Origin of the sequence: Laceyella sediminis (genome assembly GCF_003003125.1) — a bacterium.
In the GTDB taxonomy this organism is placed as follows: domain Bacteria; phylum Bacillota; class Bacilli; order Thermoactinomycetales; family Thermoactinomycetaceae; genus Laceyella; species Laceyella tengchongensis.
The window spans coordinates 1-115343 of sequence record NZ_PVTZ01000009.1; the positions used below are offsets into that span (position 1 = coordinate 1).

At 48.9% G+C, this 115343-nt stretch carries 118 protein-coding genes, 3 tRNA genes, 2 rRNA genes and 3 other annotated features (1 of these 126 running past the window's edge); of the genes, 117 read left to right on the forward strand and 6 right to left on the reverse strand.

Features of this window, described 5'->3' with window-relative positions:
- From CLV36_RS11165 to nagE, 10 genes are all read left to right on the forward strand, one after another.
- Positions 1 to 155, forward strand: a 23S ribosomal RNA gene (locus CLV36_RS11165); the annotation flags it as partial.
- 82 nt (positions 156 to 237) lie between these two features.
- A 5S ribosomal RNA gene (gene rrf / locus CLV36_RS11170) occupies positions 238 to 352 on the forward strand.
- A gap of 1885 nt (positions 353 to 2237) precedes the next feature.
- Positions 2238 to 2420, forward strand: a complete 183-nt coding sequence (locus CLV36_RS18035; protein ID WP_223248086.1) for a sigma factor G inhibitor Gin — start codon at positions 2238 to 2240, stop codon at positions 2418 to 2420.
- A gap of 178 nt (positions 2421 to 2598) precedes the next feature.
- Positions 2599 to 4035 (forward strand): aminotransferase class I/II-fold pyridoxal phosphate-dependent enzyme, encoded by a 1437-nt coding sequence (locus CLV36_RS11185; protein WP_106342726.1) that lies wholly within the window; start codon positions 2599 to 2601, stop codon positions 4033 to 4035.
- A 22-nt stretch (positions 4036 to 4057) separates the two neighbouring features.
- Complete coding sequence (gene tmk, locus CLV36_RS11190) at positions 4058 to 4693, forward strand: dTMP kinase (protein ID WP_102991233.1); 636 nt, start codon at positions 4058 to 4060, stop codon at positions 4691 to 4693.
- 315 nt (positions 4694 to 5008) lie between these two features.
- Positions 5009 to 5833 carry a PSP1 domain-containing protein gene (locus CLV36_RS11195; protein ID WP_106342727.1) on the forward strand — a complete coding sequence of 275 codons (825 nt, stop codon included), beginning with the start codon at positions 5009 to 5011 and terminating at the stop codon, positions 5831 to 5833.
- Positions 5834 to 5886: 53 nt separating this feature from the next.
- Complete coding sequence (locus CLV36_RS11200; protein WP_102991235.1) at positions 5887 to 6261, forward strand: initiation-control protein YabA; 375 nt, start codon at positions 5887 to 5889, stop codon at positions 6259 to 6261.
- Positions 6262 to 6397: 136 nt separating this feature from the next.
- The gene (locus CLV36_RS11205) at positions 6398 to 6679 is read left to right on the forward strand and encodes a GIY-YIG nuclease family protein (protein WP_106342728.1); all 282 of its coding nucleotides are present in this window, start codon (positions 6398 to 6400) and stop codon (positions 6677 to 6679) included.
- Positions 6680 to 6741: 62 nt separating this feature from the next.
- A complete protein-coding gene (gene rsmI / locus CLV36_RS11210; protein WP_106342810.1) occupies positions 6742 to 7617 on the forward strand; it encodes a 16S rRNA (cytidine(1402)-2'-O)-methyltransferase in 876 nt (291 codons plus the stop codon).
- A gap of 398 nt (positions 7618 to 8015) precedes the next feature.
- Complete coding sequence (gene nagE, locus CLV36_RS11215; RefSeq protein ID WP_259436104.1) at positions 8016 to 9470, forward strand: N-acetylglucosamine-specific PTS transporter subunit IIBC; 1455 nt, start codon at positions 8016 to 8018, stop codon at positions 9468 to 9470.
- 339 nt (positions 9471 to 9809) lie between these two features.
- Here the strand turns inward: nagE and CLV36_RS11220 are convergent, their stop codons facing one another.
- A complete protein-coding gene (locus CLV36_RS11220) occupies positions 9810 to 10082 on the reverse strand; it encodes an AbrB/MazE/SpoVT family DNA-binding domain-containing protein (RefSeq protein ID WP_022738711.1) in 273 nt (90 codons plus the stop codon).
- A gap of 318 nt (positions 10083 to 10400) precedes the next feature.
- On the opposite strand from CLV36_RS11220, the gene CLV36_RS11225 reads away from it, so the two are divergent.
- From CLV36_RS11225 to CLV36_RS11570, 72 genes are all read left to right on the forward strand, one after another.
- Entirely contained in the window at positions 10401 to 11354 is a 954-nt protein-coding gene (locus CLV36_RS11225; RefSeq protein ID WP_106342730.1) for a DNA double-strand break repair nuclease NurA, read from the forward strand.
- 18 nt (positions 11355 to 11372) lie between these two features.
- A complete protein-coding gene (locus CLV36_RS11230; RefSeq protein ID WP_106342731.1) occupies positions 11373 to 13211 on the forward strand; it encodes an ATP-binding protein in 1839 nt (612 codons plus the stop codon).
- Positions 13212 to 13358: 147 nt separating this feature from the next.
- Positions 13359 to 13594, forward strand: a binding site (T-box leader).
- 46 nt (positions 13595 to 13640) lie between these two features.
- A complete protein-coding gene (metG, locus tag CLV36_RS11235) occupies positions 13641 to 15620 on the forward strand; it encodes a methionine--tRNA ligase (RefSeq protein WP_106342732.1) in 1980 nt (659 codons plus the stop codon).
- Positions 15621 to 15799: 179 nt separating this feature from the next.
- Positions 15800 to 16351 carry a signal peptidase I gene (gene lepB / locus CLV36_RS11240; RefSeq protein ID WP_106342733.1) on the forward strand — a complete coding sequence of 184 codons (552 nt, stop codon included), beginning with the start codon at positions 15800 to 15802 and terminating at the stop codon, positions 16349 to 16351.
- A gap of 50 nt (positions 16352 to 16401) precedes the next feature.
- The gene (gene lepB / locus CLV36_RS11245; RefSeq protein ID WP_102991243.1) at positions 16402 to 16992 is read left to right on the forward strand and encodes a signal peptidase I; all 591 of its coding nucleotides are present in this window, start codon (positions 16402 to 16404) and stop codon (positions 16990 to 16992) included.
- Positions 16993 to 17158: 166 nt separating this feature from the next.
- Entirely contained in the window at positions 17159 to 17932 is a 774-nt protein-coding gene (locus CLV36_RS11250) for a TatD family hydrolase (protein ID WP_106342734.1), read from the forward strand.
- Between the two features lie 17 nt (positions 17933 to 17949).
- Positions 17950 to 18522 carry a ribonuclease M5 gene (rnmV, locus tag CLV36_RS11255; protein ID WP_181353001.1) on the forward strand — a complete coding sequence of 191 codons (573 nt, stop codon included), beginning with the start codon at positions 17950 to 17952 and terminating at the stop codon, positions 18520 to 18522.
- On the forward strand, positions 18503 to 19393 hold the full coding sequence (gene rsmA, locus CLV36_RS11260; RefSeq protein ID WP_106342735.1) for a 16S rRNA (adenine(1518)-N(6)/adenine(1519)-N(6))-dimethyltransferase RsmA: 891 nt from the start codon (positions 18503 to 18505) through the stop codon (positions 19391 to 19393). The genes rnmV and rsmA overlap by 20 nt, the downstream gene beginning before the upstream one ends.
- A 43-nt stretch (positions 19394 to 19436) precedes the next feature.
- On the forward strand, positions 19437 to 19910 hold the full coding sequence (locus CLV36_RS11265) for a ribonuclease H-like YkuK family protein (protein WP_245888349.1): 474 nt from the start codon (positions 19437 to 19439) through the stop codon (positions 19908 to 19910).
- 120 nt (positions 19911 to 20030) lie between these two features.
- On the forward strand, positions 20031 to 20312 hold the full coding sequence (locus tag CLV36_RS11270; RefSeq protein ID WP_022738724.1) for a Veg family protein: 282 nt from the start codon (positions 20031 to 20033) through the stop codon (positions 20310 to 20312).
- A 124-nt stretch (positions 20313 to 20436) separates the two neighbouring features.
- Entirely contained in the window at positions 20437 to 20616 is a 180-nt protein-coding gene (locus CLV36_RS11275; protein ID WP_022738725.1) for a small, acid-soluble spore protein, alpha/beta type, read from the forward strand.
- Positions 20617 to 20792: 176 nt separating this feature from the next.
- Positions 20793 to 21683 carry a 4-(cytidine 5'-diphospho)-2-C-methyl-D-erythritol kinase gene (gene ispE / locus CLV36_RS11280; RefSeq protein ID WP_102991247.1) on the forward strand — a complete coding sequence of 297 codons (891 nt, stop codon included), beginning with the start codon at positions 20793 to 20795 and terminating at the stop codon, positions 21681 to 21683.
- A gap of 40 nt (positions 21684 to 21723) precedes the next feature.
- On the forward strand, positions 21724 to 22539 hold the full coding sequence (purR, locus tag CLV36_RS11285) for a pur operon repressor (RefSeq protein WP_106342736.1): 816 nt from the start codon (positions 21724 to 21726) through the stop codon (positions 22537 to 22539).
- Between the two features lie 16 nt (positions 22540 to 22555).
- Positions 22556 to 22933 carry a RidA family protein gene (locus tag CLV36_RS11290; RefSeq protein ID WP_106342737.1) on the forward strand — a complete coding sequence of 126 codons (378 nt, stop codon included), beginning with the start codon at positions 22556 to 22558 and terminating at the stop codon, positions 22931 to 22933.
- Between the two features lie 99 nt (positions 22934 to 23032).
- Positions 23033 to 23338 carry a septation regulator SpoVG gene (gene spoVG, locus CLV36_RS11295; RefSeq protein WP_022738731.1) on the forward strand — a complete coding sequence of 102 codons (306 nt, stop codon included), beginning with the start codon at positions 23033 to 23035 and terminating at the stop codon, positions 23336 to 23338.
- Between the two features lie 196 nt (positions 23339 to 23534).
- Positions 23535 to 24920 (forward strand): bifunctional UDP-N-acetylglucosamine diphosphorylase/glucosamine-1-phosphate N-acetyltransferase GlmU, encoded by a 1386-nt coding sequence (gene glmU, locus CLV36_RS11300; RefSeq protein ID WP_022738732.1) that lies wholly within the window; start codon positions 23535 to 23537, stop codon positions 24918 to 24920.
- Between the two features lie 18 nt (positions 24921 to 24938).
- The gene (locus tag CLV36_RS11305; protein ID WP_022738733.1) at positions 24939 to 25886 is read left to right on the forward strand and encodes a ribose-phosphate diphosphokinase; all 948 of its coding nucleotides are present in this window, start codon (positions 24939 to 24941) and stop codon (positions 25884 to 25886) included.
- Between the two features lie 136 nt (positions 25887 to 26022).
- Entirely contained in the window at positions 26023 to 26610 is a 588-nt protein-coding gene (locus CLV36_RS11310; RefSeq protein ID WP_181353003.1) for a 50S ribosomal protein L25, read from the forward strand.
- A 77-nt stretch (positions 26611 to 26687) separates the two neighbouring features.
- A complete protein-coding gene (gene pth, locus CLV36_RS11315) occupies positions 26688 to 27260 on the forward strand; it encodes an aminoacyl-tRNA hydrolase (protein WP_106342739.1) in 573 nt (190 codons plus the stop codon).
- Between the two features lie 106 nt (positions 27261 to 27366).
- Positions 27367 to 27597, forward strand: coding sequence for an anti-sigma-F factor Fin (locus CLV36_RS11320; RefSeq protein WP_106342740.1), 231 nt, complete (start codon positions 27367 to 27369; stop codon positions 27595 to 27597).
- Positions 27598 to 27720: 123 nt separating this feature from the next.
- Entirely contained in the window at positions 27721 to 31260 is a 3540-nt protein-coding gene (gene mfd / locus CLV36_RS11325) for a transcription-repair coupling factor (protein WP_181353004.1), read from the forward strand.
- Complete coding sequence (locus CLV36_RS11330; RefSeq protein WP_106342742.1) at positions 31250 to 32248, forward strand: peptidylprolyl isomerase; 999 nt, start codon at positions 31250 to 31252, stop codon at positions 32246 to 32248. The genes mfd and CLV36_RS11330 overlap by 11 nt, the downstream gene beginning before the upstream one ends.
- 410 nt (positions 32249 to 32658) lie before the next feature.
- A complete protein-coding gene (spoVT, locus tag CLV36_RS11335; RefSeq protein WP_022738741.1) occupies positions 32659 to 33201 on the forward strand; it encodes a stage V sporulation protein T in 543 nt (180 codons plus the stop codon).
- A gap of 101 nt (positions 33202 to 33302) precedes the next feature.
- Positions 33303 to 34925: a putative polysaccharide biosynthesis protein gene (locus CLV36_RS11340; protein ID WP_106342743.1), complete on the forward strand. Its 1623-nt coding sequence runs from the start codon at positions 33303 to 33305 to the stop codon at positions 34923 to 34925.
- A 48-nt stretch (positions 34926 to 34973) separates the two neighbouring features.
- On the forward strand, positions 34974 to 36446 hold the full coding sequence (yabN, locus tag CLV36_RS11345) for a bifunctional methyltransferase/pyrophosphohydrolase YabN (RefSeq protein WP_106342744.1): 1473 nt from the start codon (positions 34974 to 34976) through the stop codon (positions 36444 to 36446).
- Positions 36447 to 36528: 82 nt separating this feature from the next.
- Positions 36529 to 36810, forward strand: a complete 282-nt coding sequence (locus CLV36_RS11350; RefSeq protein WP_102991258.1) for an RNA-binding S4 domain-containing protein — start codon at positions 36529 to 36531, stop codon at positions 36808 to 36810.
- A gap of 48 nt (positions 36811 to 36858) precedes the next feature.
- Positions 36859 to 37149 carry a sporulation protein YabP gene (gene yabP, locus CLV36_RS11355; RefSeq protein ID WP_022738746.1) on the forward strand — a complete coding sequence of 97 codons (291 nt, stop codon included), beginning with the start codon at positions 36859 to 36861 and terminating at the stop codon, positions 37147 to 37149.
- Positions 37146 to 37721: a spore cortex biosynthesis protein YabQ gene (yabQ, locus tag CLV36_RS11360; RefSeq protein WP_106342745.1), complete on the forward strand. Its 576-nt coding sequence runs from the start codon at positions 37146 to 37148 to the stop codon at positions 37719 to 37721. The genes yabP and yabQ overlap by 4 nt, the downstream gene beginning before the upstream one ends.
- 1 nt (position 37722) lies before the next feature.
- On the forward strand, positions 37723 to 38094 hold the full coding sequence (locus CLV36_RS11365) for an FtsB family cell division protein (RefSeq protein ID WP_102991260.1): 372 nt from the start codon (positions 37723 to 37725) through the stop codon (positions 38092 to 38094).
- A 229-nt stretch (positions 38095 to 38323) separates the two neighbouring features.
- Complete coding sequence (locus tag CLV36_RS11370) at positions 38324 to 39622, forward strand: exo-beta-N-acetylmuramidase NamZ family protein (protein WP_106342746.1); 1299 nt, start codon at positions 38324 to 38326, stop codon at positions 39620 to 39622.
- 88 nt (positions 39623 to 39710) lie between these two features.
- Positions 39711 to 39787 (forward strand) — tRNA-Met (locus tag CLV36_RS11375).
- A 7-nt stretch (positions 39788 to 39794) separates the two neighbouring features.
- Positions 39795 to 39871: transfer RNA gene (locus tag CLV36_RS11380), tRNA-Met, on the forward strand.
- Between the two features lie 102 nt (positions 39872 to 39973).
- Positions 39974 to 40459, forward strand: coding sequence for a ribonuclease FAU-1 family protein (locus tag CLV36_RS11385; protein WP_181353006.1), 486 nt, complete (start codon positions 39974 to 39976; stop codon positions 40457 to 40459).
- A gap of 300 nt (positions 40460 to 40759) precedes the next feature.
- Positions 40760 to 43216: a stage II sporulation protein E gene (spoIIE, locus tag CLV36_RS11390; RefSeq protein WP_245888354.1), complete on the forward strand. Its 2457-nt coding sequence runs from the start codon at positions 40760 to 40762 to the stop codon at positions 43214 to 43216.
- A 103-nt stretch (positions 43217 to 43319) separates the two neighbouring features.
- Positions 43320 to 44723, forward strand: a complete 1404-nt coding sequence (tilS, locus tag CLV36_RS11395) for a tRNA lysidine(34) synthetase TilS (protein WP_106342749.1) — start codon at positions 43320 to 43322, stop codon at positions 44721 to 44723.
- Between the two features lie 28 nt (positions 44724 to 44751).
- The gene (hpt, locus tag CLV36_RS11400) at positions 44752 to 45288 is read left to right on the forward strand and encodes a hypoxanthine phosphoribosyltransferase (protein ID WP_102991266.1); all 537 of its coding nucleotides are present in this window, start codon (positions 44752 to 44754) and stop codon (positions 45286 to 45288) included.
- Positions 45289 to 45364: 76 nt separating this feature from the next.
- Positions 45365 to 47383 (forward strand): ATP-dependent zinc metalloprotease FtsH, encoded by a 2019-nt coding sequence (gene ftsH, locus CLV36_RS11405; protein ID WP_106342750.1) that lies wholly within the window; start codon positions 45365 to 45367, stop codon positions 47381 to 47383.
- 92 nt (positions 47384 to 47475) lie between these two features.
- Positions 47476 to 48264 carry a type III pantothenate kinase gene (locus CLV36_RS11410; protein WP_106342751.1) on the forward strand — a complete coding sequence of 263 codons (789 nt, stop codon included), beginning with the start codon at positions 47476 to 47478 and terminating at the stop codon, positions 48262 to 48264.
- A gap of 185 nt (positions 48265 to 48449) precedes the next feature.
- Entirely contained in the window at positions 48450 to 49331 is an 882-nt protein-coding gene (gene hslO, locus CLV36_RS11415) for an Hsp33 family molecular chaperone HslO (RefSeq protein WP_342748018.1), read from the forward strand.
- Between the two features lie 72 nt (positions 49332 to 49403).
- Positions 49404 to 50327, forward strand: a complete 924-nt coding sequence (cysK, locus tag CLV36_RS11420; protein ID WP_102991269.1) for a cysteine synthase A — start codon at positions 49404 to 49406, stop codon at positions 50325 to 50327.
- Between the two features lie 163 nt (positions 50328 to 50490).
- Positions 50491 to 51075 (forward strand): anthranilate synthase component II, encoded by a 585-nt coding sequence (locus CLV36_RS11425; RefSeq protein WP_106342753.1) that lies wholly within the window; start codon positions 50491 to 50493, stop codon positions 51073 to 51075.
- A 24-nt stretch (positions 51076 to 51099) separates the two neighbouring features.
- Positions 51100 to 51966: an aminotransferase class IV gene (locus CLV36_RS11430; protein ID WP_245888355.1), complete on the forward strand. Its 867-nt coding sequence runs from the start codon at positions 51100 to 51102 to the stop codon at positions 51964 to 51966.
- Positions 51967 to 51971: 5 nt separating this feature from the next.
- A complete protein-coding gene (gene folP, locus CLV36_RS11435) occupies positions 51972 to 52814 on the forward strand; it encodes a dihydropteroate synthase (RefSeq protein WP_106342755.1) in 843 nt (280 codons plus the stop codon).
- Entirely contained in the window at positions 52814 to 53173 is a 360-nt protein-coding gene (gene folB, locus CLV36_RS11440) for a dihydroneopterin aldolase (protein WP_102991273.1), read from the forward strand. The genes folP and folB overlap by 1 nt, the downstream gene beginning before the upstream one ends.
- Positions 53174 to 53181: 8 nt before the next feature.
- Complete coding sequence (gene folK, locus CLV36_RS11445; RefSeq protein ID WP_223248005.1) at positions 53182 to 53700, forward strand: 2-amino-4-hydroxy-6-hydroxymethyldihydropteridine diphosphokinase; 519 nt, start codon at positions 53182 to 53184, stop codon at positions 53698 to 53700.
- Between the two features lie 108 nt (positions 53701 to 53808).
- The gene (gene dusB / locus CLV36_RS11450) at positions 53809 to 54825 is read left to right on the forward strand and encodes a tRNA dihydrouridine synthase DusB (RefSeq protein ID WP_106342756.1); all 1017 of its coding nucleotides are present in this window, start codon (positions 53809 to 53811) and stop codon (positions 54823 to 54825) included.
- Positions 54826 to 54875: 50 nt separating this feature from the next.
- The gene (gene lysS / locus CLV36_RS11455) at positions 54876 to 56363 is read left to right on the forward strand and encodes a lysine--tRNA ligase (RefSeq protein WP_106342757.1); all 1488 of its coding nucleotides are present in this window, start codon (positions 54876 to 54878) and stop codon (positions 56361 to 56363) included.
- Positions 56364 to 56569: 206 nt separating this feature from the next.
- Positions 56570 to 56704 carry a hypothetical protein gene (locus CLV36_RS17900; protein WP_262983046.1) on the forward strand — a complete coding sequence of 45 codons (135 nt, stop codon included), beginning with the start codon at positions 56570 to 56572 and terminating at the stop codon, positions 56702 to 56704.
- Between the two features lie 561 nt (positions 56705 to 57265).
- Positions 57266 to 57904, forward strand: coding sequence for a nucleotide exchange factor GrpE (locus CLV36_RS11460; RefSeq protein WP_054095531.1), 639 nt, complete (start codon positions 57266 to 57268; stop codon positions 57902 to 57904).
- A gap of 207 nt (positions 57905 to 58111) precedes the next feature.
- A complete protein-coding gene (locus CLV36_RS11465) occupies positions 58112 to 59434 on the forward strand; it encodes an Hsp70 family protein (RefSeq protein WP_245888350.1) in 1323 nt (440 codons plus the stop codon).
- Entirely contained in the window at positions 59431 to 59634 is a 204-nt protein-coding gene (locus CLV36_RS17690; RefSeq protein ID WP_245888351.1) for a hypothetical protein, read from the forward strand. The genes CLV36_RS11465 and CLV36_RS17690 overlap by 4 nt, the downstream gene beginning before the upstream one ends.
- Before the next feature lie 398 nt (positions 59635 to 60032).
- Positions 60033 to 61211 carry a CpaE/TadZ family protein gene (locus CLV36_RS11470; RefSeq protein ID WP_054095532.1) on the forward strand — a complete coding sequence of 393 codons (1179 nt, stop codon included), beginning with the start codon at positions 60033 to 60035 and terminating at the stop codon, positions 61209 to 61211.
- Between the two features lie 14 nt (positions 61212 to 61225).
- On the forward strand, positions 61226 to 61672 hold the full coding sequence (locus tag CLV36_RS11475) for a prepilin peptidase (RefSeq protein WP_054095533.1): 447 nt from the start codon (positions 61226 to 61228) through the stop codon (positions 61670 to 61672).
- Positions 61673 to 61691: 19 nt separating this feature from the next.
- Positions 61692 to 62438 carry a CpaB family protein gene (locus CLV36_RS11480; protein WP_106342759.1) on the forward strand — a complete coding sequence of 249 codons (747 nt, stop codon included), beginning with the start codon at positions 61692 to 61694 and terminating at the stop codon, positions 62436 to 62438.
- Between the two features lie 20 nt (positions 62439 to 62458).
- On the forward strand, positions 62459 to 63823 hold the full coding sequence (locus CLV36_RS11485; RefSeq protein ID WP_106342760.1) for a TadA family conjugal transfer-associated ATPase: 1365 nt from the start codon (positions 62459 to 62461) through the stop codon (positions 63821 to 63823).
- The gene (locus CLV36_RS11490) at positions 63820 to 64743 is read left to right on the forward strand and encodes a type II secretion system F family protein (RefSeq protein ID WP_106342761.1); all 924 of its coding nucleotides are present in this window, start codon (positions 63820 to 63822) and stop codon (positions 64741 to 64743) included. Before CLV36_RS11485 ends, CLV36_RS11490 begins: the two co-directional genes overlap by 4 nt.
- 15 nt (positions 64744 to 64758) lie before the next feature.
- On the forward strand, positions 64759 to 65676 hold the full coding sequence (locus tag CLV36_RS11495) for a type II secretion system F family protein (RefSeq protein ID WP_106342762.1): 918 nt from the start codon (positions 64759 to 64761) through the stop codon (positions 65674 to 65676).
- A gap of 100 nt (positions 65677 to 65776) precedes the next feature.
- Positions 65777 to 66025, forward strand: a complete 249-nt coding sequence (locus CLV36_RS11500; RefSeq protein ID WP_106342763.1) for a DUF4244 domain-containing protein — start codon at positions 65777 to 65779, stop codon at positions 66023 to 66025.
- Between the two features lie 76 nt (positions 66026 to 66101).
- Positions 66102 to 67424: a VWA domain-containing protein gene (locus tag CLV36_RS11505; protein WP_106342764.1), complete on the forward strand. Its 1323-nt coding sequence runs from the start codon at positions 66102 to 66104 to the stop codon at positions 67422 to 67424.
- Positions 67425 to 67462: 38 nt separating this feature from the next.
- Positions 67463 to 68134, forward strand: coding sequence for a hypothetical protein (locus tag CLV36_RS11510; RefSeq protein WP_106342765.1), 672 nt, complete (start codon positions 67463 to 67465; stop codon positions 68132 to 68134).
- 21 nt (positions 68135 to 68155) lie between these two features.
- Entirely contained in the window at positions 68156 to 69106 is a 951-nt protein-coding gene (locus CLV36_RS11515; protein WP_106342766.1) for a hypothetical protein, read from the forward strand.
- A 46-nt stretch (positions 69107 to 69152) separates the two neighbouring features.
- The gene (locus CLV36_RS11520) at positions 69153 to 69935 is read left to right on the forward strand and encodes a hypothetical protein (RefSeq protein WP_106342767.1); all 783 of its coding nucleotides are present in this window, start codon (positions 69153 to 69155) and stop codon (positions 69933 to 69935) included.
- 191 nt (positions 69936 to 70126) lie between these two features.
- A complete protein-coding gene (locus tag CLV36_RS11525; RefSeq protein WP_106342768.1) occupies positions 70127 to 71077 on the forward strand; it encodes a hypothetical protein in 951 nt (316 codons plus the stop codon).
- A 45-nt stretch (positions 71078 to 71122) separates the two neighbouring features.
- Positions 71123 to 71908, forward strand: coding sequence for a hypothetical protein (locus CLV36_RS11530; RefSeq protein WP_106342769.1), 786 nt, complete (start codon positions 71123 to 71125; stop codon positions 71906 to 71908).
- Positions 71909 to 72111: 203 nt separating this feature from the next.
- Positions 72112 to 73053 carry a hypothetical protein gene (locus tag CLV36_RS11535; protein ID WP_106342770.1) on the forward strand — a complete coding sequence of 314 codons (942 nt, stop codon included), beginning with the start codon at positions 72112 to 72114 and terminating at the stop codon, positions 73051 to 73053.
- A gap of 47 nt (positions 73054 to 73100) precedes the next feature.
- Positions 73101 to 73880: a hypothetical protein gene (locus CLV36_RS11540; RefSeq protein ID WP_054095544.1), complete on the forward strand. Its 780-nt coding sequence runs from the start codon at positions 73101 to 73103 to the stop codon at positions 73878 to 73880.
- A 217-nt stretch (positions 73881 to 74097) separates the two neighbouring features.
- Positions 74098 to 74466 (forward strand): hypothetical protein, encoded by a 369-nt coding sequence (locus CLV36_RS11545; protein ID WP_219904911.1) that lies wholly within the window; start codon positions 74098 to 74100, stop codon positions 74464 to 74466.
- A 20-nt stretch (positions 74467 to 74486) separates the two neighbouring features.
- Entirely contained in the window at positions 74487 to 74867 is a 381-nt protein-coding gene (locus tag CLV36_RS11550) for a TadE/TadG family type IV pilus assembly protein (protein ID WP_146130634.1), read from the forward strand.
- Between the two features lie 40 nt (positions 74868 to 74907).
- A complete protein-coding gene (locus tag CLV36_RS11555) occupies positions 74908 to 75750 on the forward strand; it encodes a M23 family metallopeptidase (protein ID WP_106342772.1) in 843 nt (280 codons plus the stop codon).
- Between the two features lie 237 nt (positions 75751 to 75987).
- Positions 75988 to 76305, forward strand: a complete 318-nt coding sequence (locus CLV36_RS11560; RefSeq protein ID WP_054095548.1) for a hypothetical protein — start codon at positions 75988 to 75990, stop codon at positions 76303 to 76305.
- Between the two features lie 329 nt (positions 76306 to 76634).
- Positions 76635 to 77117 (forward strand): hypothetical protein, encoded by a 483-nt coding sequence (locus tag CLV36_RS11565; RefSeq protein ID WP_106342773.1) that lies wholly within the window; start codon positions 76635 to 76637, stop codon positions 77115 to 77117.
- 322 nt (positions 77118 to 77439) lie between these two features.
- On the forward strand, positions 77440 to 78942 hold the full coding sequence (locus tag CLV36_RS11570) for an aldehyde dehydrogenase family protein (RefSeq protein ID WP_054095550.1): 1503 nt from the start codon (positions 77440 to 77442) through the stop codon (positions 78940 to 78942).
- A gap of 45 nt (positions 78943 to 78987) precedes the next feature.
- On the opposite strand, the gene CLV36_RS11575 is transcribed toward CLV36_RS11570, so the two are convergent.
- Entirely contained in the window at positions 78988 to 79320 is a 333-nt protein-coding gene (locus CLV36_RS11575; protein ID WP_054095551.1) for a winged helix-turn-helix transcriptional regulator, read from the reverse strand.
- Positions 79321 to 79748: 428 nt separating this feature from the next.
- On the opposite strand from CLV36_RS11575, the gene CLV36_RS11580 reads away from it, so the two are divergent.
- The 5 genes from CLV36_RS11580 to CLV36_RS11600 all read left to right on the forward strand — a co-directional run bounded on the left by CLV36_RS11580 (position 79749) and on the right by CLV36_RS11600 (position 84079).
- Entirely contained in the window at positions 79749 to 80507 is a 759-nt protein-coding gene (locus CLV36_RS11580) for a serine/threonine-protein kinase (protein WP_106342774.1), read from the forward strand.
- Entirely contained in the window at positions 80500 to 82470 is a 1971-nt protein-coding gene (locus CLV36_RS11585; RefSeq protein ID WP_106342775.1) for a tetratricopeptide repeat protein, read from the forward strand. Before CLV36_RS11580 ends, CLV36_RS11585 begins: the two co-directional genes overlap by 8 nt.
- The gene (locus CLV36_RS11590) at positions 82454 to 82654 is read left to right on the forward strand and encodes a hypothetical protein (protein ID WP_106342776.1); all 201 of its coding nucleotides are present in this window, start codon (positions 82454 to 82456) and stop codon (positions 82652 to 82654) included. Before CLV36_RS11585 ends, CLV36_RS11590 begins: the two co-directional genes overlap by 17 nt.
- 103 nt (positions 82655 to 82757) lie before the next feature.
- Positions 82758 to 82833, forward strand: a tRNA-Ala gene (locus tag CLV36_RS11595).
- Positions 82834 to 82984: 151 nt separating this feature from the next.
- On the forward strand, positions 82985 to 84079 hold the full coding sequence (locus CLV36_RS11600; protein WP_106342777.1) for a site-2 protease family protein: 1095 nt from the start codon (positions 82985 to 82987) through the stop codon (positions 84077 to 84079).
- 174 nt (positions 84080 to 84253) lie between these two features.
- Here CLV36_RS11600 and CLV36_RS11605 read toward each other — a convergent pair whose 3' ends face one another.
- The 3 genes from CLV36_RS11605 to CLV36_RS11615 form a co-directional block, all read right to left on the reverse strand.
- Positions 84254 to 85000: a FixH family protein gene (locus CLV36_RS11605; RefSeq protein WP_106342778.1), complete on the reverse strand. Its 747-nt coding sequence runs from the start codon at positions 84998 to 85000 to the stop codon at positions 84254 to 84256.
- An 86-nt stretch (positions 85001 to 85086) separates the two neighbouring features.
- On the reverse strand, positions 85087 to 85761 hold the full coding sequence (locus CLV36_RS11610) for a response regulator (RefSeq protein ID WP_245888352.1): 675 nt from the start codon (positions 85759 to 85761) through the stop codon (positions 85087 to 85089).
- On the reverse strand, positions 85754 to 86584 hold the full coding sequence (locus tag CLV36_RS11615) for a sensor histidine kinase (RefSeq protein WP_106342780.1): 831 nt from the start codon (positions 86582 to 86584) through the stop codon (positions 85754 to 85756). The genes CLV36_RS11610 and CLV36_RS11615 overlap by 8 nt, the downstream gene beginning before the upstream one ends.
- A gap of 59 nt (positions 86585 to 86643) precedes the next feature.
- Here CLV36_RS11615 and CLV36_RS11620 point away from each other — a divergent pair, with 59 nt between their 5' ends.
- The 10 genes from CLV36_RS11620 (at position 86644) to pssA (ending at position 97288) form a co-directional block, all read left to right on the forward strand.
- A complete protein-coding gene (locus CLV36_RS11620) occupies positions 86644 to 86859 on the forward strand; it encodes a hypothetical protein (RefSeq protein WP_181353008.1) in 216 nt (71 codons plus the stop codon).
- 514 nt (positions 86860 to 87373) lie between these two features.
- The gene (locus tag CLV36_RS11630; RefSeq protein WP_106342783.1) at positions 87374 to 88039 is read left to right on the forward strand and encodes an HAD family hydrolase; all 666 of its coding nucleotides are present in this window, start codon (positions 87374 to 87376) and stop codon (positions 88037 to 88039) included.
- A 152-nt stretch (positions 88040 to 88191) separates the two neighbouring features.
- Complete coding sequence (locus CLV36_RS11635; protein WP_106342784.1) at positions 88192 to 88881, forward strand: MgtC/SapB family protein; 690 nt, start codon at positions 88192 to 88194, stop codon at positions 88879 to 88881.
- 201 nt (positions 88882 to 89082) lie between these two features.
- The gene (locus CLV36_RS11640; protein WP_022738820.1) at positions 89083 to 89553 is read left to right on the forward strand and encodes a CtsR family transcriptional regulator; all 471 of its coding nucleotides are present in this window, start codon (positions 89083 to 89085) and stop codon (positions 89551 to 89553) included.
- A gap of 6 nt (positions 89554 to 89559) precedes the next feature.
- Positions 89560 to 90069, forward strand: coding sequence for a protein-arginine kinase activator protein McsA (mcsA, locus tag CLV36_RS11645; protein ID WP_022738821.1), 510 nt, complete (start codon positions 89560 to 89562; stop codon positions 90067 to 90069).
- A gap of 11 nt (positions 90070 to 90080) precedes the next feature.
- Positions 90081 to 91163, forward strand: coding sequence for a protein-arginine kinase McsB (gene mcsB / locus CLV36_RS11650; protein ID WP_102991308.1), 1083 nt, complete (start codon positions 90081 to 90083; stop codon positions 91161 to 91163).
- A 190-nt stretch (positions 91164 to 91353) separates the two neighbouring features.
- A complete protein-coding gene (locus CLV36_RS11655) occupies positions 91354 to 93801 on the forward strand; it encodes an ATP-dependent Clp protease ATP-binding subunit (protein WP_022738824.1) in 2448 nt (815 codons plus the stop codon).
- Positions 93802 to 94033: 232 nt separating this feature from the next.
- Positions 94034 to 95407: a DNA repair protein RadA gene (gene radA / locus CLV36_RS11660; RefSeq protein WP_102991309.1), complete on the forward strand. Its 1374-nt coding sequence runs from the start codon at positions 94034 to 94036 to the stop codon at positions 95405 to 95407.
- A gap of 3 nt (positions 95408 to 95410) precedes the next feature.
- Positions 95411 to 96484, forward strand: a complete 1074-nt coding sequence (gene disA, locus CLV36_RS11665; protein WP_054095555.1) for a DNA integrity scanning diadenylate cyclase DisA — start codon at positions 95411 to 95413, stop codon at positions 96482 to 96484.
- 96 nt (positions 96485 to 96580) lie between these two features.
- A complete protein-coding gene (gene pssA / locus CLV36_RS11670) occupies positions 96581 to 97288 on the forward strand; it encodes a CDP-diacylglycerol--serine O-phosphatidyltransferase (protein WP_106342785.1) in 708 nt (235 codons plus the stop codon).
- A 108-nt stretch (positions 97289 to 97396) separates the two neighbouring features.
- Here the strand turns inward: pssA and CLV36_RS11675 are convergent, their stop codons facing one another.
- The gene (locus CLV36_RS11675) at positions 97397 to 97792 is read right to left on the reverse strand and encodes a hypothetical protein (RefSeq protein WP_054095557.1); all 396 of its coding nucleotides are present in this window, start codon (positions 97790 to 97792) and stop codon (positions 97397 to 97399) included.
- A 226-nt stretch (positions 97793 to 98018) separates the two neighbouring features.
- Here CLV36_RS11675 and CLV36_RS11680 point away from each other — a divergent pair, with 226 nt between their 5' ends.
- The 20 genes from CLV36_RS11680 to rpoB all read left to right on the forward strand — a co-directional run.
- Complete coding sequence (locus tag CLV36_RS11680) at positions 98019 to 98513, forward strand: CarD family transcriptional regulator (RefSeq protein ID WP_262983055.1); 495 nt, start codon at positions 98019 to 98021, stop codon at positions 98511 to 98513.
- A 124-nt stretch (positions 98514 to 98637) separates the two neighbouring features.
- Positions 98638 to 99732: a PIN/TRAM domain-containing protein gene (locus CLV36_RS11685; protein WP_102991313.1), complete on the forward strand. Its 1095-nt coding sequence runs from the start codon at positions 98638 to 98640 to the stop codon at positions 99730 to 99732.
- 177 nt (positions 99733 to 99909) lie between these two features.
- On the forward strand, positions 99910 to 100599 hold the full coding sequence (ispD, locus tag CLV36_RS11690; protein ID WP_228503310.1) for a 2-C-methyl-D-erythritol 4-phosphate cytidylyltransferase: 690 nt from the start codon (positions 99910 to 99912) through the stop codon (positions 100597 to 100599).
- On the forward strand, positions 100596 to 101075 hold the full coding sequence (gene ispF / locus CLV36_RS11695) for a 2-C-methyl-D-erythritol 2,4-cyclodiphosphate synthase (protein WP_102991314.1): 480 nt from the start codon (positions 100596 to 100598) through the stop codon (positions 101073 to 101075). The genes ispD and ispF overlap by 4 nt, the downstream gene beginning before the upstream one ends.
- 39 nt (positions 101076 to 101114) lie before the next feature.
- Entirely contained in the window at positions 101115 to 102572 is a 1458-nt protein-coding gene (gltX, locus tag CLV36_RS11700) for a glutamate--tRNA ligase (RefSeq protein WP_281257255.1), read from the forward strand.
- A 26-nt stretch (positions 102573 to 102598) separates the two neighbouring features.
- Positions 102599 to 102828: a binding site (T-box leader), on the forward strand.
- A 56-nt stretch (positions 102829 to 102884) separates the two neighbouring features.
- On the forward strand, positions 102885 to 103634 hold the full coding sequence (gene cysE, locus CLV36_RS11705) for a serine O-acetyltransferase (RefSeq protein ID WP_106342787.1): 750 nt from the start codon (positions 102885 to 102887) through the stop codon (positions 103632 to 103634).
- Complete coding sequence (gene cysS / locus CLV36_RS11710; protein ID WP_102993731.1) at positions 103594 to 105000, forward strand: cysteine--tRNA ligase; 1407 nt, start codon at positions 103594 to 103596, stop codon at positions 104998 to 105000. The genes cysE and cysS overlap by 41 nt, the downstream gene beginning before the upstream one ends.
- A complete protein-coding gene (locus CLV36_RS11715) occupies positions 104997 to 105431 on the forward strand; it encodes a Mini-ribonuclease 3 (protein ID WP_281257256.1) in 435 nt (144 codons plus the stop codon). Before cysS ends, CLV36_RS11715 begins: the two co-directional genes overlap by 4 nt.
- A complete protein-coding gene (gene rlmB, locus CLV36_RS11720; RefSeq protein ID WP_102991317.1) occupies positions 105424 to 106164 on the forward strand; it encodes a 23S rRNA (guanosine(2251)-2'-O)-methyltransferase RlmB in 741 nt (246 codons plus the stop codon). Before CLV36_RS11715 ends, rlmB begins: the two co-directional genes overlap by 8 nt.
- Positions 106157 to 106678 carry an NYN domain-containing protein gene (locus CLV36_RS11725; protein ID WP_102991318.1) on the forward strand — a complete coding sequence of 174 codons (522 nt, stop codon included), beginning with the start codon at positions 106157 to 106159 and terminating at the stop codon, positions 106676 to 106678. Before rlmB ends, CLV36_RS11725 begins: the two co-directional genes overlap by 8 nt.
- Positions 106679 to 106761: 83 nt before the next feature.
- Positions 106762 to 107427, forward strand: a complete 666-nt coding sequence (gene sigH, locus CLV36_RS11730) for an RNA polymerase sporulation sigma factor SigH (protein WP_022738842.1) — start codon at positions 106762 to 106764, stop codon at positions 107425 to 107427.
- 326 nt (positions 107428 to 107753) lie between these two features.
- Positions 107754 to 107903, forward strand: coding sequence for a 50S ribosomal protein L33 (gene rpmG, locus CLV36_RS11735; protein WP_022738844.1), 150 nt, complete (start codon positions 107754 to 107756; stop codon positions 107901 to 107903).
- A 44-nt stretch (positions 107904 to 107947) separates the two neighbouring features.
- A complete protein-coding gene (gene secE, locus CLV36_RS11740) occupies positions 107948 to 108175 on the forward strand; it encodes a preprotein translocase subunit SecE (protein WP_106342788.1) in 228 nt (75 codons plus the stop codon).
- A gap of 47 nt (positions 108176 to 108222) precedes the next feature.
- Positions 108223 to 108756, forward strand: coding sequence for a transcription termination/antitermination protein NusG (gene nusG / locus CLV36_RS11745; protein ID WP_022738846.1), 534 nt, complete (start codon positions 108223 to 108225; stop codon positions 108754 to 108756).
- 163 nt (positions 108757 to 108919) lie between these two features.
- Positions 108920 to 109345 (forward strand): 50S ribosomal protein L11, encoded by a 426-nt coding sequence (gene rplK / locus CLV36_RS11750; protein ID WP_022738848.1) that lies wholly within the window; start codon positions 108920 to 108922, stop codon positions 109343 to 109345.
- An 83-nt stretch (positions 109346 to 109428) separates the two neighbouring features.
- The gene (rplA, locus tag CLV36_RS11755; protein WP_102991320.1) at positions 109429 to 110127 is read left to right on the forward strand and encodes a 50S ribosomal protein L1; all 699 of its coding nucleotides are present in this window, start codon (positions 109429 to 109431) and stop codon (positions 110125 to 110127) included.
- A 49-nt stretch (positions 110128 to 110176) separates the two neighbouring features.
- Positions 110177 to 110308 (forward strand) — a sequence feature (ribosomal protein L10 leader region).
- Between the two features lie 28 nt (positions 110309 to 110336).
- Positions 110337 to 110849: a 50S ribosomal protein L10 gene (gene rplJ, locus CLV36_RS11760; RefSeq protein WP_022738850.1), complete on the forward strand. Its 513-nt coding sequence runs from the start codon at positions 110337 to 110339 to the stop codon at positions 110847 to 110849.
- Positions 110850 to 110913: 64 nt separating this feature from the next.
- Complete coding sequence (gene rplL, locus CLV36_RS11765) at positions 110914 to 111279, forward strand: 50S ribosomal protein L7/L12 (protein WP_022738851.1); 366 nt, start codon at positions 110914 to 110916, stop codon at positions 111277 to 111279.
- 167 nt (positions 111280 to 111446) lie between these two features.
- Positions 111447 to 112049: a class I SAM-dependent methyltransferase gene (locus CLV36_RS11770; RefSeq protein WP_106342789.1), complete on the forward strand. Its 603-nt coding sequence runs from the start codon at positions 111447 to 111449 to the stop codon at positions 112047 to 112049.
- A gap of 249 nt (positions 112050 to 112298) precedes the next feature.
- Positions 112299 to 115343 carry the 5' portion of a DNA-directed RNA polymerase subunit beta gene (gene rpoB / locus CLV36_RS11775; protein WP_425436578.1) on the forward strand. The gene runs 492 nt beyond the window's last position, so 3045 of the gene's 3537 nt are visible here — the first part of the coding sequence; it begins with the start codon at positions 112299 to 112301; the stop codon falls past the right edge of the window.

A 115343-nucleotide genomic window follows, 5' to 3' on the forward strand; every position in this document is an offset into this window, starting at 1 on the left:
TGAAAGCATCTAAGCGCGAAGCCCCCCTCAAGATGAGATTTCCCATTCCCCTGTGGAAGTAAGACCCCTTGTAGATGACGAGGTTGATCGGTCCGAGGTGTAAGCGTAGCAATGCGTTTAGCTGACGGATACGAATCGGTCGAGGGCTTATCCTACTTCTATCTCTTCATCTTGCAACACGCTTTATTCCATTCTAATTTTCAGGGTGTGGTTCACACCTTGAACAACAACATAACGTCTGGTGATGATGGCGGAGGGGACCCACCCGTTCCCATACCGAACACGGAAGTTAAGCCCTCCAGCGCCGATGGTACTTGGGCTTAAGCCCTGGGAGAGTAGGTCGTTGCCAGGCTACTAACCCCCACTTCAGAATGAAGTGGGGGTTTTTGCTTTGTTTATATTAGCAAGTTGATTCATCATATGGCACTGCCAGTGGCCAAGGGGCAGTGCTGTTTGGAACCGATTCACCCTTGCTTGGAACAAAAGGAGCGAGCGGGCTTCATGCCACATGGGTGAGGTGAGCCCGGAGATGTTCTGCTGCCCACTTCTTGTACGATGATTAGTGGGGTTGCTTATTTAAAAGATCCATTACGTATTTTCAATGAAAAACGCTCAAGGGTGCTGTCTATGAATCCGTTCAGCGGAATGAGCGGCAACAGACAGTCAAATGCGGCTGTCGAGTAATACGAGAGTCTCTAGGGTGTGTGGCAAATCAAGTTGGTAGGGAAGAAGCAGCGGAAAAATCTTTTCTCGAGGAGCGCCGATGCACAAGTAAATGGTTTTGGAGCCGCTAGTCTATTCATCAGACACGCCTAGAATGTGTTTGGTAAACCAAGTTGGTGGGATCGAAGTAGCGAAAAAATCTTTTCCAGGTAAGTCTCACCACGCGTGAAGCGAATGAGTAAATGGTTTTGGAGCCGCTAGTCTATTCATCAGACACGCCTAGAATGTGTTTGGTAAACCAAGTTGGTGGAATCGAAGCAGCGAAAAAAACTTTTCCAGGTAAGTCTCACCACGCGTGAAGTGAATGAGAAAATGGTTTTGGAGTCACTGTCCTATTCATCAGACACGCCCTAGAACTGTCGGCAAATCAAGTTTAGGGATGTAGCGGATAACCTTTTCCAAGCGAGTCTTGTCACACTTGGAGAGCATGAGACAATGGTGCTAATCAATATCAGACACTCTCTAGAACATGCCTGGAAAAAAAGTTGATAGCTGAAAGCGCCGGAAAACGAGTTTCCCAATGAGTGGCACGTCACAGGTGAAGAAAATAAGAACAGCTTAGATCCGCTGGCCCATTCATCAGTCATGCTCTAAAACGTGTCTGGCAAACCAAAATACGCTCTAACCATATAGCAGAGATGAATAGGAGCAGATGTGGGAATTATCGGGTGGTCTTCTGATGGTGTTACCTGTTTTTTTAAGCAATCAGCCCGAACGACGCCATGCAGATATCTTCCACAGTTTGAAACTAACATCAGCCACAGCGGCTTGGTGTGATTTGCTTAAGTCATACTCTCTTCCGAGCAACTTTCGATTTACATGGAGAGTGTTAGTCAAGGCAGCTCGGGAGTTTAAGTCTTTCATGACTGCAACTGCACAAAAGGCAAGCCAAAGGGATGATAGGTTAGTCTATGTAGACGATGCGGGGTGATCACATGTTGTTCACAAAGGCATATTCGACCAGCGTTATGTGACCTTTCATCCCAGGAGGTTATGAACAGCCGACGTCCATCTTTGCTCACATGTGCATTGTAAACGGGATTCCGCACGGCTTCTCGCCGCCAGTGTAGCTTCAAGGAGGCATACCGGCCGATAGACGGGATTCAGCGTGAGTGCTTCGTTTGCCGGTGGTGCAAATGCCATAAAAAAGTCCGGAGCATCAGATTGACCGGGATAAACAACCCAAAGATATAGAACAATATCTGTTTGCTCTGCAACATAAGAAAACCCCTTTTTGTCTTATATCTTAACCAACGTCTTATAAAAAATATTTATCATGGCTGTTGAATAAAATGTTAACTAACCGCAACATGTGCCACCCATAGATGGAGCATGTTGGAGAGAGGCCGCCTGTTCGATAACCCCTTCTTGATTAGCGCTGTTTGGACTGATCAAGAACGATTGAAATAGATGAGATGAGCTAAGTGAAGCTTGGCTTGCTGTTTATGCGCACGAATCTGTTTAAAGATTGCGGAAGTTGAAAATAATGGAGATAAAAGTTGAAGGTGGTGGCGATGGTGGAAGGGAATCAGCGGCCCCAAATTTGTTTGATTTGCGGTCAAGAGCAACATGAGAGTCTGGAGATTTTGGGCAAACAAATTTGTTGTACATGTGAAACGGAAATGGTAAAAAGTAAAGTAGAGGATCCTGTTTATCTTTATTATGTTTGGCGTTTAAGGAGATTGCTGGCCCATTGAATTCAGATTGACAGTGCGATATGATCGGTGCGGCTGGCTTTGGGTCACCGTACTGCCTATGGAAGAAAGTTACGAAGTGGCCTAGGCTGGTCATGATAGAGTAAAACTGTTTGGAGTGAAAAGCATCAGACTGGAATCCGTAATCCAGTCTTTTTTCTTTTAAAGGGGGAGAGAATAATTGAAGCACAAGCCGGAGCAGGAGAAAGCACCATTGTTTGATGCGTTGTTAGCGCACCGTCAACGTTCATGCGCCAATTTTCATGTGCCAGGACATAAGCAAGGGAGCGCTTTTGATGAAAAAAGCAAGTCTTGGTTTTCCCCGTTGTTGGAGTTGGATCTAACAGAGGTGGGAGAACTGGATGATTTGCACGATGCAACGGGAGTGATTCAGGATGCTGAGCTGTTGGCCGCTGACCTTTTTCGCGCGGATCGGACCTTCTTTTTGGTGGGAGGGACGACGGCGGGAAATCTGGCAAGTGTGCTGGCTCTTTGCCGTCCTGGGGAAACATTGATCGTCGGGCGAAACTGCCATCAATCCGTGTTTCATGCCTGCATGTTAGCTGGCGCACTTCCGGTATATCTCAGTGCGGGCGTAGATGATGATGGACAAGAGCGTCCCCTTGACCCGGAGGTGTTGGAACAGGTTCTTCGTCTTCACCCCGATGCAAAAGGGGTGGTGTTGACGAGCCCTACTTACTGGGGATTGGTGCAGCCCGTCGCGGAATTGGCGAAAGTGTGTCATCGGTATGGTGTGCCATTGGTTGTGGATGAAGCCCATGGGGCGCACTTGGGATTTGCTCCCGGATTGCCGCCGTCAGCCATGGACGGTGGGGTGGATGTATCCATTCAGTCCACCCATAAGATGCTCTCCTCTATGACGATGTCTTCCATGATGCATCTAAAAGGAAGCCGAATCAATGCGGATGAGGTGGCGCATTGGCTGAAGGTGATTCAATCTAGCAGTCCTTCCTATCCATTGATGGCTTCCCTTGATGTGACTAGGCGCATGATGGCGACAAAGGGGGAAGCAGCATTAGTCGAATTGTTGAGTCGATTGCAAGATTTCCGGGGAAATATTAAAGCTTTGCGTCATTTGTCGGAACGGCGTCCCCCAGGACTCCGTGATCCGCTAAAATTGAGTTTAACCGCTGGTCAAGGTGTGACAGGTTATCAGCTGTCCGAATGGCTGGCATCTCAAGGTGTTTACACTGAGATGGCGGATCATGAAGCGGTACTGTTTGTATTCACCATGGGAACCACGCCGACGGATTTGGTTCGCCTGACCGAGGCATTGCGGCGCTTGGATAAAGTGGTACCGCTGTTGCCAAAAACCAAACCAGGGCACCCGCCCAGCCTGCCGCAATGGCGAAAAGCGGATCTGTCTTGGGCGCAATTGAGAAGGCGGCCCAAACGGAGGGTGCCATTGCAGCAAGCAGTGGGCATGATCGCGGCGGAAATGATCGTTCCTTACCCGCCAGGAGTTCCCCTTGTTTTGCCTGGGGAGCGTTTGACGGAGGCCGGGATTGATTATATAACAGACGTAATCCATGCGGGGGGGCGGGTTAGAGGGATTAGGCATGAAGGAGAAGTCCCGACCCTGACAGCAATTGAATGATAGGAATGGTGGAGGATTTGTTGTGAGAGGATTATTCATTACATTTGAAGGGCCTGAAGGTGCTGGAAAATCAACGCAAATCAACCGGCTGGCCCAAAACCTGAAAGAACGGGGAATCCCTTGCGTTCAAGTGCGGGAACCAGGCGGCACGTATATAGGCGATTTGATTCGAAGCATGGTGCTTCACAACCCCGAATGCAGTGACATGAAACAACGCACGGAAACACTGCTGTATGCAGCGTCCCGGGCGCAATTGGTGGAAGAAGTGATACGACCGGCCTTGGCGCGCGGAGAAGTGGTGCTAAGTGACCGGTATGTGGATTCCAGTTTGGCTTATCAAGGGCATGGCGCGCGCTGGAGCTTGGATGAAATCCGCTGGATTAATCACTGGGCCACAAATGGTCTGGTGCCAGATCGAACGTACTTGTTAGATGTTCCGGTCGAGCTTGGCGAAGAACGGATGCAAAAGCGCGGACTTAAGAAGGATCGAATGGAATCGAAAGAGAAGATGTTCCATGAGCGTGTGCGTTCAGGCTATTTAAGCCTTGCCCAAGAGAAACCAGAACGGTATGTGGTGTTGGATGGACGAATGTCTGTGGAGAAGATCAGTGAGAGAATCATGCAGGATTTTTGTTCATTGGCCCAAATCAAAAGCTAACCTCATGAGACCATATGACTATCCCTGTTTCACCCCCTGTCAAAAAACGTTTCTTATTGCTGGGCACAAATGGTTGGCAATTGGAAAGAATGGCAGAAAACCACCATGGCAAATTGAAAGAAGCGTTTGCCCATTTTTGTTATCAGGTGATAGAATGATAGAAGGGGAATTTTCTGCCCCTTCTAGAAAGAATAATCCATTCGTTGATGAATAGATGACGGTTTTGCAGGAGGAAACGGTTGACAGGGTAGAGGAATCGGACGCAACCTCTGGCCGTACTGGGACTGGTAGGGCAACGCAGGAGGGATTGCTTACGTGTTAAGAGTGATTGGGGTTCGCTTTAGACAAGCGGGTAAGATATACTATTTTGATCCTGTTGATCACAAAGTCGAACAAGGCGACCGCGTGATAGTGGAAACGGTGCGAGGCATAGAATATGGCAGTGTCGTGATGGGAATCCGCCATGTCAGGGAAGACGAAGTGGTGTTGCCGCTCAAAAAAGTGTTACGGATTGCGACAGTTGGAGATACTGAGCAAATGGAAGAGAACCGCCGGGCAGCGAAAGCGGCGTTGAAAGTGTGCCAAGAGAAAATCAACCAACATGAGTTGGAAATGAAATTGGTTGATGCCGAGTATACGTTTGATCGCAATAAGATCATATTTTATTTCACGGCGGATGGCCGAGTTGACTTTCGAGAGCTTGTGCGTGATTTGGCCGCAGTGTTCCGAACACGGATTGAACTGCGCCAAATCGGTGTGCGAGATGAAGCAAAAATGCTTGGGGGTATCGGGCCGTGTGGCCGGGTGTTATGCTGTTCTTCGTTTTTGGGTGATTTTGAGCCTGTTTCAATCAAAATGGCGAAAGACCAAAATCTTTCGCTAAATCCAACCAAAATCTCAGGCTTGTGCGGCCGGTTGATGTGCTGTTTGAAGTATGAGAATGATATTTATGAAGAAGCCAAGCAACTGTTGCCGGACATCGGAGAGCGGATTTCAACACCTGATGGCGAAGGCCGGGTGGTGGCTCTCAATCTGCTTGAGCGTAGGGTGCAGGTCGAAATAAGGGAGACAGGGGCTGTGGTGGAACATCTGATTCACAATGTCAAAGGCAAACGTTCGCCGCAAGCCAGCAGAGTCTAATCAGTCGCAAGTGAAGAAACTAACCACTTGGGTGTTAAACGAGGTGGGGGGGCTTGGACAAAGAAGAAATCTTTAAACGGGTTGCCCAAATGGAGCAACAGATTGGTGAGATGTACAAAGGGTTGGGTGGCTTAAAAGAACAGATTGTCGAATTGATTGAAGAGAACACCAGATTGGTGATGGAAAACCAGCGTTTGAAAGAATTGTTTGTGGCCAAAGAACCACCTTTGCCACAACAAACCGAAAAGTTGCCCCCTTCCCAAAAAGCCGAAGTGGAGGACGAGTCCACACACAAAGGCGTCAACCATCTGTCGAATCTGTATGACGAAGGATTCCACATATGCAATGTCCATTACGGACGGCTTAGAGGTGATGGAGATTGCCTATTCTGTATCGCTTTTCTCAATAAATCATCAAAGGAAAAATAACGCTGGGAGGTCTGGGCGCGTAATCTTGCCCAGACGCCGGCGTTTTTTCTTTACTGGCGGGGCTTTTTCGGCGAATCCATCGTCGGCTGCCGTAAGCAGACTCCGGCTCCGCAATTGCTTCCAAGGTGGGAAAATGATGGGGAAACCATATGTGGTGTATATGTTGGAATGCAGTGACGGCACCCTGTATACAGGAATCACTTGTGATTTAAAGCGCCGCCTTCGCCAGCATGCACAGGGTAGGGCGTCTAAGTATACACGCACCCGGCGTCCCGTGACGGTGAGATATGTGGAAACGGGAGGAGATCGCGGCTGGGCGCTACGGCGGGAATGGGAAATCAAGCAATTGACAAGGGAGCAAAAATGGCAATTGATCCGTACCCATGGGCCGTTGCCAGACAGTTTGGAGGAGTTGTGAGGGGCAGATGCGCCAAGGGCAAACAAAATGCGGGCAGCGTGACCGAAGAAAGGGGAGTTGGTATGGAACGGCAAAAGAGTTTTGCGGATGAGAACCAAGGCATCTTGTACATAGTGGGGACACCGATCGGCAATTTGCAAGACATGAGTGATCGCGCGAAAGCCATATTGGCTGAGGTGGATTTAATTGCTGCAGAAGACACTCGGCACACGCGCAAATTGCTAAACCATTTGGGGCTGTCGACACCGTTGGTGAGTTATCACGAGCATAATGAGCAGAAACGCGGAGCGGAATTGGTTGCAAAATTAAAAGATGGGATGCGAATCGCGCTGGTCAGCGATGCGGGGTTACCCGGCATATCTGATCCGGGTGAAGAGGTTGTGCGCCAGGCGGTGACGGAAGGGATCACTGTTGTGCCGATTCCGGGGCCCAATGCAGCATTGACGGCGTTGGTGGCATCCGGTTTGCCGACGCAACCTTTCTTGTTTATCGGGTTTTTGCCGCGATCGAGTAAAGGGCGGAAAGAGGAACTGGCCAAATGGAAAAATGCGCCCGCCACCTTGCTTTTGTATGAGGCGCCCCATCGCTTGCCCGAGATGTTGACCGATCTGTTGGAGGTGTTAGGAAACAGACACGTGGCCATACCTCGCGAATTAACGAAAAAACATGAGGAGTGGTTGCGTGGCAATTTGGCGGACTGTTTGGCTTATATCAAAGAACAAGGTCCGCGTGGGGAGTATGTCATTGTCGTTGAAGGGGCAGGGGAGGTGCGAGAGGAAGAGCACCCCTCTTGGTGGGAAGGGCTGTCCGTGATCGATCATGTTGAGGCGATCATCGAGAAAGGAAGTAGCAAGAAAGAAGCCATTTTGCAAGCGGCCCAAGAACGGGGTCTGCCCAAAAGAGAAATTTACAACATGTATCATAAGGGATCTGAGTAATTCATCCAATGATTATGCCGGTAAAACAGAATTTCATGTTCAGACTTGAGGCGGGTTGCGGTATAATAATCGTTCCCGCCTGTTTTACGTCAGGTTGCGTCTTAAGGACGGGCTCAGGACTGATGCATGCGTGACAATTGCAAACGGACATACTTTGGAGAAAGGAGTTTTAAGGGGGATTATAACAGGTTTAATTAATATCAAGCAAAATATAAAGAGGAAACCGATAAACAGAAAAGGAATAGATCATATACCTCTTTGACCTTTATCCATATCACATGCAAAGAAATGGTTAGGGTGAAAAGGTTTACATTTTCGCAAAATGCGATATGATTAATTCAAAGGTATATTGTCTATACCAATTTTGTTGTAATCATTCCTTATTGGAGGTGTTTGGATTGAGCAAGAACAGTGGAAGTGTATTGGGATTCTTGCAACGCATTGGCCGGTCACTGATGTTGCCTATCGCTGTATTGCCGGCAGCCGGTCTGTTGCTCCGCTTCGGCGCGTTGCTGAGTGACCCAGCTTATTTCGCCAAAGGGACCATGATTTTCCGTATTGGTGAAATTATGGCCAAAGGTGGCGGAGCGATTTTTGACAACCTGCCGATCTTGTTTGCGGTAGGGGTTGCTTTGGGATTGACGGAAAGTGCGGGTGCCGCGGCATTGGCGGCAGTAGTGGGATATTTCGTGATGAAGCAGATCGTCGATCTCGGCAACACGGAAGAGTTGAAACTGGACACGGGTGTGTTGGGCGGCATTATCACAGGGTTAGTTTCTGCAGGCCTTTATAACCGTTATCATGATATCAAACTACCCGATTGGCTCCAATTTTTTGGCGGCAAACGCTTTGTGCCGATTGTCACCTCATTTGCCATGGTGGCCATTGGGATTTTGTTCTTATTCATTTGGCCCGCTGTGCAAGGGGTAATCAGCGCGGTCGGCAATTGGATGATCGCACAGGGTTCCATTGGGTCGTTTGTGTACGGTTTGCTAAACCGGCTCTTGATCCTGTTTGGTTTGCACCATATCTTAAACTCTTTGGTGTGGTTCAACATCGGTGAGTTTGTAACCGAAGCTGGCAAAACGGTGACGGGGGACTTGACCCGGTTCTTCGCAGGGGACAAAACAGCAGGTCTCTTTATGACAGGCTTCTATCCCGTGCTGATGTTTGGTCTGCCTGCGGCATGTTTGGCGATGATTCACGAAGCGAAAAAATCGCAACGTAAACTGGCGTCTGGTGTTTTGATCAGTGCGGCGTTGACGGCATTTCTGACAGGGATCACCGAACCGATTGAATTCTCATTCATGTTTGTGGCGCCGCTGTTGTATGTGGTGCACGCCATTTTGACCGGGGTGTCGATGGCTGTTGTAACCACCTTGGGTATTAAGCACGGGTTCACCTTCTCGGCAGGGGCTATCGACTTCTTCCTGAATATGAATCTGGCCACCAAGCCATGGTTGCTGTTTGGCGTAGGCTTGGTGTATGCGGTGATCTATTATGTACTGTTCCGGGTGCTGATTCGTGTGTTCAATTTGAGAACCCCAGGGCGTGAAGAACAAGAGGCACAAGAGGATGAAGCGCGTCCAGCTTCCGCCCCGGCTGGTGATGATGAGTTGGCGCAAAACGTGTTGCAAGCGATCGGTGGTAAGGAAAACATTGAGAAGTTGGATGCCTGCACAACTCGTTTGCGCATGACAGTGAAAGATGAAAGCAAATTGGATCAGGATCAGCTGAAAAAGCTAGGGGCAGCAGGTGTCGTGCAAGTCGGCAAAGGCAACTTCCAAGCAGTGTTTGGCACGAAATCGGAGCTGTTGAAGGACCAAATCAAAAAAATCATCGAACAAGGGTAATAAATCACCGAGCAGGGACTCTTTCCTAGTGGGAGGGGTCCCTGTCGTTTGTCGAAGGCCTGCGATGAAGCCTGTTTTCCGCTCCTTTCACACCCGACGAGGCGTTTACTAGGAAAAGAAAACAAAAGCGAGACCGCCCTTTCCCAAGCGATCTCGCCTTGTATGCCGATTGAACCCGCTATGTCAATGCGACATAAATTGGTTTAATATTTAGAATTTCGTCTTAGTATGAACTAAGCCATTTCCCATGCGGGATGTCTGTTATGTATAAGGTTGTGTAGCTTGTATCAACATGAAATGCATGAGAGAATGGAGAAATATTTTGTTTAAGGGATAAGATTATTCAACCGTCACTTTTTCACCTTTAATCATCATATACATCTCTTCTACACATTTCTTGCTGACGACTTTGTTTTTGTAGCGGATGGTTTCATCAACTTCACCGGAGAAAATGCAAGCCGGTTCATATTTTTTAAGGACGATTCTTTCACCGTCAACATAGATTTCTAAGGCGTCTTTTTCGCCGATTCCTAAGGTTCGACGCAATTCGATCGGAATCACCACACGACCCAATTCGTCAACCTTGCGTACGATGCCTGTGGATTTCAACATGTTTGAATCCCCTCTCAGCTTTGGTGTTTGGTTTTGGTTTTTTTATCTGTAAATTGACGTCAAATTTCGACATTGACGCTAAGTTCATCATACCAACCATTCCCATAACAGTCAATATAATAAGAGGATTTTTATAGAAAATTCCTTAATCATGTTAATTGATATGTTACATTTGACAGCGAAAAAGTTTTACATTGGTATGAAATGTATTGACAATATAAATAGTTGCATTTGTGTGGTGGAGCAGATAGTTGATGGGAAAAATCGGTTGCCTTCGCTGGAATCATGCTCAACAATAGAGGATAGGAGGGATGCGGAATGTTGCCGGTCTCAGAAGAACTGAAAGAAAAATTGAAGAAATTGAACCAATCGCTACGGGCCCTTTATCCCGAAGAGGCATTTGATGAGCACAAAATTAGGGAGCGATTGCACAAAGTGGGCACATTCCACCAGATTGATAAATGGCCTGACGGGGAATTGCGCGATTTTTTGCAAGGGGGAGCCTTGATCGGGGTAGATGGTTCAGTCAACTCCACCAAAGGTTCACAAATGCGAACCCTGTCTGTGTTTCAGGCCTTGGCCAAGGGTACGCGAGGGGAAGAAAAGTGGGCCGCTGACGTATACACGCCGCTGTTGGAAGAAGAAGAGGCCGGGGATGGACAAGCAGCCAGAGAAGCCAAAAAGCGGGGGACGCTCTTGTCGCAATTGGAATTAAAAGTGGCGCGGGAGGCTGTGTTAGAATGGGAACCGCGTGTGGTGTTAATGGATGGGTCGCTTCTCCATTTCTGGATCGATGACGCTGAAAGTTGGGAACTCTTGGCCCAGTTGGCTGAGGAAAAGGGCACGCTCATGATCGGGGTATCGGAAGAGATTGGCACAAGGGGATTGGTGCGCGAGTTGTTTCCGGAGTATTCTGCTTGGTCGGACCGCGATTTGCTGTACGGTGTACTGAAACCGGGTGAAGCGTTTGAGTGGGAAGGGTGGAGCCCGGCGGGGAGCCAGATGTGGAAAATGGCGTTTCGCTCATCTCGGAGTCCGCAACCGATCGGACTGGACGGCTTAATGTCGCAAGGAAAGGAGCGGCTGGCTCTGGTCAGGCTGATTTATAGCTTGACGCCGGAACAAGGACGTGGCATCCCGTTTTGGTTGGATATTGTGGACAATCAGGTGCGGGTGACCAATCCATTGGTGGAGACGATGGTGGAACAATATATTGACGCCGATTTGCGGCACCGTTTGTTGTCGATGAAGCGAAGTGACCGCATGATTTAGAAGGAGAGGGAGAAGTCGATGCAAGTTGTAGGCGTAACCACACAACAAGAAGTTTATATCGTATCGCGGGATCGCAAGTTTCGCATCAATGAGATTTTGGTCGTTGAAGATGCGCAGTTGGATTATCCGCGGGGTGAAGTGGTCGAATCGATGTCTTACAACCGCTTGATACCCATGGGTTTGGATAAGTCTTTGGTCGATGCTCAAGTGATCCAAACGTTGGAACAAATCGGATATGACATCGAGTCGGATGAAATCAATCTGGCGAAATTGCGGCTATACGAGGAAGCCCCCCATCCGGTGCGGACGGGTTGTGCGGTTCGATTGCCGAAGTTTGAAGAGGTGCGGAGCCTGTTGGTGAAATCCTCCCCGGAAGAAGGGATGCTGTTAGGAGAGATTCGGGGAACGGAGTCGATGGGGGCCACCATCTCTCCAGATTTGAAAGACCAGGTTATGATTATGGAACAAGGGCAACTCCGTCCACAATGGGGGGTTCCTTTCATTTTCGACATTAAGACGATGCAGCAATATCCGCATATTGGGGTGTTTGGCGGATCGGGTTCGGGTAAGTCGTTTGGGTTGCGGGTGATGTTGGAGGAACTGATGAAGCTACGGATTCCCACGATGGTATTCGATCCCCATTTTGAAATGGATTTCAGTGAGCGCACCCCGGGAATGGAAGACAAAGGGATCCAATTTACCGATTGCTATACTGCGGTGCAAATTGGGCGCGATGTTGGGATCTCTTTCTCGGATCTGTCGACCCGTGATGTGACAGAATTGTTGGGGGCCGCTGGAAGCCAATTGTCAGACGCCATGGTCAATGTCATTCAGATGTTACACCGCAAACGCGATTCCTTTATCTCGTTTAGCGACCGCGTTAGCAACTTGGTACAGGCGTTGGAAGAGGGCAAACAGGGGCTTGACCGCCAGTTGCAGAATCCCGAACTCACTCCTACCGATGTCCAGCGGATTCATGACCTCAAAAAGTTGTTAAATCAGTTTGGCACTTTGCCGCCGTCCTCTGTCAAAGGGGTTCATTGGCGGTTGCAACGCTTGGAAAAAGCGGGATTGTTCCAACAAGATATCCGAGCGATCGAACGGGGCTTGGAGCAAGGGAAGCTGGTGGTGGTGCAAGGAAGCACATGGGTGTTGCAAGTGTTTGCCACGTATGTGATCGGCTCCCTCTACCGCAAACGGCGTGAATACAAAGATGCTAGAATGAACGGGGAAGAGGGGCGTTTCTTTCCCCCATTTGTGGTGGTGACTGACGAAGCGCATAACTTCGCCCCCAAAGCGCTGGATTCTCCGGCCAAATCCATTTTAAAGGAAATTGCACAGGAAGGAAGAAAATACGGGGTGTTTCTTGTGTTGGCCACGCAACGGCCCACGCTGTTGGATGAGACGATCACTGCCCAGCTCAACACCAAGTTTGTCTTCCGGACGGTCAGGGGTACCGATATCGCCACGTTGCGGGAAGAGACCGATTTGACCCCGGAGGAGGGCAAACGGCTACCGTACCTCCGTTCTGGAGACACTTTTGTCTCTTCGGCGGTGTTTGGGCGTACCATCTTCATCCGTGTGCGTTGTGCTTACACCCGTAGCCCACACTTGTCCAATCCGTTTGATGAACTGAAGCAATTCGCTGAAGCCCAAGATGACAAAGTGGTTTCCTGTCTGCTTGAAGCCTTGCCTGTGTTTGAAACGGATTTGGTGCCCACCGTGACCCTGGTGAACCGGGAGTGTGGTCTTTCTTGGGATGTGACTCGATTGAAACAAGAATTGGAGCGGCTAGCACGGGACGGCAAACTGAAAAAGCATGAAACTCCGTTTGCGGTGCGTTACGACCGCCGTTAGGGAAGTAGCGGGGGACGTAGTCAGGCATCAGGTTACAGAAAAAATGTCATAAAAAACCAACAGAACGGTTAAACTAATTGTGTCGATGCTTGAGCGGCCGAAATAGAATGATGTATAATAGTGAAGTGCGAAAAGTTCGTATACCTATGAGCTTCTGTGAAGGGGAAGAGTAGTTAGTGGGCGCTATCGCCAGAGAGCTGGATCAGGTGAAAGCCAGCATAGCCGAAGCTAATGAAGATGGCCCTGGAGAATTCTTTCTGAAACGCTGATCTGAGTAGGAAAGAACGTGAACCCGCGTTAGGGGTTTTGAATGAGGGCATCGCCATGCTTGTTAGGCGACGCTGAAATTGGGTGGTACCGCGTGAAACAATCTCGCCCCAACTGTGTGGGCGGGATTTTTTATATTGTATTTGAAAGGAGCGGGGAAAAGTGAGTGAACAGAAACAAACCTTTTACCTTACGACACCCATCTATTACCCAAGTGCCAAACTACATATCGGTCATGCTTACACTACTGTAGCTGGAGATGTGATCGCTAGGTACAAACGACTTCGGGGTTTCGACGTCATGTACTTGACCGGCACGGATGAACATGGTCAGAAAATCCAGAAAAAGGCGCAAGCAGAAGGCAAAACACCGAAAGCGTTTGTTGATGAGATCGTTGCGGGTATTAAAGAGTTGTGGAAAAAGCTCGACATCTCTTATGACGATTTCATCCGCACCACCGATGAGCGCCATAAGCGAGTCGTACAAAAAATCTTCAAGCAACTGTTGGAGCAGGGGGATATCTACCTCGGTGAGTATGAAGGCTGGTATTGCGTGGACGATGAAGCGTTTTTCACCGACCGCCAAGTCCAGGATGGGCTTTGTCCTGACTGCGGCCGCCCCATTAGCAAAATCAAAGAGAAGAGTTATTTCTTCCGCATGAGCAAATACGCCGACCGCCTGTTGCGTTTCTATGAGGAGAATCCCGGTTTCATTGAGCCGGAATCCCGTAAAAACGAGATGATCCAAAACTTCATCAAACCCGGCTTGGAAGACTTGAGCATCTCTCGCACCACGTTTGATTGGGGCATCAAAGTGCCGGACGATCCTGAGCATGTCGTTTACGTGTGGTTGGATGCGTTGACAAACTACATTTCTGCGCTGGGGTACGGCGTTGGCGATGACGCTAAGTATAAGAAATATTGGCCAGCGGATGTGCACTTGGTTGGGAAAGAGATTGTTCGCTTTCACACCATTTATTGGCCCATCTTTTTGATGGCGCTCGGTCTGCCGTTGCCAAAGAAAGTGTTCGCCCATGGGTGGATCTTGGTGCAAGGGGAGAAAATGTCCAAATCCAAAGGAAACGTGATTGATCCAGTTCCGTTGATTGAGCGGTTTGGTTTGGATGCAATGCGTTATTTCCTGATGAGAGAAGTGCCGTTTGGATCGGATGGCGTTTTCACCCCAGAAGCGTTTGTGGAACGGCTGAATGCCGATTTGGCCAATGATTTGGGAAATCTATTGCACCGCACCTTGACCATGGTTGAAAAGTACCATCAAGGGGTTGTGCCGGAGATGGTCGAAGGTGCTACGGAATACGACGAGGCGTTCCGGGAGTTGACGCTGAATACGGTCAAGCGTGTGGAAGCGGAGATGGATAAATTCCAATTCTCTGTTGCCGCTACCGCCATCTGGGAGTTGGTACGGGCAGGGAACCGGTACATCGAACAAACCCAGCCGTGGAACTTGGCTAAAGATCCAGGCAAGCACCATCTCCTCGGTTCAGTGCTATATCATCTGCTTGAAGTGCTGAGAATGGTCAGCATCATGATCCAGCCGTTCATGACGCAAACCCCGTCCAAGATGTGGGCGCAATTGGGCTTGGAAGAAGGCCCGCAGACTTCATGGGAAAGCTTGGCCGCGTTTGGCGGATTGCGTCCGGGAACCCAAACGAAAAAAGGGAATCCGATCTTCCCGCGCTTGGATGCGAAAGAGGAGATTGAAGCCATTTATCGGATGACCACTTCAGCAGCTCCGGCCGCAGAGGAGCGGAACACAAAACAAAAAGAGGCAAAACGGGAGGAACAAAAAGAGATGGAAGGAATCATTGGCATCGAAGATTTTGGCAAAGTAGATTTACGGGTGGCGGAAGTTGTCGCAGCGGATCGCGTGCCTAAAGCGGATCGCCTGTTGAAGTTGCAACTCGATTTGGGAGAAGAGAAACGGCAAGTGGTTTCGGGCATTGCCGAGCATTACCGTCCGGAAGAGTTGGTGGGGCAAAAGGTGATTTGCGTAACGAATTTGAAGCCGGTCAAATTGCGTGGTGAACTATCCCAAGGTATGATTTTGGCGGCTTCCCAAGGAGATCGCTTGGTGCTAGCGACTGTGTCGGGCGATATTCCTAACGGCTCCAAAGTGAAGTAGACCGAATCTAGCGGGGGGAACCGCCGCTTCGGTGCCGCAATCGGACACCGTCTGGTTCCCGTGCCGAATACAGGTGACCCCCTTCTTTTGCTCGTTCATCGTCCCATTAGGGAAAGGGGGCGGCTTCCACCGATCAGCCTACGCCCTTGCAAGATTTTCGCTTGGATAAGGAGGTCACAATGATTAAGAAAAGCTCATCTGCGGTTCGATCCACCTTTGAGTGGGTGGGCACCATTGCCGTATCGCTGGTGATCGCCGGGATTATTCGGGTTTTCCTGTTTAGTCCTTATGATGTGCACGGCGCATCGATGGAACCCACATTGATAAATGACGAGAAAATCATCGTGAACAAATGGTCGTATCGCATGCATGAACCAGCTTATGGAGATATTGTCGTGTTTCATGCCGAAGAAGGGCGCGACTTCATCAAGCGAGTGATCGGTTTGCCGGGAGACCGGATTGAGATCAAGAATGGCAAGGTGTATCGAAACGGAAAGATGCTGAACGAGCCTTATATCCAAGGGACGACATACACCCGGGACGATACCCGGACGACCGTGGTTCCGAAGGGTTCGCTGTACGTGTTGGGTGACAATCGTGAAAACAGCAGGGACAGCCGCGATCTTGGAGCTATTCCGCTGTCGCGGGTGGTGGGCCGCGCCGATGTGGTTGTGTTGCCGATCAAACATACCAAGTTACTCACGGGACAAGAGGCCGTCGGCTCCCGCTGACCGCAAACCAGAACGAACATGCGCCAGAACTGGTTACAGGAGGGCTATGAATGTCAGAGACCAAAAGCTCGTCCAATTCTTGGATGACCGTATTGGAATGGATTGCTGCCATCTTGGTGGCCGTCGTCATCGCCGTGGTTATCCGCACGTTTTTATTTGCCCCGTATGAAGTGCATGGGGCTTCGATGGAACCGACCCTAGATGGGGAAGAGTTGCTGATTGTAAACAAATGGATCTATCGGGTCAGCACGCCGGAGTATGGTGATATCGTTGTCTTCCACACTGCGGAGGAACGGGATTTCATCAAGCGGGTGATCGGATTGCCGGGGGACCGGATCGAAATTAAAGACGGCAAGGTTTACCGTAATGGTATCGCGTTGAACGAGCCTTACATTAACGGGCCGATGAACGAAGGAACGAACTATAAACCCACCACCGTTCCCGCCAATTCTTTGTATGTGATGGGAGACAATCGCAACAACAGCAAAGACAGCCGCATGATCGGGCCGGTATCACTGAATGAGATCGTGGGCCGCGCCGATGTCGTGGTTTTGCCGGTGAAGCGGATGCGCCTCTTGCCGGGAGATCCGGTGGCAACCGCGGACCCTAAGGCGCCAGCGACGACAAGTTTGGCGCATTGACGCCGGCTCGTGGCCATCGCGGTGAAAAATCAGAAGGCGGGTCTTGCCAGGCATGACATCGATTGTGCCTGGCAAGACCCGTTCCCGCTGTTTGGCCCCGTTAGCTAAGGCCTGCTGACTGGTTTTCTATAAAGAGATTGATTCAATGAGGAGGTTTAATGCAGTTATGTTGTTTGACACCCATGCTCATCTTAACGATCCGAAGTTTGCGGACGATCGCGACCAAGTGATCCGACGGGCGCGTGAAGAATTCGGTGTACAGACGATTATCAATGTCGGTTACAACCGTGAAACGATCCGCACGACCTTGGAATTGGCGGAAGCGTATGATTTCATTTATGCGGCAGTGGGTTGGCATCCACATGACGCCAAAGATTGTACAGAGGAAGATTTAGCTTGGATTCGAGAATTGACCGAGCATCCCAAAGTGGTGGCGTTGGGGGAAATGGGATTGGATTATTATTGGGACAACTCGCCGCGCGATGTGCAGGCGGAAGTGTTCCGCAGACAGATTGCCATCGCCCGCGAAACGGGCTATCCCATCATCATTCATGACCGTGATGCCCATGAAGATGTAGTGAGAATCCTCAAGGAAGAGGGGGCAGACGAGGTAGGTGGAGTCATGCACTGTTTTGGTGGAGATTTAGCGATCATGGAGGAATGCTTGCGGCTTAACTTCATGATCGGATTGGGAGGTCCCGTCACATTCAAAAACCGCGCCACATTGCCTAAAGAAATTGCCCGGAACGTCCCCTTGGATCGGCTGTTGTTGGAAACGGATTGCCCATATCTTGCGCCACACCCTTACCGGGGCAAACGGAACGAAACCGGGTATGTACGATTGGTGGCTGAGGCGATTGCGGAGCTTCGGGGCATAACGTTTGAGGAGTTGGCTCAAGCCACACAGGAGAATGCAAAACGGTTGTTTAGGTTGCCGTAAAGAAAGAGGTACAGTCATTGGCTAGTGCGAAATTGAAAGAAGTTATTGTTGTTGAAGGGCGAAACGACACCTTGGCGATCAAGCGAGCGCTGGATGCAGACACCATTGAGACGCGGGGATCAGCGATTGGAGAGGAAGTCTTGGCGCAGATCAAGCGAGCCCAAGCGAGCCGGGGCGTGATTGTGTTTACTGATCCCGATCATGCGGGCGAGCGGATTCGCCGCATTATTTCTCGGGAAATAGAAGGGGTCAAGCACGCTTTCTTGGCCCAGCACGAGGCTCGCGGCAAACGAAAGGTCGGGGTGGAGCATGCTAGCCCAGACGCCATCAGGGCAGCGCTAGGGTCTGTTCGCACCGAATGGACGGACCCGCGTGATGAACCTCCCCTTACTTGGAAAGAATACATTGAGCTGGGGTTTGTGGGACAGCCTGCTTCCAGCGAGCTAAGACGGAAGGTCGCAGAGTTGCTCGGCATCGGGTACGGCAATGCCAAGCAATTTTATCGCCGTTTACAAGTGCTGTGCATTACTAGAGAAGAGCTATTCCAAGCATTGGAACGTGTGGGAAAGGATGCAGTCGATGAATCATAAACCGATATCTGCCAGAACAAGGGAGCTGTTGAATGCCTATGGCTTGAAATTGAAAAAGAGCTTGGGCCAAAACTTCCTCACGGATTCCCATGTATTGAACAAAATTATACGCGCGGCCGAGCTTAATAAAGATTCTGGAGTGATCGAGATCGGTCCGGGGATCGGTGCTCTGACCGAGCGGTTGGCCGAGCAGGCAGGCAAAGTTGTGGCGGTGGAATTGGACCAGCGTTTGGTTCCGGTGTTGAAAGAGTTGTTTCAACATCAACCTCACGTGGAAATAATTCATGGGGATGCGTTGGAAGTCGATTTGGGAGCGGTGATTCAAGAACATATGAGGGACATGAAAACGCTCCATGTGGTTGCCAACCTCCCTTATTATGTCACTTCTCCCATTTTGATCCGGTTACTGACGGAGCGGTACCCGCTGACCAACATCGTCATTATGATCCAGAAAGAAGTGGCCGACCGGCTGGCGGCCAAGCCGGGAACCAAGGATTACAGTTCGCTGTCGGTGCTGGTTCAATATTTTGCTGAAGCGGAGGAAGTGGCCAAAGTGCCCAGCCATGTGTTTGTCCCCCGACCCCAGGTAGATTCCGCTGTGGCGCGTTTGACATTGCGTGAGCGTCCAGCGGTCGAGGTGAAGAATGAGGGATTGTTCTTCAAAATCGTAAGGGCTTCATTTGCGCAACGGCGCAAAACGTTATTGAACACGCTACATGCCACCCTGTTTGCGCGAGTGGACAAACACCAGGTGGAAGCGTGGTTGAACGAAGCCGGCATTGATCCGAAGCGGCGCGGAGAAACACTAAATCTAGAAGAATTCGCTACACTCGTTGAAGTAATCGACCAAAAACTGACAGCTCTATCGTGACACGCCTCTCGGAATCAAAATCTGATCCGATGGAGGGTATTCCGTGAACTTTTTCCATCCCCGTCATGGACGGCGTAGCTTGGCGCAGATGATATCTGATATTCAAGCGTATATCCATGAAGAGCCAACGGCAAATTACAAAATCGTTATCGGCACCGATTCGCAAACGCGGGAAAAAGAAACGATCTTTGTGACGGCCATCATCGTACAGCGGATTGGAAAGGGTGCGATCTTTTATTATACGAAGAAGCGTCACAAAGCGATGCGGGAATTGCGCTATCGGATCTACCGTGAGACCGAGTACAGTCTGGAGTTTGTCGAGTTGTTGAAGGAAAAGGGCTTTTTCGGCTTCGGCGTGAACATTCCGATGGAAATTCACCTTGATGTGGGGCAGCAAGGTGAGACGAGAAAGCTGATTCAAGAAGTGGTGGGCTGGGTGACCGCTGTTGGGTATACGGCAAAAATCAAGCCGGAATCTTTTGCCGCCAGTGCGGTGGCCGACCGCTTCACGAAGTAAAAAGGGTCAAAAAATGTACAAGGTACCCGTTGACAGATTGTTTGTCTCCCTGCTATAATACCTAATTTGACTTTGCGACCTGCTTGTAGTATAATCTTCTATAAGTGAGGTGGTCGACCAATGGGCAAAAACGCGCTTACAGAGATTAAATGCACTCTGGATGGCTACATTGGGGAGAAAATTCGTCTGCGCGCCAATAGTGGGCGTCGCAAGACTGTAGAACGGACAGGGATTTTGGAAGAGACTTATCCATCCGTGTTCGTTGTCAAATTAGACGAAGACCATGCTTTTAGCCGTGTTTCTTATAGTTACGCTGATATATTGACTGAGTCTGTGGAACTGACCGTCTATCCGGCGGAGAGTGAGCAGATTCAAGTAAAATATGTGAAAGCAACGCAATAAATGGAACACAGTTGATGTGTTCTTTTTTTACCGTGGGCTGAAAGCGTTTACATAAAGAGCCATTTGTTGGATATACTACCTCTACCCTAGCCGGATTCTTGAATCCACAAGGAGGGATCGTCACATGGCTCGTCGAGGTGTCATGTCGGAAGAGTTGAAAGTGGAGTTGGCGAAAGAACTTGGTTTTTATGATGTCGTTCAACGTGAAGGTTGGGGAGGAATCAAGGCGCGTGACGCCGGCAACATGGTTAAACGGGCGATCCAACTGGCTGAAGCACAGCTGGTGAATAAAGATTCAAGATAGGAAGGGTTTGAAGCTCAAGAGGGTTGCCTCTTGGGCTTTTTATTTTAGTCCGAGTTTGCTTAGGGGAAAATCGGTTCATGATAAAATAAGGAAAATCTTTAAGTTCATATTGCAAATTTGCCGCGGTTCACGTCACAATGAAGAATACATAGCAGGAGAGAATAGGGGGAACGAGTTTGTTTGTATCCGAGAAGGCACCAGCAAAAATCAATTTAACACTGGATGCGCTCTTCAAAAGGCCGGATGGTTACCATGAATTGGAGATGGTTATGACCACGGTCGACTTATTTGATCGTATCGACTTATATCAAACAAACAAGTCGATCACATTGGAATCGAGTTCTGGTTTGGTCCCCCAAGATGAACGCAATCTGGCTTTCCGAGCGGCGGCGTTATTAAAAGAAAAGACCGGATGCGATAAAGGGGTACATATTTATATAGATAAAAGGATTCCGGTGGCGGCTGGTTTGGCAGGTGGAAGCAGTGACGCGGCGGCTACTTTGCGCGGATGCAACCGGCTGTGGGGATTGGGCCTGAGCGATGCGGAGTTGGCTGAGATCGGTGCGGAGATCGGTTCGGACGTGCCTTTCTGCGTTTATTCCAACACGGCGTTGGCCCAAGGGCGAGGAGAGGTGTTGACCGCCTTGCCTGCTCCGCCGACATGTTGGGTCGTCCTCGCTAAACCCAATCATGGGGTGTCCACGGCGGATGTGTTTGGGAAGTTACGGGTTCATGCCATCACTGACCATCCGCAGACGAGTCGCATGATCGAAGCGGTGAAGAAGCGGGATTATGAAGGGATTATTCGTCACTTGGGAAATGTGTTGGAGCCGGTGACAATGGACATGCATGAGGACGTGCGACAATTAAAGGAAAGAATGTTGCGGTTCGGGGCGGATGGGGTGTTGATGTCAGGTAGTGGCCCCACGGTGTTTGCGCTGGTGAAGCAAGAATCGCGCGCCGTCAGAATGGTAAACAGTTTGCGGGGGTTTTGCCAGCAAGTGTTTGCCGTCAGGATGTTGGGCGTCCGCCGCGAAAGTGTGCTTGATGATGTCCGAACAAAATGATATATTTCGATCAAGAATATTAGGACTTCGGAGGTTAGGCATGGAAAAGTGGAAACGAAGTGCCAGATTGGTTGACATCACCCGGCACTTGCTTACGCAACCGTACCGCTTGATTCCGCTTACCACCTTCGCTGAGCAATACCAGGCGGCCAAATCTTCCATCAGTGAGGATTTGGATATCATTCACGAGGTGTTGGAAGCGGAAGGGAACGGAAAATTGGAGACGGTTGCGGGTGCGGCGGGTGGTGTGCGCTACATACCGAGCATAAGCAACGATAACGCGCTTCAGGTGATTGGCCGGTTATGCGAGAAATTGTCTAATCCAGAGCGTATTTTGCCGGGGGGGTTCCTCTATATGTCGGATCTCTTGGGCGACCCTACGCTACTTGATGACATTGGCCGCATTTTTGCCAAAGTGTTTGCAGAAAAGCCGGTTGATGTGGTGATGACCGTGGAAACGAAAGGGATTCCCATCGCTTACGCCACGGCTTCGTATTTGCGTGCTCCTGTAGTGATCGCTCGGTATGATTACCGGGTTACGGAAGGATCGGTGGTAACGGTGAACACCGTTTCCGGGTCCAGTAGGCGCATGCAGCAGTTGTCATTGTCCAAACGCAGCTTGCCTGAAGGTTCCCGCGTGTTGATCATCGATGACTTTATGAAAGCGGGCGGCACGGTACGGGGCATGATGGATTTGCTGACGGAATTTAAGGCGGAAGTGGTTGGCGTCGGGGTGATGTTGGAGGCGCCAGCGGAGGAGCGGTTGGTTGAAGATTATGTCTCACTGGCCCAAGTGGCAGCCATCGACGTGAAAGAGAAAATGGTTCGCGTGGAAACGGGCAACGCATTTCATTGATAAGGAGTGTGTGAATATGTTGGTAAAAGTGGAAACGAGCAATGCGCCTCAAGCGATCGGTCCGTATGTGCAAGCGATGGAGATGGGGGATCTGATCTTCACATCGGGTCAAATCCCGCTGACACCAGCTGGTGAATTGGTGGGCAAAGGAATTGAAGAACAGACGCACCAAGTCCTGAAAAACATCCAAGCTGTCTTGTTGGCTGCCGGCAGTGATTTAAACCATGTGATCAAGACGACCCTGTTTATCAAGGACATGAACCAATTTCAAATCATCAATCGCATTTACGCCGAATATTTCAACGAGCACAAACCGGCCCGTTCCTGTGTGGAAGTGGCGCGGTTGCCCAAAGATGTGCTAATTGAAATGGAAGTGATCGCCCGCAAACGATAAGTAAAAAAATTCCATAAAAATACTGTCGATAGAAGGAAATGGTTCTTCCATCTAGAATAGGTATTTTGAGTCATCATTGGAAATAGGTGGTGGAACCTGGTGGAAATTACTGATGTTCGTTTGCGTAGAGTAAATCGTGAAGGTCGTATGCGTGCAATAGCCTCCATTACGATTGATAGTGAATTTGTGGTGCATGATATCCGCGTGATTGATGGCAATAACGGCATGTTTGTCGCTATGCCGTCCAAGCGCACGCCAGACGGGGAGTTTCGTGATATCGCACATCCAATCTCCCCACTCAGCCGGGAAAAAATCGAGGCGGCTGTGTTGGCTGAATATCATCGCGCTGGAGAATTGGAAGCAGAGAACGGATCATTGGATCATCATGTACACATGGATGCCTGAGAATAAACAAGATTGCAGGAAAGCACTCATCCTCTTGCAGGTTGAGTGCTTTTTGATTGCATCGCGGTCGTTTCTCATCCTTATATAATGGTTCTTTTTTTATTTTAAATATGTTCGGGGTTGGGTTGGTTGCAAAGGCCAAGTATTTGGGATATATTCAGGGAGGAAGTTTTGAGAAACGGGGGCGCTTTTTGTCATGCAACATATTTATGCTGTGATTTTGGCTGCGGGCAAGGGAACTCGTATGAAGTCCAAAAAACATAAAGTTCTTCACTCCATCTGCGGCAAACCGATGATTGACCACATTTTGGCAGAATTGTCTCAGTTGGACGCGAAGAAGACCATTATGGTTGTGGGGCATTTAAAAGAAAGCTTAGAGGCGCATCTGGGTGAACAAGTGCAGTTTGTGGAGCAGAAAGAGCAGTTGGGCACCGCACATGCCGTCATGCAGACCGAATCGCTGTTGAAGGGGAAAGAAGGCATCACACTCGTCCTCAACGGGGATCATCCACTTTTCACCGCCAAGACTTTGAATCAACTCATTGAAACGCACCGCGCGTCTGGAGCGGCGGCGAGCATCCTCACGGCGAAGTTAGACGATCCGACTGGATACGGCCGCATTGTGCGTCGGGAAGACGGACAGGTTGACCGGATTGTGGAGCACAAAGACGCAACAGAAGAAGAGCGGTTGATTAACGAGATCAACACAGGGACTTATTGTTTCGATAATCAACAACTGTTTTCCACTCTTTCATTAGTCAATAATAATAATGCACAAGGTGAATACTACCTTCCTGATGTGATTTCCATTTTACGCGAACAAGGTCATACGATTGGTGCTCAAGTGATTGGCGACGCTGATGAAGCCATGGGTGTCAATGATCGTATTCAGTTGGCACAGGCGGCGAAGTTCATGCAGGCACGCATACTCCGCGAACATATGAAAAACGGCGTTACCATTATTGATCCGGACAACACCTACATTGAGTCTGATGTTGTCATTGGCGCCGACACCGTGATTGAGCCGGGGACCTTTTTGCGGGGGCGGACGGTCATCGGGGAAGGATGCCACATTGGGCCTAACGCTGATTTGACCGACGTCGTTGTCGAAGATGGCGTACGCATTCGCTACACGGTGATGGATGCAAGCCACGTTGCCGAAGATGCGACGGTGGGACCATACGTTTATGCCCGTCCGGGTACCGAGCTGGGCGAACAAACCAAAGTGGGTTGTTTTGTCGACTTGAAAAAAGTGAAGTTGGGCCGTGGCTCGAAAGTTTCTCATCTGGCTTATGTGGGGGACGCCGAAGTTGGAGAAGGCGTGAATGTCGGATGCGGCGTAGTGACGGTCAACTACGACGGGGTTCGCAAACACAAAACAGTGATCGAAGATGGGGCGTTTATCGGATGCAACGTCAACTTGGTTGCTCCCGTTCGGGTAGAAAAAGGCGCTTATGTGGCGGCAGGCTCCACGATTACCCAAGATGTGCCGGAAGAAGCGCTGGCGATTGCACGAGAACGTCAGACTAACAAAGAAAACTATGCTACTAGACTGAAAAACAAGCTTTCTAAGAACGAATAGATGGAGGAACGGTTCGTTATGTCAGAGAGAACATCTCGCTTACAAGTGTTTAGTTGCAATTCGAATCCGGTTTTGGCGCAGGCGATCTGCAATCATATCGGGATTCCGTTGGGAAATGCCCATGTCGGCAAATTTAGCGACGGGGAGATTCATGTTAAGTTGGATGACAGCGTGCGCGGTTCCGACGTCTATGTAATCCAATCGACATGCGACCCGGTCAACCAACACCTGATGGAACTCTTGGTTATGGTTGATGCCTTGCGTCGTGCTTCCGCCGGCACGATCAATGTCGTGATTCCTTATTACGGCTATGCGCGCCAAGATCGCAAAGCGCGAGCCCGTGATCCGATTACCGCCAAACTAGTGGCCAACCTGATCGAAACAGCCGGTGCCGACCGGGTCATTACGATGGATTTGCACGCAACCCAAATCCAAGGATTCTTCAACATCCCAGTCGATCATCTGGTGGGTGTTCCGATTTTGGCCGATTATTTCAAAGGCAAAGGGTTGACGGATGTCGTTGTCGTGTCCCCTGACCACGGTGGCGTAATCCGTGCGCGGCGGTTGGCTGAGCGTCTGGAAGCGCCTATCGCCATCATCGACAAGCGCCGTCCCGAGCCAAACGTGGCGGAAGTGATGAATATCGTGGGGGATGTCAAAGGAAAAACCGCGATCATCATCGACGACATCATCGACACGGCAGGAACGATTACCTTGGCGGCCAATGCCCTATTGGAATACGGCGCGAAAGCAGTTTACACCTGTTGCACGCATCCCGTATTCTCCGGTCCAGCCATCGATCGGATCCGTGAATCCAATATCACCGAAATGGTGGTCACCGATACCATTCCGCTGTCGGAAAGCAAGCAATTGGATAAAATCAAAGTGTTGTCCGTGGCCAACCTGATGGGCGAAGCGATCATGCGCGTCCACAAAGAGCAATCGGTGAGCACCCTGTTTGATTAAGCAGCAAGGGTGACCGCGCGTCGCGATGGTTTGAGTCGCACAAAGAAATCGCTTTCTCGCGAAGGATTTGCACCATCCATGTTTAAAACCTCTAGTGAAGGGAAATCATCCTTTCAAAGAAAGGGGTTGGATGGATATGTCATTGTCCATACCATTGAACAAACGGGAAACCAACACACGAGGCGCTTTAAACGCATTGCGTAAAAATGGCCGAGTGCCGGGCGTGTTGTACGGACGCGGCATGGAACCCGTGCTGATCAGCGCGGATGAAGGTGAGCTTCGGACAGCGGCGGAAACCAAAGGGTTGTTCCAAGCCAGCCTGGATGGCGAACAGTATCAGGTGATGGTGCGCGATGTCCAAGTGGATCCGATTAAGCTTCGATTGCTTCATGTCGATTTGCAACGTGTGACGATGAACGAACCGATTACGACGGAGATCCCGCTCGTGTTGAGCGGGGATGCGACTGGCGTTAAAAACGGGGGCGTGTTGGACCAATCCCTGCGCACTGTTGAAGTGCGAGCCCTTCCTGACCGGTTGCCATCGGAAGTGACACTGGATGTCAGCCAATTGGACATCGGCGATTCCATCACGTTGACGGATGTGGATTTGCCGGCTGGAGTGGAGTTGTTGACGGATAGGGAGACCCCTGTGGCCTCCATTCTTGCCCCGGTTAGAGGGGAAGAGACAGAAGAAACACCGGAACCGGAGCAGGAAAGCGAATAGCGGTTCCACTTGCATACAAAGACGCAACGGATGTTGTTGCGTCTTTTTTAACGGATTGCCAACGGAGGGAAAAGAAAATGAAACTGATCGTCGGGCTGGGTAACCCCGGTATCAAGTATGCCCAGACTCGCCATAACATCGGGTTTTGGGTGATTGACCGACTGAGTGACGAGTGGGGGATTCCGGTTAATAAAGAAAAGTGGAAAGCCGAAGTGGGCGAAGGGGTTGTCCGGGGGGAGAAAGTGATTTTGATGAAGCCCCTCACTTATATGAATTTATCGGGTGAAGCGGTCAGACCGGCCATGGATTGGCTGAAAGCCGACTTGGACGAGTTGGTTGTGGTGTACGATGACCTTGATTTGCCTCCTGGACAAATTCGGTTGCGTTTAAAAGGCAGTTCGGGCGGGCACAACGGGATGAAATCATTGATTCAACATTTGGGGACTGATCAATTTAAACGCATCAAAATCGGCATTGGCCGACCGCAAGGAAGAATGCCGGTCCCTGATTATGTGTTATCCCCTTTCCACAAGTCAGAGTTGGAGTTGATGGCCGATGCGGTGGAGCGCTCAGCATCAGCGATCAACTGTTGGTTGGATAAGACGTTTTTGGAAGCGATGAACCGATACAACATCAAGCCCGGCGAATAATGCCGATAATGGGCGGAAATTTGCCAAAACCATGGCGTGCTTCACAAGTATAACTCCTCAACGGAGGGCAATACTAAGGGCAAAGGATTGTCTAGGAGGCATTGCCATGGCCATTTATTATGTATGTCGTCATTGCCGCCTGCCGCTGGGTCATATCGCGGACGGGCAAGCCACTGAATCACAATTGGGCTTTGATCAGTTGACCCCGGAAGAGCGGAAAGATATAATAACCAATGATGCGGCCGGAAATCAGGTGGTGAATATCACCTGTGAGTCGTGCCAACAAGTGTTGGAATCACATCCGGAGCGTGTATTGTATCCTTCTCTCTATCATTAACAATCGTTCACACGCGCATGATTAGATACCTGATTTTTTTCTGATAAATTAGAAAAAGAACGGCCTTGGCTGTTGCTAGCTGAGGCTTCTTTTGTATTGAATATGTCAGAGGAGGAACGTTTGTTGATACCGTTGATTCATATATTCAGACAAGATCATGATTTTCAGTCGACGGTGACTGGGATTCAAGGCGGGTTAAGGGAACAGTTGGTGGCGGGGTTGACAGGGACGGTAAGGATGATTTATGTGGCCGCCCTTTATCAAGAGTTGAAGCGGCCGGTGCTCTTGGTTACGCACAATTTGAACCAAGCACAAAAAGCCGCGGAGGATTTGCAGGAACTGATTCCCAAGGAAGAAGTGCTTTTATATCCGGCGAATGAATTGATTACCACGGAAATTGCGATGGCAGGTCATGAAACTTTGGGTGAAAGAGTAGATGTCTTATCCCGTTTGGCCCAAGGTTTTACTGGCGTGCTCATTGTGCCGTTTGCAGGACTTAGGAAATGTTTTCCACCGCACGGCATATTTGCACAAAATCATATATCTCTAAAAGTAGGAACTGTGCAAGAAATCGATCCCTTCGTGGAGCATTTGGTGAAAATCGGTTACCAGCGCGTGGACATGGTTGAAAAACCGGGAGAATGTAGTGTGCGGGGTGGTATCGTTGACGTCTATCCGGTTAATGCTGCCCAGCCGCTCCGTGTGGAATGGTTTGATGATGAGGTGGATTCGATCCGGCCGTTTTCGGTGGCTGACCAACGCTCCATCGATAAATGGACGGAGGCAGTGATTCCTCCGGCCAGGGAATTGTTTGCCGATCCCGAGCGGCTCCGACAAGCCGGCATGCGTGTGGAAACGCTTTTATCGGCAAGGCTTTCTGAGGTGAAAGACGAAAGCTTGAAGCAAAAGCTTTCCGAATCGATCGGCTATGATATTGAACAGCTGAAAACAGGAACGTATTTCACCGGGATTTACAAATATGTGGAGCAGATTTATCCCGAGTGTGAGAATTTGTTGCAGTACATGCCGAAAGATGCGGTTGTCGTGATGGATGAACCGTCTCGGATCATGGAAAACGGTCGCCAAATGGAACGGGAGGAAGGAGAATGGCAAACAGCCCTTCTGTCGCAAGGGGAGTTTTTGCCCCAGTTGAAAATATCGTTCAAATTGGATGATTTGCTCGCTAAAGTGACGCACCAACGGGTTTACCTGTCCTTGTTCATGCGGCAAATTCCAGGCATCCAACCGCAAAACATCATTCAGATGATGTGCCGTAGCATGCAACAATTCCACGGTCAGATGCATGTGCTCAAGGCGGAGTGGGACCGGTGGGTCAAAGCCAACTACCGCGTCTTATTCTTGGCAAGTAGCGAAGAACGGTTGGAGCGGTTGGAACGAGTGTTGGCCGACTATGGAATGGAAGTGAACCGCGATGTGGCTTTGCATCAGTTGTTGCCGGGCAAACCAACTGTAACGATCGGTGCGTTGCAAGCGGGGTTTGAAATGGGGGGAATCCGCCTCATCGTGGTGACGGAGGGGGAAGTGTTCACCCAGAAGCAACGTCGCACCCGTCGTAGCACCAAATTGGATCATGCCGAAAAAATCAAAGATTATCAGGAATTGAAACCAGGGGATTATGTTGTTCATGTCAGCCATGGGATTGGGCGTTACATCGGCATAGAAACGCTGGAAGTGGCCGGCATGCACAAGGATTATATGCACATCCAATACGCAGGCAACGACAAACTTTATGTTCCGGTAGAGCAGATTGACCAAGTTCAAAAATACATCGGTAGCGAAGAGAAAACACCCAAGGTGTACAGTTTGGGCGGCAGTGAATGGAGCAAGGTGAAAAACAAAGTGCGCTCTTCGGTGCAGGATATCGCCCAAGATCTGATCGAGTTGTACGCCAAACGCCAACAGGCCAAAGGGTACGCATTTAGCAAGGATACGCCGTACCAAAAAGAGTTTGAAGCGATGTTTCCTTATGAAGAGACCCCGGATCAGCTACGTTCTATTGAAGAGATCAAAAAGGACATGGAAAGCGAGCAACCGATGGATCGCCTGTTATGCGGGGATGTGGGGTACGGAAAAACGGAGGTGGCCATTCGGGCGGCGTTCAAGGCGACCATGGAAGGTAAACAAGTGGCGGTGTTGGTGCCGACGACGATTTTGGCGCAACAGCACTATGAAACTTTTCGTGAGCGCTTTGCTGACTTCCCAGTGCAAATTCGCGTGCTGAGCCGCTTCCGCACTCGTAAAGAACAAAAAGAAACATTGGAAGGGCTGAAGAATGGCACGGTGGACATTGTCATCGGAACGCACCGGTTGTTGTCCAAAGAAGTGGCTTATAAAGACCTCGGCTTGCTGATCATCGACGAAGAGCAGCGTTTCGGCGTGAAGCACAAGGAAAAAATCAAAACGCTGAAACACAACATCGACGTACTTACGTTGTCAGCTACGCCGATTCCGCGGACCCTGCATATGGCTATGATGGGGGTGCGCGACCTTTCGGTCATCGAGACGCCACCAGAAAATCGTTTTCCGGTGCAAACCTATGTGCTGGAGTATTCGGGCGCCTTGGTGCGAGAAGCGATCGAACGGGAGTTAGCTCGCGGAGGGCAAGTGTACTTTCTTTATAACCAAGTCCAGAATATCGACCAGATGGCCGAACAGATTCGGATGCTGGTTCCCGAAGCGCGTGTGGCGGTGGCACATGGGCAGATGCAGGAAAATGAATTGGAGAAAGTGATGTTGGACTTTCTCGACGGCGAATATGACGTGTTGGTCAGCACCACCATTATCGAAACGGGTGTGGACATTCCCAACGTAAACACCTTGATCATCTATGACGCCGACAAAATGGGTTTGTCCCAATTGTATCAATTGCGCGGACGGGTGGGCCGTTCCAACCGGATCGCTTATGCCTACTTCACGTACCAGCGCGACAAAGTGTTGTCCGAAACTGCAGAGAAACGCCTGCAAGCGATCAAAGAGTTTACTGAATTGGGTTCTGGCTTCAAGATCGCTATGCGGGACTTGTCGATTCGCGGGGCAGGGAACTTGTTGGGGGCCGAACAGCATGGACACATTGCGACAGTCGGATTTGAATTGTATAGCCAGATGTTGAAAGAGGCAGTCGCTGAGTTGCAAGGTAAGCAGACGGAGGCCGAACCGAAGGAACCGACGATCGATCTCAATGTTGACGCTTATCTGCCTTCCGAGTATATTCGCGATGAGAAACAGAAAATCGAATTGTACAAAAAGATTCGTGGCGTGACCAGCTTAAATGAAGTGAATGACTTGGAAGAAGAGATTGAAGACCGGTTTGGCGACTTGCCGGAGCCGGTGCAGATGTTGCTCAAAGTAGCCAAAATCAAGGCTTATGCCATTCTCTACGGGATTGATGCTGTCGAACAAAAAGACGGGGAGATTGCGCTCAAATTGGAGCCTGAACAAACGAATCAGATCGATGGGCAAAAACTGTTCATGATTTCGCAGGACTTCCCAGGTAAAATTCGCTTCTCCACAGGGCAACGAATGGGGATTATATTTAAAATCAAAGGGATGTCTGCCAAAATGGCATTAGAAATGATTGAACAATTTTTGATAAAATATAAAGACGTCCCCAAATCGAAAGGAGCCAAGGCAAATGTTGAATAAATGGGTCAAACGAACGGCAACCATCTTATTGGCGAGTGCGCTGGTATTAACCGGATGCAGCGGGGCCAAAGAAGAAAAGCAAGACGACAAGAACAACACAAGCCAAGCCCCAGCTGAATTTAAACCCTTGCCAACGAACAGCGATAAAGTGGTTGCAGAGTATAAGGGAGGGAAGGTCACAGAAGCCGAACTCCACCGTTACATCAATATTGTGGCCTTTTTGGACCCTCAACTTGCGATGATGATGGGATCGATGAAAGATCAAGAGAAGAAGATCAAAACCGAATTGTCCAAAGAAGTGGCGGCGCGGAAATACATGGCTGGATTGGTCAAAGATGATGCTTCCTATCAGAAAAAGACCGAAGAGACCATGAAAGAAATCGAAGGCTCCTTCAAAAACCAACCCCAATCGCAACAAGGCGGGCAAAAACAACCGAAAAGCCTGGATGAAGCGATCAAGGGCAAAGGATTTACCAAAGATGAACTGAAAGACTTCTTCTACAACTTTCACAGAGTGGATGCATACTACAACGAACAGTTGAAAGATGAGAAATACGATTGGGTGAAAGTGCAACACATCCTGGTTTCTGTCAATGACGGACAAGCAGGGCAGCAAGGGCAGGCGAAACGGACCGACGCCGAAGCGAAGAAACGCGCTGAAGAAGTGAAACAGAAGCTGGAAAAAGGCGGCGACTTCGCCAAATTGGCCAAGGAATACTCTGACGACCCCGGTTCTAAAAACAGCGCGGGGATGATTGAAGGTTCGGCTGACCAATTCGTACCGGAATTCGCAAAGGCTTCTAAAGAAATGCCGTTAAATGAAATCAGTGATCCGATCAAAACCAGCTACGGCTATCATGTGTTGAAGGTGTTGGAGCGCAAAAAAGAACCGCTGGCGACAGCCGACGACCAAGTAAAACAACCAAAGAAACAAGAAGTGTACGAATCGGTGGTCAAAGAGATCGGATTTAAGTCCCTGTTGAAATAAAGGAAGGTTGCCAGGACGACTGGTGGCGACATGCAGGGTGACGTTTGCTGTGCAAGCGGTGGATGACCCTGCGGGGAAGAGAGGGGCGGCTGAAGCGTGTTGAGTCAGCCGTCTCTCTTTTTTGCGCAAAGGGCATGGAAAACACAAACATTGGCGCCAGGCTCCTTTTGCCAGCTAGTTCAAAGGGAGGCAACTTCCTGTTTTTTTCTTTATGAACGGACCTCATCACAGATGGGGAGCCGTTTTTTTTATGTATGTTATTGTCGTATAAACTTTTGGAAGCAGAACAATACTATGGGCGGTAGGACAAATTCAACCAAATTAGGTGATACTTCCTATCTCCAACAAAGGAATCATAAGTGAAGTGCTGGAGTTTTGCATAACATCAGATGAAAGAGAGGAAGTTTCCTATGAAAGCAACCGGCATCGTGCGTCGGATCGATGATCTCGGCCGTGTGGTGATACCCAAGGAAATTCGTCGGACGCTTCGGATTCGGGAGGGGGATCCGCTTGAGATTTTTGTTGACCGCGACGGTGAAGTGATTCTGAAAAAGTATTCACCTATCGGTGAATTGGGGGATTTTGCCCAAGAATACGCTGAATCCCTTTATGAAAATATTCAATACGCCACAGTGATCTGTGACCGGGACAGCGTGATCGCTGTAGCGGGCGCTTCCAAAAGGGAATATTTAGAAAAACCGATTGGAGACACCGTGGAAGCGTGCATGGAGCAACGGCGCACCCATCTTGAAAGCAATCCGTTGACTGTGGAATTGTTCAAAGGCTTGACTGAAGAATACCAATCCTATGTGGTGGTTCCAATCAATGCAGGCGGGGACCCCATCGGCGCGGTGATCATTTTCACCAAGAAAGAAGGGGAACGCTTGGGAGAGTTGGAAGTGAAGTTGGCCAGCACCGCAGCTTCCTTCCTTGGAAAGCAGATGGAACAATAGCTTCGACTTTTGACTGGCAGGTGAATAAACCTGCTTTTTCTTTGCCAACCTTTTGCGCTCTTGTATAATGAATAGCAATGTGACGTGAAGGGGGAGGCAAGATGTCCAAGGCGGAGCGATCTTTTGTCCGCGGCGCGGCCATTTTGGGGTTGGCTGCGTTGATCAGCAAAATCTTGGGGGCCGTCTACCGCGTTCCCTATCAAAATATAACCGGCGATGAAGGCATGTATGTGTATCAGCAAGTGTATCCGTTGTACAGCGTTTTGTTGATCCTTGCGACGGCGGGGTTTCCCGCAGCGATTTCTAAACTGGTGTCAGAGCGCTTGGCTGAGGGAAATCCGTACATGGCTCGCCGAATTTTTCGCGTGGCTTCCGTCACCTTGCTTTTGATCGGTTGTCTCTTTTTTGTCATTCTATTCGTGGGGGCGGAAACCATCGCTGGCTGGATGGGAAGCCGCCAGTTGTTGACCATGCCGATTCAGTCTGTATCATTTGCGCTGATTATCGTGCCCTTTTTGTCGGCGATCCGGGGGTATTTTCAAGGTCAGCAAAACATGTTGCCGACCGCTGTTTCGCAAGTTATGGAGCAGTTGGTACGGGTGGTGACGATCTTGGTCGCCGCTTGGTATTTCACGGAGGCGGGATTCGGTTACGTTTATGCCGGGGCTGGCGCGGTGTTTGGTGCGACAACCGGAGCGGTCGCCGCTTTGCTCATCCTGATGGTGTATTGGAAGCGACATGCCACACCCGTACGACCGGAACCGGTGGCCATGACAGCCGCGGACCCATCCACCAAACAGCTGGTGGTGCGCATCTTGGTTTTGTCGATTCCCATCGGCATCGGGGCGTTGGTCTTGCCGTTGTATTCTTTGGTGGATTCTTTCACGGTTGGGAACCTGCTGGCTGAATCCGGTTGGGCAATGGATGAGGTGATCACAGAAAAAGGGGTATTTGACCGGGGGCAACCCCTGATTCAGTTCGGCTCCTTTTTCGCTACTGCCATTGCTTTATCGATTGTTCCGGCGATTGCTGAAGCCAAGACCGCGGGATACATGGAGGAAGCCAGCATGCGCGCGTCTTTGGCTTTGCGCCTGACTTGGCTGTTTGGTTTGCCAGCGTCGGTCGGTCTAGCTGTGATCGCTCTACCCACCAATGTGATGCTGTACAAAGACGGTGCTGGCTCGGATGCGTTAGCTATTTTGGCTTTTACCATCCTGTTTTCAACGCTCAGCCTCACGTCGGCTGGTGTTTTGCAAGGATTTGACCGGGTTGTCTTGCCTGCACTCCATTTGTTGTTGGGAGTGGGGGTCAAATTGGCAGGCAATCTGTGGTTGGTGCCGCTGTGGGACATTCGCGGTGCTGCTTTGGCCACTACGGTCGCTTATGCGCTTGTTGCCGGACTCAACCTTTGGGCGTTGAGACGGCACTTGCGAGGGGCGCTCTGGGAGCATTTTCGCTTCGGCCGTAGCTTGTGGGCGGCATTGTGGATGGCTGTCGCTGTGGGTGGCGTTAAGATCGGATTGGAGACGGTGTTGGTGCCTGTGTTGGAGTATCGGTTGGCTATGGCTGTTACCGCACTGGTTTCTGTCATGGTAGGTATGCTGGCCTATCTCTGGGCTGCGTTTCGCTTTGGGGTGTTGACGCGGGAGGATCTGGAGAAGGTGCCGAAGTTGAAAGCCAAAGTGCTTCCGCTGTTAGATCGGTTGCATTGGTTGCGCATTTGAGGAATTCTGAAGTGATGTTGATTGAATGAAACGGGCAGGAGGGGAATCATGAACGGGAAAATCGTGGTTGTCGGTCTGGGCTTTGGCGATGAGAATGGATTGACGCTGGGGACGCTGGCCGTGCTGGAACGCGCTGACCGAGTATTTTTGCGTACAGAGCGGCATCCGGTTGTTTCATGGTTGCGCGAACGGGGAATCCAATATGTCAGTTTCGATGACGTGTATGAGAAGCATGCCCGGTTTGAAACGGTGTATGAAGAAATAGCGGAACGCTTGCTGGCCTATGCAGAGGAGGGCGGCACAGTCGTTTATGCGGTGCCGGGGCATCCCATGGTGGCTGAACGGACGGTGCAATTGCTTCTGGATGCAGAAGGGATTGCGGTGGAAGTTCACGGGGGAACCAGTTTTTTGGATGCGATGTTTGCCAGCTTGAAGCTGGACCCCATTGAAGGGTTTCAATTATTGGATGGCAACGATCTCAGCGCTTCCCGGTTGGACCCGCGCACTCACGTGTTGATTGGGCAAGTGTATGACCGCTTGGTCGCTTCGGATGTCAAGTTGACGTTAATGGATGTGTATCCAGATGAACATCCGGTGACCATCGCCACTGCATGCGGTGTTCCTGGCTTGGAGAAGCTGACTACCCTTCCATTGTATGAGCTGGATCATGGTGAGTGGTTTACTGATCTGACTTCCGTTTATGTACCGCCCGTCACTGATGAACGGGCGCTCTATCGCCAATTTTCCACCTTGGTGGATGTGATTGCGACGCTCAGAAGCCCGGAGGGATGCCCATGGGATCGCAAACAAACCCATGAGAGCTTGCGCCGGTATCTCATCGAGGAAGCGTATGAATTTTTGGAAGCAGTCCATGACGGGGATGAAGAGGCGATGGCGGATGAACTGGGGGACATTTTGCTTCAAGTGATGTTGCACGCGCAAATCGCCAGTGAAGAGGGAACGTTTGACATTTTTGAAGTGATCAGTCGCCTCAATGACAAAATGGTTCGCCGCCATCCCCATGTTTTTGGCGAAGCGCAAGCGGATACCGCGGAAGAAGTGAAGGCGAATTGGGAACAGATCAAAGCGAAAGAGCGGGAAGGGGAAGCCGAGCCTCCTTCGGTTCTCGGTCAGGTGAATGAGGCGCTACCTGCGTTGCTGTTGGCTTACCAACAACAGAAAAAAGCCGCTAAAGTAGGGTTTGACTGGGAGCAGATGGACGAGGTATTCGACAAGGTGCGAGAAGAACTGGATGAGTTGGGGCGCGCCGAAACGGCAACGGAGCGCGAAGAAGAGTTGGGAGATTTGCTGTTCGCTCTCGTCAATTTGTCCCGCTTCCTTAAAGTAGATCCGGAGTTGGCTCTGATCAAATCATGCCAGAAGTTTGCTCGCCGGTTTCGGTACATTGAAGAGCGGGTGCGTAGCCAAAATCGTGCGTGGCCGGACGTGTCACTCGCGGAAATGGACGCGTGGTGGAATGAGGCCAAACGGGAAGAAAAGGGGAATCCCAGGAAAGAATGAAGGGTTTTCCTTCCGTTCGAAGAATTGTTCATAATATGGACAAATAAATGAGACAAGTTTGTGACAGCTGAGGTGACGACAGATGCGATTAGATAAGTTTCTTAAAGTGTCCCGATTGGTGAAAAGACGGACGCTGGCCAAAGAGGTGTGCGACCAGGGCCGGGCCGAGGTGAACGGCAAACCGGCCAAAGCGGGTACTACGGTCGCGATCGGCGATGAGATCAGCATCCGTTTCGGCAACAAGCGGGTGACGGCGAGAGTGGAGAAGTTGCAGGAGAACGCCAAAAAAGAGGATGCGGGCAATATGTTCACTATTGTGCGCGAAGAACCGTTGAAAGCGGAAGAAGCGCCGCTTGAGTTCTAATTTCTGACCTTTGTCCATATCATGTACCATGGGAAGGGGGTACCTGATATGACGGAGGATTTGCATGGCCAGCCTAGGCATGAAATCGTGCTGACCAATCGCAATGTGATGGAAGTTAGCGGTGTTGTTCGCGTTGAGAGCTTTGACAGCGAGGAGTTCTTATTGCAAACCGACTGCGGCTATCTCGGCATCCGTGGACAAGACCTCCACATAAAGAATTTGGATCTCGATCAGGGACGGGTCGCGATAGAGGGGCAGATCATGGACATGAGCTATTTAGATGTCCATCTGCCTGCTAGCGAGAAGGCGAAAGGGCTGCTGGGGCGGATTTTCAAGTGACTCTGGCTACGCAATGGACCACGATGGGCCTGATGCTGGGGTCCGGCATCCTCATTGGCGTCATTCTCGATTTTTACCGTGTAGTTACCCAACGCTTTCGGCTTAAACGGTGGATCGTCTCCCTGATCGATCTCCTGTATTGGATGGTTTCCAGTCTGCTTGTGTTTGGCTTGTTGTTGTGGAGCAATTGGGGTGAACTGCGCTTTTATTTGTTCATCGCAATCTGCCTCGGGTTTTTGCTCTACTTCAGGTGGTTTTCGCACATGGTCATCCGTTTCATCCGTGTGCTGTTCCAATTGGTGGAATGGGTGATTCATTTTCTTGGGCAAGCCGTTTACACGGTGGTGTACATTCCATTATCATTTATGGCGCGATGCCTCTGGACCTGTGCGCGGACGTTGGCACGGGGGGCTTGGACCTTGGCTAGATGGATATGCCTGCCGCTAGCTTGGCTCTTAGGCCCGCTCGTCCGTCCGTTGTGGAGGCGGATGCGGCCGCACGTGGATCAAGCGCGCTCCTTCCTTCGCCGGTTTGGGGCGTGGTGGAAAAAGAAAAGAGAAAAAGGTGGATAATATGCCTTTTCAGCGTTCGCGCGATAATATCTTGACATTTAAACGGAAAGTGGTAAAAGAGAAAGGACATGAGGAGCGGAAACAACCGCTTCATCCAGCCGTTCGGCGCCGGCGGATGATCTGGCTCGGAGTCATGGTCACGATCTTCTGTTGGTGCGTGGTGGAGCTGATTATCCAGCAAAACCGCATTTGGGACAAAGAAGAGGCATTGGCGGCCAAACGGCAGGAGTTGGCGGAAGCGAAAAGGAAAACGGCCCACATCAACGCGGAGATCAAAAAGTTACACCGCAAGGATTATCTGTTAGAATTGGCTCACAAAATGGGATATAGCAAACCGGGTGAACAAATATATTCATTGCCGGACAAGCGGTGATAGGGCCGCCTCATCTGCTTTCATTCGCCCGATGTGCTTCTGCCGCGCTCTTTATGCGTGGCGGGGGTGGACCTCTTGTGCGAGAAGACAAGGGGTTATTTTATTTTGGCAGGAATCAAAAGTACGTAAGTAGAAAATCTAGGCTATAAGCGATTTGGATGAATATTCTGTATGGGATCGGTTTGTTGGCATCAGCAGTGAGAATCTCCCGATGAAGGGGGTAATGAGGATGCTCCATATCAATCGCGCCCGCTGGTGGGGACTCACCCTTGTCTTTGTCCTCTTTTTCGCTACGCTTGGTCTGGTTTGGATGGATGAAGGGGAAGAAACGGCACAAGGGCGCAGGGGAAAGGTACTGACAGGCTTAGATATTGTATTGGCCAATCCGGGGATGTTCACTGGGAAGCGAGTGGGACTGATCACCAATCCGACGGGTATCACCGCCGATTACGAACATAGTTTGGATGCCATGTTGCGCAAGGGCATCCGCGTGACCGAAGTGTACGGTCCGGAACATGGGGTACGCGGAACAGAACAGGCAGGCGAGACGCCGGGAGAGCTGATCGATCCGAAGACGGGGCTTCCGCTTTCCAACCTGTATGGAAAAAAGCCGGTGGACATGGTTCCCATGTTCGCGGATGTGGATGTCCTTGTGTTTGACATCCAAGATGTCGGAACTCGTTTTTATACTTACATCTCCACCATGGCATACGTGATGGAGGCGGCAGCCATTGCCGATAAGCCGCTGTATGTGCTGGATCGCCCCAATCCGCTGGGGGGAGTCCGGGTGGAAGGTCCCGTGTTGGAAGAGAAGCACAGCTCCTTCATCGGCCTGTTCCCTATCGCCCTGCGGCACGGCATGACGGTTGGCGAGCTGGCAACCTTATTCAATGAGTGGTTTTTCCCAAAAAGCGGCAAAAAGAAGGTTGATCTCCACGTCGTGAAAATGAAGGGTTGGAGTCGGCAGGAAGCTTACGGGCAGACGGGGCTCCCTTGGGTGATGCCGTCACCGAATATGCCGACGATAACGACAGCACAAGTGTATCCGGGAACTGGACTGATCGAAGCGACTAATCTGTCCGAAGGAAGGGGAACGACGCGGCCGTTTGAATTGATCGGCGCCCCTTATGTGGAAGGCTGGAAGTTAGCAGAGGAACTAAATCGGGAACGATTGCCGGGAGTCAAGTTTCGCGAGGCGTACTTCACCCCTACTTTTTCCAAACATCAAGGGAAAGCCGTGGGTGGTGTACAAGTGCATGTGGAAGATCCGGCAACGTTTGATCCCATCCTGACGGGACTGGCTATCATTGAAAAGGTAAAAAAATTGTATCCGAGCCAGTTTGCGTGGCGCGAATCGGGGGAACCCTATTGGATGGATAAAATGACCGGCACGGAAAAAGTTCGCCAGCAAATCGACCAAGGGAAATCCGCTAGGGAAATCGTGCATTCCTGGGCGGCAGAACTGAATAAATTCAAAGAACTACGAGAAAAGTACCTTCTCTATCCGGCACGGGGAATCCCGCACTAAAAATATGCCATTTTTTTGTTGACATCACTGCGGACGCGTTATATAATAATCATTGTTCGCAGTGATGATTTCAACCATTTTAGAATGTCGCGGGGTGGAGCAGTCTGGTAGCTCGTCGGGCTCATAACCCGAAGGTCGCAGGTTCAAATCCTGTCCCCGCAACCAAATATATGGCGGCGTAGCTCAGCTGGCTAGAGCGTACGGTTCATACCCGTGAGGTCGGGGGTTCGAGGCCCTCCGCCGCTACCAAGTGCAAGAGAGGAGAAGGCGAGGAAACCCTATCGTGGGTGGTGCATCGCCTTTTTTTTGTGTCATTTTATTGGGATGCATGATAAGCATGGGAGTGGTTGTGTGAATGTCGTTATCAAGAAAGTCAAATTTACCACGATAAATAAAACATATACGGAAAAGGTGCGGGATTGGCGGGGGCGCCATTGCTTCTCTACGCAGTATGCCAATCCGGACGGCAAGCGGATTTTCCTCACCTATTATTTTGTGCGCAAGGGGTATACCATTTCAAAGGTATTCAACCGATCAGGGGAATTCCTCTACTACTATTGCGACGTGATGCAAATGCACCAAGTGGGCCGGATGCGATATGTTATGGTGGACTTGTTGTTTGACCTGATCGTCTATCCGGATGGCACCTATCACCTGATTGACGTGGATGAGTTTGCCGACTCGGTGGAACGGGGACAGTTGAAACGACGGCAACAAGTCCATGCGCTCCGGACGCTGGATCAAATGATTCGTTTGCAGACGGAGCGGAAGTTGATACCGTCGTTTGTGCATGAAGCCCAGATGTATCCCTTGAACACGTTTGCGCGCCGGTTTTGATGGGTTATTTCGACATGGCGAAACGATGGACACAGTAGAATATTAGAAGTTTTGTCGCTCCTGTGCTGAAAGTGATGCAAAACGACACCAAGGGATGGTGTTTAGACAAGCCCCCCGCTACACCGCGGAGGGGTTTTTGTTTGCCGGCGAAGGGGAGAAAGCCAATCAAGGCGCTGGATAACCCAGAGAACAAAATTTGTCGTAAAAATTTTCTTTTCATTCAGATTGTTTGACAAACTTTTCTTCCATCCCATCGCTATAATGGGTGGCACAAAGTGATTGGGGTGATGGGTCGTGCAAATGGGTACTCATATCAAAAATTTTTTCATTCGTCCAGTTAGTTGGTTTGGAGTGGATCAAAGCAGGCAGAGAAGAGCTATGTACCGGTTATCCACCATGTGGAATGTGCCAGTGTTGGTGATGGGTTTTCTCCTAGGTAGGGCCACCATTCTTGACACGTTCTCTCCGTTTGCGGTGGCGTATGTGGCGGTGATCTACCATCTTGCCCGTAAGCAGTGGCCGGTGGTGCTGTTGTCACTGATACTGGGGGCGGCCACTTTGGGGCCACTCAAGGCAGTGGAGACGGCTGGCGTGTTGGCGATTTGGTTGTTGATGCAAAAAGGGTGGGACTGGTTAGGGAAAGGGCAGATCAATTATGTCCCTTTTGTTGTGGGGGCATGCGGCGTCGCGGCCCACCTGGCGGAGGGGATGATCGGAGGTTGGAGCTCGTACAAAGGTTTGATGGCAGCCGCTGAAGTTTTGCTGAGTTTCATTCTGACATTCATCTTTGTGCACTCCCTGCCGCTGTTTACAGTGAAGAAAAAACGGATTGCTTTGCGGCATGAAGAGATCGTATGCCTGGTAATTTTACTCGGTTCGGTCATGACGGGCATGATGGATTGGTTTGTGGCAGATCTGTCGGTGGTCAACATGGTGTCCCGCTATGCGATATTATTGTTTGCTCTAATCGGCGGCGGGTTGCTCGGTTCATCGATCGGAGTAGTGACAGGAGTAATATTGAGTCTGTCCGACACCAAAGCGGTGATGCAGATCAGTTTGCTGGCCTTCGCTGGTTTGTTGGCCGGCCTGTTTAAAGAAGGTAAGCGGTGGGGGGTGGCCGTCGGTTTCATGCTCGGTTCGGCCATCCTGACCTTGTACGATGGTGGCGCCGAAGTGATGTGGATGTCACTTAAGGAGTCGGCTTGCTCCGTCGTCCTGTTTATGCTGACGCCCAACCGCTTGATCCAATCGTTGTCCCGTTTTGTGCCGGGGACAATGGAAAATCAGTCGGCACATTTAGAATATATCAAACGGTTGCGTGATGTGACCGCGGCCAAGGTGGAGCAGTTTACGGAATTGTTCCAGGAGCTTAGTTTCAGCTTTAGAGAGGACGCTACCAAGCATCGCAAAGAACATGAGGATCAGGTTAATTTTTTTCTGTCGGAAGTAATGCATGACGCGTGCGGGGGATGCCCCCGCTATGCGGATTGTTGGGACAAGCAAGTCATGAAAACGTATCAAGGCATGACTGACTTGATGGCCATGGTGGAAACGAGCGGTGTCACAGAAGAGATCGCGGTGCCCACGTTTTGGGAGCAACATTGTATGCGGGGAGAACGGGTGATGGGTTCAATTCAAAAACAGTACGCCCGCTATGAGCAAAACATTTACTGGAAGGAAAAGATGCAGGAATCGCGCCGGTTGGTATCGGACCAATTGGCAGGCATGGCCGAAGTGATGGAGAAGCTGGCTAAGGAGATCCGCCATGAGACACAAGTGATGGCGGCGCACGAAGAGCAAATTCATGAGGCGTTAGAGGAGTTGGGCCTGTCTATACAGCGGGTGGATATCATCAATCTCGAGGAAGGAAAAGTGGAGATAGAAGTGGTGATGCCGGAACGGGAAGGGTTGGACGAATGCAAAAAGCTGGTGGCGCCTTTGCTGACAGAAGTGTTGGGGGAACCCATCTCGGTGTACCGGAAAGTGATCAAAGATGGTTCACACGGGGCGGTCATCACCTTGGGTTCAGCGCAGCGGTTTGAGTTGAAAACAGGGGCGGCCAATGCGGCGAAAGGGGGCGGGGTTATTTCCGGAGACAGTTATTGTTATATGAGTTTGGGCACGGGCAAATGCGCGGTGGCGTTATCTGACGGCATGGGGAATGGACAGCGCGCCCAAGAGGAGAGCAGCGCCGCGCTCAAATTGCTGCGCCGCTTGCTTCAGTCGGGGATGTGTGAAGAGCGGGCGGTTGACACGGTGAACTCCATCTTGAGCCTGCGGTCGGCTGACGAGATGTTCGCCACGGTCGATTTGGCTATCGTCGACTTGAATTCAGCGAAGGGGCGGTTTATGAAGATCGGTTCCACTCCGGGATTCGTTAAACGGGGCAAACAGGTGATGACCCTCTCGGCCGCCAACCCCCCGATTGGCATCCTGAGTGAGATTGAGATCGAGCCGATTGAGATGCAACTGCAACCGGGGGATTTGGTGATTTTGATGACTGATGGAGTCTACGATGCGCCGCGGCGGGCGGTGAACAAGGATGCGGTGATGACCCGGCTGATTTCGGAGATCGACACCAAGGATCCGCAAGACTTTGCCGATTGTTTGCTAGAGAAGGTGGTTCGCTACCATGGCGGGCGTATCAGTGATGACATGACGGTGGTTGTGGCCAAAGTGGAGCGGTATGTCCCAGAATGGTCCACGATCCGATTGCCTGGTGTGAAACCGCTCAAGCGCTCACATTTGGTGGTTTGAATTTGCTTCCCAGTGCGAAACAGGATATGATGAAAAGAGAAGGACGAGTGGCGTTTGCTCGGGGGAGTTCCCCCGGGTTTGACGCGCCAAGGAGACGATTCAGGTGTTTCTTGCTCAATTGAGAGAAGAGCTGAACCGAATGGGCTTGGCGGGGCGGCGGGCCAGGGTGTTGGTTGGCGTCTCGGGTGGGGCCGATTCCATCGCCTTGGTGCATGCCCTGAAAAAAATAGAACAAGAGGTAGATATTTTTGTCGCCGCTGTTCATGTCAACCATCAGCTCAGAGGGGAAGAAAGCGAAGCCGACGAGCAGCATGTCAAGGCGTTTTGCGAGGAATGGAGAATACCTTGTCGGACGGTCAGGGTAAATGTTGGAAGTTTGTTAGAACAAAAAGGCGGGAACAAACAGGCAGTCGCGCGTGAGCTCCGTTATGACGCCTTTGAGGAAATGGCGCGGGCATGGCGGATGGATGCTGTCGCTACTGCTCATCATGCCGACGACCAGCTGGAAACGGTGTTGATGCGGTTGGTCAGGGGAACGGGTGTAGCAGGGCTGGCGGGCATTGAACCGATCCGTGCTTGGCGTGGTTTCCAATTGATCCGGCCGCTCTTGACGTTCACCAAACAGGAGTTAGAGCGTTACTGCCAGGATGCGGGATTGCCCACGCGTTTGGATTCCAGTAACCTGCTTCCCGACTACACTCGCAACCGCCTGCGGATGGAAGTGGTTCCGTTGCTGGAAGCGTTCAACCCCCATGTACAAAAAGCGGTTTGTACCTTGAGCGACTTGGTTCGGGAAGAAGAAAAAGTGTGGTCCGAATTGGTGGAAGACGCTTTGGGCAAGGTGCTTCTCGAGCGGGACGATGCGAGCTTCACCCTTGATGTTTCAAGTTTTCTTCACCTTCCAATCGCTTTACAAAGGAGGGTAGTTAAACTAATATTAAGTTATCTTTCGCAAGATGATACGTTTGGAGTCAGTCTTGACGCGGTTGAAAAGGTGAGAAAACTCGTTGCGGACGGATCTTCATCCAGTATGTTTCATCTCCCCGGCGGCATCGTAGCGGAGCGGGAATATGAAAAAGTACATATGCGCAAGGCAGAGCGCGGCGAAGAACATGCCACTCAATCAGGGGAAATTGCGTTATCTGTTCCTGGTACGACGTGTTTGCCTGGGTTTTTGGGTAAAATAGAAGTATTGGAATCGGATGTGGCATTACATAACGTGGATCTTGGTCGGAATGCTGTCGTCTTCGATCGAGATCATTTGCCGTTTCCCCTCTGCGTAAGGGCCCGCCAAAGCGGGGATCGTATGACATGCTTGGGGATGGACGGAAGAAAAAAGCTGAAAAAAGTGCTGATGGAAGCAAAAGTTCCCAAGCGCCAACGTGACCGAGTTCCGGTTGTGACCGCGGGAGATGAGATTATCTGGATTCCAGGGGTGAAGCGGTCGGGTGTCGCTCCCGTCACCCCGAATACCACTCGGTTTTTGTATCTAATCTGGGAAGAGTAAATCGTTTATGTGTGGTAGGAGGAAAGACATGCATCAAGATATCAAGGAAGTTCTTATTTCCGAAGAGCAAATCAAAGAGAAAGTGCGGGAATTGGGCCAACGTCTGTCAGAGGAGTACAAAGACTTGAACCCGCTATGTATCTGCGTGTTAAAGGGTGCCGTGCCATTTATGGCGGATTTGATCCGAGAGATGCCGATTAAGATGGAAATGGATTTCATGGCTGTATCCAGCTATGGCAATTCGACCACTTCCTCGGGTGTTGTGCGCATCCTCAAAGATTTGGACGCATCCATCGAAGGACGTCATGTTTTGATTGTCGAAGATATTATCGATTCGGGCTTGACGTTGAGTTACTTGGTTGAGATGCTGAAAGGCCGGAATGCCGCTTCAGTCAAAATCGTCACTCTTCTCGATAAACCAGACCGCCGCAAGGTGGATTTGAGCCCGGATTACTGTGGTTTCACCATTCCGGATGCATTTGTGATCGGATACGGGCTTGACTTTGCCGAGAAGTATCGCAACTTGCCTTATATCGGTGTGCTGAAAGAAGAAGTGTACCAGTGATGCGCCAGAGCGGTCTATTGAGTATGGTAAGTCGACTGTGATAAAATGATACAAGTGGACTGAGAGGAGGCCAGGGATGAAACACTTCTTCCTCAGGAACGGAGTATTATACTTAATCCTCATCCTTATCACAATCGGGGTTGTCAACATGATCGCCAACCCTGGAGTGGACAAACAAAACTTTAGATATGATGAATTTAGAACAAAGCTGCTGCAAAAACAGTTAGATGATATTACGGTCCAATACGATAACGGTGTTTACAATATCGAAGGCAAGATCAAAGGCACGGCTAAAAGCTTCTTTACCATTGCCCCAGCTGGCTACGGAAGCTCCGTAATCGAAGATATCCAAACCGCCGGAGTGAAGGTGAACATCGAGAAAACAAAAGGGGACTCAGTTTGGCTCACGTTCTTTACCTCAGTCATTCCTTTTGTCATCATCTTACTTATTTTCTTCTTCTTGTTTAACCAAGCTCAAGGCGGCGGAAGTCGCGTAATGAATTTCGGCAAGAGCAAAGCGAAGTTATACAATGAAGAGAAAAGACGGGTTACATTTGATGATGTGGCAGGAGCGGATGAAGAAAAAGCGGAGTTAGTTGAGATCGTCGATTTCCTGAAAGACAATCGGCGGTATGCGGCGATGGGAGCTCGCATCCCCAAAGGGGTACTTTTGGTTGGGCCTCCAGGTACGGGTAAAACGCTGTTAGCTCGCGCCGTTGCGGGTGAAGCGAAAGTGCCGTTCTTCTCCATCAGCGGTTCCGACTTTGTAGAGATGTTCGTCGGTGTCGGTGCTTCACGGGTTCGTGACTTGTTTGAACAGGCCAAGAAAAACGCTCCGTGTATCATTTTCATCGATGAGATCGACGCGGTAGGGCGTCAGCGCGGTGCGGGTCTTGGCGGCGGCCACGACGAACGCGAGCAAACCTTGAACCAATTGTTGGTGGAGATGGACGGTTTTGATGTCAATGCAGGAATCATCATCATGGCTGCAACGAACCGTCCTGACATTTTGGATCCGGCGCTGCTTCGTCCTGGGCGCTTTGACAGACAAATCCTGGTTAATCGCCCCGACGTAAAAGGGCGCGAAGCTGTGTTGAAAGTACACGCGCGCAACAAGCCGATCGCTGACGATGTGAAGTTGAATGTGATCGCGCAACGCACCACCGGGTTCTCTGGCGCGGATTTGGAGAACCTGTTGAATGAAGCAGCATTGTTGGCGGCGCGTAGCAATAAGAAAAAGATCACCATGGAAGAAGTGGACGAAGCGATCGACCGAGTGATTGCGGGTCCGCAGAAGAAAAGCCGCGTCATCAGCGAAAAAGAGCGCAAGATCGTCGCTTATCACGAAGCAGGGCACGTGCTTTGCGGATATTATCTGGAAAATGCGGACATCGTCCATAAGGTGACGATTGTCCCCCGTGGGCAAGCAGGCGGGTATGCGATGATGTTGCCCAAGGAAGACCGTTATTTGGCAACCAAAGGCGAACTGCTTGATCGGGTGACGGGTCTCCTAGGTGGGCGCGTGGCTGAGGAAATCATCTTTGGCGAAATCAGCACCGGTGCGAGTAATGACTTTGAAAAGGCGACAGCCATCGTGCGCGCTATGATCACCGAATATGGGATGAGCGACAAGCTGGCCACGATGACTTTTGGCCGTTCGCAAGGGCAAGTGTTCTTGGGCCGCGATTTGAGCCAAGAGCAAAACTACAGTGATAAAGTGGCATACGAAATCGACATTGAGATGCAAGAGATGGTGCGCAAATGTTACAACCGCGCCAAAAACCTGCTCATCGAACGCCGCGATCAATTGGAACTCATGGCTCAAACCCTGCTGGTGCGGGAAACGCTGGATGAAGAGCAAATCAAACAGCTGTTGGAGACCGGAAAGCTGGATGACGACAGCGATGTGAAAGTGAACATCCAGACCAAAGACGACCATGGGACGGATGAAAGCGGAAACGAAGAGAAGAATCAAGATGCGAACCTCGCTTCGGCTAAGGACTTCTCTTCTGATAAATATGGAATCCGGCGCAATGTCGATTCCACGAGTGGTGAGGAAACCGCGTCTGACAAAGACGATAAAAAGCCACTCTAATCCTTTGCGAAAAAGAGGCGGGATGGCGCCTCTTTTTCTTATGGCCAAAAGCACAGGCTAATCCCAAATCAACAAGTGAATGGGTGGGCATAATGCTAAAAGAAAAACTTTTACTGCTAATGGATGTGGGTAACACCAATGTGGTGCTGGGTGTGTATCGGCAAGATGAACTGCTTCATCATTGGCGCTTACAAACGGATCGCAACGCCACCGAAGATGAATTTGGCGTAATGTTGAAAAGTCTGTTGGATTATGTGGGCATCGATTTTGATATGATCGAAGGCGTGGTCCTGTCTTCGGTGGTTCCGCCGTTGACAGTAGTGCTAGAACGCATGACGGAGAAGTATCTAAAACAAAAACCGCTTGTTTTGGGGCCGGGAGTTAAAACTGGGCTGAACATCAAATACGATAATCCACGTGAGGTGGGGGCAGATCGCATCGCCAATGCGGTGGCGGCGCTGGAGTTGTATGGCGCCCCGGCGATCATTGTCGATTTTGGCACGGCAACCACGTTTTGTTTTATTGATGAAGAAGGAAACTATATCGGCGGAGCGATTACACCAGGGGTCAACATCTCTGCGGAAGCGCTGTACCAACGCGCCGCGAAATTGACCCGGGTGGAAATCGTGAAGCCGGATTCCGTGGTGGGGCGTAATACGGTTCAAGCCGTTCAAGCGGGCATATATTATGGGTATGTGGGTGTCGTGGACGAGATTGTCACACGCATGAAACAGGTGTTGACCAAGCGCCCGCATGTCGTAGCCACGGGCGGCCTGGCCAAACTGATTTGCAACGACACCAAAACGATTGACGAAATCAACCCATTGTTGACGCTGGTAGGGTTGAAGCTGATTTGGGAAAGAAACCGAAAGCATGTTTGATTGTGGAATCACGTGGGCATCACCCTAAGTGGATTGGGCATGCGAGCCCATCTGGTACGGGTGGATGCCTCTTTTCAATCAGGCGGGCTTTCTAAGCATATGCGTTGGAACCGCGTGTGGATGTGGAGCAGAAAAACGAAAGCGCTTCATGATTTGCTTGATCAATTCATATATGGGAGTGACTGATGATGACAGATTATGCGATTCGTGCTATCTCGAAGGATGGGAAAGTGCGCGGCTTTGCCGCAATTACTACGAACTTGGTGCAGGAGTTGCAGAAGCGGCATGGCACCTTTCCGGTGGTTAGTGCGGCGTTGGGAAGAACGGCAACCATGGGGGCGTTGATTGGGCTCACCTTGAAAGAGGAGCGCCACAAAGTGACCATTCAGGTGGCGGGAGACGGCCCGATTGGCCGAATCATAGTGGATGCCAATGGAGAAGGACATGTTCGCGGCTCGGTCGACAATCCTTTTGTGGAGCACAATGATGATTATAAGTTAAATGTGGGGGCGGCCGTGGGCCAGGGTAGCATTTATGTGACAAAAGATCTGGGATTGAAAGAACCGTACCGCGGTGCGTCGCCGATCATCTCTGGCGAGCTGGCTGAAGATTTTACCTACTACTTTGCGGTTTCCGAACAGACTCCCTCTTCAGTGGGACTGGGAGTGCTGGTCAAAGGGGAGCAAATCCTCGTTGCCGGGGGATATATGATTCAAGTGATGCCGGGCGCCTCCGATGATGTGATCACCCGTTTGGAGACGGCTATTGATGAACTGAACAAACTGACCTCTATTTCTGAGTTGCTCTATCAAGGAGTCACCCCAGAAGAGTTGTTGGTGCGTTTGATGGGGGAAGGGACGGAGATCCTTCATAAGCAACCGGTTTCCTTCGCATGCCATTGTTCCCGCGAAAAAAGCCGAACCATGCTCAAGTCTCTGGGGATAGAAGAACTGAAAAGCCTCTTGGATGAATTGGGTCATGCGGAGGTCGTTTGCCATTTTTGTAATGAGAAGTATATGTTCAGCGGGGAAGAACTGGAACGTATAATAAAAGAAGAAGTGAATTGACAAATTATTTTATTGGGTGATATGATAGGTGTAAAATTCCTATCAGTTTAATCGGAATAGGAGGCTTGCCCTATGCGCGTAGCGAACAATGTGTTGGAATTGATCGGCCAGACCCCTTTGGTGAAATTGAATCGAATCGTTGGCAAGTCAGATGCCGATATATTTTTAAAGTTGGAGTTTTTTAACCCTGGTGGCAGTGTGAAAGACCGTATCGCCCTCAGCATGATCGAAGAGGCGGAAAAGCGTGGTGAGCTGAAACCGGGATCGACGATTGTGGAGCCGACCAGCGGGAACACTGGCATCGGTTTGGCCATGGTCGCTGCGGCAAAAGGATACCGCGCTATACTGGTCATGCCCGAAACAATGAGTTTGGAACGACGTAACCTGCTCAAAGCCTACGGTGCAGAATTGGTGCTGACCCCCGGACCGGAAGGGATGCGCGGCGCCATTAACAAGGCGGAAGCGATCAAAGCTGAACATCCGGATTACTTTATGCCGCAACAGTTCAGCAACCCAGACAATGTTAAAATCCACTTGGAAACAACGGCTTTGGAAATCGTTGAACAAACCGGTGGCGACATTGATGCCTTTGTGGCCGGCGTGGGCACGGGTGGTACCATCACGGGTGTGGGCCGCGTGTTGAAAGAGAAATTCCCGCACGTGCGCGTCATCGCGGTGGAGCCGACGACTTCTCCGGTGTTGTCCGGCGGGAGCCCTGGACTTCATAAAATTCAAGGCATTGGTGCCGGATTTATCCCAGACATCTTGGACACCAATGTGTATGATGAAGTGATTCAAATCGAAAATGAAGAAGCGTTTGAGTGGGCGCGGCGCCTGGCTCGTGAAGAAGGCCTCTTGGTTGGGATTTCCTCCGGCGCGGCGACGGCAGCAGCCATTAAAGTGGCTCGCCGCTTGGGACTCGGCAAAAAAGTTGTAGCCGTCGCTCCAAGTAACGGTGAAAGATATTTGACCACGCCTTTATTCCAATTTGATTGATGCAAAACAACTTTGGCTATCCTGTGAACATGGGATAGCCTTTTTGCATGCTCTTCTTGGCTCGTATGGCGTGCCCAGCTGGAATTTAAGATGAAGAATTGATCGGCATGTGTTAAAATAAGTTGATTAGAAGAGCTTAGAAGAGATGAGGGGAGAATAGCTAATGATTTTAATGATTGACAACTATGATTCCTTTACTTATAACCTCGTTCAGTATTTGGGTGAATTGGGGAAGGAGCTTGAAGTTGTCCGCAATGATGAAATAGATGTTGACGAGATAAAGAAGCGGAATCCGGAAGTGATTGTTTTGTCGCCTGGGCCAGGCCGCCCGGAAGATGCGGGGATTTGTCTAGAAGTTGTGCGGCGTTATGCCGGACAGATACCCATCTTGGGCGTTTGCCTTGGGCACCAGACGATCGCCCAGGCGTTTGGCGGGGATGTGATCCGTGCAAAGCGCCTCATGCATGGAAAAACATCGCCAATCAATCATGATGGACAGACGATTTTCACGGGGATGCCCACGCCTTTAACGGTGACGCGGTACCATTCTTTGTTGGTGGACCGGGAGACGTTGCCCGCTGAGCTAGTCATCAGTGCCGAAACCGACGAAGGGGAGATCATGGCTTTACGCCACCGTTCTCTGCCGATTGAGGGTGTGCAATTTCATCCTGAATCGATTTTGAGCGAGAATGGCAAGGCGCTGTTGGCCAATTTCATTCGCTTTTATGGAGAATGGGGTTCCCGGTGACAGGGGGATTGACACGTGGCTTGGATGATGTTGGATGGACAGCCGACGGAAGAGGCCTCTGCGAAGCTGCCCATCATGGATCATGGTTTGTTATATGGCGTCGGGGCTTTTGAAACGATAAGAATATATCAAGGATTTCCTTTTCTCATAGATGATCATCTTGCGCGGTTGGAGCGGGGCTTGTCCCGGCAGCGCATCCGCTTTCCCTGGCAGCGAGAGGAATGGCTGGCGCAAATTGAGGAGTTGTTGCGGCTTTCGGGGTTGCAGGACGCTTCTTTGCGCATCATGGTGACGGGCGGTGAAGAGGGCTTGGGGCTGAGAGCGAGCGAGTATCAACAGCCCCACACCTTGATGTTTATTCGCCCGCTTCCCTTTGACGACGGGGAATGGTTTGCCAAAGGGAAGGAGTTGGAGGTGGTTTCCATTCCGCGGCAACCACCCGGCGGGGCGGCCGATATCAAGAGCAACAACTACCTTAACAGCGTGTTAGCGCGCCAACAAGTTCAGCGCTTTCCAGAAGTCGAAGGGTTGATGTTGACGCCGGACGGATTCTTAGCAGAAGGGATTGTGAGCAATCTATTTTTTGTGCGTGACGGCCAATTGCACACGCCGTCATTGGATCTGGGTATTTTGGACGGGGTGACCCGCAAGTGGGTGATCGCGCTGGCGCAATCGCTGGGAATCGAGGTGCAAGAAGGGAAGTATCCGCTCGCCGCGCTGGATGAAGCCGAAGAGATTTTTATCACCAACTCCATTCAGGAGCTGGTTCCCATTCGCATTTGGCGGGGGCGGCACCTCGAGGAACACCCCATTACCGATGCATTGTATGGAGCGCATCGCTCATGGACAACCTTATTAACCAGCGCTGGAGAGTTAAGCAGGAGGATGTAGCACTCATGAAATCACACAGTATACAAGCGGGTCCTTATTCGTTATCATATGGCAACCGAACACTGGTGATGGGGATTGTCAATGTCACGCCTGATTCTTTTTCCGACGGGGGCAAGTACGCCTCCGCCCAGCTTGCGTTGGAACATGCCAAGCAATTGGTGGAAGACGGGGCTGACATCATCGATATCGGCGGGGAATCGACCCGTCCTGGGGCAGAGCCTGTTTCGCTTGAGGAGGAACTGGCTCGGGTAATTCCCGCAGTCAAGTTGTTGGCCAAGGAGTTGGATTGCCCTATTTCGGTTGACACCTATAAGGCGGAAGTGGCCAAGCAGGCGGTGTTGGCGGGCGCTCACATCATCAATGATATCTGGGGAGCGAAGCGAGACCCGCGGATGGCCGAAGTGGCGGCAGAGCTAGATGTGCCCATCATCTTGATGCACAATCGGGAAGAAGCCCGGTATGATTCCTTGATCAATGATGTTTGTGCCGACTTGCTCGCCTCGGTTGACTTGGTTAGGCAGGCGGGCGTGCGGGAAGAGAATATTATTTTGGACCCAGGTATCGGCTTTGCCAAAACAGTTGAAGACAACTTTGAAGTGATGCGCCATCTGGACCGGATTGTGGCGCTCGGTTATCCTGTATTGTTGGGAACCTCGCGCAAATCCTTCATCGGCAAGACGTTAGACTTGCCCCCGAATGAACGGGTAGAAGGGACGGCAGCCACTGTGGCCTACGGCATCACCAAAGGATGCCAACTCATGCGTGTGCATGATGTGAAGGAGATGGTCCGGGTCACCCGCATGATGGATGCGTTGGTTTACGGTCGGACAGCGGAGGAGGAGAGATGATGGATAAAATCTTTCTCAACCGCATGTGTTTTTACGCCTATCATGGTGCCTATCCGGAGGAAAACCGGTTGGGGCAACATTTTTATGTGGACTTGGAAATGACATTGAATCTCCAACCCGCGGCCTTGGCTGATGATCTGTCGTTGACAGTCAATTATGGACAGGTGTATGAACTGATTGAGCAGGAGATGACCAAAACCAAAGTGAAGTTGTTGGAGACATTGGCGGAACGGATCGCGGGACGGATTCTCCGTGAGTATCCGGTTGCAGAAGTGCGGTTGCGCGTGACCAAACCCAATCCGCCGATTCCAGGCCATTATGAGTCGGTGGGCGTGGAGATTGTGCGCAAGCGATCATGAGCCGTAAGATGAGAGCTTATCTGGGGCTTGGCGGCAACATGGGCGATCGCTTGTCTTTGTTGAGCCAAGCGGTTAAGCTTTTGGATTTGACCCAGGGCATCTCGGTCAACCGCATCTCCTCCATATATGAAACAGCTCCAGTGGGTCTGTTGGAGCAACCGCACTTCTACAATTTGGTGGTGGAGATTCAAACCACTCTGACTCCTGCTGAGCTGTTGCGGGTCGCATTGGCCATCGAGAAGAAATTACACCGCGTCCGCCACAAGCGATGGGGCCCGCGAACCATTGACATCGATCTTTTGTTGTACGATGATCGGATGATTCAGCGCGAGGAATTGGAAATTCCGCATCCACGAATGCATGAGCGCGCTTTTGTGTTAATACCGCTTATGGAGATTGCGGGGGATATTGCCATTCCGGGGACGGGTACGCGGCTGAGTCAATATATCGCCCAATTGCCCGCCGAACAAGAGATAACCAAGCTTGACGATGTGCTTTTGCCTGTATTGGAAAGAAATGGAAGTTGATACTTTTGGTGTGGAATGGTAGGAATCCGCTAAGACATGCCAGAGGAAGCCCCGTTTCGTTGCATGAATAAATTGGGTGAGTGAAATGACTGGAAGGAGGGAAAACCATTGCTCAAAATTGGAGATATTGAAATGAAAAACCGGGTTGTGTTGGCGCCGATGGCTGGTGTGTGCAACCCAGCATTCCGATTGATCGCCAAGGAATTCGGCGTAGGTTTGGTCTGCGCAGAGATGGTCAGCGACAAAGCAATTCTGCATGGAAATAAACGTACGCAAGAGATGCTATATGTTGATGAACGGGAGAAGCCGCTCAGCTTGCAGATTTTCGGCGGCGATAAGGAAACGTTGGTGGAAGCGGCCAGAGTGGTGGACGAACAGACCAACGCTGACATTATCGATATCAATATGGGGTGTCCGGTGCCGAAAGTGGTGAAGTGTGATGCGGGCGCCCGCTGGCTGTTGGAGCCGAAGAAAATTGAAGAGATGGTTTCTGCCGTAGTCAAAGTGGTCAAAAAGCCGGTTACCGTGAAGATGCGGATCGGTTGGGATGAAGACCATATCTATGTGGAGGACAATGCTAAAGCTGTAGAAAGTGCGGGTGGGAAGGCCGTTGCCGTACACGGTCGCACGCGGCAACAGATGTACCGCGGCCATGCGAATTGGGAGTACATCCGCTTGGCTAAGCAAGCGGTATCCATCCCGGTCATCGGCAATGGAGACGTGTTCACCCCAGAAGATGCCAAGCGCATGCTGGAGACGACCGGTTGCGACGGGGTGATGATCGGGCGCGCTGCTTTGGGGAATCCATGGATGCTGTATCGCACTGTTCATTACCTGGAACATGGTGAGCTTTTGCCCGAACCGTCGCCGTCTGAAAAGATCCGCATCGCCCTGTTGCACATGGATCGCTTGATCAACCTGCGCGGCGAACGGATTGCGGTGCGTGAAATGCGCAAGCATGCCACATGGTATTTGAAAGGATTGCCTGGAGCGTCCAAGATCAAAGATGTGGTCACGCAACAAGAAACGCGTGATGGGATGGCGGAAGTGCTGCTAACATTCGTTCGCGAATTGGAGCGGGAGCAAGCGGCCGAACAAGCCAATTTACAACAGGAGACCGCATGACACTAGCGGATTGAGATTATTTTTACCTATGAATGAAGGAGTGCATTGGGATGACACATGAAGAGCACAGCGATCTGTTTCAGGTGCGCCGCGACAAATTGGAAACTTTGCGCGAACAAGGGATCGACCCGTTCGGAGCCAAATTCGAGCGGACGCATTACGCGGAAGCGCTGATGCAGGAGTACAACGCCTTCTCCAAAGAAGAATTGGAAGCAAAACAAGCAGAAGCAGTGGTAGCTGGCCGTTTGATGAGCAAACGCCAGCAAGGGAAAGCTACTTTCGCTCATTTGCAGGACATGACCGGACGCATCCAAGTTTATGTGCGCTTGGATCGCGTGGGTGAGCAGGCATTTGATATCTTTAATATGGCGGATATCGGCGACTTCATCGGCGTGAGCGGGGTGGTGTTCAAAACCAACCGGGGTGAGCTGAGTGTCAAAGCGAATGAAGTCACTTTCTTGGGCAAATCGCTACGCCCGTTGCCTGAAAAATACCATGGCTTAAAAGACGTGGAGTTGCGCTATCGCAAGCGCTACCTGGATTTGATCATGAATCCGGAAGTGAAGGACACATTTGTTATGCGCAGCAAAATCATTGCGGCCACCCGGCGGTATTTGGATGCGCAAGGATATTTGGAAGTGGAGACGCCGACGATGCATGCGATTGCGGGAGGGGCGGCAGCTCGGCCTTTCATCACGCACCACAATGCACTCGACATGACGTTGTACATGCGGATCGCACTGGAATTGCACTTGAAGCGCCTCTTGGTGGGGGGCATTGAGAAGGTATATGAAATTGGCCGTGTTTACCGAAACGAAGGGGTTTCCACTCGCCATAATCCGGAATTCACCATGTTGGAGCTGTATGAAGCGTATGGGGATTATCGTGACATTATGGATTTGACTGAGAACCTGATTGCCCATGTGGCTAAAGAAGTGCTGGGTACCACCCAGATTGAGTATCAGGGCCAACAAGTTGATTTGACGCCAGGCTGGGCGCGCAAATCAATGGTTGAGCTGGTGAAGGAGCACTGCGGTGTTGATTTCTCCCGTCAGATGACGACGGAGGAAGCGCATCAGCTGGCCAAAGAACATGGCGTAGAAGTGGCTCCGTCTATGACGTTTGGTCATATCCTGAATGAGTTCTTCGAACAAAAAGTGGAACATTTGCTGATTCAACCCACTTTCGTGACAGGGCATCCGGTGGAAATCTCCCCACTCGCGAAGAAAAATCCGCAAGATCCGCGGTTCACGGATCGCTTTGAATTGTTTATCGTAGGGCGCGAGCACGCCAACGCCTTCTCTGAATTAAATGACCCGATCGATCAGCGGGAGCGCTTCGAAGCACAGTTGCGGGAGAAAGCGCAAGGAAACGATGAAGCGCATCCGATGGATGAAGACTTTATCGAAGCGCTGGAATATGGAATGCCGCCGACGGGTGGACTGGGTATTGGGATGGACCGCTTGGTTATGCTGTTAACCAACAGCCCATCCATTCGGGATGTGCTCTTGTTCCCGCACATGCGTCATCAGGACTGATGTAGCTCATAACCTTCTGAAGTTATCCACAGCTTGTGCACAAATTGTGTGTGAATTGTGTATAACTTGTGTACAGAAAAGGGCAGTTTCTTCAACATGAAGAAGCAGCCCTTTATTTTTATAATAAATGGAAATAAAGGATGAAAAAGGAATGAGGCTCAGTGGTAGCGAATTTATTATGGAACCGCAAAATGGGGAGGGATTGCGTGGAAGATAAGTGCACCTGCGCTACCTGTGGAGCCAAGTCCTTATATATCCAATTTTTTGAGATCGACGGGAAGTATTACTGCCGCATTTGTTATACAGAGAAGTTGATGGAAGAGGAGCAGAATCGGGAATAAAACACTTAACTTAATTGAGTGAAAGAGGCGGGGCCAAGAGGTGTTGTGCCCCGTTTGTTTTGCTTTCATAAGTATGGAGAAGGGATCAGGGTGAATGTCGCCGAGTCTAGCCGTGTGCTGGCCTCGGTAAATTTTTGTGGAGGTGGCGGCCTGATCGGGCATGAAATGGCTTGTTTTAATGAAATAAACCTAATATAATGACCGTAGATTCATCTGGAACACAATGGATAATCATAATTTTCTAACGCGGGGCGGCTCTCGTTTTTTCGTCCAGTCCAGCTGACGGCAAAGATTGTGATAGACGATAGGCCAAAGAAGTGTTAGCGTAGGAGTATAGGTGATGCGAACCATTGTCCAAAATTGGACGCAATTTTTCGCAACAATTCATCCTATCTATGTACTTGCGACATGAATTGACTTACGAGTAAAATGGTATAAGCGGGAAGATGTAGAAACGTTCAGCTTTTTCTGTTTCGCTTTTCTATTCTCAGGTGGAATTTCCAAGATTGTCTATCCTTGAATATATATTTAAATCCATTTGACCGTTAGGGAGGTTACTGTATGGGCCCCAGGAAAGAGAACCAGAAGCCAATGGGAGAAAAACATCATTTGCCATTCCCAGAGGCTCGATTTGGTTTGCCTGCGAGAAGAGATAATGCTGTCAGAGATGTGAGAGAGGCACGTGGCAATAGCGAGCGCCAGCAACAGCAAGTTCTTACCATGTTGAACAGCTTGCAACAAAACTTCACTTCATTGTTGCAGGTGGTAACCAATCGACTGAGCTACGATAAGACGAAAGAAGCCGCCTTTGACCGACTGTATAAAGAAATGGAAGATTTGAAGGTGGACCAGGAGTTAAACCAACTCCGCCCCCTCTATATCGATTTAATCCTGCTCATCGACCGCATGAATACGATATACAATGATAAATTAGACACTGGCAATCGTAATCCGGAATTAGTGAATATATTACAAACGCTAAGCCATGAAGTGTTGGAAATTTTGTATCGCCGCGGAGTGGAGCTGATCGTGGCGCCATCGAATAAATTTGACCCGCGCATCCAGCAAGTCGTGGAAGTGATCCCGACCAAGCACCCCGCTGAAGATGGCACAGTTGTACATATGGTGCGTCATGGTTTCAAATATAAGGATGTCGTCCTGCGTCCGGAAGAAGTGGTCATCAAAAAATACCATGGCTAGCTGTTGGCTCATTCGCTTCGGCAACCAGCCTTCCTTGAAGTTAAAAGTCTTATATTGAAGATGGGATTCCCATCTTTTCCTTTTGATTTGCACAACAGTTTGTCTGTTTGTTGCGTCTAATATTATGACCATAGAAAAGTGTCTCTTTAAAATGCGTCATTATTGCCTTTTTGACCTTGATGGAAGTGATAGAGGGAGTGAAAAAAGATGGGAAGAGTTGTAGGGATCGACCTGGGAACGACTTACTCGGCGATCGCTATAGTGAACAAGTACGGAAAACCGGAAATGCTCGCTAACCGTGAAGGAGAACGCATTACCCCTTCAGTCGTGCTCTTTGATGGTGCCGATGTCGTGGTGGGAAGCATCGCGAAGCGTACTGCGGTGGCAAGCCCGTTCAATGTGGTCCAGTTTGTAAAACGGCAGATTGGGGACAAGACATGGAAGTTTCAGACTGATAACCATGATGACTTCACACCTGAGGAAATCTCTGCGATGATTTTGCGCCGCCTCAAGGAAGACGCCGAGACATTGTTGGATGAGAAGATCGAGGATGCAGTGATCACCGTGCCAGCGTATTTCGATGACGCTCAGCGCAAAGCGACCCAAGATGCGGGGCGGATTGCAGGACTTAATGTGTTGCGCATTATCAACGAACCAACCGCCGCCGCTTTGGCTTATGGGCTGGACAAAATGCATCAAACCCAAAACCTGCTCGTCTACGATTTGGGGGGCGGTACGTTCGATGTGACGATCATGAATCTGTCTCCGGACGGTTTGCGTGTGCTTTCCACGGGTGGAGCGAAGAACTTGGGCGGTTTTGATTGGGACAACATGGTGATGAACTACTTGAATGAAGAATTTAAAGCGCAAGGCGGCATTGACTTGTTAGAAGATCCCATGTTGGAGCAAGATCTGCGTGAAAAAGCGGAAATCGCCAAGAAAACCCTCTCTGTCCGGGATCGCACCAATGTGTTCTTGTCTGCAAATGGAGTCAACGTTTCCATTCCTCTGACCCGCACCAAATTCGATGAATTAACGGCTCCCCTCCTCAATCGCACCCAAAAGATTTTGGAGTTTGTATTAGAGGATGCCGGCCTTCAGTGGAAGGATATTGACCGGGTGTTGCTTGTGGGCGGTTCGACACGCATGAAACAAGTGCCGGCTATGATCGAACGGGTGACGGGAATCAAACCGTCCCTCGACGTAAACCCGGATGAGGTGGTTGCGCAAGGAGCGGCCATTCAAGGTGCGATTCTGCAAATTAAGCAAGGCACGGCCGACATGCACCTCACCCAAGCCTTCCCTGTCGTCGAAGTGCAGGATGTGAACTCGCACAGCATGGGAGTAGTGGCGTTGGATGAAGCAGGTGAGGAATTCAACTCCATCGTACTCAAGAAGGACACCACCATTCCGAGCCGGGTAAGCGGTCATTACAAAACAACGGTTGACGGCCAATCCCAACTTTTCTTGCAAGTGACTGAAGGCGAGGACAGCGACCTCGATTATGTGAAAATCGTTGGGAAGGGATGATCGACCTCCCAGCTTATCCGAAAGGCGCGCCGTTGGAAGTGATTTTCGAATACGACAGTGATGGGATCATCCACATTTCGGTCATTGATTCCACCGCGGGCACTTTGTTGGGCGAGCTAAACATTGAAAGAACTTCCAACCTGACTGAAGATGAAGTACGGGCGAAACAACGCCGCGTTGAGAAGATGGCAATCGGTTAATGTTAAATGATGGATTAGGCAAATAAAACAGAGTGAGTCAGTCCTTATCGTCTATTTTTCGAACAAATGGTGAAAGATAAGCGAAAAGCCGGGTAATCCCGGCTTTTTCATGTTGTCAAATGAAGTTGAACTATTGCCAATAATGTGGTAAATTGATAAAATTGAACCGATTGAGGGTATATATAAGTATATTATGCTAAACTTGGAGGAAGATTTCATTTAATCCCAATAAGATTATACATTTCCCATTATGTTTAATTAATACCTAGTTTTAAAATATTTAATAAATCTTAGAGGAAAGTATTGAACTTCATTTTTACTAAGATAAAATATAGTGATGCTATCATCAAATATCGTTGTTGAAAAAGCATGCTATTTAAGGAGGCTTTGCTTTTCTTATGTATCCAGATATCAAGTTGTTAATCATAACCGAAGAAGATTCGATTGCAACGGATTTGCGAGAAAGATTAAGCACTCAGTTTCCTCAGATCAGCCATGTTTACGCGTCGGAAGTGCGGCGTGAGATCGCCCGGATCCAGCCGGATGTCGTGTTGTTGCATGAAGGGGTCGGAAGCTTAGGGATGCAGCTGATCCCTTACATCTTGCGTGAAGTGACACAAGTCAAGATAGTTTTCCTCACTGAATCCAAAGATTCGATCCGCATTCGTGACGCCAGCCGCGCAGGAGCGTTTGACGTCCTCTTTTTCCCGGATGAGATTAACGCGCTAGGCGATGTGTTGTCACGCGCCGTCATCGCGTTGCAATCTGATAGCGACAAGAATGAGGCGGCTGCCAATTTTACCTGGGGGCGCGGGCAAGTAATCGGTTTTTACAGCGGCAAGGGCGGTTCCGGCAAAAGTTTGATTGCTTCCACGCTAGCTCAGACGCTTCAGTTGGAATCCAACTCCAGTGTGCTGTTGGTGGATCTCAATTTCCAATTCGGCGGTGTGGAAACGTATCTCAACCTTGCAAGTGGCCGCAATCTATATGATTTGACGCCGGTTTTGCATGAGTTGAATGATAACCATATCCGTAGCGTGACCGTGATTGAACCACACTCTGCTGTTGAAGTGTTGGCCAGTCCCGCCGATTTAGAAGTAGCCGAACAGATTACCGAAGAGCATATCGAACGTCTACTCCGCGCTGCCCGCCTATACTATGATTACATACTTGTCGACATGCCAGCGGAAATGACCAACTTAACGTATGCGGCATTGGAAGAGGCGGACAAGATTTTTTACGTGTTAAATCCCGACGCCTTGTCCCTACGCACGTTAAACCGGGTATTGACCGCATTTAATATGATTGGTGTGGACCCAACGGATCGTTTGGAAATCCTCGTCAACCGGATAAACCGTGACTCCGAAATCGGAGCCAAAGAAATCCGCCAACGCTTCAGTTTCGATATCGCCGGCGAATTCCGAGATGATCTAAAACGCATCGACCAGGCGATCAATCGCGGCAAGCCATTGCGTACTGCCAAAAACGAACGCAACCTGTCACTCTTCGCTCGGGACATGCAGAAGTTTGCCAAACAACTGCTGTCTGAATCGAAGAACGGCAAATCCACTTCATAAGGCGGGAGAATCCCTTGATCGAGCATGGGTTGTATCTCGTCTTGATAGGATTGTTGATCGCGGCAACGGTGACCGATCTCAAATACCGCTTAATCTACGACCGTTTCGTCGTGATCGGCATCGTGGCGGCCGTGCTCGCTCGCCTTTTTGAGCGGCCGGAGCCATGGTGGAACTATGTGTTGACCGGTTTCGTCGTCTTTCTCATCCTTTATGTGATTGCCGTCGTAACCGATGAACGTTCTATCGGCGGAGGAGATGTGAAGCTGTTTGGCATGTTGGGGCTCGCCTTGGGCTTTCAGCCTTTTCTCCTGATCTTTTTCTCCTCCCACCTGTTGGCGGCCCTCTATCTGCTCATCGTCAAGCTAGTGCGTTGGAACCAAGTGGGTCGCAAAACTGAATTCCCATTTGCCCCATTCATTCTACTTGGCACGGTGTTTACGTATGTGCTAACCAAATTATAAAAATAAGCAGGTGTGATCTATGCAGGATGCAAAGAGAAGAGCCTTATTGTTTTTAGTTGTCGCGTTGTTACTTTCTGCGATTGCCGGGTATATGTTTTTACAGAAGTCGATGGCAGTTGATGCTGAATTAGGTGATTTTGTCCCAGTTTATGTAGCGAAGGAAAATATTGATTCACGCAAACCGTTAAGTTCAGAGATGTTTGAGCAAAAAGCAATGCCAAGACAGTATGTGGAGGGTTCGATTGTTACTGATCTGAATTCTATTTCTTTAGGGCAAGAGCAGATTGCAAGTATTGGCCAATTAGTTTCGGTAGTGCCTCTTTCAAAAGGCGAGATTCTTACAGCTAATGTACTGAAGCGTGAAACAGAGTTGAGATCAAAGAACCATAGAATGGTTATGCTCTTTAAATCAGACCGTGTAGGTTTTGACGATAACTTTAATCAGCGAGATTTGGTAGATATTATCGTCACTGATAAAAACATGAAGACGAGTATATACATGAAAAACGTAGAGATTGTTGCTTTGGGTATTGACGCGAATAAAAATGTAACTGGGTTAGGGTTAGAGATGACACTGGAAGAAGCAGCTAACTTTATTGGTATACAAAATACTGCAGCATCTATTAGAGTGTTGAAAGCCCCGAACACGGGTGATGGAAAAATTGGAGAAAAAGAAGGAGCTAAAAAACAGATAAAGCAACCTAATCAAAAATCAACTACAAATACACAAGGGAATCCGATGGAAACGGATACCCCTCAACAATAACAGTAAGGATGGTTTTGAAGATGGCCATTTTCTCGCAAAACCAACGATTAACAAAGCATATTCGTCGAAGCGCCAGTGAGAGAGAAAGACAGAAGCCTGCCGATGATAATCGGGTTAATGAACTGGCACAACACTTTAAAGCTCGGTTACTACGTGAAACGGACTTGGAAAAACTAACACAGATGCCCTCATCGGAATTACGTATCACGCTAGATCGCTTAGTTAGCAGATACTTAGCTGATGAGCAAGTCGTGTTGACCGGCCAAGAGCGGAACCGAGTTATCAATCGGATCATTAACGAGTCCGTGGGCTTCGGTCCATTGGAATCCTTGTTGGAAGACGAAGAGATTACCGAAATCATGGTGAACGGTCCTTATGAAGTTTTCTACGAGAAAAAGGGTAAATTGTATAAAACGGATATCCAATTTCGCGATGAAGAAGCGTTGCGCCATGTGATTGACCGAATTGTGGCGCCGATCGGCCGCCGGATTGACGTGAGTTCTCCCATGGTGGATGCGCGCCTGCCTGACGGAAGCCGTGTGAATGCAGTAATTCCCCCGATCAGCTTGAAAGGCTCGTTGCTTTCTATTCGTAAGTTTCGCAAAGACCCGATTCGTTTGGAGGATTTGATTTCATTTAACAGCATGACTCCGGATATGGCCAAATTCCTCACGAGTATGGTGAAAGCGAAGTTGAACATTATCATCTCTGGGGGCACAGGTAGCGGGAAAACGACACTGCTGAATGCATTGGCGTGTTTCATTCCAGAAGATGAACGGATTATCACCATTGAGGATATGGCGGAGCTTCGAATTCCGCATACACATGTCGTCGGGATGGAAGCGCGCCCCGCCAACGTAGAAGGCAAAGGGGAAGTTTCGATTCGCCAGCTTGTACGTAACGCTTTGCGGATGCGGCCTGACCGGATCATCGTAGGGGAGGTTCGTGGCGCGGAGGCGTTTGACATGCTACAAGCGATGAACACGGGTCATGAAGGTTCTATCACCACGGTACACGCAAATACCCCGCAAGACGCTATGAGTCGTCTGGAGGGGATGGTGATGATGTCGGGAATGGATCTGCCATCTGAAATCATTCGCCAGTATATTGTCAGTGCGGTTGATTACATTGTACAAATCGGACGGTTGCCAGATGGGCAACGCAAGATGCTGGCCATCGCAGAGATGCAGCAAAAGGAAGATGGTTCAGTCAAGATGATCGATATTTTCCGTTTTGTACAGACCAATGTAGATAAAGACGGGAAGGTGGAAGGATACTTCGCCCCAACTGGCTATTTACCTAGCTGCCTTGATCGTTTGCAAGCATATGGTGTTGGCGTCGCAAAAGAAATGTTCAACCCGAAAAAAGGAGGAGAGAAAGCGTGACCGAGGCGATAGTTGGGGCATTAGCAGTCTTGTGTTCAATGCTGGCTCTCTTCAACTGGGTAGAGATGCGCACTGCACAAAGGCAGACGAATGAAGTGCTGGAGAAGTATGTAGGAACAAAAACCGAAATCAGTTGGTCTGACCGCCTTGCGGACCGGCTTGATAATCAAGAGTGGGCTAAAAAGTTGGCTCCCCAATTGAAACGAGCGAGCATTAATCTGCGCCCTTCAGAGTATGGTGCTTTGTTGATAGCAGGGGAGCTGGGGTTGACTTTTCTGCTTTACCTAGGATTGGATGCCCCGTTTTTTATGAGTTTGTTCATCGCAGGTGTTCTGACACCACTTGGTTCCAGAATGCTGATCAATTCTCGCAAGTTTTTATATGTGCGAAAAATAGATGCCCAATTGTCCGAAGCCTGTCGTCTGTTAAGTAGTGCCGCCAGAGCGGGGTTGTCGATTCCCCAAGGCTTGGAATTGGTTGTCAAAGAAATGAGTGGACCGATCAAAGAAGAATTAAATACGGTCGTCAAAGAGTTGCAACTTGGAAAAAGCGTTGAAGTATCTTTAAGAGAATTGACTAAACGTGTGCCTTCTCGTGATTTGCAGGTGTTTGTAAATGCCTTAATCATCCAACGACGAGCGGGTGGTGACTTAGCTCGTGTTTTAAGCGAGATGGCAAGTACGATGGAAGAGCGCAAAATCATTCATAAGACCATTGATGCAACAGTGGCGCAAGCACGTTTTTCAGCATATATGCTACCCGTTGTTTCGATTCTTATCGTTTTTATGATGAGTCAAATGATCGAAAACTTCTTCGACTTCTTCACCAATATTTTTGGGATCATCGTATTAATCATTTTTATCATTATGCAAGTGATCGGCTTTATTCTAATTAAACGAATCGCCGACATTAAAGTGTAGAGGAATGGATAGGAGATGACATTTACACTTCTCATTCTCGTATTGGCTATATGGGCTTGCTTGTTTTTTGCTGCAATTTCTTATTACTCCTATAGCATGGAAAAAGAGAAGGTACGCATCAATCTGGACAATCACATTCCCCCTTGGAAGGTAATGAAGAAAAGAGTAAGCAGGGGAATGCTGATTCACCAGTGGTTGGACAAACTCGCACCTACGGGAAAGAACATTCAAATCTTAAGTGAGGACACCGAGTTGGAGGATTCGTTGGTAAAAGCGGGATACCCTTTTCAGTTGACGGTTGCCCGCTTGCACGGAGCCAAAATCTTAGGGGCTATTTTGGGATTGTGCTTTGGGTTGCTGTACTATTCCGTTGGCTTTTTGCCGCTAGACTTTTTGATTACCGTTTTTGCGCCGTTTGTTGGATATATGGCACCTATATATTGGGTGAGAATGAAGGCAAAGAGCAGGCAAGAGCAACTTCGCTTGGATCTGCCTGATTTTCTGGATATGATGAGTATCACCTTACAGGCGGGTATGTCGATGGATGACGCCTTTGCCTACTATGTAGAAACCACGCAAGGGCCATTAAGTGAAGAATTGGCCCGTTTGAATCAGGAAGTCAAGTTTGGTGTGCAACGTGAGGCAGCTTACAGATCGCTGATTAGCAGAACAGAATCGTCGGAATTGGAAGCATTGATCCAGTCTTTGATCCAAGCTCATAATCTGGGTACCCCAATTGCTCAAACATTTGCTCAACAAGCAGAAGAGATGAGACGGATGCGGGCAGAGCATGCAAAAGAAGCAGCTGGTAAGGCGGCGCCAAAGATTTCCTTAGTAAGTGGGTTGGTCATTGCTCCGTCAATTATGTTGCTCATGCTTAGTGCCATTATTTATAGCTATTTTATTGCAAGAGATATTTTTGGTGGCATTTAGCATTTAAGGAGGTGAGAACTGAAAAAAACGGGAATATAATGTAGGAAGTTGTCGTTGGTTGAACAGCACTCTTTTAACTTTTATCTAGGAGGAATACATCATGGAAAAAAAAGCTTTGTGGACTTATCGTTGGGAACGTGTAAAAGAATTCTTGCCTAGCTTCAAGCCTCTCAGCAAAAAAGGTTCTCCGACGCTTGAGTATGTTATCATTATTGCCGCTGGTGCCGCTTTTGCAGGTCTCTTGCTCTTTGTTTTTAAAGGTGGAGAGGATAATGAGATCACAGGAGTACTAAGAGGTAAAGTGAAAAATGTGGTTGAGAAGTCCGGTAATTTGGAAGAGGTTAAGTAAGATGTCAGTTGGAACAATGGAATATATGGTTTGCGTTAAAGCAAACCATATATTCTTATTTTAAGAGGTGAGTGAATTGAATGCATTTTATGCCAAGGTGGTAAGTGGTCTTGTTGTCGTTTCCGTTGCCATTGCTGGCTGTTCCACACCCGTCTCCAAGACAGAAGAGGGAGTAACGGCAGAGCAAAACAAAGAAGCTAAAAAAGCGTATGCGACAGAAGTCGAAGAAATGTTAAAAGAAGGTCCCGGCAAATATGCGGGTAGTGCCTATAATGAAGAAAATGCCAACAAAGAGTTAGATGCGTTGCCTAAAAATCTCACGGGCGAACAAGCATACCAGAAGTTAGTCGAACTTTTTGCAGAGGATTATCAACCCTATGTAAAAAAATTGGATGCGTTTGACACTACATATACTGTAAGTGGCGACCCTGGTGATTTGAAAACACCCTCAGGGAAACAGTTGAATGTCATGATCTTGATTGACTCCTCTGGAAGTATGGCTGGTAAGGTTGATGGCTTTTCCAAAATGACCCTTGCGAAAAACGCGGTTTCCCGTTTTGCATCTTCACTTTCTACACATGCAAATGTCTCTTTAAGGGTGTATGGCCATAAAGGTAGCAATGCTGATAAAGATAAAGACATTTCTTGTAAAAGCACTGAAGTCGTTTATCCTTTGGGTAAATACGATCAACAAAAGTTTAACAAGGCGTTGGACGCGTTTAAACCCACCGGATGGACGCCGATTGCATTGGCAATGAAGGAAGCTGCAAATGATCTTTCAAGATCAAATGTACCTTCGGAAAATTTAATTTATGTAGTAAGTGATGGTATTGAAACATGTGGTGGCAATCCGGTTCAAGTTGCGCAAGAGTTGAATAAATCCAATGTCAAAGCCGTGGTAAATATTATCGGATTTGATGTGGATGATGCGGGTCAAAAAGCATTGCAAGAAGCAGCTCGGGCTGGTGGTGGAGAATATGCCACAATTCGAGACGAAGACGGATTAAGAAGTTATTTTGACAGTCAAAAAATGAAAATCTGGGATCAATGGTTGATGTGGAAAGTGAATAATGTGAGCGACATTATTGATCAGTTTACTAAAAAGGAAAATGAGTTGCAAAATATCACTTTTACTGGGCTTGGAATAGATGAACTATCTTTTACAGAGTCACATCATATGAGAACAGCCTTAAGCCATTTGGAAAATACAGATAAACTGTCTAGTGATGAAGCTGATAAAGTTGAAAAGTTGATTACTAATCGTGCGGATAAAATTGACGAATATAGAAAGAGCCGTTATGACTCCTTAATAAAACTCCTAAAGGAGAACAAAGAGAAAACAAGAGAACTCGTAGAGAAAAAAGGTAAGGACAAAATGGATGAATATGATACCAACTAGTAACGAAGACAAATCGATATTTTAGAGGTGGTTCAGTCATGAAAAATTATGTAGATAGCTTATCTTTGTACAAAGATAAGCTATTGTACATCCTTCTTTTTGGAGTTACTATTGCGTTTCCACTCTTTTTTATCAATCAGTTTGTATCCACATTCTATTACAATCTCTTTGCAACGGTGGGCATATCGGAATTAGGGAGTTACCCACAATTTATCTTTTCTACCATTACTATCTTTATCAGCCAAATTCCATTTATTTATTTGGTTAAAAGCAAGTTGATCGAAGAAGAAACGAGTATAAGTGAAGGATACAGAGTGTTCTTTGAACATATGCTTCCTGTATATGTGGTAGGGGCGATTATTGCCATCCTTGTAACGCTTGGCACGGTGCTGTTTATTGTTCCAGGCTTGATCTTACTTATGCTGTTTATTCTCTATCCTTATGTTGTTGTGTTTGAAGGGGAAAGTTGGTTCAATGGGTTGAAAAGAGCATTTCAAGTAGGGAAGACAAGGTTATTTCAAGTAATGGGTGTTACGTTTTTATTGAGCATATTAACCATGTTAATGAATTTTGTGACCCTGTTTTTGTCGCTTTATACTTTGGATAACCTGTTTCTCATAAATATCATTCAACTTATTTTTAATATGTTTATCCTTCCTTACCTTACATTTGTGGTAGGTCATTATTACTATGATTGGGAAGTTTACTAAACAGGATGCAGGAGAGGGATTATGCTGTTTAAACACATCAACAAGCATAAAAGATTGTTTGCCATCATTATGCTTGCTTTTATATTGTTTAACATCACTATTCCTTTCTCATATTCAGCTTATGCCGATTTACAAGTGAAAGAAGTGCAAAAGGCAGGCGATGTGGTAAAAGATGGTGATGTCGTTAAAAAGGCAGATGCCAAAAAAGAAGCTGTTCCAGAAGATAAAAGTGTGTTAGGGAAGTCATTTGAGTGGGTATCAGGGGGGCAAGCTTATAAAGCGATTAAGTGGACGATTAGCGAAATTTTCTTCGCAACACTTGTCAGTATCGAAACAGTCGGTAATGAATTAATTGATGGTAATATTAATGTTTCCGCCAGGAGTTCTATTAAGTGGACGAGCTTGCTCACACTCTCAGCGCTTGTTCGTAATGGTATTGGCATAAAGGTTCAAGACGGTTGGCAACAAGCGGTATTGGATAGTTGGGATGCGTTAGAAAAAGGAGTAACACTTAACCAATTCGTTGCGTGGGGAAAAATCGTACCATTCGTAACTGAACGTGCCACTAACGCAATAAAAATAGGAACTATTGGTGAAGCAGCTGTTAGTTCAAGTTCCTTACTTAAAAGCACTTCTCCATTAACACCGGTTGGAAAAGTTGCGGGTTGGGCGGGAATTGCTTTTTCCACTGCTGAAATGGTGTCTGGATTTGGTTCTGCATTTTATAGCCAGGATGGGTCAAAAAGCCAGGCTGATGGTGTATTAAATGGTGTTGCTGGGTTCGGTAGCCTAGCGTTAGCGACGGGCTTGATGATGGGAGCTGCTTGTCCTCCATTGGCGGTTGGACTTGCAGTGGGTGGAGCTCTTGTCTGGGGAGCAGCGACAGTTGGCAAGTATTTCACAGGAAAAAGCAAAACGTTTAGGAAAGGTGTCACGGCTCCTGTGAGATGGGTGAAAAGCTGGTTTGATTAATACGGTTATAGTGAAGGTGAATTGACTCGAAAGGGGGTCATAGTGATTGAATAAACGATCAATTCCTCCAAATATCATAGATATTATTGAAGCACATAAAAAGCCACGTGAGCGTTATGATATTCTTTCGGTGCTGGTTAGGTATGAGGAGGAAGATTATTATTGCGTCGGTTACGATGAAGGGAAAGATGTAACAGGATATTTGTTTATCACGAGAGAGGGCAAAATTCCTGCACGAGAAGACATCCGCGAAGTGGCTAGGTTATCCATAGAACTTAATTTTATTAATTTTACTTATTACAATGTAGGTCGCCAGTTTAGTCGTCGAAATAGCAACAGTATAGTAAAGGCGCTAGATATAACAAATAAATGTCTAAAATTAGACGAAGACTTGCCTTCCATCGATGTGTGTAAAGAGGCGTTTGAATCCATCTTAGCGATGCGATCTGAGTATGAAAAGATTGCCGAGTGCATGAATGCGACATTAAACAGAATTGGGAGAAGTGGAATCTTTTATCCACAAGAAGATTATTCTCAATTGAGTGATTGGCATGAGCGGATGGGAGAATTGTTGTTTAGAGATAATTATGTGCAGATGGAAACCTATGATGATAGAAGAAAAGTCATATCCCTTTTATTAAAAAAAGGAAGAATTATTGATGCGTTTCGTTTTTGGTTGATTCATTTGCGCCTCCATCCTGGGCATGTAAATGCAAGGGATCTGGACACTTTTAACAAGGGGAAAAGGAAGTTCTTACAAAATAAGCCATTAGACGAAGAGAAAGCTTTTGAAAACAATATTTTACCTATTATTCGCAATCCGAAATAAAGAGTGGGTTACTTTACATGGACCTCGTGTAAGAGATTAATGGGAAAGCGGCTATGGTGGAGAGACGGGCTTGCTGGACTTATGATTTCTAGCATTGCTTGTTATAGTGTGGATCAATTGCAACGCATAAAAAGCTAAAGATGTAATAGAAATTCATGGTGAAAGTTAAAAAGCTAGTTAGGAGAGGGAGTATGTGGTTTAAATATATGGCCAAGCATAAAAGATTGTTTGCCATCATTATGCTTGCCTTTATTTTGTTTAACATCACTATCCCGTTCTCATATCCAGCCTATGCTGATTTACAAGTGAAAGAAGTGCAAAAGTCTGGCGATGTGCAAAAAGATGGTGATGTTGTCAAAAAGGCGGATGCCAAAAAAGAAGCTGTTCCAGAAGATAAAAGTGTACTAGAGAAGTCGTTTGAGTGGGTATCGGATGGGGTGGCTTATAAAGCGATTAAGTGGACGATTAACGATTTTTTCTTCACAAAAATTGTCGGTGCTGAGTCGGTAATTAAAGAATACGGTAATGGCAATATTAATGCTTCCGCTAGGAGTTCTATTAAGTGGACGACCTTGCTCACACTCTCGGCGATTGTTCGTGGTGGTATTGGCATATTTGTCAAAGATGGATGGAAACAAGCAGCATTGGATAGTTGGGATGCGCTAGAAAAAGGAGTAACACTTCACCAATTCGTTGCATGGGATAAAATCATACCATATATTGGTGCTAGATTAAATTCCCCTCTGTTTATTGAACAGCTTGGTGAAGCAGGTGTGAGTTCAAGTACCTTGCTCAAAAGTACTGCTCCATTAACAACGATTGGAAAAGTTGCCGGTTGGGCGGGGATCGCTTTTTCCACCGTTGAAATGGTGTCTGGATTTGGTTCTGCATTTTATAGCCAGGATGGATCAAAAAGCCAAGCTGATGGTGTATTAAATGGTTTTGCTGGGCTCGGAAGCCTAGCGTTAACGGCGGGCTTGATGATGGGGGCTGCTTGTCCCCCATTAGCGGTTGGCCTTGCAGTGGGTGGAGCTCTTGTCTGGGGAGCAGCTACGGCTGGCAAGTATTTCACAGGAAAAAGCAAAACGTTTAGGAAAGCTGTCACGGCGCCTGTGAGATGGGTGAAAAGCTGGTTTGATTAATACGATTATGGTGAGGTGGAGTGACTCGAAAGGAGGTAAGAATAATTGGAAAAACGATCAATTCCTCCAAATATCATAGATATTATTGAAGCACATAAAAAGCCTAGCGAACGTTATAAAATTTTTGCTGTATTGGTAAGGTATGAAGAGGAAGATTATTATTGTGTCAGTTACTATAAGGGGAAAACAACTACTGGATATTTGTTTATCACAAAAGAAGGAAGCATTCCTGCACGAGAAAAGATTCGTGAAGTGGCAAGATTATCCTTATTGGTTAATCATATTAATATTACTTTTTACAGTGTGGGTCGCCAGTTTAGTCGTCGAAATAGCAACAGTATAGTAAAGGCGCTAGATATAACAAATAAATGTCTAAAATTAGGTGAAGACTTGCCTTCAATCAATGCGTGTAAAGAGGCGTTTGAATCCATTTTAGAGATGCGATCTGAGTATGAAAAGATTGCCGAGTGCATGAATGCAACATTAAACAGAATTGGGAGAAGCGGAATCTTTTATTCGCAAGAAGATTTCCCTTCATTAAATGATTGGCATGAGCGGATGGGAGAATTGTTGTTTAGAGATAATTATGTGCAGATGGAAACCTATGATGATAGAAGAAAAGTGATATCCTTTTTGTTAAAAAAAGGAAGGGTTATTGATGCATTTCGTTTTTGGTTGATTCATTTGCGTCTCCATCCTGGGCATGTAAGTGCAAGGGATCTAGACACTTTTAATAAGGCCAAAAGGAAGTTTTTACAAAATGAGGCTATAGAAGATGAAGAGAAAGAGTTAGAAAACAATATTTTATCAATCACACGCAATCCAAAATAAAGAGTGGGTTACTTTACATGAACCTCGTGTAAGTGATTAATGGGAAAGCGGCTATGGTGGGGAAATGGGCTTGCTGGACTTATGATATGTTTATATTTCTAGCATTGCTTGTTATAGTGTGGAACAATTGCAACGCGTAAAAAGCTATAGATGTTAGGGATCTCGCGGTGACAGCTTTAAAAAAATTAGTTAGGAGGGAGATTATGTGGTTTAAATATATGGCCAAGCATAAAAGGTCGCTAGCTATTATTATGCTTGCCTTCATTTTGTTCAACATCACCATCCCGTTCTCATATCCAGCCTATGCCGATTTACAAGTGAAAGAAGTGCAAAAGTCAGGCGATGTGCAAAAAGATGGTGATGTCGTCAAAAAGGCGGATACCAAAAAAGAGGCCAATCCAGAAAAAAGTGCTTGGGATAAATCTGTTGAATGGGTAACGACTGATCAAGCTTACAAAGTTATCAAATGGACATTTAACGATTTCTTTATTGCAAAAATTGCAGGTGTTCATGAGGTTGCTACCTCAATGTCAGAACCAAATGGTCTTTCGAGTGGCGCAAAGGTTACAGGAGCGTTAACTGTCTCCGCCATTGTTCGTGGTGGCATAAGTATATTTACACAGGATAGAACTTGGCAACAAGGCTTAATGGACTCATGGGATGCGATAGAAAAAGGTGTAACACTTCATCAATTTGTTAACTGGTCAAATATCGCACCATATGTAGGCACTAAAATCCACAATCTCAGAAACTTCGCTACACCGATTGGTGGTGCAGCTGCCGATTCAAGTACTTTGCTTAAAAGCGTTGCTCCATTGTCAAAAGTTGCAAAAGTTGCGGGTTGGGCGGGGATTGCGTTTTCTACCGTTGAGATGGTGTCTGGCTATGCCCATGCATTTAACAGCCCAGATGGATCACAGCAACAGGCAGATGCTGTTTTAACAGGTACGGCGGGCCTTGGTAGTCTTGCATTGACAGCGGGCTTGATGATTGGAGCCGCTTGTCCCCCATTGGCAGTTGGCCTTGCAGTAGGTGGAGCTCTTGTATGGGGAGCAGCGACAGTCGGCAAGTATTTCACAGGAAACAAAACGGTTAGAAAAGTTGTCACGGCTCCTGTGAGATGGGTGAAAAGTTGGTTTGATTAATAAGGTGATAGTGTAGGGAAATATCAACTTAAAGGTGGTAATTATGATTGGATAATCAATCTATTCCTCCGAAAATAAAGGACATCATAGAAGAATATAAAAAGCCCAGCGAGCGTTACGATATTCTTACTGTCTTGGTGAGATATGAAGGTGAAGATTATTATTGCGCCAGTTACTATGAGGGGAAAGAAGTAACAGGATATTTGTTCATTACAAGAGATGGCAAAATCCCTGCACTGGAAAGCATCAGAGAAGTGGCGAGATTATCGATAACGCTTGGTCATATTAATACCACTTTTTATAAGGTGGGTCGCCAATATAGTCATCGTAACAGCAACAGTATAGAAAAGGCATTAGATATCACTAAGAAATGCTTGGCACAGGGTGAAGAATCTCCTTCAATCCATGCATGTCAAGACGCATTTGCATCGATCTTAGAAATGCGATCAGAATACGAGAAGATTGCCGAGCTTATGAATGCGACATTAACTAGAATTGGAAGAAACGGCGTCTTTTATCCGCAAGATTTCTCTTCTTTAAATGATTGGCATGACCGGATGGGAGAACTGCTCTTCCGGGATAACTATTTGCAGATGGAAACGTATGATGACAGAAAAAACGTCATATCCCTTTTGTATAAAAAAGGTCAAATCGTTGATGCTATTCATTTTTGGCTGATCCATTTGCGCCTTCATCCGGCACATGTGCATCCAAGGGATCAGGAAACGTTTGACAGAGCAAAAAGGCAATTCTTGCATAACGAGGTATTGGATAATGAGGAAGAAGCATTAGACAATAGTATGGCTATCACTCGTAATCCTAAATAATAGTTGGCTACTTCAGGAGGACCCCATGTTACGGTCATTGCGTAGGTTAAATCGAAAACGGGGAAACGTGACAATGATGTGGGTCGCTGGCTTGCCGATCTTTATGATATTCTTCATGTTTCTAGCCTCCCTTGTCATTGCATGGATGGATCATGCAACAGCGCAGAAAGCGGCTGATGCAGGGAGTTTGGCGGCGACGCAGAAAATGGATGAATATGTGAATAAAGAAGTGCAAGAGCGGATGCAAGCAGTGATTGGGACAGGTGTAATCCTTGATCCATATGAAGCAGTATTGGGAACCCCGGGTAAACGATATGGTGTGATCAAAAGCGTTAGAAAAAAGTATGAAAATGAAATCAAGCAATCTGTAAGCAAATATATCAAGCAAAATGGTGCTGAACCGAGCAAAATCATCTTCTTTGTGGATGGACGTGTTCGAGTTGAAGCCAAAGTCAAATTCCATTCACTCATTTTTGCAGAGCAATTCAGAGATGTCTATGTTAAGGGTGTTGGTTTTGGTCCGAAACGTGATTATGCAGGCTGGACAGCAAAGATGAAAAAAATAGAAATTCCGTTTGAAAACTAAGTGTTTCGGAGGGTAGTCCATTGAATACGAGAGAGAACCAAGGGAGTAGGAAGAGAAAAGGGTCTGCCACATTGGAATTCATCACAATTATTCCCTTGGTTTTTTTCATGTGTTTGGTTGTATGGCAATTTTTCGTTGCCGGAATGGCGGTTATGGAAACACAATCCTTAGTCAAAGAAGGAGTTCGGCTAACTGCATCGTCGGGCAAACCTGAAAAAGAAGAAGCAAGGGGTAAAAAGGTGTTTCCAAACACGGAGGACTATCACTTGTCTTCTTATGAAGTGAAGATTAAAGATGGTCAAGTGATTGCTAAGGCAAAGACAGAGATTGACATTGTTTTTTTGCCTGGATCATCTTCTGTTTCATTCGAAACGAAAGCTAAATCTCCTGTCATAAATTAGCCAAGGGTAGAGGAAGAGTATTTTCAATTGGAGGACGGAGATGAGAATATTTTCAAAGATTATCTATTCAGTTAGGCGTAAAAAAGGCGCTTCGACAACTGAATTTATCGTTATTATGCCGTTGTTTTTTCTATTGGCATTAGTTGTATGGCAGTTGGTAGTTGCTGGGTTAGCTGTGCTTGATGCTCAAGCAGCCATCCGCGATGCTGTGAAAGTGGCTTCAACTGAAGGGGATGAGGAGAAAGCAAAGGAACAGTTTGAAACGAGTTTTGGGTCTCATCAAAAAAAGGCCATTGAATCTTTTGAGTTAGAGATTGATGATCAGGAAGTGATTGCAAAAGCAAAGATAAAAATTCCGATCATTTTTGCTGAAGGCATGCCTGACATGACTTATAACACTTCCTCAAAAGCACCCGTTCTACAAAAATATGTTGGGGCATATAGTTTTGGTGGCGGTCCAGGAGGTAGTTTTATTACCACAGGAGGAATTTTAGGGCCACCTACGAAATCTGCTGTGCTTACTTCCCGTTTTGGATATCGGTTTCATCCTATTAGACATATTAGAAAACTGCATGCTGGAATCGACTTAGCTGGTCCTGTCGGAACACCGATCTATGCGGCTGGAGACGGGGTAGTGGTAAGAGCTGGTAAATCAAACGGGTATGGGAATCTGATTATTATTGATCATGGCAATGGAATGCAGACCTGGTATGCTCATATGTTTTCGGAACATATTTATGTTCGTCCAGGTCAACAAGTGAAGCGGGGAGATCACATAGCTGGGATTGGAAATGCTGGGTGGTCAACGGGTCCCCATTTGCACTTTGAAGTGCATATTAATGGTCAGCCAGTAGACCCCTTGAGGTATATTTCTAAAAGTTAAGTCGCTCAACAAATGATGGAGCGACTTTTTTGTTTGTATGGTGTTATGGTTGAATCATTCCGACAAGATGACAATAGAAGCATCGGAAAACCATTTTCACGATGAGTGCCTCGTCATACGTGAAGTGAATGAGTAAACGGTTTGGAGTCGCTGTCCTATTTACCAGACTGGTTTTTAATCGAATGGAAGCCCTATTTCATTTAAGAAAGCTTAGCATATTGAAAAGAGGCAACCCACATGCAAAACAAAACGGAAAAGTTGGTTTGGTTTTTAAAAGAAAACCGCCCGTCGGATCTGAATGCCGACGTGGTTTGGGAGTTTGTGGTTATGTTGGTTCAGGATGAAGGGTTAACGATCAGGGATCTCATTGTGGAGTATTATCTCTATACGTCCACCCGAGATTGTGGGTCTCAGGGCATCCGTATTAGGAGCAACTATGACGGGACCACATCGGCGGGTGTGGGAAGTCGTAAGTATACATGTGATGAGGAGATTTTCGTGCAACATTGGAAAAAAACAATGGACGCGTATATCTCAATGTATCATTTAAATTAGAAGTGCGATCTACTAGGGCGTGTCTGATGAATAGGACAGCGGCCCCAATACCATTTTCTCATTATCTTCACTTGTGCATCGGCGCTCCTCGAGAAAAGGGTTTTCCGCCGCTTTTTCCCCACCAACTTGATTTGTCAGACATACCCTAAAAGGATGTGCTGTTTTGATCGCTGAGTAAGTAGAAAGATACTTGTTCGGTGGGCAGGCTCTAAGAAAAGTGTTTGTATTAGTTTGGTAACTAGGTACCTTTGTTCCGGTAAGGGGCGTTTAAGTCTGCTTGTTCAACTAATAGACAAAAAAGATAGTCCGCATGTTAAAGGAGATCTTTTATGTTGAAGTTTATCAAAATGGGAGATTATAGAATCAATGTAGAAGAAAACTTAGGGAGGATTTATGGTCTAAAGAAAATCAAAGAGGAGAAAACCCAACAAGGGATTAAAGTAACCTATGGCTTAATAGATGGTTATGCAATTTATCAATTTGCCTATGATGCTAATGAACAATTGGTCAATGTCGAATATCTCGAAGATGAAGTAGCCCGAAGATCATTCAAACTCCGTGAGGAATACGTAGAAGCATTTGCTTATTTGGGAAGAGAGAAGCAAGAAGTGGAAAACAGTTTTGGTAAGTATGCTTATCGTTTGATTAAAGAAATCAAAAAAGATAATGGGGAAACGATTGGGTTTTATGGCAATTTAAAAAGGCAATCAGTAGGGATTGTAGTCATTTACGACAAAAATAACAAAGTAAAAGAAGCGATGGCCATTCCGAGAGTCAACATAGATGAAATCGATGTCGATCGTTATTTATAAAAAATATCTTATCTGTTGTTACCATCGATTGGGTTATCCATCGAGTGATTTTAATGAACATGGACGGCGATTGCTGGATAGACCTATCAGTATTAATAGCCTTCTCCGGCACACTGGAGGAGGTTTTTTTCCTTTGCAAACATGGACTGGCGATCTAAAATGAACATAACCAAGACCTAACACTTACGGTTTCCCCATGGAAACTATGTATCTTTACCGATACTTTGTTTCTTTAATGTGCGTATTTTTCTGAATGTTCCATATAGATATAATGGAAGTGAAAGCTGTCGTTCTGTCATATCCTTTTGAAGGAGGCGTTGGGATGCAAGGGAAGTCTTCTGTTTCATTGGATCCGCGTGTGCAAGCTTTTTTGGATGGGAAGCCGAAGCCGCTATTTATCGGAGGACGGTTTGTGGAATCGTTGTCAGGCAAGACGTTTGCCACGAGGAATCCGGCAACGGGAGAAGTGTTGGCGGAGGTGTATGAAGCGGACAGCGCCGATGTGGATGTAGCAGTGGAAGCGGCTGAACGGGCGTACGAGGGGCGTTGGTCGAAGCTGACTCCCAGTGAGCGAGGAAGGCTGATGTGGCGCTTGGCCGATTTGATTGAGGAGCATGCGGAAGCCTTGGCTCAATTGGAGACGCTTGACAATGGGAAACCGATTAGGGAGACGCGGGCGGCGGATATACCGCTGACGGTGGATCATATCCGTTATTATGCGGGGTGGGCTAGCAAAATCCACGGTCAAGTGATTGATAACTCCGTTGGTGGCAATTTCTTTTCTTATACCCGGCACGAGCCGATCGGTATCGTGGGACAGATTATTCCTTGGAATTTCCCGTTGCTCATGGCGGCATGGAAGTTGGGGGCTGCTTTGGCGGCCGGCAATGTGGTGGTCATGAAAACGGCAGAACAAACGCCGCTGTCGGCGCTTTACTTGGGCCAATTGATCCAAGAAGCCGGCTTCCCCGAGGGAGTTGTCAATATCCTGTCAGGATTTGGTCCGACGGCGGGTGGGGCGATTGTGGCGCATCCCAAAATTCGCAAGGTGGCTTTCACGGGATCGACGGAAGTGGGCAAACTGATCATGAGCCAGGCGGCTGATCGGGTGAAACGGGTTTCCTTGGAATTGGGCGGGAAATCGCCAAATATCATTTTCCCGGATGCAGACTTCTCAAAAGCGATTCCTGGGGCGCTCAGGGGAATCTTCTTTAACCAGGGACAGGTGTGTAGCGCGGGCTCCCGGCTGTTTTTGCACAAAAAGGTGTACGACAACTTTTTGGCTGATATGGCCGGATATGCGTCTAAGATCAAGCAGGGCCCCGGCTTGGATGAAACGACGGAGATGGGGCCGTTGGTGTCCGACGAACAATTTGCGCGAGTTTCCCAATACTTGGAGAAAGGGAAAGCGGAAGGCGCCAAGCCGTTGATCGGGGGGCAACCTCTGTCTTCAGAAGGGTATTTTGTACAGCCGACCATTTTTACTGATGTGAAAGCCGATATGACCATTGCGAAAGAAGAGATTTTTGGGCCGGTTGTGGCGGCGATGCCGTTTGACGATGAAGATCAGATAGCGGATGTGATTCGCCGCGCAAATGATAGCGAGTACGGCTTGGCAGCTGGGGTGTGGACAAAGGACGTCAGCAAAGCGCATCGTGTGGCGCATGCGTTGGAGGCGGGAACGGTCTGGGTGAATTGTTATAATGTATTTGATGCGTCCGTTCCATTCGGGGGTTATAAACAATCTGGATTCGGGCGAGAGATGGGTAGTTATGCTTTGGATTTGTATACACAAGTGAAGTCGGTGTGGATCAATCTCAACTAAAGCTGGACGGATTGCCAGACTCCCTCAACGCGGTTGGGGGAGTGTTTATTGTTTTTGAAGTTTCATGCGCACACGGTGCCGTCTGCCCCAGCCATTTAATACATCCAGCACTTCTTTGATCGATTTTCCGTATTCCGTCAAGGAATATTCCACTTTGGGAGGAACCTGACAGTATACTTGGCGATGAACCAGGCCATCTTGCTCTAGCTCCCGCAGTTGTTGTGTCAACATCTTCTGAGTGATGTTGGGCATACTGCGTTTCAACTCACTGAAGCGCTTGACCCCGTCCAACAGATGGCACAAAATCACCAATTTCCACTTCCCACCGATGACTTTGAGCGTGGTTTCTACAGCATGCTTAAATTCAAGGTCTCCCACATTGTCACGCTCCCACTTGTATAAATAATCTATTTTCTAAAAATTGTATCATATCGTAGGGAGATTTGTTGACTCGCGCGACGCATAAAAAGCAGGCAACCACTTCGTTGCCTGTTTTCACATGGGTGATGGAGCTTACGTTGTCGGTTTGCTCATTAGACAGGCAATCATGATAAACATGGGGAGAGAAAAGGAATAAACTTGTTTTTGGGGGTGTATGGTAAATCAAGTTGCTGATCAGCAAATGCGGGTATTGGGGTTTGTTTGAGTACAAAAAGAAATATTTCTATTTGTAAGACATGAATCCCTTTAAAGATATATGAACTCGCCGCAATGCCTACTCTAGCGAATGGGTTCATGTTAGAATAAACGGTAGTAGGTTCGGAACTTGAAAAAAGTGAAAATCAGATTTAAAGGGGAAGCGCTGTATGAAGCTGAAGGAACAAGGGGAGATGATTAACGGGACGTACCGTGTACTCAAAACATTTCCATTTGTCATCGGCACCTTGTATTATACGGAAGCGCATCAAGACTCAGGGATCGTTTGCAAGCGGTTTGTCCACGCCCTGGAGCTGGATGCGATGCCGCACCAAGTGGAACCGGAAGAGGTTTTGGCACGCGACGAGTCCGTATTTTTTCCGGTGAAGGAAGTGTTTGTGGAAGACGGGGTCTTGTATCAAGTATTTCGACGTTTGGAAGGAAACCTCCTTGCTCATCATTTAATTCAGCATTCTCCTCTAAACTTGGAAGAAACAGTCTGGATCGCGCGGGGAATCGTTAATCACCTGTTACGGTTGTATGGAGAGAAGCAACTGACGATTATCCATCCGCAAAATGTGTTGTTGACTCCCGGCAAGGCAATCCGCTTTTTGTACGGGGGAGCGTGGGGGGCGCTACCTAAAGGACTGGCTCCCCAAGTGGATCAGAAGACCAATCAGTTAGTCGACTCCTATACGTTAGGAACATTGATTTATAGAATGTTGACGGGAAAAAATCCCATAGGCGTCGGTTTGACGATTCCGCCGATTTCCACCTATTGTAAAGAGTGTCCGCCAGAATTGGATGAGTGGATCGAGCGAACCTGTTCATTTGATCTCCATAAACGACCGACGATCGCTGAAACAGCTGATTTCCTAGAATGGTTAGCAGAACGAAGGGTAAAAGTTGGAGGAGAGCGTGATGAGTGAGTTTAAACAGAAAGGCGATATTATTCAGGGTACATATGAGATCACGAGTGTGTTTCCCTTCGTGGAAGGGGTACTTTACTACACAACCGTGAAGAAGGAAGGTCCGGATTCTGGGCAAACTCGTTTTATCCATGCGGTCAATATGAAGAAAAAACCGGCCGATTATGAATTGGATGAGTTGATGTCGCGGAATCAGGAAATGTTTTTTCCGATTCAGGAAGTGTTTTTGGAAGACGGGAAGCTGTATCAGGTATTTAACAAGATGGAGGGCATCCTGTTTGGGGTTTATCTCATGCGTAGTGCTCCACTGACGATGGATGAAGTGGCGCGCATTTTGAAGACGGTCACCAACCATTTGATGCAATGTTATGATGAAGATCAGTTTGCGTTGATTGACCCGCAAAACATGATGATTACCTCCACTGGGGAAGTCCGGTTCTTGTTTGGCGGCCCCAAGCGGCTGTTTGGGTTGGCGCGCCGGGAAGCGGAAGATGTGAAGAAAGTGGCCCAAGTGCTGTACCAGATGTTGACGGGGAAGCGGGTTGATGACAAAGCCGACAAAGTGGAACCGGTGAAAGAGACGCGGAAAGACATGTCGTTGGAATTAGAAAGCCTGATTCAGCGCGCGTTGTCGGCTGATCCGCTAAAAAGGCCACGAGTTCGGGATTTCTGGCGTTGGGCTGAGCAGTACGAAGAAAAAAAGCAAAAAAAATCCAAGTCAGCAGGCGAAGTTTTGCCAGCCAAAGTAGAAACCAAGAATTCAAAAGAAGAAACCCTTCCCAGACCGGTGAAAGGGAAGCAAGCGGAGAAACGGAAGCAGGTGGAACAACGTCCGCGGGCACGCCGTCCTATAGCCGCGTTGCTTGGTGTCGTTGCCGCTTTGGCGGTGGCTGTTGGGGGTTTCATGTGGTTGAGTGGTGATTCGGCGGAAGACGTGCTGGCCGCTGGCGGCATTCTTGATTCTTCCGTGGAGAAGGATGCTGAACAGGCGTTTGCCTATTATCAGCAATCCAACTTGGCATATGACCGCAAACAGTTGGAGCAAGCGATCGCACTGGGACGCAAGGCGTTGAGCGCCGATCTGGGGAAAAAAGAGTACTATATTAACTTGGCCAATATGTATGGTGTGGCCCAACAATATGAAAAGGGGAAAGTGGTGCTGGAAGCAGCTGTTGCCGAATTCCCTGATGAGCCAAGATTACTTGACGATTTGTCGGTTTTCTCTTATTACCTGAAGGACTACACTGGGGCGCTGGAAGCGGCGAACCGTGCCGTGAAGCTGAATCCAGGTGCCGGTTCATATTATTATCACCAAGGCAAGATTTATGGGGCTTTGAAACAATATGACAAAGCGATTCAATCCCTTCGCTACGCTACTATCGTCAGCAAGAAGACGCCCCGCTATTATCATGATTTAGCCGTTTATTTAAACATGAAGGGCCAGTTGGACGATGCGATCACGGAGGCCAAAAAGGCGGCAAAATATGCTGATCGGAAGCAGGAGGAGTACCATCTCACATTGGGCGTACTCTACCTGAAAAAATGGGAGCAAGTCTCCAAAAACACTTCGCTAACCCCTCAGAAAAGGGAAGAAGAGATGGCCGAATACAGCAAACGGGCTTATCGCGCGTTTAATGATGCGGTGGATAAGGAAAAGCGTTTCCCTAAGGGGCAATATTACAAAGCGTTGGCTCATTATTTGCACGGCAACTTTAAGTCTGCCAACCTGGCGGCATTGAAAGCGGCGGAGTTGGAGCCGAATAATGCCATCTATCAATATCAGCTTGGCTTGACGTACATTGCGTTGGGGGACAAGGAGAATGCCCTCAGCGTGTTGGAAAAGGCTTATCAGATCGATGCAAACAACTCACTAATTCAAGACGCGATCAAAAAAGCCCAGCAGATTAAGCCACAAAAAGCAGACACCAAGAAGGAGGAAAAGACCGATGAGAAAAAACAATAACCGCCGGATGGGTTGGTTGGTTGCAATTGTTGGGATCGGTGCGTTTTTCTCTTTCGCCCCGTATAGTGAGGCGTTGCCCCCGGTGGTGGTGCAGGTCCCCTCATTGCAGATGGAGCTGGAACAAGTAGATTTCCCACCGGTGCCAGCCAGCACAGAAGTCAAGGCGAAGGCAAAAGAAGAATAGTCGGCTCATTAGAGCCGGCTTTTTTTAGGCTGTATGGCTTTCCTCAATCGCTTGACTTTCGCTTATGGGGATAGTAATATAATTCTTGTCTTTAATTACATATGGGGCTATAGCTCAGCTGGGAGAGCACCTGCCTTGCAAGCAGGGGGTCAGCGGTTCGAATCCGCTTAGCTCCACCACTTCACAAATTGCACCTCTTAGCGGGGTGCAATTTTTTGTTTTTGGTGCTCAATGTTATCTGAGATGGATGGTTGCCCTTTGTTTTTTTGCATAATTTTATGGAAAGAGGGAAAAAGGTAGTCATGATTGGTTTAAAGGAGGCAAGAGATTGTGGAAGGGGAGAAGAAGAAGGGCGGGCGAAATCGGCTCATATCATGGTTGGGCGGATTGGGGGTGCTGCTTCTCAGTTTAGGCGGGAAGTTGAAGGCCTTGTTGCCGTTGTTGAAATTTGGCAAATTCGGCGGGACGTTGGTTTCGATGTTTGTGTCGATCGGCGGTTATGCCTTGATCTACCCCTTTGAGTTTGCTGTCGGGCTGGTCATGATGATATTTATCCATGAGATGGGGCATGTGTGGGCAGCACGACTCAAAGGCCTTCCAGTTTCGGCGCCGTCGTTCATCCCGTTCTTAGGGGCGCTGATTACGATGAAGCGCCAGCCTTCAGATGCTGCGACGGAAGCATTTATCGCTTATGGCGGTCCTCTGATGGGAACGTTGGGGGCCCTCGCCTGCTATGGATTGGGGTTGTGGTTGGATTCCTCCATTATAGTGGCGGTTGCCGTGGTGGGCTTCATGATCAATTTGTTTAACATGATTCCGGTACATCCCTTGGACGGCGGTCGCATTGTCACAGCTGTGACGCGCTGGCTGTGGGGACTAGGCTTGATCTTGGGTGCGGCGCTAATCATATGGTCGAAAAGCATTCTCTTGATTATCATTTACATTATGTTTGTTATTGAATTATGGTCTACATATGGGCGCAAGAAGCGGAAAGCAAAACCGAGTTTGTTTCAAATCGAGGCCAAAATCGAAGAACAGAAGTTTTCCGAGGCGGGCGTATGGATTCCTGGGGAAGACCATCGTCGCCCATTGCCGTTTGTTCAGTATTGTGAATTGGAAGATCAAAGCCACCAGGTGGCAGTGGAATTCCCTGGCTTGGGCACCATCGCCACCTTCGAAATGCAAGGGGAATTGCATGAGTTGAACTTGGTTAAGACCACCACTGAGGGGCAAGGTGTGGTGCGAATGATATTGGAAGGGAGATACACACCCGAACGGATCGGAGCGATTAACCGAGATGAGAAGTATTACAGTGTTTCTCCCAAGACGCGATGGGCATTCGGCATTGCGTATATCGGATTGATCGCATTCCTGTGCTACATGGTGTATGTGACAGGCCAAGCGCCGTTGGAACAAATCCGGTAAGAAGATAGATGCGAAGGCAAATCAATCCCAAGAAACAAAAGAGGAGCCGCCTGTATTTGGGCGGTTCCTCTTTCGTAAGTGGAATTAGCTCATTTGTTGGGTGACGGGATATGATCCCGTTTGGCTTATTTTATCAAAAGTTTGCTGTTGTGGAAATGCTTGTGTCTTTCATTTTTATTTAATGGTGATCGTTCGTGTGGTATGGTCATGTTCGCTGCCTTTTTCCACATGCAACTTGAGTTGGTAGGTGCCAGGCTTGGCGAAGGTGAGCCGTGTTTCATAATTGCCAGCTTTGGTTTCGGCCGTATCGGAAAACAAGTGCTTGTCATCCCCTTCACGCCAGTACTCAAATTGGACGTTTGCATCGGTAAAAGGCTTGTTTGCTTTGGAGACGTGTCCAGTGATGGCCACTTGCGTGCCAGCTTTGGCGTCAGTGGGCGCTTCGATGTGTAAGTGAAGGTTGCTCTTGTGATGGTCTTCGGCGGTGCTGTGATGGGATGCGCTGGGATTGCCGACGACAAAGGTGGCGTTGATCATCTGGTGGGTTGCCGGTGTCGTCACATGCACAACCGCTACATGTTGTCCATCGTCTTTAAAGGTGTGAGTAGCTTGGTACACGCCACCCTTCGTTTTTTGGGCTGCGATCATTTGGTGTTTGTCACCTTGTTTCCATACTTCAAACTCCACTTTGGCATCTTCGACAGGTTGTTTATCGGCTGTGATATGAGAGATGAGTTTCACAGGTTTATCCTTGTCGGGATGGGCTGGATCAGTTTGAAAGGTAATATTCAACTGCGTGGGTTGGGTGGTCTGTGTATGGTGCTGATGATGTTGGGTTTGCTTCGTGTTGGTTTGGCATGCGGTCAATACTCCAGACAAGGTCAGGAGTCCCACCAATAACATAGCCGTATGTCGTTTCATTCCTGCTTTCTCCCTTCTGAACCTTCCAAAAAAGCTCAACCTCTATTGTCAGCCTTTCCCTGTGGTTTGGCTATCCCTCTTTTGGGCTATTTTTCATCATCGTCTCCCTGAAACCGTTGGGAAACCCATCCTTGTTCAACGGCGAAGCGGGCCAATTGTACCCGGTTGTGCAAATGCAATTTCTGCATGATGTTTTTTAAATGGTTCTTCACCGTATACTCTGAGATCGTGCAGGCGGCCGCAATTTCACGGTTGCTCAATCCTTTGGCCACATGGGTGAGAATCTCTTGTTCACGGCTGGTTAAGTTTGTGGAAGCGGGAGCCTTAGTAGGAGAAGGGGTAAATTCATGCAAAATCCGGCTGGCGATTTCTTTGGGCATCGGTGCCTCATCGGCCACGATGGATCGTAAATAGGTGAGCCAGATCGAAGGATTCAAGTTTTTCAATAGGTAACCCTGTGCCCCTTTTTTCAGCGCCTCAAACAGATCAGACGCATCATCGGAAACCGTGACCATCACAATTTTGATGGAGGGGTATGCTTCTTTGATCATCCGTGTCGCTTCTAGGCCACTCAGTCCCGGCATGTTGATGTCCATCAACACCATATCGGGCACTAGCTCAGCTGCCAACCTCACCACTTCATAACCGTCTTGCGCTTCCCCCACCAATTCAAAAAAAGGGTCTTGCTCGATGATCATCCGCATGGCCTGACGGGCGTGTTTGTGGTCGTCTCCAATGAGAATCCGGCAAGGCTCAGCCACGCAAATCCCCTCCTGCTGAAATGATTTGGAGCCTCGTTTTGCCATGTTCCCGTGTAAGGCTGAAATCAGCCTTCATGTTGTGAGCTCGTTCCTGCATGATCTTCAAACCGAAGCGGTCATGATGTTGAAAAGGGTCATCAGTAAAACCTTTGCCATCATCAACCACTGTTAACGCCCATCCAGGCGGACGGGGTTCCAACCGCAAGGAGACGTGTTCGGCTGCCGCATGTTTGCGGATGTTAGTCAGCGCTTCCTGAATACAGTGGAACAGCTCCACTTTTTCACGAGGGGTTAATAGCTCTTCCTTCAAGTCGATATGGGCTTCCAAGTGAATGCCCGTGTCGAGCTGATACTGATCGAGCCAGTGAACCAGCCGCTCATGCCACACATGGGATGCTTCACTGGAAGAGTGTTTGAGGTTGTAGATCGATTGGCGCACATCGTCGTGGATGAGACGCAAGTGCTTGTGCACCTGATTTAGTTCCCCATCGTCGTATTTTAGTTTGAGCCGATCCAATTGCACTGAGCATAAGAATAGGGTTTGCGCGATTCCGTCGTGCAATTCTCTAGCGATCCGTTCTCTTTCTTGCAACACGGCTTTTTCCGCCCGTTCTTTTTTCAGATCCTCCTGCATTTTTTCATACACCACAAACAGGTGCAACAACAGTGTGATGGTGACCAAAAATACGATGACAGGCGTTAGTATGTTGCCCGCATCCATGGAGATGTACGGCAAGAGAAACTCGTGTCGTACGTATTCCCACACCCCAACCACGACAGTCGGGATGGTGAGAATCAACCATTTAATTTGTTTGTATCGCAACGTTACCACTCCGTTTTATAGCATGTTCATCTGTGGGAACAGGGTAGGGCGATTCTAGGGTGTGTATGAATCAAGTTGGTAGGGAAGAAGCGGCGGAAAAACCTTTTCTCGATGAGCGCCTCGTCACGCGTGAAGCGAATGAGAAAATGGTTTTGGAGCCGCTTGCCTATTCATCAGACCACCGTTTTCCCAATCTGAAAAATAGCGTTCGGTACCATTTCTTAATCTATCATGACGTAGGCCTAGCAATCTGTAAACAAAAAGGAACGAAATAGCTTGAAGGGAAAAGGAGGAGGGTTGAGGATAAGAAAATAAAAAACCATCGGCGGAGACTCGCCCATGGCATGTGGTTGTAAAGTTGAAAATGGGGGAAAACACACCTTTGTTCATGGAAGCCGTCCAGGGGGGAGTAGCCTGCAATGGGAACCGCTTCGAAGCGTACCCAAGCAAAGCTGTGCCAGTAAGCATGAGAAAAAGCTTATTCATGGAGGACGACTTCTTTCCCAAAGGGTGTTTCAGTATTTTAAATTTTATATTTTCGTCACAGTTTTGTCAATTGTATTTATCGCAGGTGATAGGATCGTAGCGGGCAGCCCAGTCGTTATAAGGGGTGCCCCGCTTTATTCCTCCGTTGTGAAGCCGGTCTTTCATGTTTTAATGGGAATTTGGCTATAAAATATAAACGTGCAGGGGGCATGCCTAAGTGGGCCTTTTTTATAGGGATGGTGTTTTGGTTGGCTTCCCATCACATTGGTCACAATTAATGCAAAAACGGAAAGAGGAGATAATATGAAAGCAATCATTTTTGATTTGGATGGTACCTTGTTCCAAACAGAAAAAGTGGGGGTGCCCGCCTTTCGGGAAACGTTTGTCCAGTTGCGGAAGCAAGGACTGTATGATGGGGAGATTCCCTCGGATGAGAAAATTCAATCGGTGTTTGGTATGACACATGAGGAGCTGTGGGAAACCTTGTTGCCTGAAGCAAGTGAAGAGGTTCGCCACACCGCTGATAAGTTGATGTTGGCCAAAGAGTTGGAGTTGTTTGATCAAGGAGTGGGCCAATGTTATCCAGGAGTAGAAGAAACGCTGCCCCAGTTGATTGATCAAGGGTGGTCTTTATTCATCGCCAGCAACGGTGTGGGCCCATATGTGCGTGGCGCTTTAAGTTCTAAAGGATTAATTTCTTTATTTAAGGGAATTTATACAGCAGGAGACTATGAAACGGAAACCAAAGTGGACTTAGTTCGGATTTGTAAAGAAACTCATGGAATTACACAAGGGTACATGGTTGGGGACCGACAATCCGATGTGCGGGCAGGGTTGGAAAATGGCTTGGTTGTCATCGGTTGCCGATATACCGGCTTTTCGCAGTTTGGAGGGGAGGAAGAGTTGCAGGGGGCTGACATGATCCTGTCAACGTTTTCTGAACTTCCGTCGTTAGTCAACCGTTTATAAGATGCCTGGCTGGTAAATAACGTTGATTTACGTCTTCGTTATGAATTGAACAGGAACAGGCTAGGATAAACGGGGAAAGATGTTGCCGGCGGCCAAGCGGCCGTCTGGCGTCCGGCAGTTGAATCATCACAGCGAAGAGGAGAGAGGATGCCATGGGGCAATTGTGGGTGATTCCGTACTGGGACATCGCGTGGCGCCTGTTTATGGCTGGACTGTTGGGAGGGCTTGTCGGTTGGGAGCGGGAGCGGCACAATCATCCGGCGGGTTTTCGGACCCATATTTTGGTGAGTCTGGGGTCGGCGCTCATCATGTTGATTTCCATTTACGGGTTTACTGATTACATGGATGAAGAACAAGTGCGGTTTGACCCAGCGCGTTTAAGCGCGCAAGTGGTGAGTGGAATCGGGTTTTTGGGTGCAGGAACCATCTTGCGACATCGTGCCTCTGTTTCAGGGCTCACGACGGCGGCGTCTTTGTGGGTGGTCTCCGGCGTCGGCCTAGCGGTAGGGGCGGGATTTATGTTCGGGGCTGTGTTGACTACGGTTTTCGCCTTGGTCAGCTTGGAGTTATTGACTAGGATGGAAAAAATTTTGATCCGCAAACGTCATCTCTGTTTGCTTCATATCCATGTAAAGGATGAACAGGGGAAGTTGGGACAGCTCTTCACATTGGTCTCCGAGAAGGGTGGGAGTGTACGCAAAGTGAATGTGGAAGAAGATGAGGAAATGCCGGGCATGCTGGAAATTGCTCTCACCGTCCGATTGCCCCAAAAGACGATTCTGACCGAGCTGATTGACGAGATCACCAATATTGAGGGAGTGAAGAGCGTGCGGGCAGACTGAGGGAGAGCGGTTAGTATGGGGAATCCGCTCCCCCGCCCACACAGTGCTGTAGAATTCCCCTCCTAAAAAGCGAAAAGGAGGTAATGAATATGATGTTTTTGGTCCAAAATAACCACAGAAGGGTATTGGCAATGTGGGCATTTTTATCTATAATTTAAGCATAAGGTCAAAGTTAGTCAAAGTCAGCAGGAGGTTGTCCGAATGAACAGTATTTCGGACATTATTGAACGGTATCTGAAGAAAATACTGAATGAGAGCGAGACAGGCGTCATCGAGGTAAAACGAAGCGAATTGGCTGATATTTTCCAATGCGTTCCGTCACAAATCAATTACGTCATCAGCACCCGCTTCACGGTGGAAAAAGGGTATATTGTGGAAAGTAAAAGGGGCGGAGGCGGTTATATCCGCATTCAAAAGGTTCGTTTCCAAAATCGCCGTGAAGTGTTTGAAGAGATGCTCGATCAGATTGGTGAGGCCGTTCCGCAACTGACAGCGGAACACGTGATCATTCGGTTGGTTGAAGAGAAGTTAATGACTAAACGGGAAGCGGTGTTGATGCAACGCCTGATTTCCCGGGAAACGTTGCAATTGCCGATTCCGTTGCGCGACCAGATGCGGGCGCGGATGATGCGGATCCTTATCTCAACATTATTTACAAGCAAAGGAGAGTGACGGCCGATGCTCTGTCCCGAATGCGGAAAACGGCCGGCCACACTTCATTACACGAAGATAGTGAATGGGGAAAAAACGGAATTCCATCTGTGCGAAGTGTGTGCCCAAGAAAAAGGCGAAGTTATGCCTGGATTTGAACATGGATTTTCTTTCCATCAACTGTTGTCTGGGTTGCTCAATTTTAACTCCTCTCCTCAAGAAGCATATAAACCACAAACATTGCGATGCAATACCTGTGGGTTGACGTATAATCAGTTCAGCAAAATCGGCCGTTTCGGTTGTGGTGACTGTTACAAGACATTTCGAGAGCGGCTTGACCCCCTGTTGAGAAGGGTGCATGGGCATTCCACGCACCGTGGGAAAATCCCGGAGCGCGCGCAAGGGGAATTAAAGCTGAAAAAGGAATTGGAACAATTGAAAGCCGAGTTGGCGGCCAAGATTGAAACGGAAGAATTTGAAGAAGCCGCCCGCCTGCGCGACCAAATCCGTTCATTGCAAGAGCAATTGGAAAAATAGGGGTGATTCGCATGTCGCTTGAACATTTTATACAAAATGCGATCAGTGAATGGATGCGCGTCAAAGGACCGCAGTCGGATATTGTGTTCTCTAGCCGCGTGCGCATCGCCCGCAACTTGGACGGCTTGCCGTTTCCCCTGTTAAGCACCCAGTCGCAAGCCGAAGAAGTGGTGCGCAGAGTGGAAGAAGCCTGGAAGAATGATAAAGACCGGTTGGCAGTCCTCAAAGACGCGGAATTGATTCGCATGTCCGACCTCACTGATCTGGAAAAACGCGTGTTGGTCGAGAAGCATTTGATCAGCCCGATGCTGGCGGAGGAATCACGACACGGCGCGGTGTTGTTGAGCCAGGACGAGTCGGTGAGCATCATGATCAATGAAGAAGATCACATCCGGATTCAAGTGTTGTTCCCCGGCTTGCAGTTGGAGAAGGCTTGGGAACTGGCCAGCCAGATCGACAATTGGTTGGAGAAACACCTCACATACGCGTTTGAAGGTGGATACGGATATTTGACCAGCTGTCCGACCAATGTCGGCACGGGAATTCGGGCGTCAGTCATGGTTCATTTGCCGGCGTTGGCCATGACCCAACAGTTGAACCGGCTGATTCCAGCTATCACCCAGGTGGGTTTGGCCGTGCGGGGAATTTACGGCGAAGGCAGTGAAGCGTTGGGGCAGCTCTACCAAGTTTCCAACCAAGTCACCTTGGGACAATCGGAAGAAGAGATTTTGGATAACTTGCAAGGAGTTGTTCGACAGATGATCGAACATGAGCAAATAGCTAGACGGAGGCTTCAAGAGATGTCCCTGACCCAATTGGAAGACAGGGTGCACCGGTCTTACGGGATCTTGGCTCATGCGCGGATCATTGATTCCAATGAGGCGATGAAACGCCTGTCCGATGTGCGGTTGGGTGTGGACATGGGCTTGATCCTCGGTGTGTCGGCCAATGTGATGAATGAGTTGATGGTGATGACGCAGCCGGGATTCTTGCAAAGTTATGCAAACCAACGGCTCAATCCCGAGCAACGGGACATCCGGCGCGCACGGCTGATCCGGGAGCGGTTGGCCATGGAGCAAACGAAAGAGCAATAAAATGCACATATAGAAGAACGTTCGCTAAGAACGGGATAAGAAACTCCGCTCGGCGGAGTACAGTCAGACTCTCGCTCACAAAAAACGTTCGCTAAGAACGGGATAAGAAACTCCGCTCTGCGGAGTACAGTCGTACTAAGCTCACAAAAAACGTTCGCTAAGAACGACTAGTAAAGGTGAGGTGTTAACTATGATGTTTGGTCGATTTACGGAGCGTGCGCAGAAGGTGTTGGCGTTAGCGCAAGAAGAGGCAGTTCGTCTCGGTCACAATAACATTGGCACCGAACATATCCTGTTGGGCCTGGTGCGAGAGGGTGAAGGCATCGCCGCCAAAGCGTTGGTTGCTCTTGGATTGGGCTTGGAGAAAATATCCAAAGAGGTTGAGAACCTGATCGGCCGCGGCCAAAATCAACCAAGCAACATCGCTTACACTCCTCGCGCTAAGAAAGTAATTGAACTCTCGATGGATGAAGCGCGCAAGTTGGGTCACACCTACGTGGGGACGGAGCACATTCTCCTCGGCTTGATCCGCGAAGGGGAAGGGGTGGCGGCCCGGGTGTTGAACAACTTGGGAGTGAGCTTGAACAAAGCACGTCAACAAGTGTTGCAATTGCTTGGTTCAAGCGAGGCGTTGTCCAATCATCCTGGTGCCAACAATCATGTGAACACCCCGACGCTGGACGGTTTGGCTCGCGATTTGACTGCGGCGGCCCGTGATGGCAATCTCGATCCCGTAATTGGCCGTAGCAAAGAAATCGAGCGGGTGATTCAAGTCTTGTCCCGCCGAACCAAAAACAACCCAGTGCTGATCGGGGAACCGGGCGTTGGTAAGACGGCGGTGGCCGAAGGGCTGGCGCAACGCATCGTCGATGGGGAAATTCCGGAGACCTTGCGCGGCAAACGCGTGATGACGCTGGATATGGGTACGGTGGTTGCCGGAACCAAATACCGCGGCGAATTTGAGGATCGGCTGAAAAAGATCATGGATGAGATTCGTCAAGCGGGAAATATCATTCTCTTTATCGATGAGCTTCACACCTTGATCGGTGCAGGTGGGGCAGAAGGCGCCATTGACGCGTCCAACATCCTGAAGCCAGCACTGGCTCGTGGGGAATTGCAATGCATCGGGGCGACCACCTTGGATGAGTATCGCAAATACATTGAAAAAGATGCGGCTTTGGAGCGCCGTTTCCAACCGATCTTGGTGGATGAGCCGAGCATTGAAGAGGCCTTCTTGATTTTGCAGGGACTACGTGACCGCTATGAAGCGCACCATCGTGTGAAAATCACGGATGAAGCGATTGAACAAGCGGTGAAGTTGTCGGACCGTTACATTACGGATCGGTATCTGCCCGATAAAGCGATTGACTTGATCGACGAAGCAGCGTCCAAAGTGCGCCTCAAATCATATATGGTTCCGCCTGAATTGAAAAAGCTAGAGCAGAGCTTAGAAGAAATTAAGAAAGAAAAAGACGCGGCTGTGCAAAGCCAGGAGTTTGAAAAGGCGGCTTCACTAAGAGACACCGAACAAAAACTGCGGGAAGAAATTGAAGTGACCCGCAATAATTGGAAGCAAGACCAAGGGAAGACGGATTCCGAAGTCACCGCCGAAGATATCGCCGATGTGGTGTCCAACTGGACGGGGATTCCGGTCAAAAAGCTGGCACAGGAAGAGTCAGAACGCTTATTGAACATGGAGGAGATTCTGCATAACCGCGTCATCGGGCAAGAAGAAGCGGTGAAATCAGTCGCACGTGCTATCCGCCGCGCTCGGGCGGGGTTGAAGGATCCCAAGCGCCCGATCGGTTCATTCATTTTCCTCGGCCCGACGGGCGTAGGGAAAACCGAGCTGGCTCGCGCACTGGCGGAAGCGATGTTCGGTGATGAAGATGCGATGATCCGAATTGACATGTCCGAGTACATGGAGAAACACTCCACCAGCCGCTTGGTCGGTTCCCCGCCAGGATACGTGGGATATGAAGAAGGCGGGCAGCTGACGGAGAAAGTACGCCGCAAGCCTTACTCTGTTGTTCTCTTCGATGAGGTGGAGAAAGCGCACCCTGAGGTGTTTAACATTCTATTGCAAGTGTTGGAAGATGGACGGCTGACTGACGGCAAAGGGCGGACGGTCGACTTCCGCAACACCATCATCATTATGACCTCTAACGCAGGTGCTTCCACGATCAAGAAGAGCGGACGCTTGGGCTTCACCGTTGGCGATACAGCTAAAGATGACTATGAGCAAATGAAGCAAAACGTGATGGAAGAGCTGAAAAAATCATTCCGTCCGGAATTCCTAAACCGCATTGATGATCTGATCGTCTTCCATTCGTTGCGGGAAGAGCATTTGGAGGAAATCGTGTCGTTGATGGCTGAAGAGCTCAGAAGAAGACTGAGAGAGCAAGAGATTGATTTCCGACTCACAGACAGCGCGAAAAAACATTTGGCCAAAGAAGGGTTTGACCCAACTTACGGTGCTCGGCCGCTCCGTCGCGCCATCCAGAAGCACATCGAAGACCGCCTCTCTGAAGAACTGTTGCGCGGCAACATTTCTCGGGGCGAGTCGGTGCTGATCGACTACAGAGATGGACAGTTGGTGGTTGAAAAGGAAGAGACCACGAAAGGCGCGGCACAATAAGCAGACAACCACTCACTGCCTACGGGACGGTGAGTGGTTTTTCCGTTGGACTTGTCATCAAAAGAATATAAAAACATCATAAAAAATACAAATGACCTGGTTGATGCCGTGGGAAAACAAAGCCTATTTTAAAGTGAGGAAGGTTAAAAAACGGATTTGTAATATGATGTTTTTGTCAAGATATTTGTTATAATGAGGAGTAAATATAATAGAAGTGAGTAGGGGACGAGCTGTGGCGAAAAAAAAGACCAAGTTTGTGTGCCAGGAATGCGGATATGAATCGGCCAAATGGATGGGGCGTTGCCCAGGATGCGGAACCTGGAATGCCATGGTGGAAGAGATGGATAGCAAAGCGGCCATCATTCCGGGTACGGGGTTAAAAATCCGTGACAAACATGAAAAAGCGACGCCGATTACGCAAGTGGAGAAGCTGGATCAGCCGCGTTCCGACACGGGCATCAACGAATTGAACCGCGTTTTGGGCGGAGGCTTGGTGCCGGGTTCTTTTATTTTGGTCGGAGGTGACCCGGGAATCGGGAAATCGACGTTGCTTCTGCAAGCGTCACATGAATTAGCCAAGCGCGGGTTGCCCATCTTATATGTATCGGGGGAAGAATCGACGGAGCAGATCCGCATTCGCGCTGATCGGCTTGGAGCGTTGAGCGAGAACTTATTGGTTGCTTCCGAAACCAATTTGACTGCCATCGAAAGCCTCATGGATGAAAACAAGCCGAAATTGATGGTGGTTGACTCCATTCAAACGGTGTTTCATCCAGAAGTGATGTCTGCACCAGGCAGCGTTGCACAAGTGCGGGAATGCACCGGCACGCTGATGCGTTGGGCCAAGGACAGAGGCATGGCGATCATCATCGTGGGTCATGTGACCAAAGCGGGGGCGATCGCTGGGCCGAGGATGTTGGAGCACATGGTGGATTGCGTTTTGTATTTTGAAGGGGAGCGCCACCATACGTATCGGGTGCTCAGGGCAGTCAAAAACCGGTTTGGATCGACCAATGAAATCGGCGTGTTTGAAATGAAGGAAAGTGGATTGGCAGAAGTGGATAACCCCTCGGAGATGTTTTTGTCGGGAAGGCCCGTGGGCGCTCCTGGTACTGCTGTGGCCGCAAGTATCGAGGGAACCCGGCCAGTTTTGATTGAGTTACAGGCCCTGGTCGCGCCTACAAGTTTTGCCACGCCCAAACGAATGGCAACCGGGGTTGATCACAACCGCGTCACCATGATTATGGCGGTGTTGGAGAAACGTCTCGGCTTTTTCCTGCAAAATCAGGATGCCTATATCAATGTGGTTGGCGGAGTACGGTTGGACGAACCAGCCGTCGATTTGGCCATGGCCATCAGCTTGGCCTCAAGTTTTCGCGATGTTTCTACATCCGCGCACGATTTGTTCATCGGCGAGGTAGGACTGACGGGGGAAGTGCGTGGCGTTTCGCGCATTGAACAGCGAGTGGCGGAAGCGGCAAATATGGGATTTCGACGTGTCGTCATTCCGGAGAAGAACCGGCGGGGCTGGACGCCGCCGGAAGGGGTGGAACTGATAGGGGTGCATACATTAGAAGAAGCATTGCGTGTGGCGTTGGGGGGGTAATGAGTGAAAGACGAGCAAAAAGAAACAAGTTCCAGTGAGATGTTGCGCTTAATCGCTCCGGGCACCACATTGCGCGAAGGGTTGGACAATGTGCTGGGCGCCAAAACAGGTGCATTGATCGTTATCGGCTATGACGATAGCGTCCGGGAAATCGTGGACGGAGGATTTCACATTGATTGCCCGTTTACGCCGGCTTTTCTGTACGAACTCGCCAAAATGGACGGCGCCATCATCTTAAGCAATGACGGGAAACGGATATTGTACGCCAATGCCCAATTGGTACCCAGCTCGGACATTCCTTCAACCGAGACGGGAATCCGTCACCGGACGGCTCAAAGAACGGCAAAGCAAACCGGTAAGTTGGTTGTGTCCATTTCTCAGCGCAGGAATATCATTACATTGTACAAAGGGCATTTTCGGTACGCATTGAAAGATATTGGTGTGATCCTCACCAAGGCGAATCAAGCGGTGCAGACACTGGAGAAATATAAATCTGTCTTGGATCAAACAACAACCAATTTGACTGCGTTGGAATTCGAGGAATTGGTTACCCTAAGTGAAGTGGCACTCGTGTTACAACGGGTGGAGATGGTCTTACGCATCAAGCGAGAGATTGAAACGTACATTCATGAGTTGGGGACGGAAGGGCGACTCATCAGCATGCAACTGGAAGAACTCGTGGCTGATGTGGAGGAGGAGGCGGAGTTGTTGATCAGGGATTACTGTCTGAATCCCGAGATTGAACCGCAAACGGTCTTCTGCGAACTGCAAAAGCTGTCCGCCGATGAGTTGTTAGAGCACTCCCTTCTGGTACGGATGTTGGGGTATGTGGGCAATGTGAACATCCAGGAAGAATCGGTTTCGCCAAAAGGATACCGCATTCTCAACAAAATTCCGCGCTTGCCATCCAACATCATTTTCAAGCTGGTTTCGCGCTTTGAAAACCTGTCGCGGATTATGATGGCGACCATAGAGGAATTGGATGATGTGGAAGGTATTGGGCATGTGCGGGCACGCACGATTAAAGAAGGATTGAAGCGGATTCAGGAACAGGTGTTTATTGACAGACATATCTAAATAACCTAGAATGTAACCACTAAAGCAAATTGAACGAAAACAGGGAAGTGGGATGGGCTCATAACCACCCGTTGACACTTGTTAGGAGGTTCCCTTATGTTTGCGAAGGCGTTGCCCAGTTGTTTTACGGTTGGCAACTTGTTTCTCGGTGTCATCTCGATTATTTTAGCCATTCAGCATTCCTGGCAATATGCGGCCATCATGGTGATTGTCGGCATGCTGTTGGATGGATTGGACGGACGGGTCGCCCGCATGCTTAATACGCAGAGCGAATTTGGAAAAGAGCTGGACTCATTATCGGATGTTATTTCTTTTGGTGTTGCGCCTGCGATCATCATGTACGGGACGACGTTGAGCGAAATGGGCCCTTTGGGTTGGTTGGTTACGGCCATCTTCCCGATCTGTGGCGCACTGCGGTTGGCGCGCTTCAATGTTCATCCGGGTGAGCCGGGGTATTTCATCGGATTGCCTATTACGGCCGCCGGAGGAATACTGGCAACGATGGCCTTGTACAGTGACATGTTGCCCAACAAAGTGGCGCTTATGATTGCAATGCTGTTTTTGTCGTATTTGATGATCAGTCAAGTGAAATATCCGACGTTTAAAAAAGTCGGGTTGCCGAAGTCGGCGATTTGGTTGGCACCACTGTTTTTGATCATGATCGCGGTTGCCGCTTTCCGGTTCCCGTATGAACTGCCGAAAGTGATGTTTGTGCCGTTGGCGTTGTATGCCGTATACGGCGTGAAAAAGTCGTTGGAACTGAAGCGGAAAGACAACGAAGATCCCGTCGAAGAGCTCAAATAGACAACAAACAACCCTGTTGCGATGCAGGGTTGTTTTTTATGCCGCCGATTTGGCGGTCGGACATTGCAAGGGTATGCGAAACCCGTTTATCTTTTGGGCGAAGATCGACTAACGAAGATGAAAAACCCCGAGTGTGGACAGATGATCCGATTCTTGCTTCAGCACTTCGGGAATGGAGATGTGCAGGAGGTTGCACAGCGCGGCCACATAAAAGAGATGTTTACCCATTTCGTGTTTGACGACATCCAAGCAATGATCACACAGCTTGCCGGAAAGATGAGTTTGGAAGTGGCTTTTCCAGTCGGATGTGGTCAAGTCTTCAGGAAAAGCCTGCCGGCAAGCGTTGACTTCGATACAACCGCATTCGGTCACGGCTTTCATCAAAGCGCGAACCACGCGCGCATTCGCTTCCTGCAATTTGGATGTCACATCCAAAAAGCTACGGTGCCGAAGCAAAAGGTCAGCCACCTGCTCTTGAAAAGAATGAAGGTTGTCTTCACTCATCGCCTTCACCTCGCATGGGGAATGGTGAAACTAAAATCCGGGTTCACTAATTTTATTATATAGACGATTCTACAATCGTGTCAATTTTCCATCTAAACAGACAATAACTTTTCCGGGGCTCACATATTGACGAAGCGTGGATTTATGTGCTAATATAAACTTTTTTATTTTATTGACGGGAGTGTAATTTTGTGATATCTTGGAAATAGATATTGCCCTCTCGGAGGTGGGTGTTTTGTTCAATATTGGCGATAAAGTGGTTTATCCCATGCATGGTGCGGGTATCATCGAGTCGATCGAGGAAAAGGAAATTTTGGGTGAGCGGCAGAAGTACTATGTGATGAGGATGCCTATTGGGGATATGAAAGTGATGGTTCCCATGCGCAATGTCGAAAGCATCGGACTCAGAGAAGTTGTCGACGAAGACACAGTAAGCGAAGTGCTTGATCGCATGAGAAATCAGGAGATCACGGACACATCCAATTGGAACCGTCGCTATCGAGCCAATTTGGACAAAATGAAAAGCGGTGATATTCATGAAGTGGCCGACGTGGTACACTCATTGATGTTGAGGGATGCAGAAAAAGGGTTGTCCACGGGCGAACGCAAAATGCTGGATAATGCCAAGCAGATTCTGATCAGTGAATTGGCGTTGGCGCGCGATCTGGACGAAGAACAAGCTTTTGAACTAATTGATGGAATTTTAGCGAAGAAGAACTAATTTTTCTTTTTATTGTCGAGTTTACAAAACGGTCATAAGAAATTGCGTTTGTCTGGGTTTTCATTTTCGCAGAATGTCTATAATGGTAGTAGGGGACTTTGGTTTTGGGAGGAGGTGAAGCCCCGTGCTAAAACGTTTTGTGCAATTGGCTTTGACCTTGATCGGTGCATCTGTAGGGTATTATTATGGGGAAAGGTTTTTCGGGTTGCTTCAAAAATCTCCTCTGAATTTCGGTGAAGTTCCGGCCCCACATTACATTGGCGCCGCCTTGGGCGCAGCGGCATTGTTCATCTCTACGTATTGGATTTCAGACAATGTGGTGAAGTGGATTCGCTGGAGCGAAGAGAGATTGATCAAGATTCCGGCAATCGATGGGATCTTTGGAGCGCTGGGTCTGGTTTCCGGCTTGATCGTGGCCGTGTTGATCCAAATGCCGCTGACCCAATTGCCAATTCCGGTCATCAATCGTATATTGCCGTTTATCATCTCTGGGTTGTTCGGCTATCTCGGATTCAGAGTGGGATATAAAAAGCGTGACGAACTTATCTCTATCTTTACAGCTGGGCGTCAAAATAGGGAAGGACGTAATAAAAAGGATGAAAAGCACTTTTCTGAACACAAAATCTTGGATACCAGTGTGATCATTGATGGGCGCATTGCTGACATCTGCCGCACGGGCTTTTTGGAAGGTACGTTGGTCATTCCAAGCTTTGTCCTAGAAGAATTGCAACACATCGCGGATTCCTCCGATGTGCTGAAAAGGAATCGTGGACGGCGCGGATTGGATATTCTCAACAAAATCCAAAAAGAGCTTGATGTGAAAGTCCTGATCTATGAAGGTGACTTCGAGGAAGTGCAAGAAGTGGACAGCAAGCTGGTGAAGTTGGCCAAAGTCTTGTCTGGGAAAGTCGTTACCAATGACTTCAACTTGAACAAAGTGTGTGAATTGCAAGGAGTGAGTGTGCTCAACATCAACGACTTGGCCAATGCTGTCAAACCAGTTGTGTTGCCGGGTGAGGAGATCAACGTTCAAGTGATCAAGGATGGCAAAGAGCATGGACAGGGTGTCGCTTATCTCGATGATGGCACCATGATCGTCATCGAAGGCGGTCGCGACTACATCGGAGACCGCATTGATGTGCTGGTTACCAGTGTGTTGCAAACTTCGGCCGGCCGCATGATCTTCGCCAAACCAAAGCTGTTGGAGCGTGCACTGTAAGGTTTGGGGATGGGTTGGCTATCGAGGGTTATCCAATGAATTGGGAGAAGGGGGCCACTCCGCGCCGATGTGGTGGATTGCCCCCTTTTCTTGATGAAAACGGATTGCGAGTGGCCCGTGATTGGTTTATCCTAAACCGAAGACGGGCATTTGTGTGTTTGAAAGGAGATAGTTCTCTTGAGTGTTGGTGTGGTGATTCCCGCAGCCGGCCTGGGCAAGCGGATGGGCTCCAAGGAAAGCAAACAATTTCTGTCTTTTCAAGGAAAGCCTGTCTTGATTCATACGTTACATATATTTGAGACCCACCCGGAGGTGGACGAAATTGTCCTTGCGGTCCGGGAAGAAGAAGTGGCGCGTGTGCGTCAACTGGTTGCGGATGCGGGATTGCGGAAAGTGACGCATGTCGTCGTGGGGGGGCGCGAGCGTCAAGACAGCGTGTACAACGGCTTGCGGGTGCTCTCCACTGAATGGGTGTTGGTTCATGATGCTGTGCGGCCGTTTGTCAGCAGGGAGGCAATTTCTCGCCTGTTGGAGGCGGTCAAAATGCATGGCGCGGCTATATTGGCTGTTCCGGTGAAAGAGACGGTCAAAATGGTGGATGCCGCGGGAGTGGTGGAGGAAACGCCAGACCGCAAGCGATTGTGGGCTGTGCAAACACCTCAAGCGTTTCGAACCGACATGCTGATGGAAGCGCATGAGCAAGGCCGGAAGACCGGCGCCTCGGTGACGGATGACGCTATGTTGGTGGAAGAGCTAGGGATAGATGTACGAGTGGTTGAAGGCGAGTATACCAATATCAAGCTGACGACGCCCGATGATTTGGCGGTGGCAGAAGCGATATATCAAATGAGGGGAAAGAGCATATGATCCGAATCGGACAAGGGTTTGATGTGCATCAGTTGGGACCGAATGTGCCCTTGATCATTGGAGGGGTTCAGATTCCTTATGAGAAAGGTTTGATCGGGCATTCCGATGCGGATGTGTTGTTGCATGCGATCACGGATGCCGTGTTGGGCGCATTGGCTTTGGGGGACATTGGCAAACATTTTCCAGATACCGATCCCGCATACAAAGGGGCAGACAGCGCCAAGTTGTTGGAAACGGTATGGTCCTTGGTGAAAGAAAAGGGTTATTGCCTGGGAAATGTTGATTGCACCATCATCGCCCAGCAACCGAAAATGGCTCCCCACATTCCAGCGATGCAAAAACGGATCGCTGCTTTGTTGGAGGGGAACCCAGAACAAGTGAATGTGAAAGCGACGACGACGGAAAAGCTCGGTTTCACCGGAAGAGGCGAGGGCATCGCAGCCATGGCCGTCGTTTGTCTGGTCAACAAAGCATAAAACCGCATATATTGTTTTAGCAAAGGAGTCATGGATGAGATGAAGATTCGAACACGATATGCTCCAAGCCCGACGGGGCATTTGCACATTGGTGGCGCGCGGACGGCTTTGTTCAGCTATCTGTTGGCTAAACAGCAGGGCGGCGACTTTATCGTGCGCATCGAGGATACCGACACAGAACGGAATGTGCCGGGTGCTGACAAGAAGCAAATGGATATGCTGAAATGGCTTGGGATCGATTGGGACGAATCGGTCGATGTGGGCGGCCCGTATGCGCCTTACCGTTGTATGGAACGGATGGACATCTACAATCGGTACATCGATCAATTGTTAGCCGAGGGAAAAGCGTATTTGAGCTATGCAACCCAGGAAGAGATCGACAAGGAACGGGAAGAGCAATTGGCGCGGGGAGAAGCGCCGAAGTACAGTGGTTGGGATCGCGATCTGACACCGGAACAACGAGCGAAGTATGAGGCCGAAGGTCGTGTGCCGAGCGTACGCTTCCGTGTGCCAGAAGGGCAAGTGATCGAGATCGACGATGCGATCCGTGGCAAAGTGAAGTTTGAAACAGACGGTATTGGCGATTTTGTGATTCGTCGTCCGGATGGCCGGCCGATTTACAATTTCGCTGTTGTGGTGGATGATGCTCTGATGAAAATCACCCATGTCATCCGCGGGGAAGAGCATTTGTCCAACACGCCGAAACAAGTTTTGATCTATCAGGCGTTAGGTTTTGAAACGCCTCAATTCGCCCACATCCCGCTCATTCTGAATGCAGAAGGCAAGAAAATGAGCAAACGGGATGAAAGCATCATTCAATTCATTGATCAGTACAAGGATTTGGGCTATTTGCCGGAAGCCATCCTCAATTTTCTCTCCCTCTTGGGCTGGTCTCCCGAAGGGGAAGAAGAGATCTTCAGCAAAGATGAATTGGTGGAACGCTTTTCGTTGGAACGCGTTTCCAAAGCGCCAGCTATCTTTGACACGGGCAAGTTGAAATGGATGAATGGGCAATATATTAAAAAGGCGCCGTTGGAACGAATTGTCGACTTAGCGTTGCCATACTTGGAAAAGGCGGGCCGCATCACGTTGCCTCTGTCCGATGAACAGCGGGCGTGGGTGACTCGGGTGATTGCTTTGTATCAAGAGCAATTGGAATACGTGGCTCAAATTGTAGAATTGACTGACCTTTTCTTCCAAGAAGAGTACAAAGTGACCGAGGAAGCCAAAGAAGTGCTGTCGGCGCCGCATGTACCAGAGGTGCTGTCTTCCTTCCTAAATAAGTTGGATGCCTTGGAGACATTGGAAACCGACGCGCTCAAAGACATTTTCAAGCAGGTGCAAAAAGAGACGGGGCATAAAGGAAAACAGCTGTTTATGCCCGTGCGCGCCGCTGTCACGGGTGTCGTGCACGGTCCAGACTTGCGGGAGTCGCTCGCGCTCATCGGCCTTGAGACGGTGAGAAGCCGTTTGCAACAACAGATTGACAAGGCCTAAGCTCGTCGGACAAAATAATGTTAACGCCAAAAGCGATGAATGGGAAAAGTAGGAAGCGTGACTGGATGCCAGAGAGGGGTTGGTTGGTGCGAAACCCTATCCGGAACGGTTCTGAAATGCGCCCATGAGCTGACCTCTGAAACGGGCGATTGCGCCCATGTAGGAGCGTTCCGGTACCCGCCGTTATAGGGTGAAGGGGAATTCTGCGTTTGCGGAATTCAAGCAGAGTGGAACCGCGGGCATAACCGTCTCTGCAGCATTGTTGCTGCGGAGGCGTTTTTTATTTACACACACTTGGGAGGGGAACAGGTGATGTCGTTATTTAGCCGTATTGCGGAGACGCGGAGAGTATTGCAAGCGGACGTCCAAGCGGTGTTTGATCGGGATCCGGCAGCGAGAAGCACATGGGAAGTGGTGATCACCTATTCAGGTCTTCATGCCATTTGGGCGCATCGATTGGCACATTGGTTTTTCAAACGGCGGCTCTTTTTTATCGCCCGTGCCATTTCGCAAATCAGCCGCTTTTTTACAGGGATCGAAATCCATCCGGGCGCCAAGATCGGGCGGGGCGTCTTCATCGACCATGGGATGGGGGTTGTTATTGGGGAAACATGCGAAATCGGCGATTATGTGACCATCTATCAAGGGGTAACATTGGGAGGAACCGGTAAAGAAAAAGGCAAGCGGCATCCAACCATTGAAGATCATGTGATGATCGCTTCAGGAGCGAAGGTGTTGGGTTCGATCCGCATTGGCCGTTTCGCCAAGATTGGCGCCGGTTCGGTGGTATTGCGCGATGTCCCGCCTAATTCGACCGTCGTCGGAGTGCCGGGACGGGTTGTGATACAAGATGGGATTCGGGTGCAAAATGATCTTGACCAGGTCAATTTGCCTGACCCGATTGCCGAACTTTGTCGTTCCATGCAGGCTGAGATCCAAGCTTTGAAAGAAGAAGTAGAGAAATTGAAGCAAGGGCAACAAGATGAATCATCTGCTCGTAACGAGCAAGGAGGAAATAAAGATAATGACCATCCGGCTTTACAACACACTGACCAAGAGTAAAGAAGAATTCAAACCGGTTCACGAGGGCGAAGTGCGGATGTATGTCTGCGGCCCGACGGTATACAACTACATTCATATTGGCAATGCGCGCGTGTTTGTGTTCTTTGATGTGGTACGCCGTTATTTGCGCCAGGCGGGCTATCGGGTTACTTACGTGCAAAACTTCACAGATGTGGATGATCGCCTGATCAATGCTTCCAAAGAGACGGGCCTGTCTGTCCCTGAAATTGCTGAGCGCTATATCAAGGCTTACTTTGAGGACATGGATGCTTTGGGTGTGGAAAGGGCGGATGTCCACCCGCGGGCAACTGAGCACATCCCGGAGATGATCGAAGCCATCCAGGCGCTTATCGACCGAGGTTATGCGTATGTCAAAGACGGGGATGTTTACTTCCGCTCGCTCAAAAAAGAAAACTATGGGAAACTGTCTCATCAATCGTTGGATGAACTGAAGGCGGGAGCCCGCATCGATGTGAATGAGCAAAAAGAGCATCCGATGGATTTTGCGCTGTGGAAAGCAGCTAAGGAACCAGGCGAAATCAGATGGCAAACGCCTTGGGGAGAAGGGCGCCCCGGTTGGCACATCGAGTGCTCGGCCATGGCCCGAAAATACCTAGGGGACACCTTGGATATCCATGCTGGCGGAGCGGATTTGTGCTTTCCGCACCATGAGAATGAGATTGCCCAGAGTGAGGCGTGGACGGGAAAAACGTTTGTCAACTATTGGTTGCATAACGGTTACATGAAAATGGGAAATGAAAAAATGTCGAAGTCACTTGGAAATGTTCGTCAGGTGGTTGAATTACGCCGCGAATATGATCCCAAGACGTTGCGGTATTTCCTGTTGTCTACGCATTATCGGAATCCAATTGTGTTCAGCGACGAGGTGATGCAACAAGCCCAAGGCAGTGTGGAACGGATGCAAACGGCGGTAGACAATCTGAAGCACCGCGCGACCGTAGCGATGGACGGAGAGGCCTCTAAAGAGCTGTTGAATCGCTTGGAGCAGATGACAGAGGCGTTCCGTGAAGCCATGAATGACGACTTCAACACGGCTAATGCGATCAGCGTCATATTTGAGGCCGTCAAACTAGCCAACGAAACAGTAGCGGAAGCCGTGGTTTCCAAAGGCTCCATTATGGCGTTGCTTGAATGGTTCCGCATCCATGGCCAACAGGTGTTAGGCTTAGTTCAATTGGATGAGGAAGAAAGCCTGGACGCGGAGATCGAAGCGTTGATCGCCGAACGCCAGCAGGCTAGAAAAGAGCGCAATTTCCAGCGTGCGGATGAGATTCGCGACCAATTGCTTGCGCGTGGGATTGTGCTAGAGGACACACCGCAAGGGGTAAGGTGGAAACGGAAATGAACGAATTGCTACTGGGCATGACCTCTTCCCTTGCTAAATCGCCGCGGGAGATCAATCCGCTGTTGCTGGCATACATGGGGGATGCGATATACGAAGTTTATGTACGGCATCATTTGCTGGCCAAAGGCATTGTGCGTCCGCGCGAATTGCAGAAAGAAGCGACGCGGTTTGTTTCAGCGGTCGCCCAAGCGAAAGTGTATCGGGCGATTGAAGCTCGACTGACCGATGAGGAAATGGAAGTTCTCCGACGAGGCCGCAACGCCAAGTCGGGGAGCGTCCCCAAACATGCGAGCGTGACAGACTACCGCCACAGCACGGGCTTGGAAGCGTTGGTGGGCTATCTGTATTGTTCAAAACAAGAGACGCGCCTTCAAACTTTGATGAGTCAAATATTAGACATTGTTGAAAAGGAGCACACCGAAGATGAGTGATTGGATTTTGGGTAGGCACGCTGTTCTGGAAGCACTTCGTTCCGGACGGGAAGTGGAAAAAATCTTGCTGGCGGATGGTATTCAAAAGGGAAATATCCAAGAAATCTTGAAGAAAAGCAAAAACGAGGGAATCCCCACACAATTTGTCCCCCGCGCCCGCTTGGATCAGCTTGCGGAAGGGGGTAACCACCAGGGGGTTATGGCGCAAGTGGCAGCTTATCGCTACGCCAGCTTGGAGGATCTGTTCCGCCGGGCAGAGGAAAGAAAGGAAATGCCTTTCTTCATCTTGTTGGATGGTTTGGAGGATCCGCACAATCTGGGTTCGGTTTTGCGGACGGCTGATGCAGTTGGAGCGCATGGGGTCATTATTCCAAAACGTCGCGCGGTGGGTCTCACTTCTGTAGTTGCCAAAACTTCCGCAGGCGCGATCGAGTATGTGCCGGTAGCAAAAGTGACTAACCTCAACCGAGTAGCGGACGAGCTTAAAGATCGGGGATTGTGGCTGGTTGGTAGTGACGGGTCGGCCAAAGCTGAGTACACCCAAATTGATTATCAGATGCCCCTAGCGCTGATCATTGGTAGCGAAGGACAGGGGATGAGCTCTCTCCTCAAGAAGAAGTGCGATTTTCTGGTCAAGTTGCCCATGCTTGGCAAAGTGACTTCCCTTAACGCCTCCGTGGCAGCTGGTGTGCTCATGTATGAGGTGTTGCGCGGGCGAAGCACCCATGGTTAAGCGCGAAGAATGGTTGGTTGTGGACGGATACAATGTCATAGGGGCGGATCCTGAAGTGAAGTGGCATCCCGCGTCGCTTGAAGAGGAGAGAGTCAAGTTGATTCGGGATCTGTCCGAGTATCAGGCGATGACGGGCCGGCAGGTGCATTTGGTGTTTGATGCGCACCAGAAACCGGGGGCGGGAGTGAAAACCAACCAGGAAAAAGTGTTCGTCTATTATACCCGTCGCGATGAGACAGCAGACGAATTCATCGAAAGCTTTGTCAAAAAAAATAAAAGCCCCCATCGAGCCATCTACGTGGCCACATCCGACTATTTGGAACAGCGGATGGTGTTTGGGCAGGGGGCATACCGCATTTCGTCACGCGAATTGTTGGAAGAAATTCGCGTGGCCAAAAAGAATTTAAGCGAAAAATTGAGAAAAGAGGAGGAAAACCAAGTCAGAAACACATTGGAAGACAGATTGAGCCGGGAGTTGCGGCAGATGCTTGATAAATGGAGAAGGAAAAAATAGGTGAAAATTTGACGTTTTTGTTTCTATTCGGCTATAATAACGTTACTATGGGTTTATAGGCTACTTGGTCGGGAGGGAAAGTGGTGAGCGTAGAACTTCAATCCAGTAATTCTGTCGTTTACGACAACGAGGTTGACTACAAGACAATGGCCGACGAAGAGCTGGTTTATGGCGTACGTGTAGGTGATCATCAAGCGCTTGAATATTTGATTAATAAGTACAAAAATTTTGTCAGAGCGAAAGCGAGATCCTACTTCTTGATCGGGGCCGATCATGAAGACATTGTTCAGGAAGGGATGATTGGCTTATTCAAAGCGATTCGGGACTTTAAAGGTGACAAGCTGGCATCCTTCAAAGCATTTGCCGAATTGTGCATAACGCGCCAAATAATCACAGCAATCAAAACAGCCACTCGTCAGAAGCACATTCCACTCAACTCATATGTATCTTTGGACAAGCCCGCATACGATGATGACACAGATCGGACATTGTTAGACAAGATTCCAGGCAGTCTATCAAACCCAGAAGAAATCTACATTAGCCAGGAAGAGTATAACGATATTGAAGATAAAATATCGAAAATTCTAAGTGATTTGGAACGCAAAGTTTTGATGCTGTACCTCGATGGACGATCTTATCAGGAGATCGCCGTCGACTTAAATCGACACGTTAAGTCAATCGACAATGCGTTGCAACGAGTAAAGCGCAAACTGGAGAGATATCTGGAAGTACGGGAAATCTCTCTTTAAAACAAAAAAGGTATCAATGGGTTGCAGGCCCTTTAAAAACAGGTGATCTCACCTGTTTTTTGTTTAATTCGACAAAAATCATCATTCTCCTTTTTTAAGGATATAAAAAGTTGTGGTATGAATGAAGAATGTTGTTTGTCGACAAATAAACCTTCGATTACCAAATGGAGGAAAGGGATGGTTATGAAACGGGGTAGAACTTGTCAATAATGAATTGGCAGAGGGTTTCACATTGACAGGAAGTCAGGGGTATGTTAATGTAATTTGGGTATTTTCTATAATAAAATCCACTCGAACGGTGATTAACAAATAGAGGAGGTGTCGGCATGCGGGTGAATATCACATTGGCTTGCACGGTATGTCGTGAACGCAACTACGCGCTGACCAAAAACAAACGGAAGCATCCAGATCGCATGGAGCTGAAGAAGTTTTGTCCGCGTTGCAATGCGCATACAGCACATCGCGAAACGAAATAAGCGGCTGGGTTTGAACGCTTGATATCAAGATGGGGGTGAAAGCCATGGCAGCTTTTCTCGCAAACATCGGACGCGGAATCAAGAAAAGTGTTTCAGGCACGTCTGGCTTCTTCCGTGGTAGCGTCCAAGAGTTGAAAAAAGTGCGCTGGCCAAACCGGCAAGAGATGGTGAACTACACAATGGTTGTCGTCTTGACAGTGCTGGTTTTGGCGCTCTTTTTCTTCATTATCGATCAAGGGATCTTGCAATTGGTTCGCATGATCACGAAATAGGTGGAATGAATCATAAGGGGGGTACAGGGCTTTAGGCCCTGGTGAGCATGGAAAAGAATTGGTATGTGGTTCACACGTATTCTGGCTACGAGAACAAGGTGAAAACCAACCTGGAAAAGCGGGTTCACTCGATGGATATGCAGGACAAGATTTTTCGTGTCCTCGTTCCGATGGAAGAGGAGATCGAGCATAAGGACGGCAAGAAAAAATCCGTCATGCGTAAGGTCTTTCCGGGTTATGTGCTGGTAGAGATGATCATGACCGATGACTCGTGGTATGTCGTGCGGAACACGCCTGGGGTAACCGGTTTCGTCGGTTCATCAGGGGCGGGTTCAAAACCAACCCCCCTTTTGCCGGATGAGGTTGTCGCGATTCTGCGCCAAATGGGTATGGATGAGTCCAAAGCTACCGTCGACTTTGAAGTTGCTGAGACAGTAAAGGTGAAAGAAGGGCCTTTCGCCAATTTTGTCGGCCGGATCGAAGAGATCGACATGAACCGTTCGAAACTCAAAGTCATGGTCAATATGTTTGGCCGTGAAACGCCTGTAGAATTGGACTTCTTCCAAGTGGAAAAAATTTAATCTGGCAAAGAACTTTTGTTTTGTGCCATGTTGTGATAAAGTATTTTTGTTTGTTACCCCCATCTTTGGGGCGAGCGCAAGCCCGTTAGAAGAAGAGGGAGCTTGCCTTTCCGTGGGAGGGTAATACCCGAGAAAACCACATGTTTGAAGGAGGTTGGTTAGCGTGGCCAAAAAAGTGATTAAAGTGGTCAAGCTGCAAATTCCCGCTGGTAAAGCTAATCCAGCACCGCCAGTAGGTCCGGCGCTCGGTCAAGCTGGTGTGAACATCATGGGATTCTGTAAAGAGTTCAATGCCCGCACTGCTGATCAAGCCGGTTTGATTATTCCGGTAGAAATCACGGTTTTTGAAGACCGTTCTTTTACCTTCATCACTAAAACCCCGCCAGCTGCTGTACTTCTGAAAAAAGCAGCCGGGATTGAGTCCGGTTCCGGTGAACCGAACAAAAAGAAAGTGGCGACCGTGAAACGCGACAAAGTGCGTGAGATCGCCGAGTTGAAAATGCCCGACTTAAACGCTGCAAGCGTGGAAGCGGCTATGCGCATGATCGAAGGAACCGCGCGTAGCATGGGCATCGTAATCGAAGACTAATAGAAAGCCTGCCTACTCTGCCACGAGTAGAGTGAGGCTTGTGGGAGGATCTTCCGCTACGACCACGAAAGGAGGAACTGTCGGTGGCAAAACATGGTAAAAAGTACATGGAAGCGATCAAAAAAGTTGATCGTGACAAAGTTTATGAGCCCAAAGAAGCATTGGCGCTCGTGAAAGAAATTTCTGTCGCTAAATTTGATGAAACCGTGGAAGCTGCTTTCCGCTTGGGTATTGACACCAAGAAGGCAGATCAACAAGTGAGAGGTGCTGTTGTGCTTCCTCACGGCACGGGGAAAACCAAACGCGTTCTCGTATTCGCGAAAGGTGAAAAGGCAAAAGAGGCGGAAGCCGCTGGTGCGGATTTCGTAGGAGATGAGGACCTCATCAACAAAGTGGCCCAAGGTTGGTTCGAATTTGACGTTGTTGTGGCCACTCCTGACATGATGGGTCAAGTGGGCCGTCTGGGACGGACTCTCGGTCCGAAAGGCCTCATGCCAAACCCGAAAACGGGTACGGTTACTTTTGAAGTAGCCAAAGCCGTAAACGAGATCAAAGCGGGTAAAATTGAGTACCGTGCTGATAAGGCCGGCAACGTGCATGCCGCAATTGGTAAAGTTTCCTTCCCGGTTGAGAAACTGGAAGAAAACTTACTTGCACTTGCTGAAGCGTTGGTGAAAGCAAAACCGGCTGCTGCAAAAGGCACCTACATGAAGAGCGTTACCGTTTCTTCCACCATGGGTCCTGGCGTAGCCGTAAACGCGCAACGTTTGTCCGGTCGCTAATAATGCTTGACTTTTGCAGCGAGGTTGGGTAACATGTAATCGCTGTTTAAAATCGAATAAGAAGCTACCGTAGACAGTAGGTGCGGATTGATCCGCTTAATATCCTGCCGAGGAGCTTGCGCTGTTGTCTTTGACAAAGCCTAGCCTTCGACTGCCTGCGGAGGCTTTTTCTTATTTCTTCAAAAACTCCTGATGAGGAGGTGTACCGCATGTCCAAAGCAATCGAGCAGAAAAAAGTAATTGTTAAAGAAATCGCGGATAAACTGACCCGCAGTAAAACAACCATCGTAGCTGACTATCGCGGTTTGAACGTTAAACAAATGAACGAGCTGCGTAAAGAGTTGCGTGAAGCTGGCGTAGAGATGCAGGTTTTGAAAAACACCTTGACCCGCCGTGCTGCTGAGCAAGTGGGAATGGAAGATTTGAACCAGCACCTGACCGGCCCATCCGCAGTCGCTTTCAGCTATGAGGATGTCGTTGCTCCAGCTAAAGTGCTTCACAAATTTGCGAAGACCAACAAAGAGCTGGAAATCAAGGGCGGTATCGTAGAAGGCAGAGCAGTAAGCCTTGATGAGATTAAGGCGCTGGCTGAGCTGCCAAGCCGCGAAGGCCTCTTGTCCATGCTTCTCAGCGTGCTGCAAGCGCCGATGCGCAACTTCGCGCTTGCTGTTAAAGCCGTTGCTGACAAAGACGGAGAAGCTGGCGAAGCACAAGAAGCGTAATGCAGCTTGAGAAAGAACGGCATTTGAAAAATAACTAGATCTGTATATAGGGAGGTTTCCTTTCATGACGAAAGAACAAATCATTGAAGCGATTAAAGGTATGAGCGTTCTCGAACTGAACGACTTGGTAAAAGCAATCGAAGAAGAATTCGGCGTAACTGCTGCAGCTCCGGTTGTAATGGGTAACGTAGCAGGTGGCGGAGAAGCTGCTGAAGAGAAAACCGAATTCGATGTAATCCTGGCAAGCGCTGGTAGCTCCAAAATCAACGTTATCAAAGTGGTTCGTGGCATCACTGGCCTGGGCCTGAAAGAAGCAAAAGCGCTGGTTGACGGAACTCCTGCTCCAATCAAAGAAGGCGTATCCAAAGAAGAAGCAGAAAAAATCAAAGCAGAACTCGAAGAAGCCGGTGCATCTGTGGAAATCAAGTAATAAGCTTGACTCCGGCCGGACCCGCCGTCGTCGGTCGGCGGGTCTCTTTTATTGTAAGGGTGGTTTTGTGCAGGCTAGGGAGGCAATGCTCCTTTGGCTCTGCGTAGCTTTCCCTTGCATTAACATAAACGCATGACCGGGTAATGCTGTGGAAGGGGTTATGTACCGTGAGTGAACACTACTTTTCAGCGAATCCGCTGGCCAAAAGCGAAGAGCGGGAAGTGATGGCCGAACTGCGCGGACATTCATTGCGTTTTCATACGGATGCCGGCGTTTTTTCCAAAAAAGGGGTTGACTTTGGTAGTCGACTTCTGGTGGAGACGGCGCAGATTGAGCCGGGTTCCCGTGTGCTAGATCTTGGTTGTGGTTATGGAGCGATAGGAATTGCCATCGCCAAAGCGGTACCCCAGACCACAGTGGTCATGGTTGATGTGAATGAACGGGCGGTCAAGCTCGCTGAACAAAACGCGCGGAGAAATCGCGTAGATGGCATGGTGCAAGTTTTGAAAAGCGATGGCTTTTCAGCGATTCACGGCCAACAGTTCGACTGCATTTTGTTCAATCCGCCGATCCGCACTGGAAAAGAGACGATCTATCGCTTGTTTCGCGAAGCGGCTGACGCGATGGTTCCTGATGGATCACTATGGATTGTGATTCGCAAACAACAAGGTGCTGCTTCTGCAAAAAAAGAGTTGGCATCATATTTCCAAGATGTGGAAGTGGTTGAGCAAAAGAAAGGGTATTGGATTATTTGCGCACAAGGGCATTGACTTCGGTATCCGCTTGTGATAGTGTTTTAAATTGCAGAAAGTCTCAACATTTGAGGCTGGTTTTTTTTGGTATGTGTGGCCAACCAGCCTGTTTAATCACATATTGGGCTGGATAAAATAGGTAAATAGACTGCTTCTAGGTAAAATGAGGTTGCGTATTCACTCATTTTCTTTTTTTACCGTGATTAGTCGCTTAATATTGAGCGGCTTTCGACTGGATGCGAGGGGGGAGTTTGTTTGGCTGGTAAAATGATCCCATGTGGTCGTCGGCAACGTCGTAGCTATGCTCGCATTAATGAGGTTCTCGAGCTGCCGAATCTGATTGAGATTCAGCAAAAGTCTTATGACTGGTTCCTTGATGTTGGTTTGCGTGAAATGTTCCGCGATATTTCGCCAATCGAGGATTTTACCGGTAACCTTGTGCTGGAGTTTATCGACTATAGCCTGGGTGAACCGAAATACACCGTTGAAGAGGCGAAAGATCATCAGGTGACCTTTGCCGCACCGCTTCGTGTCAAAGTGCGCCTCATCAACAAAGAGACGGGCGAAGTAAAAGAGCAAGAAGTCTTTATGGGCGACTTCCCGCTCATGACCGAAACGGGTACCTTTATCATCAATGGCGCGGAACGCGTAATCGTCAGCCAGTTGGTGCGTTCACCTAGTGTGTATTATAACACGAAAGCGGACAAGAACGGGAAAACAACTTACACGGCGACGGTGATCCCAAACCGCGGTGCTTGGCTGGAGTTTGAAACCGACGCCAAAGATATTATATATGTTCGCATCGATCGAACGCGCAAGATTCCTGTGACGGTTCTGTTACGCGCGCTCGGCTTTAGTAGCGATGCGGAAATCATTGACTTGCTGGGGGATGACGAATACATTCGTAACACCCTAGACAAAGACAACACAGGAAACACTGAAAAAGCACTGATTGAAATCTACGAACGTTTGCGTCCAGGCGAACCGCCAACAGCGGAAAACGCTCGCAGCCTCTTATACGCCCGGTTCTTCGATCCGAAGCGTTATGATTTGGCCGCTGTGGGACGTTATAAAATCAATAAAAAACTGCACATCAAAAATCGTTTGCTCAACCAGAAGCTGGCTGAGCCTGTCGTGAATCCGGAAACAGGTGAGATCTTGGCGGAAGCAGGGACGGTGCTGGAACGCCGCGTCCTAGACAAACTCCTTCCGTATCTGACAGGCGAGAAGGCATTTGGCCGCAAGGAGTACAAAGTGCGTGGAGGCGTTCCCGATGATGGGCCGATCTCGTTGCAAGCTGTGCACATCTTTGCGCCCAATGACGAGAGCAAAGTGACCAAAGTGATCTCCAATGCAGAAGTATCTGATGAGATCAAACATATTACCCCGTCTGACATCATCGCTTCGATCAGCTATTTCGTCAATTTGCTGTACGGAGTGGGAAGCACGGATGATATCGACCATTTGGGCAATCGGCGCCTGCGTTCTGTAGGGGAGCTGTTGCAAAACCAGTTCCGCATCGGTTTGTCGCGGATGGAGCGGGTAGTGCGCGAACGGATGTCGATTCAAGACGCCAACGCGATCACGCCACAAGCGTTGATCAATATTCGTCCGGTCATCGCGGCAATTAAAGAGTTCTTCGGTAGCAGCCAGTTGTCTCAGTTCATGGACCAAACCAACCCGTTGGCTGAGCTGACTCACAAACGCCGTCTGTCGGCGCTTGGTCCTGGTGGTTTGACCCGGGAGCGCGCTGGGTTTGAAGTGCGTGACGTTCACCACTCACACTATGGTCGGATGTGTCCGATCGAAACTCCTGAGGGTCCCAACATCGGTTTGATCAACTCCTTGTCGACATTTGCGCGTGTCAATGAGTATGGCTTTATCGAAACCCCCTATCGTCACGTCGATCCCGACACGGGTCAGGTGACGGATCGGATTGATTTCCTCACGGCGGATGAAGAGGACAACTACTATGTGGCGCAGGCTAACGCACCACTTAATGAAGACAACACCTTCGCCGATGATATGGTGACGGTCCGCCACCGTTCAGAGATTATCAACGTCCCCCGCGATCGGGTGGATTATATGGATGTTTCGCCTAAACAGGTTGTGTCCGTGGCTACGGCATGCATCCCCTTCTTGGAAAACGACGACTCCAACCGCGCGCTGATGGGTTCGAACATGCAGCGGCAAGCGGTGCCGTTGTTGAGACCGGAAGCGCCGTTCATCGGAACGGGTATGGAACACGTGGCTGCGCGTGACTCTGGCGTGATGGTTCGTGCGAAACGGCCGGGTACGGTTGTCCGTGTGTCCGCGGACGAAATTTGGGTACGGCAAGAGCAAGAAATTGACGGTCGCCTGATTGAAGGGGATATTGACAAATATAAGCTCACCAAGTTCTCTCGTTCCAACCAAGGCACTTGTATCAACCAACGGCCAGTTGTCCGCACGGGGGAAAAAGTAAAAGTGGGCGACGTCCTGGCGGATGGCCCATCCACCGAGCAAGGGGAAATGGCATTGGGACGCAACGTTGTGGTAGCCTTTATGACTTGGGAAGGTTACAACTACGAGGATGCCATTTTGCTGAGCGAGAAATTGGTGAAGGAAGACGTCTATACCTCGATTCACATTGAGAAGTTGGAAAGTGAAGCGAGAGACACCAAGCTGGGGCCGGAAGAGATTACCCGCGACATTCCAAATGTGGGTGAAGATGCCCTCAAAAACCTCGATGAGCGCGGAATTATTCGCGTTGGTGCAGAGATCAAGCCGGGAGACATCCTGGTTGGGAAGGTGACGCCAAAAGGGGTGACCGAACTGACCGCGGAAGAACGGCTGCTGCACGCGATCTTCGGTGAGAAAGCACGGGAAGTTCGCGATACGTCACTCCGTGTGCCACATGGTCAAGACGGAATCGTCGTAGACGTGAAAGTCTTCACCCGTGAAAACGGCGATGAGTTGCCGCCAGGTGTGAATCAATTGGTGCGCGTCTACATCGCACAGAAACGGAAAATCTCCGAAGGGGACAAAATGGCTGGACGCCACGGTAACAAAGGGGTTATTGCCCGGATCATGCCTGAAGAGGACATGCCGTTTTTGCCAGATGGTACGCCAGTTCAAGTTGTCTTGAACCCGCTGGGCGTTCCGTCGCGGATGAATATCGGTCAGGTGCTTGAGGTTCACTTGGGCATGGCGGCCAAAGCATTAAACCTGCATATGGCTACGCCTGTCTTTGACGGGGCAACTGAAAACGATGTGTTTGAAACATTGAAAGAAGCTGGCTTGGATGAAGACGGCAAAACGATTCTTTATGAT

Excerpts from the sequence above, each read along its gene's own strand:
- CLV36_RS18035 (WP_223248086.1), top strand. The coding sequence starts at position 2,238 with ATGGTGGAAGGGAATCAGCGGCCCCAAATTTGTTTGATTTGCGGTCAA.
- CLV36_RS11205 (WP_106342728.1), top strand. The coding sequence starts at position 6,398 with ATGGGGAAACCATATGTGGTGTATATGTTGGAATGCAGTGACGGCACC.
- rsmI (WP_106342810.1), top strand. The coding sequence starts at position 6,742 with ATGGAACGGCAAAAGAGTTTTGCGGATGAGAACCAAGGCATCTTGTAC.
- CLV36_RS11220 (WP_022738711.1), bottom strand. The coding sequence starts at position 10,082 with ATGTTGAAATCCACAGGCATCGTACGCAAGGTTGACGAATTGGGTCGT.
- CLV36_RS11225 (WP_106342730.1), top strand. The coding sequence starts at position 10,401 with ATGTTGCCGGTCTCAGAAGAACTGAAAGAAAAATTGAAGAAATTGAAC.
- CLV36_RS11230 (WP_106342731.1), top strand. The coding sequence starts at position 11,373 with ATGCAAGTTGTAGGCGTAACCACACAACAAGAAGTTTATATCGTATCG.
- lepB (WP_106342733.1), top strand. The coding sequence starts at position 15,800 with ATGATTAAGAAAAGCTCATCTGCGGTTCGATCCACCTTTGAGTGGGTG.
- lepB (WP_102991243.1), top strand. The coding sequence starts at position 16,402 with ATGTCAGAGACCAAAAGCTCGTCCAATTCTTGGATGACCGTATTGGAA.
- CLV36_RS11250 (WP_106342734.1), top strand. The coding sequence starts at position 17,159 with ATGTTGTTTGACACCCATGCTCATCTTAACGATCCGAAGTTTGCGGAC.
- rsmA (WP_106342735.1), top strand. The coding sequence starts at position 18,503 with ATGCAGTCGATGAATCATAAACCGATATCTGCCAGAACAAGGGAGCTG.
- CLV36_RS11270 (WP_022738724.1), top strand. The coding sequence starts at position 20,031 with ATGGGCAAAAACGCGCTTACAGAGATTAAATGCACTCTGGATGGCTAC.
- CLV36_RS11275 (WP_022738725.1), top strand. The coding sequence starts at position 20,437 with ATGGCTCGTCGAGGTGTCATGTCGGAAGAGTTGAAAGTGGAGTTGGCG.
- purR (WP_106342736.1), top strand. The coding sequence starts at position 21,724 with ATGGAAAAGTGGAAACGAAGTGCCAGATTGGTTGACATCACCCGGCAC.
- CLV36_RS11290 (WP_106342737.1), top strand. The coding sequence starts at position 22,556 with ATGTTGGTAAAAGTGGAAACGAGCAATGCGCCTCAAGCGATCGGTCCG.
- glmU (WP_022738732.1), top strand. The coding sequence starts at position 23,535 with ATGCAACATATTTATGCTGTGATTTTGGCTGCGGGCAAGGGAACTCGT.
- CLV36_RS11305 (WP_022738733.1), top strand. The coding sequence starts at position 24,939 with ATGTCAGAGAGAACATCTCGCTTACAAGTGTTTAGTTGCAATTCGAAT.
- CLV36_RS11310 (WP_181353003.1), top strand. The coding sequence starts at position 26,023 with ATGTCATTGTCCATACCATTGAACAAACGGGAAACCAACACACGAGGC.
- pth (WP_106342739.1), top strand. The coding sequence starts at position 26,688 with ATGAAACTGATCGTCGGGCTGGGTAACCCCGGTATCAAGTATGCCCAG.
- CLV36_RS11320 (WP_106342740.1), top strand. The coding sequence starts at position 27,367 with ATGGCCATTTATTATGTATGTCGTCATTGCCGCCTGCCGCTGGGTCAT.
- CLV36_RS11330 (WP_106342742.1), top strand. The coding sequence starts at position 31,250 with ATGTTGAATAAATGGGTCAAACGAACGGCAACCATCTTATTGGCGAGT.
- spoVT (WP_022738741.1), top strand. The coding sequence starts at position 32,659 with ATGAAAGCAACCGGCATCGTGCGTCGGATCGATGATCTCGGCCGTGTG.
- CLV36_RS11340 (WP_106342743.1), top strand. The coding sequence starts at position 33,303 with ATGTCCAAGGCGGAGCGATCTTTTGTCCGCGGCGCGGCCATTTTGGGG.
- yabN (WP_106342744.1), top strand. The coding sequence starts at position 34,974 with ATGAACGGGAAAATCGTGGTTGTCGGTCTGGGCTTTGGCGATGAGAAT.
- CLV36_RS11350 (WP_102991258.1), top strand. The coding sequence starts at position 36,529 with ATGCGATTAGATAAGTTTCTTAAAGTGTCCCGATTGGTGAAAAGACGG.
- yabP (WP_022738746.1), top strand. The coding sequence starts at position 36,859 with ATGACGGAGGATTTGCATGGCCAGCCTAGGCATGAAATCGTGCTGACC.
- CLV36_RS11365 (WP_102991260.1), top strand. The coding sequence starts at position 37,723 with ATGCCTTTTCAGCGTTCGCGCGATAATATCTTGACATTTAAACGGAAA.
- CLV36_RS11370 (WP_106342746.1), top strand. The coding sequence starts at position 38,324 with ATGCTCCATATCAATCGCGCCCGCTGGTGGGGACTCACCCTTGTCTTT.
- spoIIE (WP_245888354.1), top strand. The coding sequence starts at position 40,760 with ATGGGTACTCATATCAAAAATTTTTTCATTCGTCCAGTTAGTTGGTTT.
- hpt (WP_102991266.1), top strand. The coding sequence starts at position 44,752 with ATGCATCAAGATATCAAGGAAGTTCTTATTTCCGAAGAGCAAATCAAA.
- ftsH (WP_106342750.1), top strand. The coding sequence starts at position 45,365 with ATGAAACACTTCTTCCTCAGGAACGGAGTATTATACTTAATCCTCATC.
- CLV36_RS11410 (WP_106342751.1), top strand. The coding sequence starts at position 47,476 with ATGCTAAAAGAAAAACTTTTACTGCTAATGGATGTGGGTAACACCAAT.
- hslO (WP_342748018.1), top strand. The coding sequence starts at position 48,450 with ATGATGACAGATTATGCGATTCGTGCTATCTCGAAGGATGGGAAAGTG.
- cysK (WP_102991269.1), top strand. The coding sequence starts at position 49,404 with ATGCGCGTAGCGAACAATGTGTTGGAATTGATCGGCCAGACCCCTTTG.
- CLV36_RS11425 (WP_106342753.1), top strand. The coding sequence starts at position 50,491 with ATGATTTTAATGATTGACAACTATGATTCCTTTACTTATAACCTCGTT.
- CLV36_RS11430 (WP_245888355.1), top strand. The coding sequence starts at position 51,100 with ATGATGTTGGATGGACAGCCGACGGAAGAGGCCTCTGCGAAGCTGCCC.
- folP (WP_106342755.1), top strand. The coding sequence starts at position 51,972 with ATGAAATCACACAGTATACAAGCGGGTCCTTATTCGTTATCATATGGC.
- folB (WP_102991273.1), top strand. The coding sequence starts at position 52,814 with ATGGATAAAATCTTTCTCAACCGCATGTGTTTTTACGCCTATCATGGT.
- folK (WP_223248005.1), top strand. The coding sequence starts at position 53,182 with ATGAGAGCTTATCTGGGGCTTGGCGGCAACATGGGCGATCGCTTGTCT.
- lysS (WP_106342757.1), top strand. The coding sequence starts at position 54,876 with ATGACACATGAAGAGCACAGCGATCTGTTTCAGGTGCGCCGCGACAAA.
- CLV36_RS11460 (WP_054095531.1), top strand. The coding sequence starts at position 57,266 with ATGGGCCCCAGGAAAGAGAACCAGAAGCCAATGGGAGAAAAACATCAT.
- CLV36_RS11465 (WP_245888350.1), top strand. The coding sequence starts at position 58,112 with ATGGGAAGAGTTGTAGGGATCGACCTGGGAACGACTTACTCGGCGATC.
- CLV36_RS17690 (WP_245888351.1), top strand. The coding sequence starts at position 59,431 with ATGATCGACCTCCCAGCTTATCCGAAAGGCGCGCCGTTGGAAGTGATT.
- CLV36_RS11470 (WP_054095532.1), top strand. The coding sequence starts at position 60,033 with ATGTATCCAGATATCAAGTTGTTAATCATAACCGAAGAAGATTCGATT.
- CLV36_RS11480 (WP_106342759.1), top strand. The coding sequence starts at position 61,692 with ATGCAGGATGCAAAGAGAAGAGCCTTATTGTTTTTAGTTGTCGCGTTG.
- CLV36_RS11485 (WP_106342760.1), top strand. The coding sequence starts at position 62,459 with ATGGCCATTTTCTCGCAAAACCAACGATTAACAAAGCATATTCGTCGA.
- CLV36_RS11495 (WP_106342762.1), top strand. The coding sequence starts at position 64,759 with ATGACATTTACACTTCTCATTCTCGTATTGGCTATATGGGCTTGCTTG.
- CLV36_RS11500 (WP_106342763.1), top strand. The coding sequence starts at position 65,777 with ATGGAAAAAAAAGCTTTGTGGACTTATCGTTGGGAACGTGTAAAAGAA.
- CLV36_RS11510 (WP_106342765.1), top strand. The coding sequence starts at position 67,463 with ATGAAAAATTATGTAGATAGCTTATCTTTGTACAAAGATAAGCTATTG.
- CLV36_RS11515 (WP_106342766.1), top strand. The coding sequence starts at position 68,156 with ATGCTGTTTAAACACATCAACAAGCATAAAAGATTGTTTGCCATCATT.
- CLV36_RS11525 (WP_106342768.1), top strand. The coding sequence starts at position 70,127 with ATGTGGTTTAAATATATGGCCAAGCATAAAAGATTGTTTGCCATCATT.
- CLV36_RS11535 (WP_106342770.1), top strand. The coding sequence starts at position 72,112 with ATGTGGTTTAAATATATGGCCAAGCATAAAAGGTCGCTAGCTATTATT.
- CLV36_RS11555 (WP_106342772.1), top strand. The coding sequence starts at position 74,908 with ATGAGAATATTTTCAAAGATTATCTATTCAGTTAGGCGTAAAAAAGGC.
- CLV36_RS11560 (WP_054095548.1), top strand. The coding sequence starts at position 75,988 with ATGCAAAACAAAACGGAAAAGTTGGTTTGGTTTTTAAAAGAAAACCGC.
- CLV36_RS11565 (WP_106342773.1), top strand. The coding sequence starts at position 76,635 with ATGTTGAAGTTTATCAAAATGGGAGATTATAGAATCAATGTAGAAGAA.
- CLV36_RS11570 (WP_054095550.1), top strand. The coding sequence starts at position 77,440 with ATGCAAGGGAAGTCTTCTGTTTCATTGGATCCGCGTGTGCAAGCTTTT.
- CLV36_RS11580 (WP_106342774.1), top strand. The coding sequence starts at position 79,749 with ATGAAGCTGAAGGAACAAGGGGAGATGATTAACGGGACGTACCGTGTA.
- CLV36_RS11585 (WP_106342775.1), top strand. The coding sequence starts at position 80,500 with ATGAGTGAGTTTAAACAGAAAGGCGATATTATTCAGGGTACATATGAG.
- CLV36_RS11590 (WP_106342776.1), top strand. The coding sequence starts at position 82,454 with ATGAGAAAAAACAATAACCGCCGGATGGGTTGGTTGGTTGCAATTGTT.
- CLV36_RS11605 (WP_106342778.1), bottom strand. The coding sequence starts at position 85,000 with ATGAAACGACATACGGCTATGTTATTGGTGGGACTCCTGACCTTGTCT.
- CLV36_RS11630 (WP_106342783.1), top strand. The coding sequence starts at position 87,374 with ATGAAAGCAATCATTTTTGATTTGGATGGTACCTTGTTCCAAACAGAA.
- CLV36_RS11635 (WP_106342784.1), top strand. The coding sequence starts at position 88,192 with ATGGGGCAATTGTGGGTGATTCCGTACTGGGACATCGCGTGGCGCCTG.
- CLV36_RS11640 (WP_022738820.1), top strand. The coding sequence starts at position 89,083 with ATGAACAGTATTTCGGACATTATTGAACGGTATCTGAAGAAAATACTG.
- mcsA (WP_022738821.1), top strand. The coding sequence starts at position 89,560 with ATGCTCTGTCCCGAATGCGGAAAACGGCCGGCCACACTTCATTACACG.
- mcsB (WP_102991308.1), top strand. The coding sequence starts at position 90,081 with ATGTCGCTTGAACATTTTATACAAAATGCGATCAGTGAATGGATGCGC.
- CLV36_RS11655 (WP_022738824.1), top strand. The coding sequence starts at position 91,354 with ATGATGTTTGGTCGATTTACGGAGCGTGCGCAGAAGGTGTTGGCGTTA.
- pssA (WP_106342785.1), top strand. The coding sequence starts at position 96,581 with ATGTTTGCGAAGGCGTTGCCCAGTTGTTTTACGGTTGGCAACTTGTTT.
- CLV36_RS11675 (WP_054095557.1), bottom strand. The coding sequence starts at position 97,792 with ATGAGTGAAGACAACCTTCATTCTTTTCAAGAGCAGGTGGCTGACCTT.
- ispF (WP_102991314.1), top strand. The coding sequence starts at position 100,596 with ATGATCCGAATCGGACAAGGGTTTGATGTGCATCAGTTGGGACCGAAT.
- gltX (WP_281257255.1), top strand. The coding sequence starts at position 101,115 with ATGAAGATTCGAACACGATATGCTCCAAGCCCGACGGGGCATTTGCAC.
- cysE (WP_106342787.1), top strand. The coding sequence starts at position 102,885 with ATGTCGTTATTTAGCCGTATTGCGGAGACGCGGAGAGTATTGCAAGCG.
- CLV36_RS11715 (WP_281257256.1), top strand. The coding sequence starts at position 104,997 with ATGAACGAATTGCTACTGGGCATGACCTCTTCCCTTGCTAAATCGCCG.
- rlmB (WP_102991317.1), top strand. The coding sequence starts at position 105,424 with ATGAGTGATTGGATTTTGGGTAGGCACGCTGTTCTGGAAGCACTTCGT.
- CLV36_RS11725 (WP_102991318.1), top strand. The coding sequence starts at position 106,157 with ATGGTTAAGCGCGAAGAATGGTTGGTTGTGGACGGATACAATGTCATA.
- rpmG (WP_022738844.1), top strand. The coding sequence starts at position 107,754 with ATGCGGGTGAATATCACATTGGCTTGCACGGTATGTCGTGAACGCAAC.
- secE (WP_106342788.1), top strand. The coding sequence starts at position 107,948 with ATGGCAGCTTTTCTCGCAAACATCGGACGCGGAATCAAGAAAAGTGTT.
- nusG (WP_022738846.1), top strand. The coding sequence starts at position 108,223 with ATGGAAAAGAATTGGTATGTGGTTCACACGTATTCTGGCTACGAGAAC.
- rplJ (WP_022738850.1), top strand. The coding sequence starts at position 110,337 with ATGTCCAAAGCAATCGAGCAGAAAAAAGTAATTGTTAAAGAAATCGCG.
- rplL (WP_022738851.1), top strand. The coding sequence starts at position 110,914 with ATGACGAAAGAACAAATCATTGAAGCGATTAAAGGTATGAGCGTTCTC.